Raw genomic sequence first — 115,343 nt, 5'->3', positions numbered from 1 at the left:
CGACGAAGCCGCGGACGTTGTCGGTGATCTCCTTGCCATAGCCGATGCTCTCGACCACGACCGTGGCGGTGCGCTGCAGGTCGCCGAGTGTCGGGTAGCGACGGCGAGCCGGCTCCAGCGGCTCGTCGTCGCGGAAACGTGGCCGGTGCTCCGGGCGCATCCGATCGGCGACCAGGTCCCAGCCCGCCTCGGTGTAGCAGACGGTCAGCGCCTTGGAGAGCACCTGCGGGAACGGTTCCTGCGCCTCGAACGCGGCCAGGAACAGCGCGCGGACCAGGTCGAGGTGGCTCTGCACCGGGAACCCGGGCTCGGGCTCCAGCGGGTTGAGCCCGGCCGGCGGGGCGTCGTACTGGCCCGGCTTGATCACGACCACGTCGCTGTGGCCGGCCAGCCGGCCGGCCATCCGGGCGTATTCGGCCTTCGCCGGCTCCAGCACCAGCCATGGCACCGGATCCGCGGCCCGGGCGAGGGACTCGAGCAGGGAACGGACTGTCTGGGACTTGCCGGAGCCGGTCGCGCCGCAGACGAAGGCGTGCCGGTTGAGCGTCGAGCGCGGCACCGGCAGCACCCCGGCGGGCGACCACCCGGCGTCGAGCACCTGGCCGAGCACGAACCCGTCGCCGGGGGAGCCCTTCACGAAGGAAGAACCGTTCAGCGCCGGCGCCGGCGCCATCGGCGCGGTGGTCGCGAGCACCCCCTCCGGGGTGACGTCGAAGGTGTGCGGGGTGACCAGCGTGATCCCGGGCAGCTCGCGGCGCGGCGGCCGGGCGAGCGCGGCGACCAGCTCGCCGCCGGCCCGGAACGGGAACGTCGCCGCGACCCCGGCGGTGGCCGGCCCGCCGACGGGTGGGCTAGGAGCGCGAACCGGGCCCGGCTGGCCGGTGCCCACGCCGGGGACCGGCCGGATAGGCCCGGGCCCGCCTGGACCGGCGGTCACCGCCTGTGGCGCGGTGGCGGGCCGCGGCCGCTCGGGCAGGCCGAGCGCCTCGGCCAGCGACGTCGGACGCCCGCCCGCCGGGGTCAGCAGGTAAGGCAGGTCGTCGAGGTCGCCGGCGCCGCACAGGAGGGCCGCGGTCAGCCGCGCCTCGGTCGTCGACGGGGCGCCGACGAGCACCCGCGCATCCCACATCCCGGTCGCTCGCGAGCGGGTGAGCTCGCGGTAGCGGGCCTCGGCGCGTTCCAGCTCGAGGCGGGCGTGCTCGTCGCGCTCTCGCTGACGCAGGAACGGGATCATGCGGAGCAGGTCGCCGCGCTCGGTGTCGACGACTCCCGTTGGTACCGGCTGCGCGATCACCAGCCAGGCGTAGGCACCCGGCAGGTGAGCGGCGTAGTCGTCGAACGAGCCGTGCCGCGCCGGGCCGCGGTCGCCCCGGCCGCCACCGCCACCGCCACCGGCGGCACCGGCACCACCGCCACTGCCACTGGTACCGGCGGTCGCCCACAGCGCGTCGGCGGTCCCCTCGCAGCGCAGCCAGCTCGGAAAGCCGGTCAGCGCCGCCACGACGTCGGCGGTGTCGACGGGCACCCCGGTGCTGCCCGGCGGATAGAGCACCGGCGGTGCCGTGCCGTCGGACGCCCGTGCCACCGCGGCGCGGGCCGGTGGGAAGTGGGGGCTGCCACCGACCAGGACCCGCAGGTGCGGATCGCCCGGGACCCGCACCCAGGCGACCGCGATCGCGGGCACACCCGTGCCGCCCGTGCCGCCCGTGCCGCCGGTCAGGTCGGCGTGCGACGCGATGAGCGCGGCGAACAGCTGGGCCGGCGCCGGGTCGGGCCGGTCCGCCGGGTCCGGCGGGCGAGGGACGGAGAGCAGCCGGTGGAAGCGGAACCCTTCCAGCATCACGATCCCCCGGACTACTGCTGTCCCGGCCAGTTGTACGGCTGCCGCGGCTGCTGGTACGGGTAGCCGCCAGTACCACCCGCCGGCGGATAACCGCCGGTCCCGCCGGAGGGCGGGTACGCCTGCTGGTAGGGGCCGGGGTAGGTGGGCTGCTGCTGCGGGTATCCGGGCGGCGGCTGCTGGTAGCCCGACTGCGGGGCCGGGATCTGCTGGGTGGGGGTGATGCCGCCGGCACCCGAGTGCGGGTCCGCCGGGTTCGGCACCGCGGTGAGCTCTCGGGGCAGTGGCGCGACCTTGGGCAGCAGCACCAGGCCCGGGTTGCAGTCACCGGGGCGGACGCGGCCGGGGCCGCTGCCTGTGCCGACCAGGATGAACGCCGTCGCTGCCAGGCTCTGCAGCACGGTCGGCTCGACCGTGTAGTCCTTCTCCCGCGCCACCGTGACGCCCGCGTTCTGGTTGACCGCGGCGGAGACGTTGACGGTGTTCGTCCAGGTCGACGAGTGCGACGTCGTGGTCGAGCTGTTCCAGCTGTCACCGCTGGACCGCCCGCCAGGCGACCACCCGCGGTTGCCGCCCTCCCCGCGGCTGTGCGAGGTGCCGTCCTGCTCCCCGTAGCTGTTCGCGAAGCCCTCGGTGAAGCTTGTGCCGACCTGGTTGGTCAGCTGGGAGAGCACGAACCGGAATCCCTTGCCGATGTGCTCGGCCGCGGCCGCCGCCTCGCGCGAGTTGCCCAGCCGCATGAAGATCGTCGCGCTGTGGCCGGTGCCGATCAGCCTCTCGGCATCGTCGCTGAGGTTCTTGAACAGCAGGACCAGCCGGACGCGGGATACCTCCGCCTGGCCGGTCAGCGCCGTCAGGGTGTCGCGGCCGAGGTGGTCGGCTCCCGCGATCACCACGACGGTGCCGGCGCCGGCGCGGCCGTTGTTGCGCAGCTGGTGCAGCAGCATCTGGACGAGCACCCGGTCGGTCAGCAGCTTGCGCCGTCCCGAGCCGCCTCGCCCCGCGCTCGTCGTCGCCAGCACGCGCAGCCCGCCCGCGTTCGGCCACCACTCGCGCGACGTGGCCGCCGGGGCGCCGGGCTGGGCAGCCGGATCGTGGCCGGCGAGCGTCTCGAACTCGGTGCGCAGGAAGCTGATCTGGTCCGCCGTCCGCTCGCGCCCGCCGAGGTCGTGCATCCGCTGCTGCAGGGCTGAGACCTCGTACTCGGTGAACACACCTTCGTAGATCGCCGAACTCTGGTTGTCGAGGATGCGCAGCGCGGCGGCGAACCGCGCGAAGGTCAGTGGCGCGCTGATCGACGACGCCACGGCGCGCAGGATGTTGAGGTCGATGGCGCGCAGGCCGGCGTCGCCGCCTCCCCGGCGGTCCGCGTCGAAGGCGTCGGCGAACATCTCGGCGGCCTCCCGTGGGTCCAGCCCATCGAGCAGGTCGACCCGTTCCAGGGAATTCGGCAGTTCCCGGACCTCGACGGACGGGGGCGTGGCCGCATTGTTTGCGAGCATGACCAGGCCGGCGCCGACACTGAGCTCGCTGAGATCGAGCAGCAGGACACCGGAGCCGCCCGCGAGCAGCGACGCGCCGCCGGTGGCCAGGATGCTGGTCCAGCCGGCACCGGTCCCACCGAAGATATCGACGCGAGCTGGGGCCGCGGGATCCAGCGGATAGAACTCCATCGCGGATCCGACGCGGTACTGCTCGGTCTGGTCGTGGTCGTGCAGGCGCCGCTGCCATTCGGCGTATACGGCCTGAAACTCCTGTTCACGGCGGGCGACCTCGGCCTGATAGCGCTCGGTGAGGCCCTTCACCTGATTGTTGATCGTCTGGATCGGCACGAAGTACCAGCAGAGCAGTCCAGCGCCGATCAGGGCTGGGAACAGGCCGGCAGGCGTCTCGGCCAGCATCCCCAGCCCGATGAGCAGGATGAGCCCGCCCACGATCAGCTTCCAGACCTTCTGCTTCAGCAGCATCTTCCGGTACTCCAGCCCGCGCAGGTCTGGCGGCTGTACCGGAATACGGGACGGCGGCCGGTTCGCCTCGGGGTGCGGGGTGACCGGGTACGGCGGGGCGAACTCCCAGCCCCAGCGCTCGTCTGGGCTGAAAATCCTGGTAACGAGCTCCTTGCTGAGTGCCTCTGCTTGTGGCATGGTCACGCGGTCACCTGCCAGTCCCCCGAATGAGCAGTAGGTAGATATATCCCCAGGCATTTATTTGCCCCCGCCCGGGGTACTTGTAGGTGGAACGTTACATCGGCCGCCTTTGGGTGCGTAAGAGGTCTCCGCGGCCCGCGCGGGGAACCAGCCGGCCAGGACGCGGGCGCCCCGTTCGGCGCACTCCGGTGGAGCAGGCCATCGTCGAAGAACGCCTGCTCGAATGCCAGGGCGCGTGCGGGCGCGGTCTGGGTGGGGGTGGCGGGAGTCGGATGGCGGGCTCCCACCACCACCGCGCGGTTGTGATCCTGGCGTGTGGTCTTCAACCCATACGCGCGTGGCGGGCGAGTCGTACCGCCATAGCGTGTTCGAGTGGCTATCGTCGGTAACAGTATTTCGTCGGGTTGACGTCGGCGGTGTCGCTACCCAGCGCCAACGTCGCTGGTGCCGTCACTGGTCACGTCCACCGGTCCACCTGTGACCTGTGACCTGTGGAGCCGTGACCGGTATCGCCGGGGCCGCCATCGGTGTTCCGGATCACTGACGCCTTGGCCGTGGTGGCGTTGGTCCGGCGCGTCGCGTCGCGCCTGGCCGCGCTGGGCCCCTCGGCGGGTGAATCGCCGAGGTGGGAGGCTGGCGAGGGGCAGACGGGGCACCGCTGGGGGCACGGAACGTCGGAAGCAGGACCGGGTGGCTTGCCGGGCCGCCCGTCGCTGACGGGATGGGAGGCGCAGGAATGGCCACGCACCGGGGCGATCGTCAGATCAGCCGGCGCTGGCCGCGTTCCCGCCGCGGAATGGTGGTCAGCGTGGCGGCCGTCGGTGCCACCCTCGTCGTGGGCACCGCGGGCGCGTTCCAGATCGTCGGGTCCGACCGCGGTCCGGCCGTCGAGCAGTCGACGGGGCACGACTCGTCCGTCGCCGGCGCCTTCGCGCTCAGCGCGCCGGGTGAGGGCACGGCCCGCGCCAGCGCGGCGCCGGGAGCCGGTGCCGACGAGGGGCTCGACAACGGCGGCGTGGGCGGCACCATGGTCTCTGGAGGGTCGAACGGCGCCGGAGAGGGGGACGCGACCACGGGCACCGGCATCGTCAGCGCCGCCACTCTCCCGGGTGTCGGCGAATGGGCCGTCTCGCGGCTACCCGCCGAGACCAGGCAGGTCATCCTCGTCAGCGCCCCTGACCGGGCGTCGACCACCAACGCGGTGACGCTGTGGCAGCGTGCCGACGAGACGTCGCTCTGGACGCGCCAGGGGCTCGCGCTCACCGGCCGCAACGGCGCGAACGGCTGGACCACCGGCCACCGCGAGGGCGACCGCCGCTCGCCGATCGGCGTGTTCAGCCTGACGGCCGCCGGCGGCAAGCTGCCCGACCCTGGGACCGCGCTGCCCTACGAGTACCAGCCGCGGTACTTCGCCGCGGGCAGTGGTGACCTCGACGATCCGATGTCGGCGGCGTTCAACTATGTCGTCGCGATCGACTACAACCGGGTCCCCGGCCGGCCTCCGTCCGACCCCGCCCGCCCGCTCGGCGAGCGGGCAGGCGGCGACATCTGGCTACACGTCGACCACAAGGCGCCGACCAAGGGCTGCGTCAGCCTTCCGCAGGACGAACTGGAGTCGATCCTTCGTTGGCTCCAGCCCGCCGGTCACCCCATGATCATCATGGGTGACGCTCCCTCCCTGGCCGCGCGGAACCTCAGCTAGCCGCGGAACCTCAGCTAGCCGCCACCACCAGGTCATGCGCGCCCGGGGCGCGGCAGATCACCAGTTGGCCGAGACCTTCACGCCACAGGACGGTTCGGCCAGGTAGACCATGCCCGGCTGGCCGGGGTCGAGCTGGACCGGGCCGTCGCCCTGGTGCGCCGTGACGAAGTCCAGCGTCCGGCCGTCGACCGCGCGCAGCGTCAGCTCGCACTCCCCGCCCTCCTCCAGATCGACGGGGTCGACCAGGATCGGCCCCTCGGCCTGGAACGCGTCCGTGTCGCCGGAATAGCTCTGCTGGGCGAAGGGCAGCGCGACGCTGCCGGAACCCGCGGTGGCGGTCAGGACACACGCCTCGTTGTTGGCAGTCCAGCGGTACTCGCCGGGGGCCGGGATCTGCAGGGTCTTGCGTCCGTAGATATCGGCGAAATGCCCCGTCTCGCCGCTGACGGTGTCGACCAGGTCGACGGTGCAGCCAGAGTCCTCCCCCTCGATCTGGTCGTCGACCGTGAGCCGCCACGGCGCGGTCGCGCTGAACTGGACGCCGTCACCGGAGCTCCCACCGTTGTCGTCGCCGTCTCCGCCGCCGCTGGTCAGCAGGAGGCCGATGACGGTGCCCGCCGCCGCGAGCAGGACCACGGCCGTGGTGCCGAGCGCGATGGCGAGCCGGCGCCGGTGCCGAGGCGGGGCAGCCGGCGGCTGTCCGTCCCCGCCACCGACGACGGTCGCGGACCACGGCCGGGTGGGCGGGACCGCCGACGAGATGGGCACGGGAGTCGACGGCGGGGTGTCGCCGGGACCGCCGGCGAGAACCCTCGTCGCCGGGAAGCTCGCGTCCCCGGGCACCGAGCCGACGAGGGCCGTGTACAGGTCCGCCGCCGTCGGCCGGTCCGAGGCCTCGCGGGCCATCGCGTTCACCACCAGCCCGCGCAGCGCCGGCGCGATCAGCTCACGGTCGACGTTGGGCTCCCCCTGCGAGACTCGATGCAGGATCACCTCGACCGGGCCGGTGCCGAACGGCGCCCGTCCGCTCGCGGCATAGCAGATCAGCGAGCCCCAGGCGAAGACGTCCGCGGCGCCCGTCGCCTCCTCACCGGACACCTGCTCCGGCGAGTGCCAGCCGGGAGTGCCCACGAAGTGCCCGTTCGTCGTCAGCGCGGCCGCGTCGGCCGCGGCCGCGATGCCGAAGTCGATGACCTTGGGGCCATGCGGCGTCCACAGCACGTTCGACGGCTTGAGATCACGGTGAACCATGCCGGTGGAATGGATCGAGACCAGCGCCTCGGCCAGGCCGGATGCCAACAGGAGCTGGTCGTCCGTGCTGAGCCGCCCGTCGACACGCACCTGATCGGCCAGGCTCGGCGCGTCCACGAACTCCGTCGCGAGCCACGGGCGAGTCGCGGCGAGATCGAAGTCGACGAGGCGCGCCGTGCGCGCGCCGCCGACCCGGAAACAGGCCTGGACCTCGCGCTGGAACCGGCGGCGGAACTCAGGGTCGTCGGCCAGGTCCTCCCGGACCAGCTTGACCGCGACCCGCCCGAAAGGGCCTTCGGCGAGAAAGACGACGCCCATCCCACCCGCGCCGAGCCGGCCCACCACCCGATGACGGCCGAGTTCCTCCGGATCGCCCGGCCGCAGCTCCTGAACCCGAACACCGGTTTCGCTCATCGTCGGCGGTGCCCCCCACCTGTCCGTTCCGCGAGGTACTGCGGGGCAAAGACGCCGCGCACGGCTGAATATGCCACTCGCCGGACAGAGCCGGAGTTCCGGTCGGGCATTTGACGGGATAGAAGGCGCCAACGGGTCTCGGGGCCCGGAGCGGACCGGGTGGAATCACGCCTTGGTGATTCGCCGGCGGGCCGCGGTCGCATACCTGCCTGCGCCGATGGCGCGGCCGCCGGTGGCGCCGCAACCGGTGGCGCGGCCGCTGATGGCGACCGCGATTTAGGCCAGGGCGGAGTCGAAGAAGAGGGCGACGGTGAGGGCGCCGGGGTCGAGAACCCCGCGGGCGAGGTCGCCGACATAGGCGGCGCGGCCACGGCGGGCGCGCATGGACTCGGTGGCGAGCGCGCCGGCGCGCGCGGCCTCGGCGGCCAGCGCGACGCCTCCCGCCACGTCCAGGCCGTCGGCGACGGCCGCCGCGAGCGCGTCGGCCGCGGGGGCCATCGCGTCGACCATGGTCTTGTCGCCGGGACGGGCCTTGCCGAGGCGCTGGACGGTGGCCGTTCCGACGTCGACGCCCTTCGCGAGCGCGGCCAGCGTCATCACCGGCGCGTCGCTGGCCTGGCCGATGCCGCGAAACCACAGGCCGAACAGCGGGCCACTGGTGCCGCCGGTGTTGAGGAAGCCGTGCGCGACGCCGAGGAACAGCTCGCCGGGGGTCGCCGGCGGGGCCTCGTCGAGGCGGCGCTCCACCCGGCGCAGCGCCCGGCGGATGTTCGCGCCGAAGTCGCCGTCGCCGGCCCGGCGGTCCAGCTCGCCCAGCTCGGTGGCCTCCGCCTCGGACCGCCGCTGGAAGGAGGCGATCCAGGCGTACGCCGCGTCGAGGTCGAGCCCTAGCCCTCGCCCGCTCTCCTCCCGCGAGGCCTGGTCGCCGTGCCCGGCGGATGCCGCGCTGGCTCGCTCCGGCGCTTCCGGCGCCTCAGTTGCCTCAGACGTCTCAGGCGCCGGCCGAGAGCCTTCCTGGCCAGGGGCTTCGTCGCCCGCGTCCGCGCCGATCGCCGTACCGACCATGTCGACCTGCCTCATCTGCGTCGAGGGCCCGCCGGCCCGGGGTCCAGGTGCGCCGCGCGGGCTACCAGCTCAGCGCGATCGTGCGGACGGGGGCGTCCCAGAGGGTGAGCAGCTCGTCGTCGGCCCTGGTCAGGGTCACCGAGCAGCCGGCCATGTCGAGCGACGTCACATACGGGCCGACCAGCGCCCGCTCGACCGTGATGCCGGCGGCGGCGAGGATCTTCGTCACCCGGCGGTGGATGACGGCGAGCTCCAGCCCGGTCGTCGCTCCCAGGCCGTTGGTGATCGCGATGACCCGGTCGCCCCGGCCGATCGCCAGGTCGGCGACCAGCGGGCGGATCAGCTGGTCGGCGAGGTCGTCGGCGGACGCGAACGTGCGGCGGCCGACGCCGCGCTCGCCGTGGATGCCGACGCCGAACTCCACCTCGTCGGAGGGCAGCTCGAACGACGGGCGCGCGGCGCCGGGATGCGCCCCGGCGGCGAGCGCCACGGCCATGGACCGCGACGTCGCCGCGACCCGCCGGCCGAGCGCGCTGACCCGCTCCAGGTCGGCTCCGGCCGCCGCCGCGGCCCCGACGATCTTCTCGACGACGACGGTGGCGGCCGTGCCCCGCCGCCCGGGGCCGTCGCCCGTCATCGAGGTGGTCGCCAGGTCGTCGTCGACGAGAATCTGGCTGACGATGATCCCGTCGTCGGTGGCGAACTCGGCCGCGATCTCGAAGTTCAGCACGTCACCGGTGTAGTTCTTGACGACGTGCACCACCCCCGCGCCGCCGGACGCGGCCTGGGTGGCGGCCAGGATCTGGCCGGCGGTCGGGCTCGCGAACACCGCGCCCGGGACCGCGGCGTCGAGCATCCCCTCGCCGACCATGCCGACGTGCAGCGGCTCGTGGCCGGAGCCGCCGCCGGAGACGACCGCGACCCGTCCGGGGGGCGCCGGCTCGGCGCGCGCGACGAAGCTGGGGTCCCGGTTCCAGCGGATCAGTCGAGGGTAAGCGGCCTCCAGCCCTTCCAGGGCCTCCTMGACGACGTCGTCCGGATCGTTGACGAACTGCCGGCGCGGTGTGCTGACGATGATCTGATCCGGTATCGCGTCCTGAGCGGTCATCGTCGACGACACTCCGTCTCACCCGACTCGGGGTCTCACCCGACTCGGGTCTCACTCAACTGGGGGCACCGCGGTCTGCCATCGACGGCGGCCGGGAGGGCTCTGTCGGGTCTACACCCGCGCCCACCACGGGATCAAGAACCGCCCCGGCCAGTCGCGGATGCCGCCGAAAGCCCCCGTGCCGGCCGTCCGGGCGGTGGCGCGTGGCGAACCGGTTACGTCGAGGGGTCTACTGTCCCAGCGCCCAGGTCGGGCGGCGACGGACGGAGTATGAAGAACCCGGGCGATCACACCTCGCTGGCCGGCCCTCCGGACCGGAAGACGGACGACCCCGCTTACCGCGCGGGTCGTGGCCGGGCCGGCACGGGTGGTGGCGATAGTGAGGGTAGGGCCGGTCGAGCCGGTGGTAGGTCGGTAGGCGACAGGGGCGGTGGCCGCGGTTGGCGGCGGCGCCCGGTGCGGGGACGAGCGGAGACGACATGCAACTGGGGATGATCGGCCTGGGCCGGATGGGCGCCAACCTGGTGCGCCGGCTTCAGCGGGACGGCCACGAGTGCGTCGTGTACGACGTCAGCGCGGACGCCGTCGCCGCGCTCGCGGCCGAGGGGGCGACGGGAACGAACTCGCTGGAGGAGTTCGCCGCGGCGCTGACCACCCCGCGCGCGGCCTGGGTGATGGTGCCGGCCGGGCTGACCGGCGAAACGGTCTTCCAGCTCGCCGACCTGTTCGAGCCGGGCGACATCATCATCGACGGCGGCAACTCGTACTACCGCGACGACATCGAGCGGGCCAAGACGCTGGTGCCGAAGGGCATCCACTACGTCGACGTCGGCACCTCGGGTGGCGTCTTCGGCCTGGAGCGCGGCTTCTGCCTGATGATCGGCGGTGAGCCGGACGTCGTGAAGCGGCTGGAGCCGCTGTTCGCCACCATCGCCCCGGGCGTCGACACGGCGCCGCGCACCCCCGGCCGCTCGGGCGAGCCCACCCAGGCCGAGCAGGGCTACCTGCACTGCGGCCCGATCGGGGCCGGCCACTTCGTGAAGATGATCCACAACGGCATCGAGTACGGCATGATGGCCGCCTTCGCCGAGGGCCTCGGCGTGCTGAACAAGGCGGGCATCGGCCGGACCTCGGCCGCCGGCCACGACGCGGAGACCACCCCGCTCACGCACCCCGAGTACTACCAGTACGACTTCGACATCCCGGAGGTCACCGAGGTGTGGCGGCGCGGCAGCGTCGTCGCCTCCTGGCTGCTCGACCTGACCGCCGTCGCCCTCGTCGAGGACCCGGAGCTGGCCTCCTTCGGCGGCCGGGTGTCGGATTCCGGCGAGGGACGCTGGACGGTGCTCGCCGCCGTCGAGGAGGGCGTCCCGGCGCACGTGCTCACCGCGTCCCTCTACGAGCGCTTCAGCTCCCGCGGCGAGTCCCTCTACTCCGACAAGATCCTTTCCGCCATGCGCAAGCAGTTCGGCGGCCACCACGAGAAGCCCGCGAGCTGACCCGACCGCCGCCGTGCCCTGCCAGGCGTACGAGAACTCGTCCGCCCGTCCGCCTGGCGGGGTATGCAAGCCGGACGAGGAGACGGCCGCGCCTCGCGTCCGTAGCCTCTTGTCCATGACCTTCACGGCGCTCGCGCCGCCCGCCGCGTAAGGCGGGCCGCAGGGGAAGACCGCCGCGCCGGTCCTCGCCGATCTGAGATCGGCCTGAGGGAGTCCGGCGCTCTGGTCGTGCTGCCCGCATCCGGGATCTGCGACCATCACATCCCCTTGCGGAGAGCGCCGTGTCGAATGTTGGCGCCAGCCTGCCTGTACGGCGGGGGCTGGCTTACCTGGCTATTGCCGGGATCACCTGGGGCACCACCGGAACGGCGGTGGACCTCGTCTACCAATCGAGCAATCTCGGACCCATCGCGGTCTCCTTCTGGCGTTTCGTCGGCGGCTTTGCCCTGCTGCTCCTGGCCGGGATCCCGCGGCGGATCCGTCCGGCGCGAGTGGACGGCGCCCGCGCCGCCCGTCCGGCCGGCGTGCGCCMGGACCTCGCCTCGCCGGGGGTCACCGCACCCCAAAGGGCCCGTGCCCGGGCCGGCGGGGCGGCGAGGCGTCGGCTCCTCGTACGGATCGGGTCAGGCGTGGGCCTGGCCGTGTTCCAGACCGCCTACTTCGCGTCGGTCGCGGTGACCGGGGTCGCGGTGGGCACGATCGTGACCCTGGGGGCGGGGCCGGTCCTGGTCGCGCTGGGGGCCCGGCTCGCTCTGGGCGAGCGGCTCGGAGCCGGCGCCGTGGCGGTCGTGGGCGCGGTGGCGGGGCTGGGAGTCCTCGTCCTGGGAAACCAGGGTGGTGCGGCCCGTCCCCTGGGCGTCGCGCTGGCGCTCCTGTCGGCCGCCGGTTACTCCCTGACGACGCTGCTCGCCCGGTGGGCCGGGCAGGCCGGGGGACCCGGAGGAGCCGGGACAGGGGACGAGCCCGCGACGCTGACGGCGTGGGCCTTCGGCATCGGCGGGGCCGCGCTGCTGCCCTGGGCCGCCGCCAGCGGGCTCCTGCCCCATGCCGCCGGCCTCGGCCGAGTCCTGCTCCTGCTCGGGTACGTGGCGGCGGTGCCGACGGCGCTGGCGTACCCGCTCTACTTCGCTGGCGCCGCCGTCGTGCGGGCCGCGACCACGGCGACGGTGCTCCTGCTCGAACCGGTCAGCGCCGCGGTCCTCGCGCTCACCCTGCTCGGCGAGCGACTGACGGCCGCGACCCTGGCGGGAGCCCTCCTTCTCCTGACCGCCGTCATCGGCCTGGCGGCGGCAGAGTCCCGTCAGGCAGAGTCCCGTCAGGCAGAGCCCCGTCAGGCAGAGCCCTGCCAGGCAGAGCCCCGCCAGGCAGGGGCCCGCCTGGCAGGACCAGCGGGGTGATCGCGATGTCGAGGGCGTCTCCAGACAGCGGCGCCACCCCGAGCTCCGAAAAGATCACGGATGGGAGCCGAGCTGGTCGAGGAGGCGGTCGAGGAAGGGGAGCTGGCCGCGGACGAGCTTGGCGCGGGCGGTCGGGAGGTCGAACCATGCCACCCGGTCGACCTCGGGGAAGGTCCGGACCCGTCCTGAGCCGCGGGGCCATTCCAGCTCGAAGGTGTTGCTCACGGCGGCGGCCGGGTCGAAGTCGCCGCGCAGCGCGTAGGCCGTGACGACCTTCCCGCCGGACTGGCGCACGTCACCGAGCTCGATCCACGGGCCGTCGGGCGGCGCCGATCCCAACTCCTCGGCGAACTCCCGGGCCGCGGCGACGCGTAGGTCCTCGTCCGGCTCGGACTCGCCCTTCGGGATCGACCAGGCGCCCTCGTCCTTGCGTGCCCAGAACGGCCCGCCCATGTGCGCGATGAGCACCTCGAGCCCATCCGCCACATCTCGGTACAGCAGCAGCCCCGCGCTGTGCCGTGTCCGCGCAGGAATCGGACCCCACCCTCCCGTTGCTGACCACCTCAACCGAGCGTACGACGCCCTGCCACGCCGCCCTCACGGCTCGCTGCTGGGCATGATCGCGATTTCTGCCCTCCGGGGGTCGTGGCCGCGGCACTTCCGCGACCGCCGGAGGGCGCCAACGCCGATCAGGCCAACGCCGATCAGGCCAACGGGTCGCGGCGCGGCTAGAGGCCGTAGGTCTCCAGGAGGCGGAGCCAGACCTCGCTGACGGTGGGGAACGACGGGACGGCGTGCCAGAGGGTGTCGAGGGGGATCTCGCCAACGAGGGCGATCGTGGCCGAGTGGAGCAGCTCCTGGACGTCCTGGCCGGTGAAGGTGGCGCCGACGATGACGCGGCGGTCCTCGTCGACGACCAGCTGGGAGGTGCCGACGAGGCCGACGCCGCGTACGGACGAGCCGGCGACGCCGGTGGTCGGGACCAAGACGGCCCGGACCCGAAGGCCGGCGTCGCGCGCCGCGGCCTCCGTCAGACCGACGGCCGCCACCTGCGGGTCGGTGAACGTCACCCGGGGGATGGCGCGGCTGCCGGCGACCTCGACCGGCTCGGCGCCGGACGGGTCGGTACGGCCGGCGACGATGTCGGCGACGATGCGCGCCTGGTACTTGCCCATGTGGGTCAGCAGCGCCCGCCCGTTCACGTCGCCGACGGCGAACAGCCAGCCGTCGTCGCCGGCGCCCTCGTCGCCCTCGTCACCGGACCCGGTCGCCGTCCGCACGCCGACCGCGCGCAGGTGGTTGTCGACCTCGACCGGGCGGCCGGGCGTCAGGCCGACCGTCTCCAGGCCCAGGTCGTCGGTGGCGGGATGCCGGCCGACCGCGACGAGGATCTCGTCGGCCTCGACCTGGTCACCGTTGTCGAGCGTCACGACGACCGGGCCGCGGCGCTCGTCGTACGCCGCCTGCTGGCGGCGCACCGCGGTGACCTTCTGCCCGGTCCGGACCGTGATCCCCTCGGACTCGAACGCCTCGGCGACCTCCTTGCCGACGAACGGCTCCTCGTGGGCGAGCAGCCCTTGCTGGCCCTCGACGATCGTCACCTCGACGACGCCGAGCCGGCGGAACCCCTGCGCGAGCTCGGTGCCGACGGCGCCGCCGCCCAGCACGACCATCCTGCGCGGAACGGTCGTGGCGCCGGTCGCCGACCGGTTGTCCCACGGCTCGACCTCGGCCAGGCCCGGAATCGGCGGCCTGACCGCCGTCGTCCCGGTCGCCAGCACCACCGCCCGGCGCGCCGCCAGCCGGCGGGGCTTCCCGTCCGACTCGTCCGGGACCACGGTCTTCGTCGTGTCCACGTCGACGAGCCGCCGGCCGGCGAGCCGGCCGCGACCCCGGACGATCGTCACCCCGCGGTCGCGCAGCCAGGGAACCTGGCCCTTGTCCGAGAATCCGCCGACGATCTCGTCCCGGCGGGAGAACGCGGCGGCCGCGTCGATCTCTCCGGTCACCGCACCGGCCGCGCCCGGCACGCGCCGCGTAGCGGCGAGCACGTCGCCGGGGCGCAGCAGCGTCTTGCTCGGCATGCAGCCCCAGAAGGAGCACTCGCCGCCCACCCGCTCGTGCTCGACGACCGCGACCGACAGACCCGCCTCGGCGAGCCGGCCGGCCGCCACCTCCCCGGCCGGCCCAGCCCCGATGACGACGACGTCGAACGTCTCCACGCCACCCGCGTCCGCGTTGCTCATCCGGCGCCACCTCGTCTCCGGCCCGACCGCGCTCGGCCGACGTGCCCAGGCTAGACGGCTTCGGGCTAGGCGGCGGTGCCGCCGGAGTGGTCGGGGCCGGTGTCGTCGGTGGCCGGGTCGGTCGGATGGGCGCGGGAGCCGGCGATGCCGCCGATGACGACGCGGCGGGCCGCCCGCAGGCCGGCCGCCGCGCTGGCGGCGGCCGCGTTGATCGAGACACCGCCGGCGGGAGTGGGCGGCTCGGCGTCGTGATCCGCGTGCGTCGGCTCCGCGGCGGCTGGCTTGGGGCGGGGAGCGGCTGGCTTGGGGTGGGGCGTGGCGCGGACGGAGGGGAGACGGCGGGCGTCGGGAGCGGCGAGGCGGGCGGCGTCCGCGGCCGGGTCGTCGCCGGCACGCTGAGAGGCGCGCTCGGCGGCGACGCGGGCCTCGTACAGCTCGACCTCGGCGCCTACCCGCGCCTCGTCCCAGCCGAGGACCGGGGCGATCAGCTCGGCCACCGGGCGGGCGGCCGCCAGGCCTCGGTCCGGTGCCTCGAAGGAGATCCGCGTCCGTCTGGCCAGCACGTCCTCCAGGTGCAGCGCGCCCTCGTGCGTGGCCGCGTACACCGCCTCGACCGCCAGGTAGGCCTCGGCACCGGGCAGCGGCGCGGCCAGTCGCCGGTCGGCGATGACCATGTCGACGAGTTCCTCGGCGAGGGTGCCGTACCTGCGCAGCAGGTGCTCGATCCGGGCGACGTGCAGGCCGGCGCGCTCGGCGAGCCGCTCCCGCCCGTTCCACACGGCGAGGTAGCCGTCGGCGCCGAGCAGCGGGACCTTGTCGGTACACGACGGCGGGACGGTCCTCGGCAGCCCGGCCACCGCCGCGTCGACCGCGTCGGCGGCCATCACCCGGTAGGTCGTGTACTTCCCGCCGGCGACGGTCGTGAGCCCGGGCGCGGCGGCGACGACGGCGTGCTCGCGGGACAGCTGCGCCGTGTCGTCGGACTGGCCCGCGAGYAGCGGGCGCAGGCCGGCGTACACGCCGACGATGTCGTCGTGGGTGAGCGGGGTGCGCAGCACCCGGTTGACCTGGTCGAGCAGGTAGTCGATGTCGGCGCGGGTCGCGGCCGGGTGGGCCAGGTCGAGGTCCCAGTCGGTGTCGGTGGTGCCGATGATCCAGTGGTTGCCCCACGGGATGACGAACAGCACGCTGCGCTCGGTGCGCAGGATCAGCCCGGTGGCGCCCAGCAGGCGGTCACGCGGGACGACCAGGTGGACACCCTTGGACGCGCGCACGGACACCGGCCCCCGCCGGCCCAGCAGCGCCTGCACGTCGTCGGTCCACACGCCGGTCGCGCTGATCGTCCGCCGTGCCCGGACGCGGATCTCCTGGGATCCCGAGCCGTCGCCGGTGCCGGTGCCGTCGCCGGTCTCCAGGTCGCGCACGACCGCGCCGGTCACCCCGTCGCCCTCCCGCAGCAGGTCGACGACCTTGGCGGAGGTCACGACCGCCGCGCCGAAGCGGGCGGCGGTGCGGGCGACGAACATCGTGTGCCGGGCATCGTCGACCTGCCCGTCCCAGTACTGGATCGCGCCCACCAGTGCGTCCGGACGCAACGACGGGAACTCGCGCAGCGCCGCCTTGCGGGTCAGATGCCGGTGCATCGGCAGGCCGCCGGCGCGGGGCCACTCCCCGCTCGGCGAGGCCACCGGTTCCGGGAGGTCCGCCGGGAGGTCGGCGATCCGGGAGGGCAGCAGCCGGGGAGGTCTGCGGGTCGGCCGTGGGGCGCTGGAGCCGGGGCCGCCGATCCGGGACAGGCCCTGCCCGAGGGTGTCGTACAGCAGCACCCCGCTGCCGATGTAGGCGCGCTCCCAGCCGTGGTGGGTCAGCGGCAGCAGGAACTGCACCGGACGGACCAGGTGCGGGGCGAGCGTGTCCAACAGCAGCGTCCGCTCCCGCAGCGCCTCGCGCACCAGCGCGCCGTTGAGCTGCTCGAGATAGCGCAGACCGCCGTGGATCAGCTTGCTGGAGCGGCTGGAGGTGCCGGCCGCCAGGTCACGGGCCTCGACGAGGGCGACGGACAGGCCGCGGGACGCCGCGTCGAGCGCCGTGCCGGCGCCGGTGACGCCGCCGCCGATGACCAGGACGTCGAACGTCTCCTCGGCGAGGCGTCGCAGCGCCGCCGCCCGCGCGTCCGGACCGAGCTGGCCTGGGCCGCCGGCTCGTTCGACGGTCTGGGCGTTCGGGGCCGGGGCTGGGCCGGCCGAATGGGCCGATCCGGTCATCGGGTGTACCTCCTGGCTCCTGCGACCGGGGAGTGGGCCGGCGCGTGGCCGCCCGACACCATCGTGCCGGGCGTCGTCGCCGGCCGCCGACGGGGCCGGCGACTCAGTCGGGATAGTGGTCCGATGTCGGGCGGCGACCGGGCAGACTGTCATACGGTTTCAGTTGCCTAACTCAACCAAATTTCTTCAGGCCTGCCCGCCCCTGCCCGCGGCCGCGGGCAGGGGCGGGCAGGGCCCGTCGCCTGGCGCAGCCTCGTACCCGCGGCCCGTTCCGGGCGCTGGTTCGGGGGAAGGGCGACTGACGAAGACGAAGTTGGCGTGTTCAGAGCCCGATCCAGGTGGATCCAGGTAGTAGGGGGCAAGGATGGCGGTACCAGGGGAGCAGGATGACGCGACGGCCTGCTGAGCCCGGGCGTGAGGACCTGGCCGCGGCCATCTACAGCGAGCTCGCGCAGCTGGTCCGGCGGGTCCGGGGGGAGGCGAGCGAACTGCATCCGGGGCTGTCGCTCGCGGCGTACTCACTGCTGCTGTACCTCGCTGAGGTGGGTGAGGCGCGGGCGGCCGACCTCGTCGCCTTCTTCCGGCTGAACAAGTCGACGGTGAGCAGGCAGCTGACCGAGCTGGTCGCCGCGGGCCTGGTGGACCGTGAGTCCGACCGCGCCGACAGCCGGGTCCAGCTCGTGCGGGTGAGCACCTTCGGCCAGGCGACCCTCGACGAGGTGGACAAGACGCTGCGCGCCCGGATGCAGACGCGCCTGGACAGCTGGCCCGACGAGGACCTGGCTGTCTTCGGCCGCCTGCTCGCCCGCTACAACGAGCTGCCCGACCCGCAGACGTCCCGTCCGGATGGGACCGCCGCCCGTAAGGGCGCGGCCCGGTCGGCGGCGGGACCGTCAGCTGTCACCTGATCCTCCGTCATGTTACTAACGAGTCAACATTGCCAACGAGTCGACGTTACCGACGAGTCGCGGAGCGAGCACCATGGACCTGACGTTCACCCCGCAGGAGGAGAAGTTCCGCACGGAGCTGCGTGGTTGGCTCGTCGCCAACATCCCGGCCGCCTGGCGGGACCCGAGCTTCTGGCGAAGCGTTTCCGACGACGAGGGCTTTGAGCTGCGCCGCGACTGGGAGCGCCGCAAGCACKACGCGGGCTTCGCGGGCATCGCCTGGCCGACGGAGTACGGCGGCCGCGGCGGCACCCCGGGAATGAAGGCGATCTACGACGAGGAGATGGCGCTCGCCAGCGCCCCGCAGTCGGCCAACGCGCTCGGCCTGACGTTCCTCGCGCCGACGGTGATGGCGATCGGCACCGACCAGCAGAAGCGCGACATCATCGGCCCGATGCTGCGCAACGAGGTGATCTGGTGCCAGGGCTTCTCGGAGCCTGGCGCCGGCTCCGACCTCGCGGCGCTGCGCACCTCCGGGGTGCTCGACGGCGACGAGTACGTCGTCAACGGCCAGAAGATCTGGACGACCAACGCCATGCACGGCGACAAGCTGTTCGCCCTGGTGCGCACCGAGCCGGGCAGCCAGGCCCACCGGGGCATCTCGATGCTGCTCATCGACATGCACCAGCCGGGAGTCGAGGCCCGCCCGCTGCGCCAGATGAGCGGCGCGAGCGAGTTCGCCGAGGTGTTCTTCACCGACGCCCGGGTCAAGGCCTCCGAATGCCTCGGCGGTGTCGGCAACGGCTGGAAGACCGCGATGATGCTGCTCTCGTTCGAGCGCGGCGCGTCCGGCATCTCCCAGTACGCCACCTACCGGCGCGGCTACGACCAGATCGTCGCCGCCGCGCGTCGGCTCGGCCGGGACACCGACCCGACGCTGCGCCGCGAGCTCGCGAGCCGCCTCGTCGAGCTGGAGTGCCTGCGCTACCACGCGATGCACGTGCTCACCCAGGTCGAGCAGGGCCGTGACCTCGGCTCCGAGTCGTCGATCACCAAGCTGCAGTGGTCCGAGACCTACCAGAAGCTCTTCGAGACGTTCGACCACCTGCTCGGCCTGGATGGCGTCGTCACCAGCCCGGTCGACGGTCTGGACCTCGCCTCGTTGCAGTTCGAGGCGTTCTGGACCAGGTCRGTGACGATCTGGGGCGGCTCGTCGCAGGTGCAGCGCAACATCGTCGCCGAGCGAGTGCTCGGCCTGCCGCGGTAGCGAAAAGGGGAATCGCCGTGCACTTCGCGTTGACCGACGAGCAGCGGGCACTCGCCGAGACCGTCCGCGACTTCCTCGCCGACCGGTTCGACCTGACCGCCGTGCGCGCCGTGTTCGAGGACGCCACGGGCGACGGCCACCCGGCCGAGCTTTGGAAGGCGTTCGCCGAGCAGGGCTGGCTCGCCGTGCTGGTGCCCGAGGACAACGACGGGATAGGCCTCGGCCTGCTCGACGCGCAGGTGCTCGCCCGCGCGTTCGGCGCGGGCGCCGTTCCCGGGCCGTGGCTGCCGACCGTGCTCGCGGGCGAGGCCGTCCGGCTCGCCGGCTCGCCGGCGCAGCGCGCGGCCGTGCTCGCCCCGCTGGCCTCCGGCGAGCTCGTCGCCACCGTGGCGCTGCGTGCCCCCGGCGGCTCGTTCGACCAGTCCGGGGTGGGTGTGACGRCCGAGACCGGTCCGGGAGGCGCGCGGCTGACCGGGACGGCGTCTCCGGTCGAGTACGCCGGGGTCGCCCGGACGGTGGTCGTCGCGGCGAAGGAACCGGATGGTGGGATCGGCCTCTACCTCGTCGACCCGACGTCCGAGTCCGTCACCGTCACGGCGCTCGGCACGTTTGACGGCACCACCCGCCTCGGCGCGATCACCCTCGACGGCGCCGCCGGCGAGCGGCTGCCGGAGTCGAACGCGGCCGTCCTCGCCGAGCTGAACCGGCGCGGTGCCGTGCTCGCGGCCGCCGACCTGGTCGGCATCGCCCGGGCCGCGCTGACCAGGACCATCGAGTACGACAAGACCCGGGTCCAGTTCGGCAAGGCGGTCGGCAGCTTCCAGTTCATCAAGCACACGCTCGCCGACCTGCACGTCGGCGTCCTCATGGCCGAGCACGCCGCGCTCTACGCTGCGCACGCCGTCGACGCCGCGCTGCCCGACTCCGAACTCGCCGTCGCGGTCGCCAAGGCGAAGGCGGGCGACGCGGCCGAGCGGGCGACCGGCGCCATGATCCAGTATCACGGCGGGATCGGCTACACCTGGGAGCACGAGGCGCACTTCTTCTACAAACGCGCCAAGCGCCTCGTCGGCACCTTCGGCGACACCGGCCAGCACCTCGACCGGATCGCGGCCCTCAGCATCGACGCTCCCTCACCAGTCGGCTAGCGCCGCCACCGCCACCGCCACCGCCGCCGTCACCGCCGCCGTCACCGCCAACGCGTTGGCGGGATCGCCGTTTGCGCCCTCTGGTGGTCGTGGAAGGGCCGCGGATACGACCCCCGGAGGGCGGAAATCGCGATCATGCCAGGCCGCGGAACGCGGGCTGGCCAGGTCGGGCCAGGTCGGGGCCATGCCTGGACTGGCCCCGGCCGGGCCAGACGTCAGGCGCAGTGGACCCGGCGGTCCCAGACGAGGCGCGGCGGGGTGCTGGTGGCGCTGCCGCCGTAGGTGTGCCGCCAGGTGCCGAGGACGTTCGTGAGGGCGGGCCGTATGGCCAGCACCAGCGGCGTGCCGGGTGGGACGCCGAGGTTCCCCTCCGCCGTCGGCATGCCGGCGACCCAGCGCTGGTAGAGCTCGGTGATGTCCGCGCTGATCTCCACGGGTCCGCCGGGCGCCACCGCCCCCGTGGCGTCGCCGCCGGTGGGCTGGTCGGCCGCGGCCAGGTCGCCGGCCGATTGGTCACCGGCTGGTTGCTCGCCGGCCGGTAGGTCGCCCGTTGGCCGCGTCTCGTCGTAGCGGGACCAGTTGAGGCTGCCACGGGGACGGTTCGCGACCAGGTCGAGTGTCGGGACGGTGCTCGGGACCTTCCCGGTCGCGAGGCTGGTCAGCGCCGACGGGTAGGCGGCCAGCGGGTAGGGCCCCTCGTCGTCCGGCGCTCCCTCGGTCCCGAGCAGCGTCAGCCGCAGCTCCACCCGGCTCACGCAGGCTGCCGGCGCCGGCAGCACCGGGAACACGACCTCCGCGGTGGACAGGTGGTCGTCACCGCGGCGGGGGAGGTGCTGGTACTGCCGGCCCACCGGCAGCTCGCGCGGTGAGGCCTCCAGTCGGCTCCGGTGGCCGCTGCCGGGCGCGTAGGTGGTCAGCAGGTAGGTCCGCGTCGCGGTGATCGGGATACCCGCGACCTCGTTCACCGGCGGGCGGGGCTCACCGGTCGGGTCCGCCACCGCAGTGGTGGGGGTGACGGCCGACGTGAGCGGCCGCAGCGCCGCCGGGCCGCCCCCGATGCCCAGCACCACCGAGCCGAGGGCGATGAGGATGACCGCGCCGCCAGCCATGGTCAGGAAGATCCGGCCGCCTCGGCCGGGCGCGCGAAGCGTCACCCCCAGCCGCTCGCGCATCAGCCGCTCGACCTGGCCGCCCAGCGGTTCCAACGTCGCCCGAGCCGAGCCGGACGCCGTGGCCACGGCGCGGCGTGCCGCCGCCGCGCCATCGTGCGTCCGGCCAGACCGGCGCGGGCCGCCCGAGCCGCCCGGGCCGGCTGTCGTCCGCGACGCCTCACCCGGTCTCGGCCTGGGCAGGACGATGGTCGGCGCCTCGGCGTAGGCGTAGGCGTCGGCGGCAGTCCGGCCGGYCGCTGGCGCTGGCGGCGGTGCGCTCGCGCGGTCGGACGCGGCGGAGGCGTCCGTCGCCGTCGCCGTCGCCGTAGCCGGGCCCTCCGCCGGTCTGGGGACCGCCGGTGGCCCGGGTGGCCCGGGTGGCGGGGGCGGCCGCTCGCCGCGCGCGGATGTGATCACCGAGAGGTTGTCCATGCGTGCGCTCCGGCCACCGGCTGTCCGTCGGGTCGGCCGGGATGTCCGTTCGTCACCGGCCCCTCATCGCGGTGACCTTGTCATCACGGACCGAGGTCGACTGCCCGGACGCGCCGGCGCGGGCGTGGCCCGGTAGTGCGCTTTCCGTGCCGAATAGCTACCTGTTGGCCGTCCGTGTGGCCCGGTGTCGGGTGGGGGACGGTCCCGCGATGCGCCTGAATCGTCGCTGGTACGGTTCCGCGGAGCCCGGGAACACTTGGAGCCACTATGACGACCCCAGCGCCTGGCCAGATGCCGGACCCGTACGCGAAGCCCGGGCCCGACCAGCCTCCGCCTGGCGCGGGTTACCCGCAGCCCGGCTCGGGCTACCCGCCCGCCCCCGGCTACGGGGACCCGAACACGCCCTACCCGCCCGCTCCGGGCTACGGGGACCCGAACGCGCCGTACCCGCCCACCGGCGGCTACCCACCCGGTGTCGACCCCAACGCCGGGTACGGTCAGCCGGGTGGCTACCCGCCGGGCCCCGGGTACGCGCCGGCTCCGGGCTATCCGCCGGCCCCCGGCTACGGGCCCGGATACCCGTACGGCGCCGACCCGTCCGCGCCGTTCGGCCGGCACCAGGTCACCGGCGAGCCACTCTCGGACAAGGACAAGCTGACGGCTGGTCTGCTGCAGCTCCTCCTCGGCGGGGTGGGAGCCGGTCGCTGGTACATGGGCGACTACGGGATCGCGGTCGCGCAGCTGCTCACCTGCGGTGGCCTCGGCATCTGGTCGCTCATCGACGGCGTGATGATGCTGACCGGCAACGTCCGCGACAAGTTCGGCCGCCCACTGCGCGACTAGTAGTACTTCCCCGGAAGCGACCTGGGGCCGCCGTCGGCGCCGGTCGCTTGCCCGCGGCCCGGAAGATCACCAGGACTGTATCCGGATCCGAACCTCGGGCCCTCGCCCGTTCGGATCCGGATACAGAACCGCTGATCAAGCCCGCGGCGCGGCGGTGTCCCGCCGCTGATCGAGTCCGCGGCGTGACGGTGTCCCGCCGCCGGTCAGGTCCATGGCGCGGCGGTGTCCCGCCGCTGATCGAGTCCGCGGCGCGGCGGGGGGCCACCGGCCAGCCTTGGCCGAAGTGACGGCATTGGGCCAGGAGGCCCTGCCGGCTGAACCCCGCCGAGCGTTTCGCCGCGTCCGCCGCGTCCGCCGCGTTCCCGGCGTCCGCCTCGTCCGCTGGGCCGTGCGGGTGTGACGGGTGGCCGTTCGTCCGTCGGTGGTCGGCGGCTGAGCGGTCTCCAACCTCATCGCACGGATTGCTTGCACTTGCCGCCTCATGCGGTGATCCTTGTGACCCACGACACAGCTACTTGGGTGTCGTACTAGTCACCAGCGGTGCCGTGAATGCGTTCCGTGCTGACCTGGGTCGGCCGCTCTCGCGCTGATCGGTCTCGCGCGGGCGACCACGGCAACGCGGTGCCGGCTGCCCACTCGCGACAGTCCCGGCGGTCTCGGCGCGTGTCCCCATCAGCTTGCTGATCTTTGYTGACGGGGCTCGCGACGGGTGCGACCCGCCGTTTCGCGCCCGGCTCCGATCCGTTGCCGGCGTGGGTTCGGCGCGGGTTGGGTGGGCCGGACGTTCGACCTGCCCTGGTCGGGTCGCCGCGAGCCCGGCGGCTCGTGCGCCCGGCTGGCCGGTGCTGTGCGTGTTTGCCCGAGTCTCTTGTGTCTTCGGCCCGATACCGCAATCCTGGTGACCTGCGACACGTTTCATTGTGCAACTGTCTCCCGTTGATCTTGAGATCGGCGGGTCCTGGGTGCCGCGGAGGTCCTGCGTGGTTGCTGGAAGCCAGCCTGAGTTGTTGGACGTCGGTTCACTCGAGGTGGTCTATGCGGGCGTGGTCCGGGCACTGCGTGGCGTGACGATGTCGGTCGGCGCCGGGCAGGTCGTCGCGGTGCTGGGAAGCAACGGCGCGGGCAAGTCGACGCTGCTGCGCACCGTGTCCGGCACCCTGGGCATGCACGGCGGGAAGGTCACCGCCGGCACGATCCGGTTCGACGGCCAGGACCTCGCCGGCCGGGGCGCGGCGGACGTCGTCCGGCTCGGGCTGGTGCACGTGCCCGAGGGGCGTCGGATCTTCGGCCGGCTGACCGTCGAGGAGAACCTCCGAGCGGGCGGGATGTCGGTGCGCGGCCGGGCCGCCCGTGCCCAGGCCCGCGAACAGGTCTACGAGCTCTTCCCGCTGCTGGCCGAACGGCGGGACTCCCGGGCGGTGCTGCTGTCCGGCGGCGAGCAGCAGATGCTCGCGATCGGGCGCGGCCTGATGTCGGCGCCCCGGATGCTGCTGCTCGACGAGCCGTCGCTGGGGCTCGCTCCCCAGGTCATCGGCAAGATCGGCGCGGCGATCAGGGAGATCAACGCCCAGGGCGTCTCGGTCGTCCTCGTCGAGCAGAACGCCGCCATGGCGCTCTCGCTCTCCGAGGCGGCCTACGTCCTGGAGCTCGGGCGCACCTCGCTGTCGGGGCCGTCCGCCGAGCTCGCCGCCTCCGACGAGGTCGCCCGGCGCTACCTGGCGGTAGCGGGTGAGGCCCCACCGGGTGCCGAGCCCCCCGCCCCCGGGGATCCGGCGAGCCCCGCGCCCCCGAATCCCGAACCCGGGGAGCCGGCGATCTCGGCGGTCCCGGCGCGGACGCTGTCCCGGTGGCAGCCGTCGCCGGCTCGGCGGATCCTGCCCCGCCCGCGCGGCCGGGCCGGTGCCGCGGCCGACCAGCGCGGCGTGCACGCGGGGGAGGCACAGTGAGCGCCACGACGCCGGCCGGGGTCATCGACCCGGTGGCGGTGGCCGAGCCGCTGGCGGTCGAGGGCGTGACGGTCCGGTTCGGGGCGCTCGCCGCGCTCGCCGACGTCTCGCTGCGGGCCGAGCCGGGGACGATCCACGCGGTGATCGGGCCGAACGGCGCTGGGAAGTCGACGCTGTTCAACGTCATCTCCGGGGTGTACCAGGCGACGTCCGGCCAGGTGCTGCTCGGAGGTACGGAGCTGACCGGCCGGCGGCCGCACCGGGTCACGGCGCTCGGGGTCGGCCGCGCGTTCCAGAACCTGGCCGGCTCGCCGTACGAGTCGGTGCTCGACAACATCATGGTCGGCCGGCATCACCTGATGCGCACGGGCTTTCTCGGCGCGGGCCTGAGGATTCCCTCCGCGCGCCACGAGGAGCGGCTCCACCGGGCCAGAGCGCGCGAGATCGCCGAGTTCCTCGACCTGGGCGCGCGCCTGCACGTCCCGGTCGGGATCCTGCCGTACGGCGACCGCAAGCGGGTCGAGGTGGCGCGGGCACTGGCCACGGAGCCGCGGGTGCTTCTGCTGGACGAGCCGGTCGCAGGCATGAACGCGGTGGAGACCGCCCAGATGACGGCGACGATCCGGGCGATCCGGGCCTCCCTCGGGATCACGGTCCTGCTGGTGGAGCACGACATGACCATGGTCATGTCCCTGGCCGACCGTGTCACGGTGCTCGACTTCGGCCGGGTGGTCGCCGACGGCACCCCGGCCGAGGTCAGCCGCGACCCGGCCGTGATCCGCGCCTACCTCGGCACCGGCGACGAGGACGACACCGCGGCCAGTGCCCAGATCGTCACCCCCGAGATCGTCACCCCCGAGAGCAACAGCCCCGAGAGCGATGCCGCCGCCGAGGGCACCGGCGTGGACGAGGGATCCGTCGCGGTCAGCACGAGGAAGGAGCAGCCGTGACGACGTTCGTCTCGCTGTTGGTGAACGGGATCTCGCAGGGCGCGGTGTACGCGCTCATCGCGCTCGGGTTTGTGATCATCTTCAAGGCGAGTGAGGTGCTCAACTTCGCGCACGGCTCGATGCTCTTCGTGGGCGCCTATGTGACCGCCCGGCTCGTGCCGTCGATCGGGTTCGCCGCCGCGGTGGCGATCGGCGTCGCCGGGACGGCGCTGCTGGCCGTCGCCCTCGAGCGGCTGCTGTTCTCCCGGGTGGGCCGGGGCACGGGGCTGGCCAGCGAGGGGCAGGTCGCCGCCCTGACGATCATGACGTTGGGTCTGGACATCGTGATCGCGACCGACCTGACCCGGCGGATCGGCTCGCACGTGCTCTCCCTGGACCAGCCCTGGGGGACCGGGGCCTTCTCGGTCGGCGGCGTCGGGCTCTCCTATAACCGGCTAATCGCCATGGGGACGGCGGTCGTCCTGATCCTGGCGTTCTTCGCCGCCTTCCGGTTCACCAGCTGGGGAGTGGCGCTGCGTGCCAGCGCCGAGGACGCGGAGGCGGCCGCGCTGATGGGGATCCGGCACTGGCAGGTCAGCGCCCTGGCCTGGCTGGTCGCCGGCGGGCTCGCTGCCGTGGCCGCCGTCTTCCTGACCGGCAGCCCGACGCCCGGCCTGGATCCGTCGATCCGCACCGTCGCGTTCCTTGCCTTCCCCGCCGCCATCATTGGCGGCCTGGACTCGACCACCGGCGCGTTGGCGGGCGGAGTGCTCGTCGGCGTCGTCCAGTCCCTGATCGCTGGCTATGCCGAGCATCTGCAGTTCCTCGGCGGCGACTTCGGCGGGGCCGTGCCCTACGTCCTGATGCTGGCGGTCCTGCTGGCGCGTCCCGCCGGCCTGTTCGGCACGAGGGAGCTGGCCCGTGTCTGACGTTCGTGTCTCCCATGGGCCGCGCGCGGCGCTGGCCACTCGGCTGCCCCTGGTGTCGCTGCTGGTGGCCCTGCTGATCCTGGCGGCGCTGCCGTTGTATCTGGAGGAGTTCTGGCTGCGGGTCGGCTTCTCGATCTTCGCGGCCGTGATCGGCGCGATCGGCCTGACGATCCTCGTCGGCACGACGGGGCAGCTGTCGCTCGGGCACGCGTTCTTCCTCGCCGTCGGCGCGATCAGCTACTGCTGGCTGGCGAGCGAACCGAGCTCGCTGGGCAGCCGTCACCTGGGTGGGCTCGGCCTGCCACCGCTGGTCGCGATGGTGCTCGCCGTGCTGATCTCCGGGCTGGCCGGCCTGCTGTTCAGCCCGGTCGCCGCCCGGCTGCGGGGGATCTACCTCGGCATCGCCTCGCTGGGGCTGGTGTTCGTCGGCCAGCATGTGCTGAACTCCGCGTCCACGCTGACCGGCGGCTACAACGGCCGGCGCACCCCGGACTTCTCGTTGTTCGGGTTCGTCTTCGACGACGACGACTCCGGCCTCGAGGTGCTGGGCGTGCCGTTCGGCCGCTCGGAGCGGCTGTGGTACCTGGGCCTCGTCCTGCTCGTGCTCGCGGCCTGGTTCGCCTACGGCCTGCTGCGGTCTCGGCCAGGGCGGGCGCTGCGGGCGGTCCGGGACGGCGAGATCGCGGCCGCGGTCACCGGCATCGATGTCACCGGCTACCGGGCCAGGGCGTTCCTCGTGTCCTCGATGTACGCGGGGCTGGCCGGGGTGCTGTACGCGCTGTCGATCGGCAGCGTCGCGCCCGAGTCGTTCACCGTCGAGGTCTCGATCCAGTACCTCGCGATCATCCTGCTCGGCGGTCTTGGCTCGGTCGGTGGTGCCATGGCCGGCGCGGTCTTCGTCGTCGGGCTGCCCCTGCTGCTCGAGCAGTACAGCGAAAGCCTGCCGTTCCTGGCAGAGCCCGGCAGCGGCGGCGTCACCTCCGCGGAAGCGGCCAAGTACGCCTACGGCATCGCAGTGATCCTCTTCGTCCTCTTCCAGCCGCGCGGGCTCGCAGGCATGGCCTACGCGCTGGTACGCCGTCGCCGCGCCGCGGCGCTGCGCCGAAGAGACGACGGGCTGCCACCTGAGGGCGGTGGGACCGCTCCGCCGGGCGGCGAGCGCGCATCGGCGGGCGCTACCGCCGAGGTGGCCGCGACCGGCGAGGCCGCGTCCGTCCCGGCGGGCGCGCCGGCCAACGCGACCTCCGGCGGCTGACGAACCGCCGGGACGAAACCTGCCAGACGACGTGTGTCGGACTCGCCATTCGGGTGAGCCGGGGGAAGAAGGGAACCTCTATGTCCTCAGTCATGGCTGGGCGGGGCCGCGGGCCGCGATGGCGGTCAGCAGGCCGCGTCTCGCTGGCCTTAGGCCTCTCGGTGGTCACCGTGCTGGCCGCCGCCTGCAGTACCAAGGGTGACGACGACAAACCCGCGGGGCCCGCGGCCAGCGGAAGCGCGAAGGTCGTCAAGACCGGCCGAGGGATCAGCGGAACCGAGCTCACTCTCGGCAACCTCAACGACGTGACCGGGTTCTTCGCCGCCAGCGGCAAGGACCTCGCGATCGCCTATGACAACTTCTGGAAGGACTACAACCAGAAGAACGGCGGGATCTGCGGGACGTACACCGTCAAGCTGGAGAACGCTGACAGCGGCTACAACGTCCAGAAGGCCACCACCGCGTACGCCGCCATGAAGCCCAAGGTCGCGGCGATGCAGATGGTGCTCGGCTCGRCCATCGCGACCGCGCTGTCCGAGGACCTCACCGCCGACGACATGGTCGCGATCCCGCTGGCCTGGTCGCAGTCCATCTCGGACAACCCGAACTACGCGATCGTCGGCTCGACCTATGACGTCGAGTCCATCAACGGCCTGGACTACCTGCTCGAGAAGGGCCTCATCGCCAAGGGCGTCAAGATCGGCCACATCTACCACGACAGCGAGTACGGCACCAACGCCGACGCCGGCGTGAAGTACTGGGCGCAGCAGAACGGCTCCCAGGTCTTCGAGCAGAAGGTCAGCCCCCTGCAGAACGACCTGAGCTCCCAGGTGACCGCCCTCAAGGGTCAGGGCGTCGGGGTCATCGCGATCACCGGCACGCCGACGCAGACCGCCGCGCTCGCGGCCGCGACCAAGACCCAGGGCCTGAACGTCCCGCTCATCGGTAACGGGCCGACCTACACGCCGGACCTGCTGACCGGCGACGCGAAGGACGTCATCCTGGACCGGTTCTACTTCGCCGGCGGGAACGGCACCCTCCCGACGGCCGAGGCCGCCACCGTGCTGGCCGCCTACCGGCAGGCGGTGGGCAAGGCCGACGCGATCCCGACCCCCGCGCTCTCGACGGGCTACGCGACCGCGACCGTGATGGCCAAGATCCTGGAAGCGGCCTGCGCCGCCGGTGACCTGACCCCCGCCGGCATCGTCGCCGCGAAGAAGGGCCTGACCACGCTGGACACCGGTGGCCTGACCGGCAAGCTGGACTACTCGAAGCCGGGCATCTCCCCGACCAGGCAGTCCTTCATCGTCAAGCCGGACGCGACCGCCGACGTCCGTCTCAAGATCGTGGCTCCGCTCTACGAGGGCCCGAACGCGAAGACGTACGTCCGCGCCAAGTAGTCACCTGATCGGGTGATCATTCCGATCGGGTGACCGGGTTCCCGCGGTCGCCGTGTGCCCAGACGGGCGGCGGCGACCGCGGGGACAGGCGACCGCGCGACGCGCGGTGGCCCCGGGAACGGGCAGGTGACCGCCCGCACGGCGGTGGCGCGCCGTCGCCACGTCGCCATCGCGTCGACGGGTCGCCGCGTCACGTGGTGCGCAGCTCGTCCGCGGACACGCTCGGGCGTAGGAAGAGCAGGGCGAGGCCGGTCATCGCGACGATCGCGAGGATCGCGCCGCCGGCGAACAGCCCCAGGTCGGCGAACGGGATGGGGACGCTCGGGGTGAGGTCGGGGGCCATCGTGGTGAGGCCGCCCGTGGACGTCTCGACCGGGCCTTGGGTACCCACCTCGATCGGCAGCGACCGGGTCATCGTCACACCGACGGCCAACGCGACGAGCACCGCGGGCACGGCAGGTGTCAGGGCCTGCCAGAACACCGAACGGGCGAGGACGCCGCGGGGCACCCCGGAGGCGACCAGCGCCGCGTAGGTCCGGCGGCGGGTGACGATCCCCTCGGCGAGGGCGACCAGCAGCCCGAGCGTCGCGATCGTCAGGCCCACCAGCACCGCCGCGTAGACCAGGTCCATCGCCCGGGTTGAGAAGTCATCGCCACCCGGGGAGTACGCGTACCCCTGCTGGACGCTCCACCACTGGTCGTAGGCCCGCTGGGCGTCGGCCCCGGTGGCGAAGTAGGCCCGCATCCCTGCGGCGCCACCACCGAACAGGACGCAGGTGAGCATCGCGGCGAAGACCCTGCTGCCGGCCCACGGGTCCGCCACGAGCCGGCGGCCGGCGAGCAGCGCGGCCGGCCGGCGCGCCGTCCGGTGCAGAACCCGCCCGGCCGCCTGCGAGATCCAGCCCGTGCCCAGCAGGATGCCAGCGAGCGCGGCCAGCGTGCCCACGAACAGGAGCATGACGAAGACCCACTCCGGCACGTCGAGCCGGTGGCGTTCGGTGTACCGCAGGAGCGGTCGCAGCACGGCGAAACAGGCCACGCCCGGCACGATCAGGAAGGCCGGCCACGGCCGGGGCGCCGGGCGCCGCTGCCGGTGCACGACGCCGAACGGCGTGACCCGGACCCGCCGCAGCGCGAGCGCCGCCGCCAGGGCGGCGACGACCGGTAGCCCCAGGGCGATCACGAGCAACGCCGGCCAGGGCGGCAGGACATCCGTCGGCAGCGGCAGCCGGCCGTCCTGGTTCGGCCGGGCCAGCACCCGCCGTCCCACCAGGTAGATCCCGAATCCGATACCCACGCCGAGGGTGCTCGCGAGCCCCGTCTCCACGGCGACCAGCGAGACGGTCTGATCAGGGGTCGCGCCCGCCAGCCGGACCGCGGCCAACCTTCTGTCGCGCGCCGGCGCCCCGAGGCGTCCGCACTGCCCGGCGAGCGCCAGCACCGGGATGGTCAGCAGCATCAGGGCGATCACCACGCCGGGCCGCAGGCCGGGCTCGTTCAGCAGGGCGCTCCGGTAGGTCATGTTGTTGGCCAGGCTCCCCGGGCGGGGGCCGGCGAGTTCGGGAATGGCCACCACCGTGGCGGCGGCCAGCACAGCGAGGGTGGCCAGCGTCGCGGACAACGCGGTGAGCGCGATGCGCAGGGCATCGGCCCGGCTGCCGGCGAACGCCAGCCGGACGAGCGTCCCGGGCCTCATCACGCGCCCTCGGCGTTCGACATGGCCAGCCCGGCGCCGGCGAGACCGAGCCCCGTCGGGTCGATCTCGCCGTCCCGCAGCGAGATCTCACGGTGCGCGTAGCCGGCGACCTTCGGGTCGTGCGTGACCAGGACGACCGTCGTCCGTTGCCGCGCCGCGAGCCGCACCAGCTGCCCGAGGACCTGCTCGCCCGCCAGGGTGTCCAGCGCGCCGGTCGGTTCGTCGGCGAACAGCAGCCGAGGCTCGGTGACCAGCGCGCGTGCCAGCGCGGCGCGCTGCCGCTGGCCGCCGGACATCTCCCCGGGCAGCGCGTCCGCCGACTCGGCGACACCGAGCCGTTCGAGCCAGGACAGGGCGGCGGTGCGGGCGTGGCGGCGACTGGTGCCGGCCAGCAGCAGCGGGAGAGCCACGTTCTCCACCGCGGGCAGTTCCGGCACGAGCTGCCCGAACTGGAAGAGCACGCCCAGTTCGGTGCGCCGCAGCCGGGACCGCTCGGCCTCGGACAGAGAGTCGATGCGCCGGCCGCGGTAGACGACCTCGCCGGCGTCCGGGCGCAGGATGCCGGCGAGGCAGTGCAGGAGGGTGGACTTGCCGCATCCGCTGGGACCGGTCACCGCGACGATCTCCCCCTCGGTGATGGTGAGGTTCACCCCGCGCAGGGCCGGGATGGTCCCGTATGACCGGACGAGGCCGCGGGCCTCCAGCAGGACGGTGCTCATGTAGGGTCTTCCTGGGCGTGAGCCGCGACCCGTTCCAGCGTGGTGCGCAGCCAGCGCAGGTCGGCGTCGAGGTGGGTGATGGCGTAGTCGAGGGCGATCACGTCGGACAGTCCCGTCGCCGGGTCGGCCTTCAGCGCGGTCAGCTCGCGCAGCCTGGCGGCGTGTGCCGCCCGCTGCGCGACGAGGTAGTCCCGGGCGGTGGCCGCGTCCGCCGCGAACAGGGCGACGACGACCTTGGCCAGCAGCGTGCCGGCGACGTGCGGCGCCGGCGGCTCCACCGCGGTGAGCCATGCCCGCAGGCCCGTGCGGCCCTCGGCGGTGATGGCGTAGCTGGTGCGCTCGGGGCCGCCAGCCTGGTCCTGCCCCGTGGGCGTCGCCAGGCCGTCGCGTACCAGCCGGGCGAGCGTCGTGTACACCTGCCCGAACGCCAGCGGCCGCGCCCGCGGCAGGTGCTCGTCGTAGGACCGTTTCAGCTCGTATCCATGCCGGGGCCCGCCGGCCAGCAGGCCGAGCAGGACGTGCGACGTGACGGATCCGGTCGAGGACACCGCGCAACTATGTAGTGAGTGAATAGTCGACGTCAAGACCACCAGGTGCCAGCGGGAGCCGCCCGGCCCTACCCGGTGCCGAGAAGCCCGGGAAGGGTGTCGACGACCAGGGACCAGTCGGGGGCTGACGGGTCGACCAGCGTGTAGTGGTCGCCGGCGGCCTCGAGGAGGCTCGCGGGGGCGCCGGCACTGGTGGCGGCCTCGACATAGCGGGCGCTCTGGTCGAACGGCACCTCGTCGTCGGCGCGGGCGTGGACACATACGACCGGTACCCGCAGCGGGACGGCGGCGGACGGGTCGGCCAGGCGGTACCGCGCCGGCAGGTCGTCCGGGCCGCCACCCATGAGGTCGAGGGCGGCCGTCCCGCCGACGCCGTCGCGCGCGCAGTCCGCGAGCCACAGTGCGCCCGCCAGGGACACCACCGCCGTCAGCTCCACGCGCGGCCCGGCACCCGCGGCGGTGGCGGGCAGCTTCGCCCGCCCGGCCGCCCACGTCGCGAGCTGGCCACCCGCGCTGTGCCCGATCGCGACTACACGGGACGAGTCGACGGGAAGATCGGCGAGCAGGTCCATTCCGGCCGCCACGTCCGCGAAGGTCGCCGGCCAGCCGCCTCCCAGGCCGACCCGCCGGTACTCCAGGTTCCACACGGCGTACCCGCGTCGGACCAGGTCCGCGGCCAGTGGCCACCCCAACGACGCGCCGTAACGCGCCCGCCAGAACCCGCCGTGGACTACGACGACCGTGCCCGCCGTGGCCGAGCCACCTGCCGTGGCCGAGCTACCCGCGGTGGCATCGGGCAGCCACAGCTCACCGAACTGAGCCGGATCGGGGCCGTACTTGCGGATCACGGGCCTCATGCCGTCATCCTCCCCGGCGGACCGGCGACGGTCCGGCGCGGGCGTGGTGACGAGATCGCGCAAATGTGACGGCAAATGTAACCGTGAGGTTGCTTTTCGATGTACATCGTGGCTCGGCTGGCTGTCGGTATCCGCATTGAGCCAGACAAGGTGGGGGCAGGTCGACCCGTGGCGGACGCCTTGTGCGGCTGGCGGTGCCAGGACGCCTGGCTAGACGTAGCCTGATCACGGGGGTGTGCCCGCCCTCCAGGGGAGGAATGATCATGTTTCTCTCGCACCTGGCGGGCATCATGCCAACGGGGCGGTGCCCTCCGGGCATCATGCCGACAGGCCGTGCCCGGGCGCACGGGGAGGTGGCCGCCGATGAGCCGGTACGCGGTGGACGTCCACGACCRCACGCTGGTGGTGTCGTGGGATACCGGGCTGGGTGACGTCGCGGCGAAGGTCGCCCGGCTCCCAGTGTCCGTCGACGAGTCGGACGCGCTGCAACTGGCGCGCACGCTGACGTTCCTGTCCGCGGCGGCTTGGCGTACCTACACGCACCCGGAGGAGTCGGCGCTGCAGGCGCTGCCGACGGGTGACGACAGCCTGACCGGCCGCGGCCGGGACGTCTTCGGTAACGCGGTGGTGGCGATCGAGCAGCCGCACCTGCCGCACGACGGGCTGATCCAGCAGGCCGTGGTCGTCGTCGAGGAGGCGGCGCACCGGGTCGGCCGGGCGCTGCACACGATCGCCGACACCCAGCTGACCACCCAGGTCGCCGCCGACGTGCGCGCCGAGCTTGACGCCGTCGAACGGGCCGAGCTGGGCGAGCTGTCCGGCCGGGCCCGCCAGGCGGTGACGCTCAGCCGCGCGGACGCGTCGCCGCTGCAGGTGGCCGCCGCCGACACGCTGCTGCGCGCCGACCCGCTTGGCTGCCGCGCGCTGTTCACCGACGTCGAGCCGACGGCGGCCGCGATCGCGGCGGCGCACTGGCTGCACGCGGCGGCGATCGTCGCCGCGCGGTACGCCGACCTCGACGTCACCCAGGTGGTCTCCGAGGCCGACGCGATCGAGCCGCTCCCACACCGCACGCCGACCCTGGTGCTTCACCAGGTCGAAGGCGGCGACTCGCCCCGCGAGGCGGTGCTGGACCTGATCGCGCACGCGATGGTCGTCGCCGAGGGCCGAAACCCCGACCTGGACGACATCTTCGAATGGGTCGCCGAGATCGTCGAGGACGGCCCGCCGTCCCCGGACGACGAGGGCGAGGGGCGGCTGCCGCGCCGGCAGGTTCGCCCGCCGATCCTGCCGGCCGAGGGCCTGGCCATCCAGATCCGCGGCGTGGGCGACCGCTCCGACGACGATGACCTCGACGACCCGCGCGGCCTCGACGACGATGACGACGACGAGGAGGACGAGGACGACGAGTTCGGCGAGACGCTCGTGCTGCCGGACCGGCTCACCCCGCTCGACCCGCGCCGGCCGGCCGTCGACCTGTTGGAGGACCTGCTCGCCGGGATCCATGGCTGCTGGCTGCTCTACCGCGAGTTCGCCGACCCGCCGAGCGTCCCCCGCCCGCCGGATCCGGCCGCCGTCGACCCGGGGCCGGTCACTCCGGAGACCGTCACCGCCGCCCGCCGCAAGCGTCGTGAGCAGCTGCGCCGAGCCTTCGACGACGAGGTCCGCGCCGCGGCCGCCACCCTCCGCGACCAGCTCGTCTAGGACACCCCAGGACCCCAAGAACGGAGCCTGCGTGGATTGGTGACGTTCAACGGCGGGCGACCGCGTGAGCGCGGAGGCCCACCCCACGAGCGAAGCGAGGTGGCCGTCCGGATCCAGCGTTTGTCGTTTGGTGACGTTCAGCGGTAGGTGACCGTGCGGCGCGGAGGCGCGCCTGCGCGGAGGCCCGGCCCCGAGCGCAGCGAAGGGGTTGGGCCGCAGCGGAGGTCGCCGCAGCGCACGTGAGCGGAGGAGGACGCGGCGCGGAGGTCCCGTGGGAGCGAAGCGAGTACGGGGCCGGAGCGCCGTGCCCGCACGGAGCGAACCAAGAAAGAGGTGGGCGGATGTCGCGGGCGCTGGTGCTTGGCGGGGGCGGGGTGGCCGGGATCGCATGGGAGATCGGGCTGCTCGCGGAGCTCACCCACGGCGGGTCGGACCTGGCGGCGGCGGACACCGTGATCGGCACGTCCGCCGGCTCGGTCGTCGGCGCCCTGCTGCGGACCGAGCAGAGCCTCGACGAGCAGCTCGCCGCCCACCTGGAGGGCGCCGGCGCCGGCGCCGAGCTCACCGTGAAGCTCGACGTCGATCTGCTGGCGAACATGTTCGGCGAGGCCATCAGCGGTGCCCGCGACCTGCCCGGCGCGCTGTCCCGGATCGGCGCGATGGCGCTGGCCACCCCGACCGTCACCGAGGCCGAGCGGCGCCGCGTCATCGAGGCCCGGCTGCCCCGGCACGAGTGGCCGGCGCGCCGGCTGGTCGTCACCGCGATCGACGCCGAGCGCGGCACGCTGGTCGCCTTCGACGGGGACTCCGGCGTGCCGATGGTCGACGCGGTGGCGGCCAGCTGCGCCGTCCCCGGGATCTGGCCGCCCGTGAGCATCGACGGCCGCCGCTACCTCGACGGCGGCTCCGGCTCGGCGACCAACGCCCCGCTCGCCGTGGGGCACGACACCGTTCTCGTCGTGGCCCCGATGACCACCCCCGCCCGCGGCCCGTTCCTGGGCATCGAGGACGAGGTGCACGACCTGGAGAAGGCGGGCAGCCGCGTCCTGGTCGTCACCGCCGACGACGGGGCCCGCGCCGCCTTCGGTCCGGACCCGCTCGACCCGGCCGTCCGTCCCGCCTCCGCTCGCGCGGGCCGCCGCCAGGGCTGGTCCCTCGCCCAGGCTGTCCGCGCCTTCTGGGCTGCCTGAGCCGACCGGACCCGACCGGACCCGACCGGAGCTGACGGGAAGCGAGCGGAGTGACTAGGTGTGGCGGCCGGTGACGGCGACGTTCAGGCCCACCCCGATCATGGCCAGGCCGCCGGCGCCACCGATGGCCGCCAGGCGCTGGGGGTTCCTGGCGAACCATGACCGCACGGCGCTCGCGACCATCGCCCACCCGCTGTCGGACACCAGCCCGATCCCGATCGCGAGCAGCGACATCAGCAGCATCTGGACGGGCACGTTGCCCGACTCGCGGCTGATGAACTGGGGCAGCACCGCGCCGAACATGATCAGTGCCTTGGGGTTGGTGACGCCGACGAGGAAACCCTGCCGGACCGTCCGCCACCTCGTCACGACCTCGGCACGCTCACCGGCCACCGCCGCCAGCTCACGGCGGTGCCGGATCGCCTGGATGCCCAGCCAGACGAGATAGCTCCCGCCGACCAGCTTCACGGCCAGGAAGGCGATCGCCGAGCGCTCCACCAGCGTGCCGAGGCCGAACGCGACCAGCACCGCCACGACGTAGTTGCCCAGCCCGCTGCCGACCGCGCTCAGGATCGCGGGTCCGCGCCCCAACGACAGCGCCCGCCCGACCACGAACAGCACGCTCGGACCCGGCACCACGATCAGGACGAACGCGGCGACGGCGAACCCGGCAAGCTGCCCACCAGAGATCATTTAGGGATCCTATCCGCGAACGCCGCGAACGCCGAAGGCCGCGAACGCCGCGACCACGAGCCGAGCGCAAGCCCGCACGCGGCGCGCCCGTACCGTCGGCGCGCTCTCCTGACCTGGGCCGTCAGGGGCGGGAGCGGACCTGCCAGAGGTCGGGGAAGCTCGGGTGGAAGAGGGTGGAGCGCAGGTAGGCGGCGCCGGGGGAGCCGCCGGTGCCGGTCCTGGCGCCGATGATGCGTTCGACCATCTTGACGTGCCGGTAGCGCCACTCCTGGATGCCCTCGTCGATGTCGACGAGGGCCTCGCACACCCCGGCGGGTACGCCGCGTTCGTCGGCGTACGCCTCGGCGAGGGCCGCCTGGACGAGCTCGTCGCCACCCGGCCAGGGCAGGCGGGGGTCGCGGTCGAGGATCTCGTCGGGCAGCGCCCAGCCGGCGGTGGCGAGGTAGCGCAGCAGCGAGTCGAAGATCGAGCGGCGGTGCAGGATGGCGTCGAGGGTGGCGTCGACCGGGGTGCCGGAGTCGGCGAAGTCGCGGCGGCCGAGGGTGGCCTCGATCCAGCGGAACTGGAAGGACTGGAAGCCGCTCGAGGATCCGAGCTCCGGGCGGAAGCGGGCGAACTGGCGCGGGGTCATCGTCTCCAGGACGTCCAGCTGGCCGACGACCGTCTTGAGGATCTTCGCGACCCGCCTGGCGGTCTGCATGGCCCCGACGCCGTCGCCATTCTCCAGGCGGCGGCGCAACAGGTCGAGCTCGTGCAGGATCTGCTTGAACCACAGCTCGTAGACCTGGTGGATGATCACGAACAGCAGCTCGTCGTGCTCGTCGGTGCGCGGATGCTGGCTGGACAGCAGCTCGTCGAGGTGCAGATAGCCGCCGTAGGTCATGTCATCCTGGCCGGTCTCGGCGGTCAACGGTTGCGTCCGAGGATGGTCGCGGCCGCCAGGCCGGCGGCGCCGGTCAGGGCGCCCGCGGCGAGGGTCGTGAGCTGGTTCTGCCGGMGTATCCGGCCGGGGATCTCGGCGTACGGCATGGTCGTGAAGCTCACCAGCTCGTAGCGGGAGACGTAGCGGCCCGGGAGGCGGCGCTCCAGCCAGTGCTCGGCCGCGACCCTGGCCTGGAAGACGTGCGAGTTCACCCGGTCGCGCATCTCGACGAAGTTGTCCAGGGCCATCTCGGCGATGGCGTCGCAGTTGGCCTTGCGGCGCCGTTCGTAGCTCGTCAGCGCCGCGGGCCAGCCGCCGCCGGTCTCCGCCAGGCACCGGTCGATCTCGACACAGTCCTCGAAGGCGCAGTTCGCGCCCTGACCGAAGAACGGGACGATCGCGTGCGCCGCGTCTCCCACGAGCGCGAGCATCGCGCCGCCGCCGCCGCCGCCGCTGCTGCTGCCGCCGGCCGTGGCCTTGGCGCTGGGGCCGACGCTGGCCTGGCCGCTTGTGCCGTCCCCGCCCCGCCTGTCGCTCCCGCTGTCCCCGCCGCTGCGGCCGTGGTGCACCCACGGCCAGGCGCGGATCGTCGCCAGCGACCCGAGCGGGTTGCGCTGGTAGTCGTCGACCAGGTTCGGGGCGAGCCGGACGACGTCGGGATAGTGCGCGCGGAAATGCTCGACGATCTCGCTCGGCGTCGTCAGCGCCGCGAACTGTTCGGCGGTCCAGAACAGGGTGCAGGTGAAGGACCGGTCCAGGTTCGGCAGGGCGATCATCATCGACTCGCCGCGCGGCCAGATGTGCAGCGCGTCCGGGTCCAGGGCGAAGTCGCCGTCGCGCGCCGGAATCGTCAGTTCCTTGTATTTATGGGCTAGGTAGTCCTGGCTGTAGGTGAAACCGGCGCTGAAGGTCACCGCGCGGCGGGCGGCGCTGAAGGCACCATCGCAGGCCAGCACGACGTCCGCCCGCGCCAGCCGCGGCCCCTCGCCCGTCTCGAACCGCAGCTCGCCGGTGGCGAGGTCCACCCCGGTCAGCCGGTGGTCGAAGAACAGCCGGACACCGGGGGTCTTCGCGGCGACATCGAGCAGGGCACGGGTGAGCTCCGCGCGGCTGATCGAGTTGATCGCGCGTGTCCCGTCCGCGCTGTACGGCCGGAAGCTCTCCGCGCCGGACGGGTCGTGCACCATCCGGCCGTGCATCGGCAGCGCCCGCGACAGTGCCTGCTCCCCGAGCCCGACCTGGCCGAGCGCGGCGAGCCCGCGGGCCGAGATCGCGAGGTTGATCGAACGGCCGCGCTCGGCCGCGCTCGCGCGCGGGTCGTCGCGCCGCTCGTAGACGTCGACCTCTACCCCGCGCCGGCCGAGCAGCGTCGCCAGCAGGCAGCCGGCGAGGCCGGCGCCCACGATCACCACCCGCTTGTCGTCCATGGTCACCCCCGTCCGTCGTCGAGCACGGCCGCGAGCGCGGCGGCGGCCCGCCAGCAGTCGTGGAAGGTGGTGTACATCGGCGCCGGGGCCAGGCGGATGACGTCGGGGCGGCGGGCGTCGGCGAAGACGCCGTGCCGCCGGCGCAGCCGCTCGGTGAGCGGGCCGACGTCGCGGCCGTGGACGCGCACCGAGAGCTGCGCGCCGCGGCGGGCCGGCTCGCGTGGCGTGACGAGCTCGGCCGGCCGCCCGGCGCACACCTCGTCGAGCAGCGTCTCCAGGTATGCCGTCAGGCGCAGGCTCTTGGCGCGCAGTGCCGCCATGCCGGTCTGGTCGAACATCTCCAGCGAGAGCAGCACGGCCGCCATCGACAGGATCGGCGGGTTCGACAGCTGCCAGGCGTCGGCGGAGTCGACCGGGCTGACGGCCGGCGCCATCTGGAAGCGGGTCGAGGGGTCCGTCGACCACCAGCCGGCCAGCTTCGGCAGGCTCCGGTCGGCCAGGTGCCGCTCATGGACGAAGGCGCCGGCCAGCGAGCCGGGGCCGGCGTTGAGGTACTTGTACGAGCACCAGGCCGCCCAGTCGGCGCCCGCGTCGTGCAGCCGGAGCTCGACGTTGCCGGCGGCGTGGGCCAGATCCCAGCCGACGATCGCGCCGGCCGCATGCCCGGCGGCGGTGATCGCGGTGATATCGAGCAGCTCGCCGCTGTAGTAGTTCACCGCGCCCAGCAGAACGAGCGCGACCTTGCGACCGTGCTCGGCGAGGTGGGCGACGACGTCCTCGGAACGCAGCGCCGCCTCGCCCGGGCGGGGCGTGAGCCGGATGACCGCCTCGTCCGGGTCGTAGCCGTGCAGGGCGGCCTGGCTGCGCACCGCGTAGCTGTCGGAGGGGAACGCCGCGTCCTCGATGAGGATCGCGTGCCGCTCGGGGATCGGCCGGTAGAAGCTGACCATCAGCAGGTGCAGGTTGACCGTCAGCGAGTTCATCACGACTACCTCGCAGGGGAGGGCCCCCACCAGCCGGGCGGCCGGCTCCCGCAGCAGTTCGTGGTACGAGAGCCAGGGCCGTCGGCCCTCCAGGTGGCCCTCGACCCCCAGGCTCGCCCAGTCGTCGAGCTCCTCGCCGAGACGGGCGCGCAGCGCCTTCGGTTGCAGGCCGAGCGAGTTGCCCGCGAAGTAGGCCGCCTCGCCGTCGCCATGCGGCGGGACGTGGAACTCGCCTCGCCGGGTGGGCAGCGGGTCGCCGGCGTCGAGCTCCAGGGCGCGGCGCTCCTGCCCGAGTTGACGGACCAGGCTCATGACGGCGCCGCCCCAGCCCCGGCCGCCCCGATTGGGCGGACAGGGCCGGCAGGGCCGGCTGGGTCCGAGGCGGTGGCGTCGGCGAGGCCGAGGAACGTGGCCGCGTTGCCGGCGAGAAGCCTGGCGCGGGTCGCGTCGTCGAGGAACTCCGCCGCGCGGACGACGGCGCCGGCCGGGCGTTCGCCGAGGGGATAGGGGTAGTCGCTGCCGACGACGACCCGGTCCGCGCCGACCGTGTCGACGAGCAGCCGCAGTGCGCCTTCGTTGAAGACCACCGAGTCGACGTAGAACCGGCCGAGGTAGTGCTCGGGCGGGTGGGCCGACGTACCGACCACGTCGCCCCGCCGGTGCCAGGCGTTGCCGAACCGGCCGAGCCAGAACGCGAACGACCCGCCGCCGTGGGCGAAGCAGATCCGCAGCCGCTCGTCCACCCGGTCGAACACGCCGCCGAGGATCATCGCGAGGATCGACAGGTGCGTCTCCGCCGGCATGCCGACCAGCCACTGGGCCATCCACCGGTCCTGGCGGGGCGAGTTCGGCAGGTCCCATGGATGCACGAAGACCGGGGCTCCGAGCGCCGCCGCGTGCTGCAGGAACGTCACGACGCCCTCGCTGTCGAGGTCGAGATCGCCGACGTGGTTGCCGATCTCGACGCCGACGTGCCCGGCGGCCAGGCAGCGCTCGAGCTCGGCGCAGGCGGCGTCGGGGTCCTGCAGCGGCACCTGGCACATCGGGAGCAGCCGATCGGGCGCCGGCGCGCAGATCTTGAGCGCGAGGTCGTTGAGGATGCGCGCGATCTTCGATGCCTGGGCGACGTCATGGGCGTAGGAGAAGAAGACGGGCGTCGGCGAGACGACCTGCCTGCGCACGCCATCGGCGTCCATGTCGGCCAGCCGGAGCTCGGCGCCCCAGCAGTCCGCGGCGACCCGGCGGAACTCCTGGCCGCGCAGCATGATCATAAGTTCGGACTCGGTCTCGAACCGCGGTGTCGGCGTGCCCGGGCCGAGGTCCGGCCAGCCCCTCGGGACGTAGTGGGTGTGGACGTCGATGATCTCGCCCGTCGGGCCCATCTCAGTGCTCGCCCGGACGATCGGTGTTCCCCGGCGGTGCCCCCGTTCCCGGGTGCACGGTCTTTCCCGGGTGCACGGTGCCGCACTTCGGGCAGGTGCGGGCCTGCTCGTCGGCGTAGAAGGCGTTGAACACCGGCGGCAGATCCTTGACGATGTYGCGGACCTGCAGCTCCGTCTCGTGTACCAGGGCCGCGCATTCGGGGCAGTACCACTGGAACTTCTCCAGCAGCCCCTCCTCGCGGATCCGCTCGACGACCAGGCCGATCGAGCCGGCCTCGGGCCGCTGCGGCGAGTGCGGGACGTTCCGCGGCAGCAGCCAGGTCTCGCCCGCGTGGATGTCGATGCGCCGCGGGGTGCCGTCGTCGTCGATGACGTCGACGTGCATGTTGCCCCTGAGCTGGTAGAACCACTCCTCGTACGGGTCGACGTGGTAGTCGGTGCGGGCGTTCGGGCCGCCGACGACCTGCACGATGTAGTCGTCGCCCACCACCAGGGTCTTGTTGCCCACCGGCGGCTTGAGCAGGTGCTGGTTCTCCTCGATCCACTTCGGGAAGTCGATCGGCCGCGGAAGCGTCATGAGCCGGCCTCTCTCTGTCTCTCTGTCTCGCTATCTCGGAACATGCGCGACGGCCTGCATCTCGACCAGCAGCAGTGGGTGGGGCAGCTGGTGGACGGCGACGGTCGTCCTGGTCGGCCCGGTCTCGTCGAAGAACTCGGCCCACACCTCGTTGTAGCCACCGAAATCGTTCATGTTGACGAGATAGGCGGTGACGCTGACCAGGTCGGACAGGCTCGCGTCGACCTCGGCCAGCAGCGCGCCGAGGTTCTCGATCACGGCCCTGGTCTGCGCCCGGATGTCGAGCGACGTCGTCCCCATCGCGTCGACATCGGCGCCGACGAACGTGTTGTCCGGCCGCCGCGACGACGTCCCGGACACGTAGACGAAGTCGCCGGCGCGCTTCACATGCGGGAACCGCCCGCGCGGCTTCGCCTTGCCTGCGGATCCAGCGCCGGGTCTGGTGATCATGCATACCTCGCGGCGGCGCTCGCGATGCCGAGACGCTCGACCCGTGCCTGGACCCGGCCGGGGCGCAGTGGCGCGGCCGCGGTCGCCGCGCCGGCCAGGACGACCTGCCCGGCCGTCAGCGGGAACCCCCGCTCGCGCGCGAGCGGGACCAGCGCCCGCAGCGCGTCCAACGGATGGCCGAGGATCTCACCGGTCGACCCCCGCTCGACGACCGCGCCGTCGATCACCAGCTCGACCGTCAGGTCGCCGAGCGCCCCCCGCGTCGCGTCGTCCAGCGCCCGCCACGGCCCGACGACGAAGAACGCGGCCGAGGTGTTGTCCGCGACCACATCCGGCAGGCTGAACCGGAAGTCCGCGTAGCGCGAGTCGATGATCTCGAGCCCCGGCGCCACGGCGTCGACGCAGGCGACGATGTCGACACCGGGATCGGCCAGGTCGACGTCGCGGGCCAGCCGGAACGCCACCTCCGGCTCCACTCTGGGGTGGATCAGCCCTGCGAGATCCACCGTCCCGGCGTCGGGGACCGCCATCGCGTCGGTGAGCTGGCCACAGATGACCTCGGAGATCCCCATCTGCGCCATCTTGGCCCGGCTGGTCATGCCGAGCTTCGTGCCGGCCAGCCGCTCGCCGCGCGCCAACCGCCGGCCGACGACGGCGTGCTGGATCTCGTACGCGTCCGCCAGCGCCAGTCCCGGTGGCAGCTGCGGCACCGCCTCGACCCGCAGCCGCGCCCCGTCGAGGTAGTCCGCGTGGTCCGTCGTCTCCCCGGTCATCCCCGCCGGACGCGGCATCTCTGATTCCCTCCGTCGCTCGCTCACAGGGCGACGCACACGTTGGTCAGCTCCGTGTAGAAGTCCAGCGAGTGCTCGCCGCCCTCCCGGCCGATGCCGGACAGGCCGATGCCCCCGAACGGGGAGCGCAGGTCGCGCAGGAACCAGGTGTTCACCCAGGACAGGCCCACCCGCATCCGCTGGGCGACCGTGTGGCCGCGGGAGAGGTTCGTCGTCCAGACCGCCGCGGCGAGACCGTAGTCGGTGTCGTTGGCGAGACCGACGGCCTCGTCCTCGGTGTCGAACGGGACGAGGGCCGCGCACGGGCCGAAGATCTCCTCGCGCATCGGCCGGTCGGCGTGGGTGAGCCCCGTCCACAGCGTGGGCTCGATCCACGACCCGCCGTCGAGCCCGCCGCCGAGCGCCGGCACGCCGCCACCGGCGAGGACCTGGGCGCCCTGTTCCTCGGCGAGCCGGTAGTAGGTCAGCACCTTCTCGCGGTGCTCGGCCGAGATCAGCGGGCCGGTGGTGGTCGCCGGGTCGTCCGGGTGGCCCAGCTTCAGCGCCTTCGCTCGTTCGACCAGTCCACTCGCCACCTCGTCGAAGACGGGCCGTTCGACGTAGACCCGTTCGGTGCACAGGCAGACCTGACCGGTGTTCGCGAAGACCGAGCGGGTCAGGCCGGCGAGCGTCGCCTCGAGATCAGCGTCGGCGAACACCACCGCGGCGTTCTTGCCGCCCAGCTCGAACGAGACCKGGCGGACCCGGGGCGCCACCGACCGCATGATCGCGGCGCCGGTCGCCGACGAGCCGGTGAACGTCACCCCGTCGACCCCAGGGTGCTCGGTGAGGAACTGGCCGRCGGAACCCTGGCCGAAGCCGTGCACCACGTTGTAGACGCCGTCGGGGACGCCGGCCTCGGCGAGCACCTCGGCCAGCATCGTCGCCGTCGACGGGGTGTGCTCGCTGGGCTTGACGACGACGGTGTTGCCGCAGGCCAGCGCCGGCGCGACCTTCCAGGTCAGCAGCAGCAGCGGCAGGTTCCACGGCACGATCACGGCGACGACACCGAGCGGCCTGCGCACCGCGTAGTTCAGCGCCCGCTTCCCGCCGGGGAGCTCCGTGAGGAAGGACGGCTGGCCGGCGGCGGCGACAGTGTCGGCGAACGCGCGGAAGTTGGCGACCGCGCGGGCGACGTCCAGCTCCCTGGCCTGTGCCAGCGGCTTGCCGGTATCGCCGCTCTCGGCGCGGGCGAACTGTTCGGACCGGGCCTCGATCCGGTCCGCGACCCGGCGCATCAGGGTCGCCCGCTCGGCCACCGACGTCCGGCCCCAGGCGCCGTCGAGCGCGGCGCGGGCGGCTCGGACGGCCCGGCCCACGAGCGCGGCGTCGGCCTCCTGGACCCGGGCGCGGACCGACCCGTCGACCGGGTCGACGTTGTCCCAGGCGTCGCCGGCGGACTCGACGTAGCCGCCGTCGACGAAGCCGCGGAGCATGGGCGGCGCAGGCGCCTGGCCGGGGCTGGCGACCGATCGGCCGGGGGACTGCATGGGTCCAGTGTCTGGCCCCCAGATATGTTCCGCAAATACCAAGGGGGCGGGGAGCTATGCCTGAATGGGTATAGCTTCGCGGGATGGAACGGCCTCAGCTCCTGGACGGACGTCTCAAGATCCGACATCTCGTCCTCGTCGACGCGGTCGCCTCCACCGGCAGTGTCGTCCGAGCCGCGGAGCGGCTGCACGTGACGCAGCCGGTGGTCACGCGGGCGCTGCAGGAGGTCGAGTCGATCCTTGGCGTGCTCCTCTACGACCGCGGCCCGCGGGGGCTTACCCCGACCGCCTTCGGGGAGGCGTTCGTCGACCACGCCCGGGCCGTGCTCGCCCAGCTGCGCTCGGCGTCGGACCACCTCGCGGAACTCGCCGGCGCCGACACCGGCACGGTCGCCGTCGGCACCTACCTCGCCGGTTCGAACCTGCTGCTGCCGCTGGCGATCGAGCGGCTCAAGGGCACGCGGCCGAGGATCACCGTGATCGTGCGGGAGGCCAACCCGGAGGCGCTCACCGCCGAGCTGCTCGCCGGCACGCTCGATCTCGTCGTCGGCCGGCTCACCGTGCTCGACGACGCGAAGCGGCTGCGCCAGGAGGCGCTCTACCGCGAGCCGATCCGCCTGGTCGCCCGCGCGGGGCACCCGGCGGCGGCCGCCACCGCTGCTGCCGCCGCCGGGGCCGGGACCGTCCGGCTCGGGGACCTCATGCACTACCCGTGGGTGGTACCGGTCGCGGAGACGGCGCTGCGCCGCGAACTGGAGGCGGCCTTCCTGCACGAGGCGCTGCCGCTGCCGCCCGACCGGGTCGAGTGCATGTCGATCCTGACCACCCGCCACCTGCTGCTGCACACCGACTCGATCGCCGCCCTGCCCGAGCTCGTCATCCGCGGCGAGCCTGGCCTGTGTCACCTGCCCGTCGCGCTGCCCTCGCTCGGCTCGTCGGTCGGCGTCACCGAGCCCGTCGGCCGCCCGCCCACACCGGCCGCCCGCGCGCTAGCCGACTGCCTGCGCGCCGCCGCCGTCGACCTGCGTGCCGCCGTCGGCCCGCGCGCCCGGGCCACGGCGTAGCGGCGGGTCGCCGACCGGCTCTGCGGGGTGTCGGCCATCCAGCTGAGTGTCGACCTCCCACCGGGTGCCGGCGGATCGCTGGTTTCCCGAGCAAGCGCTTGGTAGCGTCTGTGCTCGTGGCGGAGGCTTACATCGTCGAAGCGGTCAGGACGCCGGTCGGGCGGCGTGGGGGAGCGCTTTCGGGCGTGCACCCCGCCGACCTGGGTGCGGCCGCGATCGGCGCACTGATGGAGCGGTCCGGTGTCGACCCGGCGGCGGTCGATGACGTGATCTTCGGATGCGTCGATACCGTCGGACCGCAGGCGGGCGACATCGCGCGAACCTGCTGGCTGGTCGCCGGCCTGCCCGAGCACGTGCCGGGGACGACCGTGGACCGGCAGTGCGGCTCATCCCAGCAGGCGGTGCACTTCGCCGCCCAGGCTGTCATGTCTGGCACCGCCGACCTGGTCGTCGCGGGCGGCGTGCAGAACATGAGCGCCATCCCGATCTCCTACGCGATGACCGCGGGGCAGGCGCTCGGCTTTTCCGACCCGTTCAGCGGCTCGGCGGGCTGGCGCGCCCGGTACGGGGACCAGGAGGTCTCCCAGTTCCGCTCGGCGGAGATGATCGCCGAGAAGTGGTCGCTGACCAGGGACGCGATGGAGGAGTTCGCGGTCCGCTCGCACGAGCGGGCGATCGCGGCCCGCGCCGAGGGGCGTTTCGACCGTGAGATCGTGCCCGCGTTCGGGCTCTCCGCCGACGAGGGGCCGCGCGCGCCGAACTGGCCGAAGATCCGGTCCCTGCCCACGCTGACCCCGGGCGGGCGGGTCACGGCGGCCACGTCGAGCCAGATCTCCGATGCCTCCGCCGCGCTCCTGATCGCCAGCGAGGCAGCGGTGCGCACGCATGGGCTGACCCCGCGCGCTCGCATCGACCACCTGTCGGTGCGCGGCGCCGACCCGGTCTGGATGCTCACCGCGCCGATCCCGGCCACCGCGCACGCCCTGGCGAAGGCCGGCCGCACGCTCGGCGACATCGACCTGGTCGAGATCAACGAGGCGTTCGCCTCGGTCGTACTCGCCTGGGCGGCCGAATCGGGTGCAGACGTGGACAAGGTCAACGTCAACGGCGGCGCGATCGCGCTTGGCCACCCGCTCGGCGCGACCGGCGCCCGGCTGATGACCACCCTTCTTCACGAGCTGGAGCGCACCGGCGGCCGCTTCGGCCTRCAGACCATGTGCGAGGGCGGCGGTCAGGCCAACGTCACGATCCTCGAACGCCTCTGACGCAGCGAACCGTGGCAGCTCACCGTGCCCATAGACGTGCCCATCTGCCACGCTTCCGTTCCGCGGTTTCGATCTGTGGCAGATGAGCGTGCCTATGGGCACGGTGAGCTGCCACGCTTCCGTGCTCGCCGGTGCGCTTGGCGGGAGGGCTGCATGCGGGCGGTTGTCGTTGGGGCAGGTCACCCCACCGGCGGGTCGGCGTTCGCCCGTCAGTGGCCCGCTCAGCCGCACGTGAACGATTACATACTGTGATGGATCTCGCGGGTGAGGTGGGCCGGATGGGTGAGGCGGCGCGGGCTGACGGCGAGGTCGTGGCGGCGGCGACGGCGGCCGAGCGTGGGCCGCGTTACGACGGCAAGTCGGTGATCGTCACCGGCGGCACCCGGGGAATCGGCCGGTCCATCGCGCTTGCGTTCCTCGCCGCCGGCGCCGACGTCGTCGTGTGCGGGCGCAAGGAGCCCGAAATGGCGCCGGTGGTCGACGGGTGCGCGGCGAGCTTCGTCGCCGCCGACGTGCGCGACGCCACCCAGGCCAAGGCCGTGGTCGACGCCGCCGTCGAGCGGCACGGACGGCTCGACGTGCTCGTCAACAACGCCGGCGGCGCGCCCGTCGCCGACGCGGCGACCGTGTCGCCACGGTTCTTCGAGCGGGTCGTCGCGCTCAACCTGCACGCCGCGTTCTACGTCAGCCAGCCAGCGAACGCCGTGATGCAGGCCCAGGAGGCCGGCGGCGCGATCGTCAACATCGGCAGCGTGTCCGGGCGACGGCCGGCGCCGGGCTCGTCCGCCTACGCGGCGGCCAAGGCCGGCCTGGTGGCGCTGTCCGCGTCCCTCGCGCTGGAGTGGGCGCCGAAGGTGCGGGTCAACCACGTCACGGTCGGGCTCGCGAACACGGCCGTCGACGCCGGCGGCTTCTACGGCGACGCGACCGCCGCGATCGACGCGGTCGTGCCCATGGGCCGCGCCGCCGTGCCGGCGGACGTCGCCGCGGCCTGCCTCTACCTGGCCTCGCCGCTCGCCGGCTACGTCACAGGCGCCGACCTCGAGGTCCACGGCGGCGGTGAGCTACCGGGCTTCCACGTCGCCACCCGCACGAAAGGCTGACGTCGTCCGCCCGCCCCCCCCGCGAGCCGAGCGGTGCGTTCGTTCACGCGTTCCTGGTCCTTGGTCCCTGATCCCTGGAACGTGGGATTGTGGCACTGTCAGGATCGGCGGCTGTCCGGGTCGGGCGGCGGGGGCACCGAGAGGGCCTGGAGAACCTCGCGGGCGACGACGGCGGCGTGCAGGCGCCACATCCGGGCGGGCTCGTCCTCGTGCAGGCCGAGCAGGTCGCGGACGCGGTTCATCCGGTAGCCGACCGAGTTGCGGTGGACGTGAATGCGCTCGGCGACGGCGGCCCGGCTGCCGTTGGTCTCCAGCCAGGCCGCCAGGGTCTCCAGCAGGTCGGGGCGTTCCAGCAGCGGGCCGAGCTCGGCGCGGGTGAACGCCTCCAGCCGGCCACGCGGCACGGCCAGCAGCAGCCCGGCCAGGCCCAGCTGGGAGTGCAGCAGGGTGGTGGCGCCGTCGCGGTGGCGCAGCAACGCGAGCACCGACTCGGCCTCGGCGAACGAGGCCGCGGTCTCTGTCACGTCGTGACCGTTGTCGGTGACGACGGGACCCGCGACGGCGAGCACCGGGCGGTCCGGCCCAACCATGCCCTGCAACCGGTCCCGGATCCGGGCCAGCTCGCGTTCGACGTCGCCGGTAAGGACAGTCCAGCCCAGCTCGGCGTCCTGGGCGGCCCCGTTCTCGATCCAGGTCAGGCCGGTGGTCCACGTCCGGCCGTGCCGGCCGTCGTAGTAGAACAGCGCGGCGGCGTGCGGGACGGTGAGGTCGAGGCCGAACCGGGCGGCGGAGCGCAGCAGCTCGTCGTGGCCGCGCGGCGAGCCGAAACGCAGCTCGCTCATCAGCCGGCTGGCGCTCTCGGCGCGGGCCGCCGCCTCGGCGTCCTGCCGGACGGCGACGATCGCGAGCGCGGTGAGCGCGGCGCTCACCCGCGCGTCCAGCCAGCCCAGGTCGGTCTCGCCTGGTTCGACGGCGACCAGTAGCAGGCCGACGTAGCGGGAACCGGCGCGCACCGTCGCGCCGCGGCCCCGCCAGCCGTCCTCGCAGGTCACCTCGGTGAACCCGGGGCGGGCCAGCAGCGCCGGGACGCCGCCGACGACCCCGCTGACCGCGGGTGTCTCGTCCGGGGTGAGGCCGGCGGCCTCGGCGCCGGCCGCGCCACTGGCTGCGAGCACCGCGCCGTGGACGTCGAGCAGGCGCACCGACCGACCGGTGGCGGACGCGATCGTGCGGATCATCGGGCGCCAGCCGTTGCCGGACAGGGCGAGCTCGGTCAGCTCCCTGGCCAGCTCCGCCGGGTCGCGCCGTGGCGCCGGCATGGACCGGGGCGGGCGGGACGACTGGTGTGGCACGGAGATCACGGTAGGCGGGCTGGCGATCACCTGCCGCTCGGGCCGAGCAACGGCGAGGAGCTCGGGGTTCGCCACGACGTCAGGTCCTCTCGAGGGTGGCCTGGGGACGATCGATGCCGACCTCGCTGTCGACGGTCGGCGACCTCGATGTCGCCCTCGCTACCTCGCCTGATCGGTGCCCCGGCGTCCTTGCGCGGCCGGCCTCCCGGTTCGGGCACCTCTGTGAGGATCGCACGCACGTTGTGTCGCCGCCGCGGTCATGTGGATGGGACGGCATTGTCACATCGGTCGACCCTGCGGGCGGGGTCACCCAGCGTCCTGCCTGGCCGTCCAGCGCCCTGCCTGCTCGCCGGCTGCTCGCCGGCTGCTCACCGCTCGTCCGCGCGGACTCCCACGCGCGGACTCCCACGCGCGGACTAGGGCGGAACGGAGCCGCTGTCCCAGTAGTCCAGCCGGGCCGAGACCTGCCCGTCCCGCAGGGTCAGCAGCCACAGGCCGCGCAGCCGGAGCGGGCCGGCGGGCAGCGTCGCCGTCATCACGTACGGCATGGCCACCCGGCCGCCGGCGGCGACCGGCGCCTGGTCCGGGTCGGGGGAGTAGCGCAGGCCGGGGAAGGCGGCCAGAAAGCCCGGCAGCCGTTCCCGGTAGGTCGTCCGCCCCTCGCAGCCGCGGCCGCGCGGGGAGGCGTGCTCGTTGCGGAAGTCGACGGTCACGCAGGCGGCGATCGCGTCTGGGTCGCCGGTGTTCATCGCCGCGACGTAGGCTGCGGCCGGCGCCGGCAGCCCACTCCAGCCGGCCCCGGCCGCCGCGCCGCCCGCGGCCGCGCCGGCCGGTGCCGCGCCGGCCGGTGCCGCGCCGCCCGCCGGATCGGCCTGGGCGGGGCGGGAGGCCCGGGCCGTCACGACGACTCCGGGCCCCACAGCTGGCGGACGGTCGAGAAGACGCCCTGGTTGTGGCTGAACTCGACGACGTTGCCGTCCGGGTCGTGGACCGCGCAGATGTAGCCGATCGGGTCGGGCATGTCCCTCGGCTCCCACCAGAGGCTGCCGTTCGCGCGGGCCTTCGCGGCGATCGCGTCGATGTCCTCCCGGTTCGGGACCTCGATGCCGATGTGCGCGAAGGGCTTCATGATGCCCTGCTGGGTGCCGGCGGCCGAGTTGAACGCGGAGAGCACCAGGACGAATGGCGTCTCCCACTGGCCCGGGTTGGACAGCCAGGCGTTGCGGCCGTCGGCGTCCGCGCGGGTGGCGACGACGACGAGCGGGGTCATGGTCGTGTAGAACTCGATCGACTTGTCGAGGTCGCCGCTCGGTAGTGCTATGTGCGTCCAGCGGGGCTGGCTGATCCCGGAGCCGCCCGCGCTCGCCGGGGATGCCGCGGACTGCGTCGTTTCGGTGGTCACCGGCGTCACTCCTCTGCAGGTGCCGGTGCCAGGCGGCACCGGCCGGTCGGCTCTGTCGGGCCACGCCCTGGTGGGGCAGGCTCGCATTGTTCGGCCCAGGCGGCGAGTTCCGCGCGGCGGGCCCGCGCGCGGCGTGGACGTGCCGCGCGGAACTCGGGTTCGAGAACCCGCGTGAGGATCTGGTCAGTGCTGCTGTACCCCGCATGCGGCGTGGCACGGCGGCCGGTCGCGAGCCCGCGCCGCGGCGGCCGGCCCGACGCCGATGGCGGGCCACCTGTCTCGCCGGAATGGTAGGAACGGCGACTCGGTCTGACCGATGTGCTGTCGGCACAAATCCCCCCGCCGCCGCTCTCTCGCCTCGCGTTCCGCGGGTGTGGCTCTGGGCGGCGGGCCTCTCGTCACCCTCGGCCACGGCCTGGCGGGCCCCGTTCCGGGCGGTGGCCCGACCCGCCTGGCTCGGCCAGATGGCCGCGCCTGTTGCTATACGTGTTTTGATGATTACTGAGCGATGCGGCGCGGAGGAGCCGTGGGTCATGAGGGAGGCTGGCATGAGATCCAGGTTGGGACTCGCGGCGGCGGCGTTGTCGCTGGCCGCCGGCGTGCTGGCGGCCCTCATCCTGGTGGTCGACCGCGCTGACCAGCCTCGTGAGCTGCTGGACGGCGCGCCGGGGGCGACCCCGCAGCCGGGGGCCACCGCCGGGGTCACCGTGCCGCCCGACGTCACGGTGATCGCCCAGCTCTCCCACGACGTGCCGCGGTTCACCGTGCCCGACGAGGGGGCTCGCGACGGTATGGTGCCCGGGCGGTGGCGCGGCGGGCCGTCGGCGTTGCCGGTGATCGACACTCGGCCCGGCTGGCTGCGGGTGCGTCTCGCGCAGCGACCGAACTTCTCCACCGCCTGGATCCGCACCGCCGACGTGCGGCTGGTCAGCAGTGCCTACCGGATCGCGATCGACGTCGAGGCGAAGCGGCTGCGCCTCTACGAGCACGGGAAGATGACGCTCGATGCCCCGGCCGGCGTCGGCACCCCGGATGACCCGACCCCCACGGGCGAGTTCTTCCTGGCCCTGTTCGCCCCGCCGCCTGGGCCCGGCTACGGCGACTACATCCTGGTGACGTCGGCTCACTCCACGAAGATCACGGACTGGGACTCCTCCGGGGACGCGATCGTCGGCATCCACGGCCCGCTCGGCGCCGACGCCGCGATCGGCGAGAGCGGTGCCCAGGTCTCGCATGGCTGTGTCCGTCTGCATCTGCCCGATCTCGCGCGGCTGCGTGCCGTTCCCGCCGGCTCGCCGATCACGATCACCGGCAGTCCCGTCTTCTAGCGGCCCGCTCCGGGTACGTCCGGTTGCTCTCGACACGCCGATCAGCGCTATGTAGCTAGCTGATTACCTTGTGTAACTATTGCGTGCGGAGAGTATTGCCCACCGCGTCCCGCCGAACGCCCCGACGAGGCATCTCGCCGGCGCGCCGGGCTTGAAGTTCGAGGAGCTGTAGTGCGTATTGCCGACAGGTCCGGGCCCCGGGCCCGGTTGTCTCTTGTCTCCACACGGTTGGCGGCGCCCGCCGCGTTCGCCCTGGTCGGGTTCGCAGCCACGACCGGAGTCGTCGTCATCCTCGGTCCGGACGCCGCGAGCGCCGACGCCCCGACATACCCGCTCGCCCTGGCCACGTCGTCCCAGCCGGCGTCGTTCACCGGGCCAGGCCAGACGCTGACCTTGTCCTACGTGGTCACGAACAACGGGGACAAGACGCTGTACGGCGTCGCCGTGCAGGACGCGCTCGCCGGTCTCTCGCCGGTCGCATGCCCCGACGGGCCGCTCACCGCCGGCACGTCGAAGACCTGCACCGCCACCTACGTGACGACCCAGGGCGACTTCGACAAGACCTTCATCACCGACGTCTCGACCGCCACCGGCATCATCGAGTCGGAGGGCACGATCGTCACCTCGCCGCCGGCGAACCTCACCATCCCCGACGACCAGCCCACCGCCCCGCTGGCCGCCACCGAGCCCGACGCGGCCACGATCGGTTCCACCCCGGCGGGTCCTGACGGGTCGCTTCCCGTCGACTCGGTGGCCGAAGGCAAGGCGGCCGAGGCGGGGCCCGTGGCGGCGGCCGACCCGGCACCGGCCGCCGCCCCGGCCGCTGGCTCCGTGGCCGCTCCCGGCGGGGGAGCCGCTCCTGTCGGTGGCGCTGCCCCCGTCGGTGGTGCCGCGCCCGTTGCGGGCGCAGGTCCTGGCGGCGGTGGAGCCGCCCCGGTCGGTGCCGGCGCGGCGCCCGCCGGAGTGAGCCCGGTCGGTGCCGCCCCCGTGCAGGTCACCGGCTGAGCCTCCGCCGAGACCAAGGCTGAGACCAGAGCTGTGGCTCGGCTGAGTCCAGCGGCGGTGCCTCAGCTGAGTCCCAGCTGAGGCACCGCTGGGGGCCGCCGTCCGGCCGCCGCCCGCGACCCGGTGCCGCGGTCTGGCCCGCGGGCGGGCATTTCTGAACCCGGCAGTCCTGAACACGGATATGGCCCGGCGCGTCCCGTGACGCGCCGGGCCTTGTCGTCGTCGACCGTCCTCGTCGACGGTCGTCGTCGACGGCGCGTTCGGGCGCACCTGTCCGTGGCCCGGCGCGTTTCGGGCGTGCTACGCGAGCTCGGCCTCGAAGCGGACTGACGTGCGCCCCGCCCGGTGGCCGGCGGGCGCGTTTGTGCGCCGGGCACATCGGTCGGCCGCCGGCGGCGGCCTACGTTCTCCGCAGTCGCCAACACTCGGCCCCCGTGGGCGCCAGACGTTCTCCGTCGCGCCCGTGGGCGCCGCTACAAAGCGTTGGCGGTGGTTGTCTCACCGGGCCCCGCGACGAGGCGTGACCACGGGCGCCGCGCGCCCGAGGCCCGGCCCGGTGCATCACTGTGACAACGGAGGCGGGCGTGCGGGCGGTCGTGCAGAACGGGTTCGGTGGCGTCGAGGTGCTCGCCGTCGAGTCGCTTCCCGATCCGGCACCGGGGCCCGGCGAGGTCGTCGTCCAGGTCGCCGCCTGCGGCCTGAACCACCTCGACATCATGCAGCGGCGCGGCCCGGCCAAGATCCCCGGCTTCGCGCTGCCGCACGTCGCCGGCATGGACGTCGCCGGCGTCGTCACCGCCGTCGGCCGGGACGTCACGGCCGTCGCCGCCGGCGACCGGGTCGTCGTCAATCCGGCGGTGTCGTGCTGGGAGTGCCCGGCCTGTCTCGCCGGCGACGACGGCTACTGCCACGCGGCCAGCATCATCGGCGCCACCGCTCCCGGTGGCTACGCCGAGTACGTCAAGGTCCCGGCGCGTAACACCTACCCCGTCCCCGCCCAGGTGCCGCTGGCGGAGGCGGCGCTGATCCCGACGATCTGGTCCACCGCCTGGCACGCGGTCGGCGCCACCGGAAACCTCACCGCCGGGGAGACGGTGCTCGTCCATGCCGCCGCCAGCGGTGTGAGCCTCGCGGCGATCCAGCTGGCGAAGCAGCTCGGCGCGACCGTCATCGCCACCGCTTCCAGCGAGGACAAGCTCGTGTTCGCGGGCTCCATCGGCGCCGACCACCTCGTGCTGGCCGACGCGGACACGCCGACCGAGAAGGTCGTCACGGCGGTGCGGGAGGCGACCGGCGGCCGGGGCGTCGAGATGGTGCTCGACCATGTCGGTCCCGCCACCTGGCCAGCGTCGATCTTCAGCCTCGCGCCGCGCGGCCGGCTGGTCTTCGTCGGTGACACCACGGGACCCGAGGTGACGATTCCGCTGGAGTACGCCTTCCATTTCGGCCTGCGCCTCCTCGGCTCCGACCCGTACCCGGCGCGCGAGTTCGCCGAGGTGCTGGAGCGCTACTGGCGCGGCGGCCTCGTCACCCCGGTCGACGCGGAGTTCCCGCTCACCGAGGCCGCGGCCGCGCAGACCCGGCTCGAGGAACGGCGGGCGATCGGCAAGGTGTTGCTACGGCCGTGACCGAATCCTCCTCCGCTCCGATGCCCGTGCCCCCTCCGACGCCCGCGGCTGCCCCCGCGCCCGCCCCCCAGAGCGCGGGCTCGGCCGCCCCCAACCCCCCGTCAGGGTGGCGGCCGAGCCCGCTTCCGCCACCGACGCAGCCTCCAGCGATGCGGCCGCCGGCGATGCCGCCGGCGCCGCCTACGCCGGCGCCCGTCTGGGAGATCATCCACGGCTTCCGCCGGTACTGGGCGCTCGTCGCCGCGCTGGACCTCGGCCTGTTCGAGGCACTCGCGTCCGGGCCGCTCGACGCGGCGGCGCTGGCCGAGGCGGTCGGCGTCGACATCCACCGCGCCGGCCTGCTCGCCGACGCCCTGGCCGCGATGGAGCTGCTCACGGCCACCCCCGAGGTCCCGGCGGTGGGGCCCGAGTCCCAGCCACCGCCCGCGCCGGCCGCACGGCCCACGTCGCCCGCGTCGCCCGCGTCGGCCGACCACGCCGCCGGCTCGGGGCGGCTCGTCTACAACCTGGGCCTCGTCGCCGCGAACTACCTGCTCGCGGGCGGCCAGCGGTCGATGGCGAGGCTGGTCCGGGCGGCGCCCGGCCCGCACGAGCGGTGGCCGGAGCTCGCCGAGACGCTGCGTCGTGGCGCGCCGAGCGCCCGGGTCGAGGACGACCCAGGCGCCTTCTACCCGAACCTCGCGCGCGGCACGGCGCCGGTCCAACGGGTCGTGGCCGCCGCCGTCGCGCGCGAGCTCGCGGCCCCGAGCGGGCACCAGGCGCTGGTCGTCGACCTGGGCGCCGGTGCGGCCCCGTGGGCGCTGGCGTTCCTCGACGCCTGGCCGGACGCCCGTGGGCTCGCCGTCGAGCTGCCCGAGGTCGTCCACGTCACCCGGGAGGCGGTGGCCGCGGACCCGGCCGGCGACCGGCTGGACGTCGTCGCCGGCAGCTTCCACCGGGTGGAACTGCCGCAGGGCGGGGCGGATGTCGTCGTCCTCGGCCACGTGCTGCGCATCGAGCCGCGCACCGCCGCCCGCCGCCTCGTCGCCCGGGCCGCCGCCGCGCTGCGGCCCGGCGGAACACTCGTCGTAGCCGACTACCCGCGCCCCGAGGTGCCATCGCCCGCCGCCACCACCGAGACGCTCATGGCGCTGACGATCCTCGCGACCACCGGCGGCCAGGGCGCGTTCCGGGCCGACGACCTGCACGGCTGGGCGCGCGGCGCCGGACTGGTCCCCGGGCCGACCTACACGCCGCTGCCCGGCCAGATCGTGCTCACCGCGACCCGCCCCGGCCCCGGCGCCGGCCCCGCGGCTGCCGCCCGGCCTGTCCCACGGCCCGGGCTACGGCCCCTCGGGTCGGTCTACCCTCCGTCCAAGAGCCGGGAGTAACGCATGCCGCCCGATGAGCCCCAGCCCCAACCCCGGCCTCAGGTCGCTGCCGGCGCCGGTGACGGAGCCCTTCCCCGCGAGGTCGACACGATCATCTCGGGGGCGCTCGTCGTCACGATGGATGCCGAGCGCCGGGTGATCAGGGACGGCGCGGTGGCGATCGACGGGGACAGGATCGCCGCCGTCGGGCGCACCGCCGACGTACTCGCCGCGCTGCGCGCCCGCGAGCTGGTCGACGGTCGGCGCTTCGTGCTCACCCCCGGCCTGGTCAACGCCCACATCCACATCACCGGCGAGCCGCTGACCCGCGGATACGTCCCGGACGACACACCCTTCTTCGAGAACGTCTTCGTCTGGCTCACCCCGCTGTACTCGCACCACACCGAGCGGGAGGAGCGGATCTCCGGCCAGCTCGCGGCGCTGGAGATGCTGCGCACCGGCACCACGACGTTCCTCGAGGCCGGCACGATCCGTTTCCTCGACGCCGTCGTCGACGGGCTGGTCGAGACCGGCATCCGCGGCCGGGTCGGCCGCTGGACCTGGGACCTGCCGCCGGAGCCCGAGGTCTACCGGCAGACGACGGACGAGGCGATCAAGGGCCTCGTCGACGAGCTGGACCGGTTCGCGAGCGTCGCGGACGGGCGGCTGTCGGCCTGGCCGATCCTGGTCGGCCACACCACCTGCACCGATGACCTGTGGAGGGCCGCGGCCGAGCTCGCCCGCGACCGCGGCACCGGCCTGTCGTTCCACATGTCCCCGGCGCGCCTGGACCCGGAGCACTTCCTCGCCACCTACGGCCGCCGCCCGATGGAGCACCTGGCCGACCTCGGCGTGCTGGGCGACAACGTGATCCTGACGCACGCCGTCCACGTCGACGACAACGAGATCGACCTGATGGCGCAGGCCGGCACGTCCGTCGCGCACTGCCCGACGACGGCGCTGAAGGTGTCGTATGGCGTCACCCAGATCGGCAAGTTCCCGGAGATGGTCGCCAGGGGCGTGAACGTCGCCATCGGCACCGACGGCAACAACGCGTCGAACTACTCCGACCTGATGCGGGCGACCTACCTGGTCGCCGGCCTGTTCAAGGACGCCCGCCGCGACGCGACCATGTTCCCCGCAGAGCAGGCCTTCGAGATGGCGACGCTCGCGGGCGCGCGCGGGCTTGGCCTCACCGACCAGATCGGTGTGCTGGAGGCTGGCCGCAAGGCCGACCTGGTCGCGCACGACACCGATCGGCCCGAGTGGCGCCCGCTGCTGAACGTGGCCAACCAGCTGGTCTGGTCCGCCGACGGCCGGGGCGTCCACAGCGTCTGGGTGGATGGCCGCCGGGTCGTCGAGAACTACCACCACACGACCCTCGACGAGGACCGCCTGTACGCCGAGGCGCAGGCCGCCGGCGAGGCCATCACCGCCCGCTCCGGCCTGCCGAACAAGGCCCGCTGGCCCCTGGTCTAACCGTCCCCTTTAACCGTTCCGACACGGAACCCGTAGACGATTTCACGACGCGCGCGTGCACGAGACGCGCGGAGACGAGACGCGAGAAGAGGCTATGACGGTACTCACCCCGCAGCTGCTGGAGTCTTTCGCCGCCTCCGTCCTGCCCACGTCCCAGGCCAGCACGCTGCCGGCTACCTGTTACACGGACGAGGAGTTCTTCGCCTTCGAGAAGGAGGCTGTCTTCGGCCAGGAGTGGCTCTGCCTGGGCCGCGAGTCCGATGTCCCGAACCCCGGTGACTTCGTCAACGTCGAGATCATCGGCGAGCGGCTCACCMTCGTCCGCGGCCAGGATGGCGCGGTCCGGGTGCTCTCCCCGGTCTGCCAGCACCGCGGCATGCTCGTCTCGGAGGGCCGGGGCAACTGCCGGGCGTTCAAGTGCGCCTACCACCACTGGACCTACGGCCTGGACGGCGGCCTCGTCGGTGCCCGCGAGATGGACCGCACGGAGGACTTCGACCGGTCCCGCTGGGGTCTGCCGTCGCTGCCGGTCGAGGTCTGGCAGGGCTTCGTCTTCACCAGCCTCCGGGCGGCCCCGGAGCCGCTCGCGCCGCGGCTGGCCAAGCTCGACGAGCTGTTCGCCCACTACGAGCTCGGCCGGTGCGTGTCCCGCAAGTCGTTCGAGAGCCCTTCCATGCCGTGGAACTGGAAGATCATGTTCGAGAACTTCAACGACGGTTACCACGCCAGCCGGCTGCACGCGGGCGTGCACGACTTCTGCCCGTCCAACCGCTCGTCGTTCCTGCCGTACGGGCCGGACGACGCCGCCATCGCCCGCACCAACGGGTTCCTGTTTCCCGACGGCGGTTTCAACGCGCTGCAGAAGGCGCTGCTGCCGATCTTTCCGGGGCTGACGCAGGAGGAACGCTCACGGGCGGCGTTCGCGCTGGTGCCGCCGACGCTGTGCCTCGGCGTCGCGCCCGACCAGGCGTTCTACTTCCTGATCCGGCCGAAGGACGCCGGCCACATCGAGGTCGAGGTGCACTACCTCTTCCACCCCGAGGCGCTGCGCGACCGGCTCTTCGAGGAGAGATTCCAGCTCTCCGAGGCCGGCGTGAACGGCATCGTCGCCCAGGATGTCCTGGCGACCACCGGCGTCCAGCGCGGCCTGACCAGCCGGTTCGCCCCGCGCGGCCGGTACTCCTACCTGGAGGAGGCGCAGCAGCAGTTCAACCAGTGGCTGGTGCGCCGCTACACCGAGAACTGGCCCGACGGCGGCCGCCGCACCTCGTCCGCCAGTACCAGTACCAGCGCCAGTACCAGCGCCAGCGCCAGCGCCAACCTTGGCACCGGAGTTGGCGCCGGCACCCCGGCCCTCGCGCCGATCTCCGACCCGACCGACCGTGAGGTTGCCGCATGACCACCACCGTCAGCAGCAGTACCAGCAGCAGTACCAGCAGCGCGGCCACGGGCAACGCCTACCTCGCGTCCACGCCGGAGACAGTCCGCTGGGGCTTCCTGCCGAACGCGGCGGCCGAGCCCGTCCTGCGCGTCGCCCCCGGCACCGCGGTCACCGTCGACACGGTCAGCCACGAGGGCGTCATGGAGGACCAGGGCCGCGACCCGGTGGCCTACTTCGGCTCCCACGGCGTGCGGCCCGAGGAGATCCCGGCCGACCAGGTCGCGATCGCCGCGTCCGGCATCGAGCACGGTTTCGACGCCGGCCCGCACATCGTCACCGGCCCGATCCAGGTCGACGGCGCCGTCGCCGGTGACGTGCTGCGTGTCCGCGTCGTCGGCCTCGAGCTGCGTGCCACGTTCGGCGTGATCAGCAACCGCCACGGCCTCGGCTGCCTGGCCGGCGAGTTCCCCGAGGGCACCGTCCGCCAGCCCGACGCCGACAAGGACCATCCCGAGCGCTACGGCTCGGTGCTCACCTTCACCCGAACCCGCACCGTCGGCGGCGTCGACTACGGCGTCCTGCCGTTCGGCAACCCCGGCCTGCCGAACGCGGAGGCAGTCTTCCCGCTCGCCCCGTTCCTCGGGATCATGGGCGTCGCCCCGGACACCACCGCCGCGGTCGGCTCCGTCCCGCCGGGGGCGCATGGTGGAAACCACGACATCGCCCTGCTCGGCGCCGGCAGCACCTTCTACCTGCCCGTGCAGGTCGACGGCGGCCTGTTCTACGTCGGCGACCCGCACTACGCCCAGGGCGACGGGGAGGTCGCGCTCACCGCGCTGGAGGCTCCGCTGCGGGCCACCGTCGTCCTCGATGTGCTCAAGGGCCACGATGCCGACCGGGTCATCGGCGCGCTGCGCGAGCCGTTCGGCGAGACCGACCAGTACTGGCTGCCGGTCGGCATGGACCGCGACCTCGACGAGGCGATGCGCAAGGCCACCCGCGCCGCGATCGGCTTCCTGTCGACCAAGGTCGGGATGAGCCGCGCGAACGCGATGGCCTACCTGTCCGCCGCCGCCGACTTCGCCGTCAGTCAGGTCGTCGACGACGTCAAGGGCGTCCACTGCAAGATCCGCAAAAGCGACTTCCCCGCCCTGTAGACCCCGCCGCCCAACGTCGGATCGTGGCAGATGGCGGAGCCCATAGGCTCCCTGAGGTGACACGCTCCGAACGTCCGGGTGTGTCACCTCAGAAGGCCCATAGAGGGCGCCATCTGCCACAGATTCACGATCAGATTTTTTGGGAGGGCGGGGGTGGGTKGGTTGGCGCACTCGGGCGGGCCGCCGACCCCGATCTGGGAGGTCATCACCGGCTACACCCGGTACTGGCTGGTGGTCGCGGCGCTTGACCTCGGCGTGTTCGAGGAACTGGCCGGCGGGCAGCGTCGCCTCGACGAGCTGGCCGAGGCGACCGGTGTCGCCGGCAGCCGGCTCGCCGTCGTGCTCGACTACCTCGTCAGCGTCGGGCTGCTGACGACGGCCGGCGACCGGCGCTTCGAGCTGACCCCGGCGGCGCGCGGCTACCTGCTGCGCGACGCGCCGCTGTCGATGGTCGAGATGGTCCGGTACTCGCCCGGACCGCGCACGGCCTGGCCGGAGCTGTCGGCGACGCTGCGGCGCGGCCGGCCGACCCGCTCCGTCGAGGACGACGCCGGCCTGTTCTACGGCCGGCTCGCGGCCGCGAGCGCTCCCACCCAGCAGGCCGTCGCCCGGGCCACCGCCGCCCTGCTGCCCGACCCCGGCCCCGGCGCGCTGGTCCTCGACCTCGGCGCGGGCGCGGCGCCGTGGGCGATCGGCATGCTGCTCGCCTGGCCGCGCGCCCGGGCGCTGGCGGTCGACCTGCCGACGATCACCCCGTTCGCCGAGGCGGCCGCCACCGAGCACGGTGTCGCCGACCGCCTGGACGTCCTCGCCGGCAGCTACCTCGACGCGGTACTCCCCATCGGGGAGGCGGCGGTCGTGACGATCGGCCACGTGATCGGCCTGCAGTCAGCCGACCTCGCCAAGGCGCTGCTGCTGCGCGCCCGCGGCGCCCTGCGCCCCGGCGGGTTCGTCGTCATCTCCGACTACTTCCGCCCCGCCGAGCCGCCCACCGCGCCCGACCTGGAGAGCAGCCTGCCGCAGTCGATGGCGCTCACGATCCTCGCCAACACCTACGAGGCGGAGGTCATCGAGCTGCCCACGCTGCTGTCCTGGCTCGCCGAGGTCGGTCTGGTCCCGTGGACGACCCGGCAGCTGCTGCCCGGCCAGCTCGTCGTCGTCGCCACCGAACCTGGTCAGGCGCCGCCGCCATGACGGGCCCCGACCTGGCCCGGCTGGAGGCGGATCTCGTCGCCGCCGCCCTCGACGGGGCCGAATGGCCAGGCCTGCTCGCCCAGCTCGCCGCCGCCGCGGGCCGCTCGGTTCGCCTCCTCGACATGACGGGCAACCTCCTCGCCGCCTCGGAACCGACCGCCTCCGGCCCCGCCGCCGACCAGACGGCCCGCGGTAGCACCGCCGTCGCCATGGCCGCGCTCCTGGTCGGCCCGGCTCTCGGGCCTGTCCTCAGCGACGCACTGGGGAGAGCGGACGCCCCGGTCGCCTGCCGCGACGGTTGGCGCGGTCATGGGGACCCGATCCGGATGGGCAACCGCTACCTCGGCGCCCTGCTCATCGAGGCGGCCACGGGGCAGAGTGCGGACGCGCGCGCCGGCCAGCTGGTCGCGGCCGCCTCGACGGCGCTGGCGATCGCCGCGGTCCGGCGGGAGGCGCACGCGGCGGCGCTCGCGCGGCGGGTGGACGTCGTGATCGACGACATCCGGCACGGCGCGGTCCGGCCGGCGGCCGAGTTCGTCCGGGTCGCCGAGAGCTTCGGCCTGGACGTCTGCATCCCACATGCCGGCGTCGCGCTGCAGTACGTGGGGAAGGATCTCGACGCGTGGGCGGCGGCCTGGGGGCCGATCGGCTTTCCGGTGCTGCGCGAGGCGGCGCGGGCCTGGACGCTGCTGTCCGGTGACGTGCCCGCCGAGCTCGCCCGTCTGTGCAGCCACCTCGCCTACCAGCTCGGCTCGCCGCGCGCGGTGCTGGCGGCCGCCGGGCCGGAGGCCCCCGGTGACCCGGCCGAGCCGGCCGAGACCGCGGCCTCGTTCCGCTCGGCGGACGCCGTCCTCGCCCTGCTGCGCACCAGCCACGAACGCGACCCGGACCAGGACAGGACCACGCTGCTGTTCGACGAGCTGGGCCTGGAGCGCCTGCTGCTGGGCGTCCCCGTCGCCAAGCTGCGCGCGTTCGCCGAACGCGCCCTCGCCGGCCTCGACCCGAGCGGCGTCGACCTGCTGTCGGCCTACCTGGAGACCGACGGCACCCTCGACGCGGTGGCCGCCCGCCTCGATACCCAGCCGGCGAAGCTGCGCCGCCGCCTGCCCACGCTCCTCGACGAGCTCACCGGCGCCCACCCGACGACGGGCCGCCTCACCACTCTGCACGCCGCCGCCCTCGCCCATCACCTGACCACGGCCGCCACCGTCCTTCGAGATCGTGACGGACGGGCGCGCACGACCGTTCGCGGTGCCGGACAAGCTGCCCAGGCTTCCACTGCGCCAGGCGCTCGCGCGTGTGCGCCTGCCGATCCACCTGGGTTGGTCCGACCCGGAGCGGATCTATGATCTCGCCGATCGGCAGCAACGTCACCGGGTGTACGAGATCGTGCTGCGCGAGGGCCAGCCCGAGGACATCCTCGCCTACGTCGACGGAGCACTGCTGGTCGACGCCTGGCCGGAGCTGGTCCTGCCAGCGCCGATCCGCCGCGCGTGGGAACGAGTCGTCGCCGGGTGATCACTCCGTTGTGACGGGCGGTGGCGATGTCACGCCTTGGCGGGTGTTCGCGACCAGACAAGGTGCCGCGCGGCGTCACGCGGGCGGGCCACTGAGCGACGGGTAGTCCTTGAGGTCGATGCCGGCGGCGAACTTGTCCGTCGCCTTGAGCATGGCCCGCAGCAGGAACTTCGACGCGAACGTCCAGTTGCGCATTCGGATTCTCGCCTTGCTCCCGGGCGCGAGGAACGGGCCCGCGTTGCCCTTTTTGGCGATCTTCGCGTAGTCGCGGAACTCCTCCTCGTACCGCTGGAAGGCGACCCGGTGATCCCCGCCCGCCGCCAGCAGTTCGCCGGCCAGGACGTGGGCGCCCACGATGGCCAGGCCGGTACCGAAGCCGCCCAGGGTGTTCCCGTACCCGGCATCGCCGAGCAGGACAACCCTGCCCCTCGCGTAGTGCTCGGTCTCCACCCGGCTGATCGAGTCGAGGTAGAAGTCGCCCGACTGCGGCACCCTGGACATCAGCTCGGGAATACGCCACTTGCCGCCACGGTAGGCGGAGACGAGTATCTCCTTCTGCCGCTCGGTGTCGAAGCGGTCGTACTCAAGTTGTTCCGAAGCGAAGACGAAGAACGCGGGGGCCTTGGGGCCGCCGAGCGCGGCCATCCGACCGGGCTCGTTGTACATGACGGCCTCGCCGTCGACGCCGAGGTCCGCTAGGGCGTAGTAGTGGCCGAGGAAACGCACGTGGTCGGCCTCGGCCCCAAAGGCGAGCCGCCGGACATTGGAGTGGATGCCGTCGGCGCCGACGACGAGGTCGAAGGTGCGCGGCGCGGCGCGTTCGAAGGTGGCGTGCACGCTGCCGGCAGTCTCGGTCAGTGAGGTGATGGAGTCGCCGAAGACGTACTCGCAGCTGCCCGCCGTCCGCTCGTACAGCAGCTGGGCCAGGTCGCCGCGGCGGATCTCGATCTCGCCGCCGGTGAACTCGCCGGGGATGACGGCCAGCGGCTTGCCGCTCGCGTCGATGATGGTCTGGTCGCGGCCGCCGGTCTGGCGCAGCCGGACCTCCTCCAGGAGGCCCATCCGTTCGAGGACCTCGCGGTGGGTAGCGCCCTTGAAGTCGACGGCCTGGCCGCCGGCACGCAGCGCGGCCGCCTTCTCCACGATGGTGACAGTGGCGCCGTAGCGGTTCAGCCAGTAAGCGAGGGCAGGGCCAGCGATGCTCGCGCCGGAGACGAGGACCGTCGTGTTCTTCATGTCCGGCAGCATCGCGGCGGGCGCTGACAGCCCACCGATGGTCGGCTGACGGTTACCCGCCCGCACCGTCAAGGGCTGTCAGCGCCTGCTCGGGAGTCATCGCCGCGCCCCGCGCAAACGCCTCGGCGAACGCCGCGGCACCCAGGCGCTCGCTCGCTTCCCGGGCGATCCCCGTCACGTCCACATCGCCCGCGACCGCCGTTCCGCGCAGCGCCACCGCGGCCCCGAGTAGCAGCGCGGCCCGCTCATCAGAGCCACTCAGCAGGGCCGCGCCTGCCTGTCCCTCGGCGGTGTCAGCGAGGACGGAGGCCAACGGGGAGGTCCGTGCCGCGGCCAACGCCTCGTCGTGCCGACGTAGCGCCTGAGCCGGTTCGCCGGCGGACCCGGCCAGGCGGCCGAGCGCGGTCAGGGCACGAGCCACGGTCGACTCCGTGCCGAAGTCGCCTGACTGCGCGGATTCCAGCGCCTGGCTGAGCCAGGTCCCGGCCGCACGCGTATCACCGCGCAGCCGGGCGATCTCGCCCAGCCCGAGCTGGACTGCCGGCGGTGTGCCCGGCTGGCCCGCCTGGGCGCTCAGCCCGACGGCCCGCCGGTAGTCGGCGCTCGCTCCGTCGAGGTCGCCTTGGCGTACCCGGCACCCGGCCCGTCCGCACAGCAGGTCCGCGTGTTCCTCCAGCGCGCCGAGCTGCTCCAGCAGCTCCAGCGCCTGGGACCACAGCTCGTGCGCACGTTTCCACTCGCCCCGCCAGCTCGCCACCTGCGCCAGCCAGTCGAGCGCCTGCGCGGTGCCCCACCGCTCGCCCAGAGCGCGGAACAGAGCGAGGACATCCAGCAACTCACGCTCGCCGTCGGCCGGCCGCCCGCCGAGCACCTTCAACAGGCCATGGCTCAGCCGGCCCAGGGCCACATTCCACGGATCCGAGCCAAGCAGCCGGTCGGCCCCGGAGACCGGCGAGACCGGCGGCCCAGCAGCCATGCCCCACAGCGCCGCACCGAAGGGGTGCAGCAGCGCCCGGTCACGGGTCCGCATGATCCGGCCCGCCCGCACCCAGTGCTCGGGCTTCGCCTTCGGCACGGCGTGCACGACGCAGCTGACGTACTCCTCCTCCAGCCCGTCGGGAACCTTGTCCTCATCAGGGAGCTTGGTGAGCAGTTCCGCGGCGGCCTGGCCGGCCTCGCCGCGCCGCCCGCTGAGCCACCAGTACGCGGCAAGCGCGGCGACCATCCGCAAGGCGGTCTCCCGGTCGTCGCGGACCGCCCAGTGCAGCGCGGCCATCAGGTTGTCGTGCTCCGCCGACAGCCGGGCCAGCCAGTCGAGCTGTTCGGACCTGCGCAGGTGCGGATCGGCGCGCTGGGCGAGCTCAAGGTGGTAGCGGGCGTGCGCGCGCCGCAACGGCTCCTGCTCGCCGGCCTGCGCCAGCCGCTCCGCGCAGAACAGCCGGATCGTGTCCAACATCCGGTAGCGCTCGCCGTCAGTCTCCACCAGCGACCTGTCCAACAGGTCGGCCAGCACCTCGTCGGCGTCGGCCACCTCGCAGACCGCCTCGACCGCGGCCAGCGAGGCGCCGCCGGAGAACACCGCGAATCGCCTGGCGAGCACCTGCTCGGCGGGGCCGAGCAGGTCCCAGCTCCACTCCACCGCGGCACGCAGCGTCTGCTGGCGGACCGCCGCCGTGCGGTCGCCGCGGGACAGCAACTGGAAGTGGCCGTGCGCGGCGAGCCGGTTCGCGATCTCGACGACGGTGAACTGCCGCAGCCGAGCCGCCGCCAGCTCGACCGCAAGGGGCAGCCCGTCGAGCGCGGCACATATCTCGACCACGGTCTGGACGTTGTCCTGCCGCACGGTGAAGCCCGGCCGCACGGCGGCCGCCCGGTCGGCGAACAGCCGAACCGCGGGGTAGGCCAGGGCGTCCCCCGCCGCCGTATTCGGCGGTGGCGTGTCCAGCGGAGCCAGCGGCAGCAGCGTCTCGCCGGTCAGCCCGAGCGGCTCCCGGCTGGTCGCGAGGATCGCGAGCCCGGGACACTCCGCCAGCAACGTGCGAGCCAGCGCGGCAACCGAGGCGATGACATGCTCACAGTTGTCCAGGACGAGGAGCAGCTCCCGGTCGAGCGCGGCCACCAGGCGGCGGGTCGGGTCCGTAGCGGGAGACCGGAAACCCGACTCGCGCAGCCCGACCGCACCCAGCACCGCCTGGGGCACTTGGTCCCCGCTGTCGAGCGGGGAAAGGTCCGCGAAGCACACCTCCGGACGCGCCCGTCCGGCGGACTCGATGACCAGCCGGGTTTTGCCGCTCCCACCCGGCCCGATGATCGTGACCAGCCGGGCGTCGCGCAGCTCGTCGAGCCGCGCGAGCTCCCGTTCTCTGCCGACGAAGCTCGTGAGCTGCGCGGCCAGGCCTTGCCGTCGGGAGGGCGGGGCGGCTTGCCGCGCGCGCAGGATCGCCAAGTGAGTATCAGCCAGCTCAGGCGAAGGATCGGCGCCGAACTCGTCCGCGAGTAGCCGCCGAGCCTCCTCGAACTCCGCCAGCGCCTCGGCCTGTCGCCCAGACGCGTGCAGGGCACGCATGAGCTGCCCTCGCGGCCGCTCCCGCAGCGGGTGGGCAGACACCAGTGCCCGTAGCTCGGCGACCGGGCTGCCCTCCGGCAGAGCGAGCTCAGCCTCGACAAGATCCTCGGACGCGGCGAGCCGCAGCTCCTCCAGCCGGGCGGCCTGCGCCTGACCGTAGGGCAGGTCGGCGAGAGCGGGCCCGCGCCACAGCTCCAACGCCGCCCTCAGCGCGGCGACGGCGCCGGCGTTGTCCCCCGCGGTGAGCAGCCGCCGCCCCTCCCGAGACAGCCGATCGAACCGATGGACGTCCACGTCCTCGGGGTCGACCGTGAGCCGGTACCCCGCACCCTGGAAGGCGATCAGGTCCGCGGGCAGGCTCCGGCGCAGCCGCGACACGTGCGCCTGCACCGCGCCCACGGCTCCATCGGGCGGGCCATCGCCATACTGGCCGGCGATGATCTGCTCCACGCCGACCACGCGCCCCGCGTTCAGCAGCAGAATCACCAGCAGCGCGCGCGGCCTGGGCCCACCGACGTGAATCGTCTCCCCGGTGGCGGACCGTACCTCCAACGGCCCGAGGATTCCGAACTGCATGGGTCGATTCTCCCAGCGTGCGGGCAACCACGACGTCGCCCCAGTGGCCGCACAAGCCGAACGCACTGCGGCGGTGCGTTGGGCCACCTGGCCCCGCACGTGCCACCGGCGGCGAGCAATCGGCCATCGGCCGTGAACGCCATGGACCGTTCCTGAGCGCAGTGCCGCGCCGGCTATGAGCATCGCCACCCCGGGTGTCCGGCCGGTTGCGAGCGTGCTGGCGCGGCCTTGTGGCGCGAGCACATAGGGGCTCGCGCGAGTGGTTTCTAGCATCCGGCCTATGACAGCCGAGCCGACCAGGCCGAGTGCGCGGACCCGGGGCGCTGACCTGCTCGTCGTGGGCGGGGACGTCGTGACGATGGACGCGGGGCGGCGGGTCGTCGCGGGCGGGGCGGTCGCGGTGCGCGGGACCACGATCGCGATGGTGGGGCCGGCCGCCGCGGTCAGGGCGGCGTTCCCCGGGACGCCGGAGCTGGACGCCACGGGGTGCGTCGTCACCCCGGGAATGGTGGACGCGCACCAGCACACCACCGGGGACCCGCTGGCGCGCAGCGCGATCCCGGACGACATCGACTCCCGGGCGTCGATCTTCCAGTGGGCGGTGCCGCTGCACGCCGCGCACGAGGCCGAGGACGACGAGGTCTCGGCGCTGCTGACCGCGGTCGAGGCGCTGCGGGCAGGGGTGACGACGATCGTCGAGCCGGGCACCGTCGCGCATCCGCTGACGGTCGGCGCGGCGCTGCGGCGGGCGGGGATCCGAGCGACGCTCGGCACCTGGGGCTGGGACGTCCCGGACGTGCCGTTCTCGCTGCCGACGGGCGAGGCGCTCGCCCGCCAGGCCGACGTGATCCGTGCGTTCCCGCCCGCCGGTGCGGGCGGGGATGGGCTGGTCACCGGTTGGGTGACGCTCGTCGGGCACTACCTGGCCAGCGACGAGCTGCTCGTCGGGGCCGCCCAGCTCGCCGAGGAGTTGGACACCGGCTTCACGATGCACCTGGCGCCCAGCGTCGACGACCGGCACGCCTACGCCGAGCGCAGTAGGCGCGGGCCGGCCGAGCACCTGGCCGAGCTCGGCGTCCTCGGGCCGCGGCTGTTGCTCGGCCACGCCGTCTGGATGTCCGAACGCGAGATCGCGACGCTCGCCGAGACGGGCACGGCCGTCGCCTGCTGCCCGTGGGCCTACCTGCGCCTCGGCCAGGGCCTGACCAGGGCCGGGCGGCACGTGCCGTTCCTGCGGTCCGGCGGGCGGCTCGCGCTCGGCTGCGACGCGCACAACGCGGGCGACAGGGTCGACGTGCTGGGCGCCGCCCGGCTGCTCGCCGGCCTGTCCCAGGACGCGCCGGTCGAGGGCGTGCCGTCGCTGCGCGCGCATGAGGCGTTCGAGGTGGCGACCGTCGGCGGCGCGGAGGCGATCGGGCTCGGCGAGGTGACCGGCGCCCTCGTCGAGGGCAGGCAGGCCGATCTCGTGGTCTTCCGCACCGACGACCCGGCCTGGGTACCGCTCGGCGACCATGCCCGCCAGCTCGTCTGGAACGCGCCGACCCACACCGTTCGGGACGTGCTCGTCGCCGGCCGACCGGTCGTCCGCGACGGCCATGTGACCACCGTCGACGAGGGTGAGCTGTGGGCGTGGGCGCGTGAGCGCTCCGCGTCCCTGCTCTCCCGCGCCGGCATCGAGATCCCCCGCTCCTGGCCGCTCGCCGCCGGCGAGTAGCCGTTGTGCCCAGACCCTCGCCCGTAGAAGGGATGGCCGGCCCATGAACACCACGACCTCGCCGACGTTGGAACCGGTCAGGGGGCCGTTCGTCTGGCGCGGCGACGAGCTGTCCGGGACCGACGAGTGGATCTTCCACCTGGGCGACGAGCAGGTCGCCGAACTGGAGGAGGCCGGGCGCCGGTTCGTCGCCGACGACCCGGACCTGCGGTTCGTCACCGCCACGGAGTACCCGCTGCCGGTCTGCGCCGAGGCGATCCGCGCGTTCGGCGCCGATCTGGACTCCGGCCGTGGCTTCGTGCTGATCCGCGGCCTGCGGATGGAGGAGTACGACGACACCCTGGCCGCCGCGATCTTCTACCTCGTCGCGCTGCACCTAGGCGAGCCGATGCGGCAGAACCTGCTCGGCGACGTCCTCGACCACATCGTCGGCGTCTCGGACAAGAAGTACACCGAGGGCGGCCTGCCGTCGCGTACCCGGGACAAGCTGCCGTTCCACTCCGACAGCTCGGACGCCGTCGCGCTGATGTGCCTGCGCCCGCCGGCCGCCGGCGGCCTGTCCAGCCTGGTCAGCGGTGCGACGGTCTTCAACGAGGTGCTCGCCCGCCGCCCCGACCTCGCGCCGCTGCTGCTCGAGCCGTGGCACTACGACTGGCGCCGCCAGGACCCGAACGCCCCGGCCGACACCTACACCTCGCCGATCGTCAGCTGGACCCGCGGCACGTTCAGCATGTACGCCGGCGCCGACATGATCGAGTCGGCGCACCGTTACCCGGGCGTTCCGCCGCTCACCGGGGCGCGGAAGGAACTGCTGGCGCTCGTCGACGAGATCACCTACGAGCCCGGGATCGCCCTGGACATGGACTTCCAGCCCGGCGACATCCAGTGGCTGCTGAACTACGCCGCGCTGCACTCGCGGACCGAGTTCGTCAACGGCCCCGACCGGGCGCGCCAACGTCACCTGCTGCGGATCTGGCTGCGCCGCAACGTCGACCGGCCGCTGGTACCCCGGTTCGGCAAGCACGTCGTCGTCGCCGCGCCGGACGCCCGCCAGGTCGGCCCGGGCGACGACACCGGCCGCTTCCGCATCGCCGCCGCCGCCACCATCCGCGAGCGCTKGGGCGACTGAGGTCGCAGGGCACACCAGAGGGAGCCGCGGGCACACCGGAGGGAAAGGAGACGCATGCCTGTCATCGACCTTGCTGATCGGAGTCCGGCGCAGCGGCAGGGGATCCTGTCGCAGCTGGTGGTGCCGCGGCCGATCGCGGTGATCTCGACGATGTCGGCGGACGGCGCCGTCAACGTCGCGCCCTACAGCTACTACATGCCGGTCTGCGGCCTGCCGCCGACGGTCGCGATCACCATGGGCACCCGCCGGGAGGCGACGCCGGAGCCGAAGGACACGTTCACGAATCTCGTCGCCAGTGGCGAGTTCGTCATCAACGTCGCCACCGCGCCGCTCGCCGAGCACCTCGAGACGATCGCCCGCGAGTACCCGGCCGGGGTGAACGAGGCCGCCCTCGTCGGCTGGAGGCTCAAGCCGTCGCAGCGGGTCGCGCCGCCGTCGCTCGCGGACAGCCCGGCGCAGCTGGAGTGCCGGGTCCGCGAGATCATCGACCGGGGCGACCCCGATGAGCCGTTCGCCGGCATCCACATCGTGCTCGCCGAGGTGATCTGCGTCGTCGTCGACGATGAACTGCTCACCGAGCCGAACCGGATCGATCCGGCGAAAATCTCCGCCGTCGGCCGGATGGGCTTTCCCTGGTTCGTGGTCGCCCAGCCCGAGACCATGATTGAGCTTGACCGGATCCCCTACGACCCGTCCGAGCAGATCCCGCCCGCGGCGCGGGTGCCGGCGGCTCGCTCGGAGATTGCCGGCATGTAGCGGTCGGGACAGGTCCGTGTAACGAACCGGGGGGCGGCCGGGACCGCCCGGAACGGTTGGTGCCGAAGGCACATGGGAGCGCGACGCGCGCTCGTCTAGCCTTCAGGTCAGTAAGGGGGCCCGCCCCGGACCCTCAGGGCGGGTCGCGCCTGCTGGCCGGTTCGTCCACTGGCCGGCGGAGACGGCCTTACAACGTCGTAGGCCGCGACATAACGATCTTTCACCAGCTCTTTCGCGGAAGGTACGACTACGACGTGACTGTTAGGTCTCTGCGCCCACGCGCCGCCGCTCTCGCCGCCGGGGCCGCCGCCCTGTCGATGCTCCTGGTCTCCGCCTGTGGCGACAACTCGGCCGACACCACCACGACCACGGCCAGCGGTACCCCGGCCGCGGCGAAGCAGCCCGACGTGAACGGCGACGGCAAGGTCGTCATCGGCATCCTCAGCCCCGGCGACACCAACGACAACGGCTACTACGAGAGCTTCGTCGCCTCCGCCAAGACCTTCGCCGACGACAAGGGCTGGAAGGTCATCACCCAGGACAAGCTCAACCCGGCGGACGCGGTGAGCGCGGCCCGCAACATGTGCCGGCAGAACGTCGACCTGGTCGCCGTCGGCGCGAGCGAGCTGAAGGACGCGATCCCGGTCGCCGCCGAGCCGGCCTGCGCCAAGACCAACTGGTACGTGGCCGCCGGTCAGGGCGTCGAGCAGACCCAGTACATCTCGACCTCGTCGGACGACGCCAACGAGAGCCTGCTCGCCGCCGGCTACGCCGCGGGCCTGCTGATGAAGGACAAGGGCGCGACCAAGGCCGGCTACGTCACCGGCCCCGAGCTGGACTTCTCCGTCGTCGCCTACAAGGCCTTCAAGGCCGGCGTCCGGATGGTCATCCCGAACGCGGACGTCGTCGCCACCTACACCGGCGACTTCGACGACTCCGCGAAGGGCCAGGAGGCCGCGCTCGCTCAGATCAACCAGGGCGTGCAGATGCTCTACCCGTACCTCGGCGGGGCGACCGACGCGGCCGCCAAGGTCGCGACCGAGCATGGCGTGCCCTCGCTCACCCCGGGCACCGACCGGTGCGGCGACACCACGGCCGACTTCGCCGTATCGGTGATCTTCAGCCCGGGTGACTACTTCACGGCCGCCCTCCAGTCCTTCGCCGCGGGCGACCTGAAGATGGGTGAGACCCGCAAATGGCGCATGGGCAAGGACGCCGTGCCGACCGTGAAGCTCTGCAAGGGCACCGACGCGCAGAACAAGGCCGTCGCGGACTTCATCGCCAAGGTCGGCTCGGGTGAGATCGTCCCGGCTGACGAGGTTGCCAAGCTCGCCAGCTGAGGACCGCCGAGGAGCGCTCGCTGGGACTGCCGAGCCGTGCTGGCTGGGACGGCCGAGGAGCGCTCGCTGAGAAGGCCGAGCCGCGCTCGCTGAGAACGGAGCGGAACCGACGATGACACAGACCCCGCGGGCCCCCCTGGCCTTCTCGATCGGCGGACCCGACCGGGGAGGCTCCTCGGGAGCCTCGCCGGCCGCGGCCACCGTCCCGGCCATCGAGCTGCGGGGCATCACCAAGCGGTACGGCCAGGTCATCGCCTGCGACGGCGTCGACCTGGCCGTCCGGCGCGGGGAGATCCACGGGCTGCTCGGCGAGAACGGCGCCGGCAAGTCCACCCTGATGAAGGTGCTGTCCGGGCTGGTCCGCCCGGACAGCGGGGTGATCCTGCGCGACGGCGTGCCGGTGGACGTGGCCGACCCGCACGTCGCCGCCGGGATCGGTGTCGGCATGGTCCACCAGCACTTCAGCCTGGTCGGCGCGCTCACCGTCTGGGAGAACGTCGTCCTCGGCGACGGCCGCGACGGCGGCCCCGCCGCCGCCGGGGCGAACGAGCCGCGCGGCGCCGGTTGGCTCGCCGGCCTGCGCGGGCGGCGCGGCCGGCTGCGCCGTGACGAGGCCTGCGCGGACGTCGTCCGCGTCGGCGAGCGCTACGGCATCACCGTCGACCCGCTGGCCCGGGTCGACTCGCTGTCCGCCGGGCAGCGCCAGCGTGTCGAGATCATCAAGTGCCTTCGCCGGGACCCGGACGTGATCGTGCTCGACGAACCGACGTCGGTGCTCTCGCTGGCCGAGTCCCGCGACCTGTTCGCCGTCCTGCGCCGTGCCGTCACCGGCGACGGCGCGACGCGGGACGGTACCGACGACGACGCCCCGGCGAAGGGGGTCGTGCTGATCAGCCACAAACTGGCGGAGATCCTCGGCGCCACCGACCGGGTCACCGTGCTGCGCCGCGGCAGGGTCGTCGCCCGCCGGGCGACCGCCGGCACGGACGCGGCCACGCTGGCCCGCGAGATGGTCGGCCGGGAGGTCTCGCTCGGCGAGGAGGCCGCCGCCCTTGGCCTGACTCCGGTCACGCCGGGAACGGGCGTGCCCGGCGTGACCGGTGCCGAGGTCCCCGCTGGAGAGAACACGGCTGCCGAGGTCGTCGCCGCCGTAGCCGGTAGGGCTGACCTGGCTCGGGACGGGGCGGCGGTGCTCGAGCTGGACACCGTCACCGTGAGCGCGCCCACCGGGGCGCCGCCGCTGGACGGCTTCACCCTCGGCGTGCGTGCCGGGGAGATCGTCGGGCTGTACGGCGTCGAGGGCAACGGGCAGTTCGCGCTCGGCGACGTGCTCGCCGGCCTGGTCGTGCCCGACCGTGGCGAGGTGCGGGTCGCCGGCAGGACCGTCGACCTGCGCAGGCCCGGCGCGCTGCACGCCGCCGGCGTCGGCGTGATCTCCGAGGACAGGCACCGCTCCGGCGTCGTGCTGGACATGAGCGTCGCCGAGAACCTGGTGATGACCGACCTCGGGCCCGTCAGTGGCAGGTTGCTGATCAGCCGGCGCCGACAGCTGCGGCACGCCGCCCAGCTCGCCGAACGGTTCGAGATCTCCTGCCCGTCGCTGGACGCGCCGCTGCGCACCCTGTCCGGCGGCAACCAGCAGCGGGTGGTGCTCGCCCGCGAGCTCGCGGGCCGGCCGGCGGTGCTGGTCGCCGCCCAGCCGACCCGCGGCCTGGACGTCGGCGCGATCGAGGGGATGTACGCCGAGCTGCGGGCCGCGGCGGCCCGCGGGGTGGCGGTGCTGCTCGTGTCGACCGAACTTGAGGAGGTCATGGCCTTGTCGCACCGGATCGCGGTGATCTCGGCCGGCCGGGTGATCGGCGAGCTTGCCCCCGAGGAGGCCGACGCCGAACGACTCGGCCTGCTCGTCGGCGGCGCGGCCGGTCCCGCCCCTTCGCCCGGCCTCGCCTCAGCCGGCGCGACGACGAGAGGTGGTGAGCGGTGAGCACCCAGACGCCGTCCCACACCAAGGACTCGGCCGGATCGGCCGGGTCGACCGGGTCGACCAGGCCGGCCGGCCTCGCCCGCTCCGGCGGCCCGCTGGGCTCCGTCGACCGCGCGGCCAGGGCGCTGCTCGCGCCAACCCGGTCCGGCAGCCCGCCACTCGCCGTCGCGGTGGTCACCGTCCTCACCGTCGCCGCCGCGCTCGGCATCACCGCCGGTCTGGTCGCGATCGTCGGTGGGACGCCCGGTGAGGTGTTCTCCTCGATGCTCGACGGCAGTGTCGGCAGCCCGGGCGCGTTCAGCCAGACACTGCTGGAGGCCACGCCGCTGCTGCTCGTCGCCGTCGGTTCCTGCATCAGCAGCCGCGCGGGCGTGTTCAACATCGGCCAGGAGGGTCAGCTACTGATCGGCGCCTCGCTCGGCGCCTACGTCGGCCTGCGCACCCAGGGGCCGCCGGCGCTGGTGCTGACCCTGACGCTCGTCTGCTCGGCGCTCGGCGGCGCGCTGTGGGCCGCGATCCCCGCGGTGATGCGCTACCGGCGCGGCGTCGACGTCGTCGTCAGCACCCTGCTCATGATCTTCCTCGCGGAGCAGCTGGTCAGTTTCGTCGTCAGCAAGCCCTGGCTGCTGCAGGAGACCCGCGTCGCCGGGCAGGTGGTCGCGCCGCAGTCCAACGCGCTCGCCCCGTCGTTCCGGCTGCCCGCCATCGGGGACTACCCGGGCCTGACGATCAGTCTCGGCGCCTTCCTCGCGCTAGGTCTCGCGATCGTCGTGGCGGTGCTGCTCGCCCGCGGCCGCTGGGGCTTCAGGCTGCGGATGCTCGGCCACAACCCCCTCGCCGCCCGCCACGCCGGCGTGCGCGAGGCCACCTTCGGCGGGCTGGCTCTCGTGCTCTCCGGCGCGTTCTCCGGGCTGGCCGGCGGGGTGGTGCTCACCGGCGAGGTCTACMGGCTGCAGCCGGGGATGTCGGACAACTACGGCTGGGACGGCCTGCTGGTCGCGCTGGTCGCCAGGGACAACCCGATCGCCGCGGTCGTCACCGCGCTGGTGTTCGGCGCGCTGCGCTCCGGCGGCGGCGTGCTCGCCTCCACCGGCGTGCCGGCATACCTGATCGACATCACCCAGGCGCTGCTGGTGTTCGCCTTCGTACTGCCGCCGGCGCTGCTGGCCCTGTGGCGGTCGGCCACCGACCGCCGCCGCCATGCCGCCGCCACCTCCGCCCAGGCCGCGCCGTCCGGGGTCGCCGCGTGAACGGCGAGCGCGGCTCGCCCGGCGCATGCGGCGTGCGCGACGCCTGTGGCGCGATCCACGGCGAACGAAGCGACGGGGGCGACGGGGGCGACGGGGGAGAGGAGCAGCGGCGATGATCCTGGATGACGGCGCGACGATCCTGTCGAGCGCGATCCGGCTGGCCGCGCCGCTGGGGTTCGCGGCCTGCGGCGAGTACCTGGCCGAGCGGGCCGGGACGATGAACATCTCCATCGAAGGGATGATGATCACCGGCGCGTTCACCGCGGTGGCGACCGCGTCGGCGACCGGCTCGGCGACGCTCGGGCTGCTGGCCGGGGCCATCGCCGGCCTCGTCCTCGGCGCGATCCACGGCACCGCGTCGCACCGGCTCGCGGTGAACACCTTCGTCGTCGGGCTGACCCTCAACGTGCTGGCGCTCGGCGCGACCAGCTTCTTCAACGAGAGCATGGACCTCACCGGCCACCAGGTCGCCCAGGTCAGCATCCCGGTCCTGCGCGACATCCCGCTCATCGGCGAGCCGCTGTTCGTCCAGCGCTGGCCGGTGTACCTGCTGCTCGGGCTCGTCCCGCTGACCTGGTACCTCGTCGAGCGGACCAGATGGGGCCTGGAGCTGCGCGCCGTCGGCGAGAACCCGCAGGGCGCCGACGTCACCGGCATCCGGGTCAACATCCGGCGCCGGCAGGCGCTGCTCTGGTGCGGCCTGTTCTCCGGGCTCGGCGGGGCGCACCTGGCCGTTGGCGCGGTCGGCTCGTTCAACGACAACATGACGGCGGGCCGCGGCTACCTGGTGATCGCCGCGGTCATCTTCGGCGCCTGGCGGCTGCGCGGCACGATCCTCGGCGTCGTCCTGTTCGGACTCGCCGACGCGATGCGCCTCGCCCTGCCCGCCGTCGGCCTGAAGCTGAACAGCCAGCTGCTGATCGCCGCGCCCTACCTGCTGGCGCTCGCCGCGATGGTCCTGGTCGTCCGCCGCACCCGCCAGCCCGCCGCCCTCGGCAAACCCTTCACCCGCGGCATCGTCTGACACGGCGGCAGCTCAATCTTTGCTGGTCTTCCGCTTGAAGGACGGGCCCTGCCGCGCGGCCCGCCCCCACCATGTGGGGGCGGCCACCGCGCGCCTACTGGTATTTCAGGTCCCTACAGTTCTTGCCGTGGCAAGGGTGTTGGTGACGGGAATGTCGGGCGTGGGGAAGAGCACGGTTTTGCGCGAGCTTCATCGCCGCGGACACCTGACGGTGGACACCGACTACGGCGGCTGGGAGCTACCCGACGGCAAGTGGGATGAACGACGTCTGGCCAGGCTGCTGGCCGAGCATTTGGATCTTGTCGTCTCGGGCTGCGTGGAGAACCAGGGACGGTTCTACGACCGCTTCGAGCACGTCGTTCTCCTCAGCGCTCCGGTTCACGTACTCATCGACAGGGTGCGGCTGCGAACGAACAACCCCTATGGCAAGACCGTCGAACAGCAGGACGAGATCATCTACTACGCCCGTACGGTCGAACCGCGGCTGCGGAAGGGATCGACCCTGGAGCTGGACGGGCAACGGCCCGCGGCCGAACTCGCCGACGCCATCGAACTCCTCATGACGCGAGCGCCCTCGGCCCGGCCGGGGCCACGCGGTGGCCGCGGTGGCCGTGACGGGTTCGCTGGGTAGCCCCGGCCGGGCCGAGGCGGTGGCGTGGGGGCTGTCGAACCCGACAGGGGGACTGTCTGACCCGACAGGTATTGTCGCGGTATGCCCACGAACGAGCACGAGACGCCACTGGACCTGGTCCGTCTCGATCCGTCCCTGCCTGCCTGGGTGCAGACCGAGGTGTTCGGCGACGTCGCGCCCGCCTTCGACCACGCGGAGCTCGTCGACCCGAACGTCCGTCCGAGCACCTACCAGAGCGACGCGATGGTGGTCTTCCGCGACAAGAGCAACAAGGCTGTGCACGCTCTCGTCTACGAGATCCAACGCGGTCGGGACGTTGTCAAGCTGGCCACTTGGAAGATCTACGTCGGCCAGCTGGAGGCCAGGTTCAAGGTCCAGGCCCCGTTGCTGGTCCTCGTACCTGACCGCGCTACCGCCGCCTGGTACGGGGACAAGATTGCTGGTCAGACGAGCAGCGGCGCCCTGCCGGTTCCGCGGTTCTTCACGCCGGCCGACCTGCCGCGAGTCGTGAGAGAGGAGGCTGCGGTGGCCCACCCCGCGAGGACGCTGTTCGCGGACCTGTGCAACCTCGATGTGGACGCCAAGAACGTCGACGAGATGTTCCCCGCCATGCTGGCGGCGCTCGCCCAGCTGGACCCCGCCAAGTGGCTTTTCTACGATGATGAGATCAAGGGCCGCCTCTCTGAGGCTGCCCAGAAGCGATGGGAGACCTTCCTCATGACCACCGCCATCGGTCGGAGGTACCGGACCCGCGTCTACAACGAGATCGACGCGACGGCCGAGGCTCGAGGTCGGGTCGAGGGTCGGGTCGAGGGTGTGGCGCGGGCGACGCTGGCGCTGCTTGAGAAGCGTGGCGTTGCGGTGCCCGCGGAGATCCAGGACCGTATCTTGGCCTGCACCGACACGGAGCAAGCCGACCTGTGGTTCGACCGCGCGTTCACCGCGGCGACCGCGGAGGACGTCGTCCGGGGCGAATGATCCGGCGCGTCTCCGCGGATGGCGGGGGCGGGACGGTCAGGTGCCGGATTCGCTGGCGCGGCGGGCGTCGCGCATGGAGCGGGCATCCTGGCCGGCGAGGGAGTCGGCGCCGACCTCGGCGTTGTGGGCGTGGGCCAGGTGGTGCAGGCCGAAGACGGAGTCCATGCCGGTCTGCAGTCCCATCAGGTCCTCGGCCTGGTTGACGGCCTTCTTGGTGAGGGCGAGGCCGAGACGCGGCATGGTGGCGATCCGCTCGGCGATCGACGTCACGTCGGCGGCCAGCTCGGCGCGTGGGACCACCCGGTTGACCATGCCCAGCGCAAGGGCCCGCTGGGCGTCGAACCGTTCGCCGAGGAACAGGAACTCCTTGGCGGCCCGCGGGCCCATCACCCATGGGTGGGCGAAGTACTCGACGCCGGGAATGCCCATCCGCACCACGGGGTCGGCGAAGAACGCGTCGTCCGAGGCGACGATCAGGTCGCAGACCCAGGCGAGCATCAGCCCGCCGGCGATACAGGCGCCGTGGACCTGGGCGATCACCGGCTTCGGCAGCTCCCGCCACCGCCGGCACATCCCCAGGTAGACCTCCTGCTCCCGGGCGAACCGGCTCTGGGCACCGCTCTCACCGACGTGGTCCCACCACAGGCCCGCGCGTCGGTCGAACGACCGGTCGATGTCGCGCCCCGGCGTCCCGATGTCGTGACCGGCGCTGAAATGCCTGCCCGCGCCCGCCAGGATGATCACCTTGACGGCCGGGTCGGCCGCCGCCCGGTAGAAGGCGTCGTCGAGCGCGTAGGTCATCTTCGAGTTCTGCGCGTTGCGGAACTCCGGCCGGTTCATCGTGACCCGCGCGATCGCGCCGTCCACCTCGTAGAGCACCACCGGTACCTCGGTGGCAGTGACGACGGCCGCGTCGGGCTCCGGCTCGCTCCTCGCCCCGGCATCGGCCCCGGCAGCTGGCGTGGGCGCGGCGGGGTCGAGGGCGGGGGCCGTGGCCTGCTCGGTGCGCGCCGGCTGGCTCTGCGCGCCGATGCCCGCGACCCGGGTGGCGTCCGCGGCCTGCGCCAGCGCCGTCGTGTCGGCGACCGTGGCCACAGGGGGGAGATCCGGCGCCGCCGGCCGGAAGGTCCGCTCGGTCATCGCGATCTCCTTCGCTCGCGCGGCTCGCCGTGCCCGGGGCCGCGCCACCTTGGTGATGAGTGTGGTTCACCGCGTCGCCCGCCATCGGGGAAACGGGACAGGTTCCATGCCGCCGCCACGCTCGTTATGGCGCCTCAGCAGCCGCGGCCGCGTCCCGCAGGCCGAGGCCGCGGGCCAGGTAGGCGCGATGCCAGGCCGGGTCGCCAAAGGCGGGGATGAGCGCCCAGGCGCGCTTGGCGAACAGGTGCAGGTCGTACTCGGTGGTGTAGGCGATCGCGCCGTGGCACTGGATCGACGCCCGGGCCGCCAGCCGGGCGGCGTCCGCGGCCAGCACCTTCGCGACGCTGGTCCCGTCCCGCCCGTCCCGCCCGTCCCGCGCCTCCGGTGGCGGACCGGCGGCGAGACCGCGGGTGGGGGAGTGGGCGTCKGCCTGTTCCCAGCCGGCGGCGAGCACGGCCGGGCGGGCGAACTCGACCGCGAGGTGCGCCGACGCGAGTGCGTGCTTGATCGCCTGGAAGCTGCCGATCGGGACGCCGAACTGCTGGCGCTGCTTCACGTACGCGACCGTGATCGACAGCATCCGGGCGGCCAGACCCACCAGCACCGCGGACGTTCCGAGCGCCGTCCGCCACCATGCCGCGTCGGCGGCGGACCGGGCGGCCTCGGGGTCGCGCACCAGCACAGTGCCGGCGTCGTCGGCCGGCGCGGCCATGAGCCGGGCCAGCGCCCGGGCGCCGTCGACGGTCGTCACCGGCTCCAACGCCAGCTCACMGGCGGCGAACAGCCGTAAGCCGCCCCCGGGCGAGCTGGAGCGGCCTACGGGAAGGATGACCAGATCGGCCTGCTGGCCATGCGGAACCAGCGTCTCGCCGGCCGCCGTGGTGGTGCCGACCGTGGTGGCGCCGACTGCGACGAGGGCCCGGCCGGCGAGGACGTCGGGCAGCGCGGGATGGTCGGCGGCGGCCAGCAGCGGGGCCGCGTAGATGATCGTCTCGACGGCGGGCACCGGCAGGCCGACGTAGCCGACGCGCTCCAGCAGCGGGACGACGTGCCCGAGGTCGAGCCCCAGCCCACCGGCGTCCTCGCCGACGAGCGCGCCGACCACTCCCTGGTCGGCGAGCGTCGTCCACACCTTGCGCATCTGCTCCGGCCCGGCCGGGCGGAAGCCTCGGCCGGCGTCGGGCCAGGCGGCGCGGATCAGGTCGGGCGTCGCCTCGGCGTCGAGGACCGCGCCCGCCGCCGCGAGCAGCGCCACCGCCTCCTGGTCGAGCTCGAAGTCCATCCGGCCCCCTTTCTCCGGTCTGGTCTGGTCCGTCTGGTCGTGCTTTCGGTCCTGTCGTGCTTCTTTGGTCGGTCTTGCTTTCGGCCGGGGCGGGTCAGGCGCGGGGCAGGCCGAGCAGGCGTTCCGCGACGACGTTGCGCTGGATCTCGTTCGTCCCGGCGTAGATCGGGCCAGACAGCGAGAACAGGAAGCCTCGGCTCCACGGCCCGTCCACCTCGGCGCCCTCGCCGAGCAGGTCCAGCGCGGTCTCGTGGATGCGGACGTCCATCTCCGACCAGAACAGCTTGTTCAGGCTGGACGCGGGCCCCGGCTGGCGGCCGCGCAGCATGCCGCTGACCTGGTGGAGCGTGAACAGCTGGTATGCCCGCGCGTCGATGTGGGCCTGCACGACCCGGTCGCGCAGGGCGGGCGAGGCGCCGCCGGGGACGGAGCGGGCGAGCTCGACCAGCCGGTTCGCCGTGGCCAGGAACCGGCCAGGCGGGCGCAGGGTCAGGCCCCGCTCGGAGCCGGTGGTCGCCATGGCGACCTGCCAGCCCTTGCCAACGCCGCCGAGCACGTTCTCGTCCGGGACGAACACGTCGTCGAGGAACACCTCGGCGAAGCCCTCGTCGCCGTCGAGCCGGTCGAAGCCGCGGACCGTCACCCCCGGCGCGTCCAGCGGCACCAGGAAATAGGTCAGGCCGCGATGCCGGCCGGCCGTCGGGTCGGTGCGGAACAGGCCGAACAGGTGGGTGCAGAACGCGCCGCGGGTCGTCCATGTCTTCTGACCGGACAGCCGCCAGCCGCCGCGCTCGTCGTCTCGCACGCCAGCGGAGCGCAGCCCGGCGAGGTCGCTGCCGGCGCCCGGCTCCGACCAGCCCTGCGCCCAGGTGTCCAGCCCGGCCGCCATCCGGGGCAGGACGCGATCCTGCTGCTCCGGGGTGCCGAACTCGAACACGGTCGGGGCGAGCAGGAAGATCCCGTTCTGGGTGACCCGCTGCGGCGCGCTGGCGCGGGCGTACTCCTCCTCGAAGACCAGCCATTGCCACAGGCTTGCCTCGCGGCCGCCGTAGCGCTCCGGCCAGGAGACGACCGCCCAGCGGGCAGCGAAGAGCTTCGCCTCCCACTCCAGATGGGCGGCGAAGCCCGCGCGGGTGTCGCCGGACGGCAACGGTGCCGCCGGCACGTTCGCGCTCAGCCAGGCCCGTGCCTCGACGCGGAATGCCTCATCCTCGTCCGACCAGGTCAGGTCCATCAGGCGCGGCCGCCGTCGCCGTCGCCGGCCGGCTCGTCGCCGGCCGCGGTGTCGGCCTTCGCGTCGACCGGCTCCTGCGGCCTGGCGGGCCCGGGGGAGGAGCCGAAGCCGGCGCGCACCTCGTCGGCGACGCCGGCGAGGTTGAGCTCGAAGGTGAAGCCCTGCTCGTAGCGGTAGCTGCGCTTGACGTCCCAGGGGTCGATGCCGTTGAACGCCTCCTTCGCCATCCGGATCACCCGTGGGTCCTTCGCGGCGATCTCGGCGGCGAGCGCGTGCGCGGCGTCGCGCAGCCGCGCGCGGGGGACGACGGTGTGGACGGAGCCGAAGGCGTGCAGTTCGGCCGCGGTCGCCGTGGCGGAGGTGTACATCATCGCCCGGGCCTTGAGCTGCGGGACGAGCCGGGAGAGATGGGTCGCGGCGCCGAGCGCGCCCCGGTCGACCTCGGGGAGCCCGAAGGTGGCGTCCTCGCTCGCGACGATCACGTCCGCGTTGCCCACCAGCCCGATCCCGCCGCCGAGGCAGAAACCGTGCACGGCGACGACCACCGGCACCGGGCAGTCGTAGACCGCGGCGAACGCGGCGAAGCAGCCGCGGTTCGCGCCGATGAGCGCGCCATGGCCCGGATCGCGCTGGATCTCCTTGATATCCACGCCCGCGTTGAACCCGCGGCCCTCAGCTCGCAGCACCACCACCCGTACCGCCGGGTTGGCGCCGGCCGCGCGCAACTCATCCGCGAGGGCGTACCACCCGGCCACCGGCAGCGCGTTCACCGGCGGGTAGTCGACGACGATCTCGGCGATTCCCGCGCCGTCCACCACCGTCGTGATCATTTTGCCTCCAGCACCCAGGTCGCCATGCCCGTCGATCGTCGGCGCGCCCGGGCCCTCGCCGTCCGTGACGCGCCCCGAACCCCCGGAGGCTTCCGCACCGTGTGGACTCTAACAAGCGCTTGGTTGGCAAACCACCGGTTGCGGCCGGCCGGGCCTATGGCCGGTGTAGGTTCCCCCGTTGATCAACGGGGGAACCTACACTCTCCAGACCGGAGTCGGCGTGCTCCACTACGGCTGGCGGGATCCCTATGCCGGAGCGGCGACGTCCATGGTCGTGYGTATCCCCAGATCAGCCGCCGCAGCTTCACCGTCGTCGGACCCGTCGACGAGGTGGTGGAAGCGGTGACCGGGCTCCTGGTGACCTGCCACTACTTCTATCGCCCTCCMGGGCGCGGGGCGGCGGCCGTTGCCTGGCGTGAGGAACGACCCGACCTCGTCGCGGCTGCGGCGGAGCCGTCTGTCGCCTTGGCGATCTCGCGTGCTGTCGAGCGCGGGGCCAGCGTCGATGCGCTGATCGACGAGCTGCGGCCCCTGCTCGGAGCGATAGCACTGGGATCTTGAAGGTCGTCCCGTGAGCTCGGGCACCAGCCCCGATCAGCTAGCCAGGGCGTGTGCGATCTCCCAGGCGATCGCTTCGAACTGGCTGTCGTGCTGGGCATGGCCCCAGAGCGCGTCATCGACGCTGCGGACGAAGCTCCAGGCGTGGACTTTCGTCCGGTCGAGTCCGTTGGCTTCCGCGAGGGTGTCGATCCGCCAGCGGACTGCGTGGGTGGGCTGGCGGCTGGCGGTGATGTCGTCCCAGCGGTTCCGCAGCAGTGGTAGCAGGTCGTATTCGGGAGCGCCGGCGAGTGGTTTGGGGTCGATGGCGTTCCAGGGCTGGCGGGCGCCGGCGAGGACGTTGGCGAAGTGAAAGTCGCCGTGCAGCAGGACCTGAGGCGCGGTGTCGCGCGCGAGGTGGCCGCAGGTCTCGGTCGCTGCGTCGATGAGGCGGGCGGGTCCCGGTTCGCCGAGTCGGCGCCATTCGTAGGACAGCGTCTGTTGCCACCGCTCGGCGGTCGCCGCGGTCGTCGGCAGGCCGGCCGGAGCAGGGATGTGCAACTCGTGTAGGACCGACGCAGCGACACGGAGGGCGTGGGCAATCGGCTGGTGCTCCAGGGTGGTGGAGGCGTCGAGGCGTTCGAGGAGCATCGCGCCTCGCCGCTGATCGACAGCTAGGAGCAGGACCGCGCCGTGGCCTGACCAGGCCTGCAGCGCGGCTGGCTCGTGGCGGGTTTCCTCGTCGGGCCAGGAGACCTTCAGCATGCAGTCCTCGCTGGTGTGCCGCCGGACGGGCAGCACGAGTGCGACCTGGCCGTGCCTTGGATCGCCGGCCTCTTCCAGGCCCCAGACGGTGAGCACGTCGGCGATGAGGGCGGGAAGTTGTTCGAGCCAGCGGCGGCCGGCGTCGCCCTCACGGGCTGCCGTCAGCGCTGTGAAGGCTGGCGGTATGCGGATCACGCCCTGAACTCAACACTCAACCGGACGTCGGCGTTGCGGGCGGGCGGCTGCCGGGCGGTCTGGTCATGGCGTCGGCCACTGCTGGCAGTCCCGCGCGGCGGGCGCTCCGGTGCGGCGGCTTGGGGGCTATGGCCAGAGGAGTCGCATGATGTCCATCAGGGTCGGGCTGGTGTTCCTGGCCAGTTGCTTCCGGTCCTGCGAGCGGGGTTTTCTGAGCAGAGGACGCAGGTCGTCGACGGCCGGCCCCGGGTCGGGGAGTTCGAGTATCCGCAGCGCGGTGGTCGTGCTCGCCGCAGCCACCGCGGCGCGGACGGGAGCACGGCCATGGACGGGGTTGATGCCGGCGGGTTCGCGGAGGTAAGCGGTGCGCACGTCCGTCGGTAGCGGGCTCTGGGGTCCGCCGAGGGCGCGGTAGTCGATCTTCCTTACTAGGCCGTTTCTCGTGGATCAAGATAGTTCGGCCGGCCACCGAAGTTCGACAAGAAGCGCTACAAGAACCGCAACGTCGTCGGAGCGGTTCTTCAACCGGCTCAAGCAGTGGCGCGCGCTGGCGACCCGCTACACCAAGCGCGCCCACTACTTCTACAACGAGATCATCATTGCGTCGATCTTCATCTGGCTCAGATGATCCACGAGAAACGGCCTAGCCGTCGCAGGGACGACTGAGCTGGCCGACGCCTACGCCGCCGCGAACCTGGACGAGCTGCCGGTGGACCGGGCGATCGCCCGGATCGTCAGACAACCGTGACGATGTTTCTCGACGGCACACGCAAGGCATAGATCGCGGCGCAGGTCCGCCTTTCAGACCTTCGCGGCGGTCTGCACGGTCCTGCCCCAGGGGAAGCTCTGGCGTTGCGTTGCCCGGCACGGGGCGGTCAGCCTGGCGAGTTCCACACCAGTGGCGCCTGCTGGATCCAGGTGTCTTGCTCCACGGCGTCAAGGAGGAATCCGGCGAGGTCGGCGCGGTTGATCCGACGACCGGGCTTGGCGGTGCCGGCCTCGGCCGCTCGCACATGGCCCGCACCTGGTTTGTCGCTGAGCACGACGGCCCTGGCCAGGGTCCAGTCGGTGCCGGAGGCGCGAACGACACTGTCGACGCCGGTGTGATCGTCAAAGGAGAACTTGACGTTGGACAGCTTAATGGCGGCCTTGGCCACGGGGTTGAGCCGTGCCCAGTCATCCCCGGCGCCCTGGGTGGAGACCAGGACGATCCGTCGAATTCCCTCCTCGCCCATCACGGCCAGGGTGTCGCGGGCAGCGTCGGTCATGAAGGCGGGCGGGCTGATGGGCTTGGCCCAGGGATTGTCGGAGGCGCGGGCGTTGTTGAGTGCGCTGATCACCGCGTCGGTTCCCTGGGCGGCCTTGCGGATGTCGTCGATGTTCGCGGGCGTGCCTTGGATCAGCTCGACCCCAGCTGGGGCCTGGACGGCGGCAGGATTGCGCACAAGCGCCCGGACGCGGTGGCCGCGGGCCTGATGGCGGTCCTCGTCAGCGGGGGGCGGTCCAGGCCGACTCCAGGGCGCGGTCGAGGACCTGGCGCCAACCCTCCGGGGCGGCGGGGGCCCGGCTGGCCGCACCCGCCAGCCACAGCAGGCAGAACAGATCGTCCTCTGTGAAGCTCGACGAGAGTGATCCCTCGTCATGCGCCGCGCGCACGAGGTCCCGTCCGAGCGCGGCCGCGCGGTCACATTCGCCCTGCAACGCCAGCGCGTCCGGGTACCGGCGCAGGAACGCGTCGTTCAGGGCGGGATCGGCGACCTGGATGTCGATCATCGCGTGGACGAACGTCTCCAGGCGCTCCCGCGCCGTCTCCTTCGCCTGAACGCTGGTTCCCAGGGTCTGCAGCTTCCGGGCGGCGATGTCGGGCATGACCGCGTCGATGAGGCCCTCGCGGGAGCCGAAGCGGTGGTAGAGGGTGCCGATGCTGACGCCCGCGGCCCGGGCGATCTCGCCGAGCGACGCGTCGAGCCCCGTGGTCAGGAAGATCTCGAGCGCGGCGGCGCGCAGTTTCGCGGCGTTGTCCCGCGCGTCACGCCGTACGGCCTTCGGTTCCGCCTTCGCTTCCGTCATGTCCATCCCGACTCATTTTGAGGGCTACTCAAGTTAGCTGGTAGCCTCCGATCCTGAGAGACCCTCAACTTACTGGAAGGTGGTCCTCCGATGACGCCGTCCGCGGATGCCCCGACATCCACCCGACTGACGATCGACATGTGGGCGGACGTGCTCTGCCCCTGGTGCTACATCGGCGAGCACCGCCTGAGCCTGGCCATCGAGCGGTCCCGGCACGCGGCGGACATCGACCTGCGGACCCGTACCTTCCAGCTCGACCCGACGGCCACGACGGCCGTCTCGCCGACCGTCGACCACCTGGCCAGCAAGTTCGGCGTGCCCGCCGCGCAGGCCCGCGCGATCGAGGAGGGCATGGCCGCGGAGGCCGTGCGCGACGGCCTGCCCTACGCGGTCGACCGCCCCTATAGCGGCACATTCGACATGCTGCGCCTCGTGCACCTCGGCGCGGAGCACGGCGTCGCCTGGGAGTACCTGCGCGGCCTGCAGGCCGAGGTGTTCACCGGCAACCAGGAGGCGTTCGCGCCCGACACCCTCGTTCGGGTCGGCGAGAACCTCGGCATCCCGGCCGACGAGATCCGCGACGTGCTCGCGACCGACCGCTACGCCCAGGCCGTGCGCGCCGACCACGACGCCGCCGTGCGGCTGGGCGCGCGCGGCGTGCCGGTCACCGTCCTCGGCGAGCGGCTCGGCATCCCCGGGGCGGTCAGCGTCAGCCAGTACGCCAGCGCCATCGACCGGGCCTGGGAGCAGATCCATGGCTGACGAGAGACCCACGCCCGAGGCGCCGCTGGAGTTCCTGGTCCAGGACGAGCCGATCGGCTACTGCGACGCCGAGACCGGGATCTGCGCCCCGGCCGCGGAAGTCGTGTCCACCACTGGCCCCGAGAGCGGCTCGCCGGAGCGTTGACACTCCGGCCCCGGCGGCGGCCGCCGGCAGCCCTCGTACGTCACCCACCGTTTCAGCCACCCATCAACCAGAAGAGAGCGATATGCCTGTCATCGCCATCGTCGGAGCCGGCCCCGGCATGGGGCTCGAGATCGCCCGCGCCTTCGGCGAGAAGGGCTTCACCGTCGCCCTGGTAGCCCGCACCGCCGCCAACCTCGACGCGCTCGTCTCCACGCTCACCGGCGAGGGCATCGAGGCCGCCGGGTTCACCACCGCGATGGCCGCCGCCGCCTGATCGCGGCGGCTCCTCGAGCCCCGATCCATCGGAAGGAGGTGCGGAACGGGGACCCGGCCGCCGCCGACCGCCACGGCCGAACACTGAGCGGTTGGGAACGCGCGTGGCACCTGGCTCCGGAGCATGCGCTCAACCAGTTCCTCTGGCATGTGCCGCCGCTTGCCGTGATCGCCAGCTACTTCTACGCCGCCCTGCATTTCGTCGTCACGCCGGCGGTCCTGATCTGGCTGTACCGCCGCCATCCCGACAGCTACCGCGCGGCCCGCACGACGCTCGCCGTCGCGACCCTCGTCGCTCTCCTGGGCTTCTGGCTCTTCCCCACGACACCGCCGCGACTGCTGCCCGGCGGCGCCTTCCACGACACGCTCGCCGACACCCACCGCTGGGGCTGGTGGGCCGGAGAGGGCAGCGCACCCCGCGGTTTCGGCAGCCTCACCAACCAGCTCGCGGCCATGCCGTCCCTGCACGTGGGGTGGGCGCTGTGGTCGGGCTGGCTCATCGCCCGTCACGCCCGCAGGCCCGTGATCCGAGCCCTGGGCGTCGTCTACCCGCCGCTGACCGCGCTCGTGGTCATGGGCACCGCCAACCACTACCTCCTCGATGCCATCGCCGGCGGCGTCGTCGTGGCCCTCGCCGCCGCGGCCGTCCGCTCGTTCTCCCACACCCAGCACGCGAAGGAGACTCCCGTGACCCTCGACACCACACCCGCCGACACCGCACCCGCCGACAGGGGCCACCCCCCCAACCCGCACCATGCGCGCCGGTGGCTGATCCTGGGCGTCCTCGGGATCGCCCAGCTCATGGTCGTCCTGGACGCCACCATCGTGAACATCGCGCTGCCGTCCGCGCAGAGTGCGCTGCACTTCTCCGACTCTTCGCGACAGTGGGTGATCACTGCCTACGCGCTCGCGTTCGGCAGCCTGCTGCTGCTCGGAGGCCGGATCGGCGACCTGTTCGGCCGCAAGCGGATCTTCCTGATCGGGCTCGTCGGGTTCGCCGCGGCATCCGCGCTCGGCGGTGCCGCATCCAGCTTCGAGGTGCTCGTCGTCGCCCGCGCCCTACAGGGGCTGTTTGGCGCCCTCGTCGCTCCGGCCGGGCTGTCGCTGCTGGCCACCACGTTCACCGACCCCGACGAACGCGGCAAGGCGTTCGGGATCTACAGCGCGATCGCCGGCGCCGGCGGCGCCATCGGTCTCCTGCTCGGCGGGGTCCTCACCGAATACCTGTCCTGGCGCTGGTCCCTCTACGTCAACGTCGGCTTCGCCGCCGCCGCCGCCGTCGGCGCGCTCATCCTCCTGCATCACGAGCGGTCCGCCGACCGGCCCCACCTCGACATTCCCGGCGCCGTGACCGTCTCCGGCGCACTGTTCGCCCTCGTCTACGGCCTGTCCCACGCCGACACGGACGGCTGGCGCGACACCACCACCCTCGCGTTCCTCGCCGCCGGCGCCGCCGGACTCGCCGTGTTCACCATGCTGCAGGCCCGGGTCGCCCACCCGCTGCTGCCGCTGCGGGTGCTGCGCGACCGCGACCGCGGCGGCTCCCTGCTCGCCATGCTCACCGTCAGCGTCGGCATGTTCGCGGTGTTCCTGTTCCTCACCTACTACCTGCGCAACACCCTGGGCTACTCCGCGATCAGGACCGGGTTCGCGTTCCTCCCGTTGGTCGGCGCGACGGCGGTCGGCGCCACGCTCGCCACCAGCACGCTGGAGCCCCGCCTCGGTTCCCGACGACTCGTCGCCGCGGGCTTCATCATCGCCGCCGGCGGCATGGCCTGGCTCGCGCAGCTCACCCTGCACGCCACCTACGCCACCCAGATCCTGCCGCCCCTGATCGTGGTCGGCGCCGGGAGCGGCCTGATCTTCGCCTCCACCATAGCCGGCGCGACCCTCGGCGTCGGGGCCGAGGACTCCGGCGTCGCCTCCGCCGCCGTCAACACCGCCCAACAGGTCGGCGGCTCCATCGGCACAGCGCTGCTGTCCACCATCGCCGCCAGCGCCGCCAGCGACTACCTCACCAGCCACCCCGCCAGCGGCACCGCCGCCGCCCACGCGACCCTCAGCGGCTACACGACCGCCTTCTGGTGGACCGCGACGATCTTCGCCGCCGCCGCGGTGGTCATCGGCGCGCTCCTACGCCCCGGCACCCGGCCCGCCGAGGAAGGGGCCCCCGTGCTCGTCCTTTGAGCCTTCGCCATCTTCGAACGTGCTGGTCGGAGGTGCTGGCGTGACGCTCCATGGGTTTGCTGGTGCTGGTCACGGGCGGAAGTCTGCGGATCGTCCGTCACCGGTTGGCGCCCGACGGCCGACCTGCGTGGCCCGTAGGCCCTGCGGATCACCGTGGACGGCGTCCGCCTGGCCTGACCCAATCCCAGGCGGCACATGAGAGTGAGGCCTGGCTCTTCCTCACCATGATCGAGCCATCTCGTTCGAGGGCAGGGTCGCCATCGTGACCGGCGCCGGCGGCGGTCTGGGTCGCACCCACGCCCTCGACCTCGCCGCGCGCGGCGCCAAGGTCGTCGTCAACGACCTCGGCGGCACGATCGCGGGCGACGAGCCTCTCGCCACCGCAGACGACGTGCGGAGGCACATCGCCCGCATCCGCGACCAGGACGGCTACCACGTCCGCGCGACATTCCGACCGGAAGCGCCCGCACCCGGTGAAGATCCAGGGGCCGGCCCTTCCGTCGCCACCGCCAAGTCTGAGGCCGGCTGCAGCCGGTGGATCGGTGGACGAGACCGCCGATCCACCGGCTGCTGAGCCGCCCAGGAATGACGGCGGCCGCCGGCAGCCCTCGTACGTCACCCACGGTTTCAGCCCACCCATCAACCAGAAGAGAGCGACATGCCTGTCATCGCCATCGTCGGAGCCGGCCCCGGCATGGGGCTCGAGATCGCCCGCGCCTTCGGCAAGAAGGGCTTCACCGTCGCCCTGATAGCCCGCACCGCCACCAACCTCGACGCGCTCGTCTCCACGCTCACCGGCGAGGGCATCGAGGCCGCCGGGTTCCCGGCGGACCTCAGCGAGCCCGAGACCGTCACCAAGGCGTTCGCGGCCCTCAAGGAGCGGTACGGCGCGGTCGACGTGTTCGAGTTCTCGCCCGCCGACCGGGCGCTCGCCCCGGTCGGGGTCCTCGACGTCACCCCGGAGACCCTCCAGCCGCAGCTGGACCTCTACCTCACCGGCGCGATCCACGCCGTGCGGCAGGTAGTCCACGACATGATCGCCGCCAAGGCCGGCACGATCATCATCACCACCGGCGGCGGCTCCGTCGCCCCGGCTCCCTTCATGGCGAACATCAACATGGCCGCGGCAGGTCTGCGCAACTGGACCCTGAACCTGCACACCGAACTCCAGCAGCACGGCATCTACGTCGCGCACGTCGCCATCAGCGCGTGGATCGGCGGCGGCCGCCCCGACGCCGAGGCCAACGTCATCGCCGCCCGCTACGTCGACCTCTACCAGACCCGCGCCGAGCCCGAACTCCACTACATCGCCCTCGACTGACCGACGAGGTACATCAGCCACCCGCCGCGACCGGTTCCTTCACTCGTAGGTGACGTCGCGGATCCAGTGGAGCTTGGTCTCGATGGCCCAGTGGCCGCGGGCGAGGTCGGCGAGCAGGGCGGGGCTTGCCAGGTGGGTGGGCAGGCTGGTGACGGCGTGGACGGCCTTGGCCGTTGTCGAACAGCAGCCAGACCTCCTTGAAGGCGTCCTCGCAGAACGGCCATCGGAAGCTGGTAAGTCAGCACTGCGCCTAGTGACGCCCAGCCCGGGAAACCCCTGGCAGCAAGTCGCCGATCGGAAGATCGACGAGGGAACCTACAGATCCGGCGACGAGCTGGGCGCCGGATGGCTTTCGGCTGATTACTACGTGCTGATGTCCGGAATTGGACTGGTCGTCGGCCGACACGCTCTGTCGCCGGACTGACGGCGCGAAACGTGGTGATCGGATCAAAACGTCCGCACAATTGGTCCGTCACCAACGGGAGGGGACCCGGGTCATGGCCAAGCACCACAGCGCCGACAGCGGCCACGTCGGCGGTCACCGCTCGCCGGCCGGCACGCCCGGCCGGCACGGCCAGGCTCGTTCCGCCGCCGGCCGTGCCGCCAGCCATTCCACCGACAGCCTCACCGGCAGGGCCGGTCGAGGCGCAACCCGGGCCGTCCGCGGACTCATGGTCGGCGCACTGGTGGCCGGACCGCTCGCGGTCCTTACGGCATTGCCTGCCCGGGCCGACAGTGCCGACACCTCCTTGTTCGACCGTCCACTGGACGTGCGGATCGACATCGACGACTCGGTTGGTCGGCCGCCGGCGTTCGACCTGGACAGGCTCGGCCAGGCGGCCAAGGACGCCGTGAGCGACCTGATGCCCGCGTCGGGAACGGGGTCCGGTTCGGGCACCACATCGGGCTCGGGCACCGCGGGCTCGGGTGTAGCGACGGGCGGAGGTACCGGCACCTCCGGAGGCTCCGCCGGAAAGGCTGGCCCGGCACCGGGCGCTCCGGCGGATGCCAATCCCGCTCCGGCGGACGGCGGCCCGGCGGCTGCCCTCGACGGGGACGGCCAGGCGACTCCGGTCGCGTCGGCGTCCACCGCGGACAGCGCGCCCGCCTCCGCTGCCTCGACTGACGCCTCGTCCGCGGCCGTCTCGGCGGTCGCCGCCGACCCGGCCGGGGGCGACGCCGACCTCGTGGTCGCCCACGGCAGTCTGCTCTCCTCGTCCGACAGCTCCGCGATCGTCGCCCTCGACGTCCTCGCGGTTCTGCTGGCGGGCGTCGGCCTGGCCGGCATTCCGGCGACGGCCCTGCTCACCCGCCGTCGTGGGTGACGGTGAGTAGTCGTCGGTCGTAGCGGAGAGTAGTCGGCGGCGGCGGTGGCCGGCCCGCGCGTTCCCAGGCCGGTCATCTGTTCCCAGGCCCGGCCATCCGCGGTCAGCGCCCAAGGACTGCCTCGTCGCCCAAGGGCTGCTTCGTGAGGGCTGCTTCGCGTGGGTCGGGGTGGGACACCGCGGTCAGGAGGGCGGCGGCTGTGCCCGCTGCGCCGGGTGGGCGTTCTCGCGGGCGACGAAGCGGAGGATCGCCTCGCGGTCGGGGCCCGGCGCGCGACGTCGGTGGGACATGTCGCTCGAACCCGGTTCGGCCCGCGTCGTCGCGGCCGGTACCGAGCCGGGGAGTGGAAGCACGCCGTCGATGATGAGCTGGCCGGGCTGGCTGTCGCCCTCCCAGGTTCCGTCGGGGTGGCGGATGAAGAGCTCTCCGGCCAGCACGGCGAAACGGGGGAGGCCGGCCGTCGCGGACTCCGGCGGGTCCGGCAACGGCGAGCCGCCAGCGAAGGGCTCGAAAAGCGGCTCGTGATCGTGAAAGCTCGCCCAGCTCGCCCAACTGGACTCCAGCCGGGTGGCCGCGGCGCGGATCCGGGTAATGCTGACACCCGCCCGCCGCAGCGCCGCGATCGTGCGGGCCTGCGCCATCTCCGTGGCCCCGGGCCGAAGCAGCCCCGACCTGCGCCAGTAGGCGATCTGGCGTTCGGTCGTGAGGCCCGGCCGTCCCATCCTCGCCGACTGTCGCCCCCGGCCCGTGGTGTCGGTGTCGGCCGCGGCCGCGGACGCCCAGGAGCTGGCGTCGGCGAGCGGCTCGCCGAAGGGTGGGAGCGCATGCCCGCCCGTCATGGGATGAATCTACGCCCGTCCGGTGTGCGGCCCGGCCGGCCCGGCGTCGCGCCTGGCGTCGGCGATCGGGCGGCGGAGCCGGCCGGTCTCGGCTCGCCGAGCCGAGAGCCGTTCGCCATGTCCGATGAGCCGGGGAGAAGCCAGGCGATGCTCTCCGGCGCGAGTGGAAGGGGGCGCGGAGCCCGCGCGGAGCCCGCGCCGGAGGGATAGCTCCCGATGTTTTCCAACGCTGGCCCCCCGTCGATGGAAAGCGGCGCGTGGCATAGCGACGAAGGCGATCTCGAACGGGACATCTAGAGCCGCGGCGAGGGTGACCTCGAAGGCAACCTCGAGGAAAAATCGGTCGCGTTCCGTCGACATCATCCATGGCAATCGGCCGTCGCTCCCGCGCGTTCGACAGGAAACCTGTCTTTGCCGGGCTGGCCATGACAGAATCCTGGTCGTGCTTCGGGGGATATTTTTTGATCTTGACGACACGCTTGTCGACCAGCAGTCGGCGGCGAGCGCGGCTGTCGTCGAATGGGCGGCCGGACACGGCGTCACCGACGACCTGGTCAGTGAGCGTTGGGCGAGCATCTCCGAGACCCATTACGCCCGCTACCAGCGCCGGGAGATCTCCTTCACCGAACAGCGGCGGGCCCGGGTACGGGAATTTCTCTCACTCCAGGTGGCGGACGACGAGGCCGACACCATCTTCGCTGGATACCTCGTCCGTTACGAGGCCGGCTGGGCGGCCTTCGACGACGCCGTTCCCGCTCTCCGCCGCGCCCGCGCGGCCGGACTGACCGTGGCCGTCTTCACGAACGGGTACGAGGAACAGCAGCGGCTCAAGCTCACCCGCCTCGGCCTGATCGACGAGATCGATCTCCTCATCGCCTCGTCCGTGCTGCCCGCGGGAAAACCCGACCCGCGCGCCTTCAGGAGCGCCCTCGACATCATCGGTGTAAAGGCCGACGAAGCCCTGATGGTCGGCGACTCCCTGGAAAAGGACATATTCGGCGCCGTCGGGGCCGGCATCAACGCGGTCCTCGTCGACCGCTATGGCACCCACCCGACAGCCGACGTCCCAAGAGTCAGCAACCTCGACGAGCTCATGTTCTGACCGTGTGGGCGAACGAACGCGGTCGGGTTCTCTGGCCGCGACCACCTGTCGCCGGTCGGGACTGCCGGTCGGGACTGCTGGTAGGGACTGCTCGCCGCTGGACGCGGTCGTCGGTCGCTGGTCGTGGCCGTGGCCGTGGTCGTCCGTGGGTGAGCGCGATCGCGGGTCGTCACACGCGGTCGGCGCGGTGCGGCGCCCATAGGGTGAGGTCATGGAGAAGCCCGAGATCAATTTCGTGGATCCCACCCCGCCCACCGGCCTGGTCATCCAGGACGTCGTCGAGGGAGACGGCGCGCCTGCGGTCGCCGGACGGACCGTGTCGGTTCACTACGTCGGCGTCGCCCACAGCTCCGGCAAGGAGTTCGACGCCTCGTACAACCGCGGCGAGCCGTTCCAGTTCCGTCTTGGCGCCGGACAGGTCATCGCCGGCTGGGACCAGGGCGTGCAGGGCATGAAGGTCGGCGGCCGGCGCCAGCTCGTCATTCCCCCGCACCTCGGTTACGGCACCCGTGGCGCCGGCGGCGTCATCAAGCCCAACGAGACCCTGATCTTCGTCGTCGACCTGCTCGGCGTCAGCTGACAGCCGCCCGCCCGGACCGACCAGCCACGGCACCGGCGAGGTGCCGCTGGCCGGTCGGCGCCGGCGGGTGTCACAGGGACCCGGACGCCAATCGCGCCCGTGCCGCCGGGTCCGACAGCTGCGCGAGCACGCCCGCGCGGTCCGCCTCGGACCTGTTCTGGCTCCACTTGGCCTTCGCCTCGACGGACTCGACGCGCAGGGAGACGCCGACGATGGCGCGCAGCATTCCCTCGATATACCGCTCGGGCGCGTCGGTGACCGCCCAGGGGTGGTCCCGGCCGGCCTCGTGCCGCTCCGTCAGCCCGGTGACGACCGCGCGCAGCCATTCCGGGTCGTCGTGCACGGTGACCGGGCCACGCAGGTGGACGGCGGAGTAGTTCCACGTCGGCACGACCCGGCCGTGCTCGGCTTTCGCCGGATACCACGACGGCGACACGTACGCCTCCGGGCCCTGGACGACGAGCAGCCCGGCCGCGCCGTCCCGCATCCGCCGCGAGTGGTCGTTCACCCGGGCGAAGTGCGCGACGACCAGGTCGGCCTCCCACAGGACCGGCAGGAGCGTCGCGTCCGCGACCCCGTCCGGCCCGACGGTCACCAGCGTTCCCGATCCGCGTTCCGCGACGAACTCGCGGATGAGCGTCTCGTCATCGACACGGTTGGCCGCGGGCACATACACCCTTCCAGCCTATGGCGTGACCGCGAGTGCTCTGCCAACCGAGAGTTCTCCCGCCGACCATGAGTGCTCTGCCGACCGTGACTGCTCCGCCGACAGCGCGAGCGCTCCCGGCCGTGACCGCTCCGCCCGGCCAGGACTGCCTGGGCGGGCGCGGCCGGCTCGCGGCGTAACGTGCGACGTGGCTGCCAGGGAGTCATGCGGAACAGGGATGTGAGCCTTCCGGATGTCGTCGGATTCGCGCAGCGACGGTGGGGGTAGCAGCGTCCGGTGACGACGATTTCGGCTGCCTCACCGCTGGGCCCGACCGCGTTCGTGCTCGGCGGCGGCGGGGTGCTCGGCGCGGCCGAGGTCGGCATGCTCAGCGCTCTGCTGGAGGCCGGTTGCCGGCCGGATCTGGTCGTCGGGACGTCAGTCGGGGCCATCAACGGCGCGGCCGTCGCCGCCGATCCCACCGCCGAGGCCATCGAGATGCTGACCGAGCTGTGGTCCGACCTGGGTAGATCCGACGTGTTCGCGGGAGGCCCAGCGAAACAGCTGGCGACGGTCGTTCAGCACGGCTACCTGCACTCGAATGCCCCGCTGCGCAAGTTGCTGCACGCGCATCTGGCGGCCACGTTCGAGGAGCTGCCGGTGCGGTTTCAGTGCGTGGCCGCCAGCATCGAGCGTGCGTCGGCGCACTGGTTCGACCAGGGACCGTTGGTCGACGCGGTGCTCGCGTCCTGCGCCGTGCCCGCGCTGCTCCCCCCGGTGAAGATCGGCGATGAGCACTACGTGGACGGCGGTCTCATCGACAGCACCCCGGTCGGCAGGGCGGTGGCCCTCGGCGCGCGGACGGTGTACGTGCTGCACGTCGGCCGGATCGAGCGGCCGCTGCGCCCCGGCCGCTGGCCGTGGGAGGCGGGGCTGGTCGCCTTCGAGATCGCCCGGCGCCGCGGCTTCGCCGACGCGATGGCGAGCCTGCCCAGCGGGGTGACGGTGCACGTCCTGCCGGTCGGCGACACCGTCGGGACGCCGCTGCTCGGCCTGCGCTACCGCTCCGCGGCCGGGGTGCGCCGCCGGATCGAGCAGGCCCGCCACGCCACCGCCGAGTACCTCACCAAGGAGGACGCCAACACCGCCAACACCGCCAACACCGCCGATTCCGCCGGATCCGTCGGATCGGGCAGGTCCGGCGGTTCTGGCGGCGCCAGGTGAGGGTGCCACCCCGCGCCGTTCGCCGCCTGCTCATCGACCCGCTGTTCGTCCCGGTCGCGGTCGCGGGGGCGGTCCTCGGCGTCGTGTCGACGGTGCTGGGGCTGGCCGTCGCGCCACTCGACCGGCGGCTGCGCCTGAGCCGGGTGTCCGCTCTCGCCGCGGCCTACCTGCTCGCCGAGGCCGTGGCCGTCGTCGCCGGATTCGGGCTGTGGCTGGTCCGGCCGCTGCTGCGGTCGCGGTGGGAGCGGGCCCATCTGGTGCTGCTGCGCGGCATGCTGGGGTCGCTCGTGGCGGCGGCGGGCCGGCTGATGGGGTTCCGGCTGATCGTGCGTGAGCCGCCCGCGGGGACGTTCGAGTGCGCCGGTCGCCCCGTGCTGGTGGCCAGCCGGCATGCCGGCGCCGGTGACTCGTTCGCGCTCGTCCACCTGGTGCTCAACCGCTACCGGCGCACCCCTCGGGTCGTGCTGCTGGCGAGTCTCCAGCTCGACCCGGCGATCGACATCCTGCTGGGCCGGCTCGGGGCCTGTTTCCTGCGGACCGAGGGCGCCGACCCGACGGCGGTGACTCGGGTCAACGCGCTCGCGGCCCGGCTGACCGACCGGGATGCCCTGGTCATCTTCCCGGAGGGCGCGAACTTCACCGCCAGGCGCCGCCGCCGCGTCATCGTCGGCCTGCGCCGCCGGGGGCAGAACAGCAGGGCGAGGGTGGCCGAGGACCTCACCCACGTGCTTCCGCCGCGGCCCGCCGGGGTGCTCGCCGCCCTCGACGCGGGCACCATCGTCGGGACGGTCGTGGTCGCCCACACGGGCCTGGACCGCCTGACCACCCCGGGCCAGATCTGGCGCGCCCTGCCGCTGGAGATGCCGATGGAGGTGCGCTGGTGGTGGTTCCCGGCCGACGAGCTGCCCGCGGTGGGCCGGGAGCGCGCGGACTGGCTGACCATGCACTGGGCGGTGGTCGACGCCTGGATCGACGCACACCACCCGGCCGACCCTCGATCGGCTCAGGCCTGACCTCGCGGAAAAGGCTTGGACAGCGTGGCCCGCCCGGCTGCCGGCGCCGGTCGAGGCGGCCGCCTACTTCGTCGTCAGCGAGGCCCTGACCAACATCGCCCGGCATGCCCACGCGCGGTCGGCGCGGATCCATGCCTGGACGTTCGGTGGCCGGCTCGTCCTCACGGTGGTCGACGACGGCGCTGGCGGCGCCGATCCGGCGGCCGGCTCGGGGCTCGCCGGGCTCGCGCTGCGCGTCGAGGCGCTCGACGGAACCCTGACCGTCGCGAGCCCGGCCGGCGGGCCGATCGAGGTCAGAATGGAATGCCCGATCGGTACCGACCCGTGACCGAGGACCCGGGCCGAGGCGAGCTGGGAGGGCCGGTGGACGAGAACCCGCGTGCCAGGGGCCTGTCGGGCCGCCCTCCGCTGGTCCGGCGGCCGCTGCGCCTGGTGCTCGCGGAGGACGCGGTGTTGCAGCGCGAGGGCCTGGTCGGCATCCTCGAACGGGCCGGCCACGAGGTGGTGGCGGCGGTGGGCGACGCCCACGCGCTGCTGACATTCGCCGCGAACACCCAGCCGGACGCCGTCATCACCGACATCCGGATGCCGCCGGGCCACTCGGACGAGGGCCTGCGCGCCGCCGTCGAGCTCCGCTCCACCCGCCCGCAGATCGCGATCATGGTGCTGTCGGCCTACGTCGCCGACGCCTACGTCGCCGACCTGCTCGACTCCGCGCCGGGGGGCGGCATCGGCTACCTGCTCAAGGACCGCGTCGGCCATGTCCGCGAGTTCCTCGACAGCCTCGACCGGGTCGCGTCCGGCGGGACCGTCGTCGACCCGGAGGTGGTCCGCCACCTGCTGCGCCGGCGGCGGCGCGACGGGCCGTTGGCCGCGCTCACCGACCGCGAACGCGAGGTGCTCGCGCTCATGGCCGAGGGCCGCACCAACGCGTCGATCGCCGACGTGCTGGTGGTCAGCGAGGCCGCGGTCCGCAAGCACGTCGGCAACATCTTCGCCAAGCTCCCGCTCGGCCCCGACTCCGACCGCCGCGTCTCCGCCGTCCTCGCCTACCTCCGCGGCTCCGCTACCTAGGCGGTGGCCGTCGCGGCGCCGTTCCCGCGAGGAATGCTGTTCCTCAGTGCGCGGAGCGCACTTTGGACGGCGCGTGGTCGGCGCGGATGTGGAACGCCAGTCCGATGCCCCAGGCCAGGATCGACCACAGCGGCCAGAAGAAATGGTCCGGGGTGAGAGAAGCCCACAGCACGACCTGGGCCAGATTGGCCAGGACATAGGAGAGAACATGGGCCCTCAGGCCCAACTTCCTGGCGGTTTCGCTTTTCGCTGATCTCATGGCCGCAGGTTAGGTAGACGCACTTGACGACGAGTGGACCGCCTGTTGACCTGTGGCCGGTGCGCGTCCGGCTTCATCCAGTGGACGTCAACTGCCCGGTTTTACGCTGACCCCGGATCGAGGATGACCGCAACGCGTACTGAAGGGTTTACATTGATGACGACAACTCGCCGTATGGTGCTCGCTGGATCCGCCGCTGTCGCGGCCGGCGCCGTCGTCGGAGCGCCCGCCGCGCAGGCAGCCACCCAGCCCGACACCAGGCGGAAACCCACCGTGGTACTGGTGCACGGCGCGTTCGCCGACGCCTCCGGCTGGAACGACGTCGCCGCCCGGCTCATCCGGGCCGGCTACCCGGTCATCGCCCCCGCGAACCCGCTGCGGGGCGTGGCCGCGGACTCGTCCTACCTGGCCAGCATCCTCGCCACCCTCAGCGGACCGCTCGTCCTCGCCGCGCACTCCTACGGCGGGATCGTCGTCACGAACGCCGCGTCCGGCAACCCGAACGTGAAGGCCCTCGTCTACGCGGCCGCCTTCGCGCCCGATCAGGGAGAGACGCTGCTGGGCCTGCAGGCGAAGTATCCGGGAAGCAAGCTCACCGAGACGGCGTTGGACGTCCGCCCGTACGGTGCGGGCGTCGACGGATACATCAAGAAGGAGGTCTTCCGGCAGGTGTTCGCCGGTGACCTGCCGAAGGCGACCACCGACCTGATGTGGGCCGGCCAGCGGCCGAGCGACCTGCGCACCTTGCAGGAGCCGTCCGGCGCCCCGGCCTGGAAGAGCATTCCCTCCTGGTATCTCGTCGCCCGCAAGGACAACGTGCTGCCCGCCGAGGCGCAGCGGTTCATGGCGAAGCGAGCCGGCGCGCGCGCCGTCGAGGTCGACGCCTCGCACGTCGCGATGATCGCGCAACCCGGGGCGACGGCCGACCTCATCAAGCGTGCCGCGGGCTGACGTCGCGGGCTGACGCAGCCACGGAACGGAGGATGGGGACGATGCATCAGCGTGCATACGAAGGTCAGTGCGCCGCCGAAGAAAATCGGCATGCCTCCGCCAGGTCACCCATCGGCCATCCGAGGCTGACGCTGTTCGCGCTGGCGTTGGGCACCTTCGCGATCGGCACCGGCGAGTTCGGCAGCAACGGCATCATCCAGTTGTTCGCGGCCGACCTGGACGTGTCGATTCCGGTCGCGACATACGCGGTGACTGCGTACGCCTTCGGTGTGGTGATCGGCTCGCCGGCGATCACCCTGCTCGCCGCCCGGGTCAACCGGCGCACTCTGCTGCTCGGCCTGATCGTGCTCTTCCTCGTCGGCAACGGGCTCTCCGCGGTCGCGCCGGACATCGTGCCGCTCGTCGTCTTCCGGTTCGTCACCGGCAGCGTCCAGGGTGCGTATTTCGGTGCCGGTGCCGTCGTCGCCGCGTATGTGTACGGCCCGGGCAGGGGTGGCAAGGCGTTCGCCACCGTGATGGGAGGACTCACCGCCGCCACCATCGTCGGGTCGCCACTCGGCACCTTCATCGGTCAGAACGCCGGCTGGCGCGCCATGTACTGGACCGTGGTCGCCGTCGGCCTGCTCGCCGGCGTCGCCCTGCTGGCCTGGCTGCCACACACCGACGACCTGCGCGGCACCTCCATCACGAACGAGTTGGGCAGCCTCCGCCAGCTCAACGTCTGGTTGATGTTCATCGTCGCCGCGCTCGGCATTTCAAGCATCTTCGCCGTCTACACGTTCATCGGCCCGTTCGTCACCGACGCGGCGCGGCGGGACGCCTCGCTCATCCCGATCGCGCTCGCCGTCTTCGGCCTCGGCATGGCGGTCGGCAACTATCTGGGCGGCCGGGCCGCCGACCGGTACGAGCACCGCGGACTGGTCTGGGGCTACGGCGGTGTGCTGGCGCTCCTGGTGCTGATCGGCGTGGCCGGCGGCAATCTGGCGATTCTGCTGCCCTGCCTGTTCGGCGTCGGCGCGACCATGATGGCGGCGATCCCCACCATCCAGGTCCGGCTGACCGGTCTCGCGCCGCGCGCCCCGACCCTGATGGGCGCGCTCAACCTGGCAGCCCTCAACCTGGCCAACTCGCTCGGCGCGATCGGCGGCGCGGTCGCCCTCGACGCCGGGTGGGGGACTCTGTCGACGGTCTGGGCCGGCTTCGTGCTCACCGCCGCCGGCCTCCTCCTGTACGTCGCGACCGTCGCCCGGGTGAAGCCGTTCCCGGTTCCCCGGCTCGGCACCGCGCTCGAGCAGCCCGGCGGCCAACTCCGCGAGGGCCGGTTGGGGACCGGTGGCACTCCCTGAGACCGCCGACCGCACGCATGATCATGTCCGCGGAGTGGGCCACGGTGTCGACGACAGCCCCGTCGAGCTGGAGTGCGCGGTGAACGTCTGAGTGCCCAGCACCGCGAGCATTTCCAGCCGCGCGCCGGACCCGGAGCCGGGCTGGGGGCGAAAGAGGACCAGCCGCTGGCCGGATGGTGGGCTGAGTACGATGTCGCATTCCAGGTCGAGCCGGCCCACCTCGGGATGGACGAGCACCTTGCGGGTGACCTGACGGACGGCGACCTCCTGGCGCTCCCAGACCTCGCGGAACTCGGCGCTGGCCCGGGACAGCTCTTCGACGAGTGACCGGATGTCGTCATCCTGGGGGCGCTGTCCCAGGGTGACCCGCAGGTCGGCGACGTACTCGCGGGACAGCCGCTCGTGCTGGTCGGGCAGATAGCGGGCCCGCAGGTCGCCATCGGCGAACCAGCGCCAGAGGAAGTTGCGTCGCCGGCCGTCCGCCTGGGCGATCGGGCCGAGCAACGCGACGTTGAGCGCGTTCTGCGCGACGACGGTCGACAGGTCGTCCGAGATGAGCGCGGGCACCGACGGAGCGAGGGCATCCAGTACGCACATCAGGCCGGCGTCGGCGTAGCCGAGCGACCGGTGCCGGGGCGGCGGTGCCTGGCCGGCCAGCCGGTAGACGTGGTCGCGCTCGTCCAGGGTCAGGCGCAGCGCCCGGGCGATCGCGCCGAGCATCGCCGGGGACGGCCGCGGCCCCCTGCCCTGCTCGATCCGCTCGTAGTAGTCCGTCGACATGTCGGCGAGGAGGGCGACCTCGTCGCGGCGAAGGCCGACCGCCCGGCGCCGACCGCCGGCGATGAGCCCGACATCCGCCGGCCGCAACTGCTCCCGACGGTGCCGGAGGAAGACTCCCAGCTCCGCGTGTTCCACGACCGCTCGCTCCTCCCGCCGCGGGCCGGGCCCGGTGTCCGCCTTCAGGACGCGAGGCGATTCCGGGCCTCGCGGTGGGCGGCCACCTCGGCCACGCACCGGGCCGCCCTCCTCATCATGCCGGCGCGGCCGCGCCCGATCCCCGTACTGGCGATCCGGGGAAAGGCTGAGCGCCCATGAGCCACGGCGCCGAAGTGACAGTGGTCGAGGGGCGAAGTGACAGTGGTCGAGGACGGCCAGCGTCGGTGAGACCCACGGGAAACGCAGCCTGGGAGGAATCATGATGGACAGGAAAATCGCGCTGGTGACGGGCGCCAGCCGTGGTCTTGGCCGGAGCATGGCCGTGCACCTGGCCGCCGCCGGAGTCGGCGTCATCGGCACCTACCGTGGCAACAAGGAGGAGGCCGACGCGATGGTCGCGCAGGTCGCCGACCACGGCGCACCGGCCGCGGCGTTGCGGCTCGACGTCGGCGACAGCACGAGCTTCGCGGCGTTCGCGGCGGACGTACGCGCGACCCTGGCGGGGCTCGGTGCCGACCATCTCGACTATCTGGTCAACAACGCCGGCATCGGGCTGCACGCGCCGTTCGACGGGACGACTCCGGACCAGTTCGACGAGATCTTTCGCGTCCACGTGAAGGCCCCGTTCTTCCTCACCCAGACGCTGCTGCCGCTCCTGGCCGACGGGGGGCGCGTCCTCAACGTCTCGAGCGGCCTGGCCCGGTTCACCTATCCGGGCAACTCCGCCTACGCCGCCGCGAAGGGTGCGGTCGAGGTCCTGACGCGGTATCAGGCCGCCGAGCTGGGCGAGCGGCAGATCCGGGTGAACGTGCTGGTGCCCGGGGCCATCGCCACCGACTTCGGCGGCGGCCTGGTCCGCGACAACGAGCGGGTCAACGCGACCGTCGCCGCCGCGATCCCGCTCGGCCGGGCCGGGAAGCCCGACGACATCGGCGCCGCCGTGCCGCTGATCCTCGCCGACGGTTTCGGCTGGGCGAACGGCGCGCGTATCGAGCTCTCCGGCGGCCAGAGCCTCTGAGGCGGGGTCCGCGCGGAAGGAGAAGGCGCCGTGCGTCCGTACTCCGTCGATCTCGTCGGCCACGCCGACGGCCTGGGTTCTACCCGCCCAGGCGCAGCACGAAATAGCAGAGTTCTTCCGTCGCGCGGACCCGCTGGAAGCCGTTCTTCTCCAGCACCCGCTGAGAGCCGATGTTGTCCAGATCGGTGTCGGCGTTGACCGCCCTCACCCCGCCGTGCGCGCGGCAGATCTCGATCAGCCCGGCCACGGCCTCGGTGCCGTAGCCCTTGCCCCATTCCGGTTCGACCATGCCGTACCCGATGGTCACCTCGCCAGAGGCGTCCGGGAGGCCGTAGAAGCCGGCCGTGCCGATCGTCAGCCCGTGCGCGAGCGGCACGATGCGGTAGACCCCGAACGGGCCCCGCTCCTCGGCACTGCCGGCGAGTCCGGCGCACGGCTCTGAGTCGTCCTCACGTGGGAAACCCTCGGCCCACCGCTCGCCGTCACCCGGCTTCCCGGCGGCGACCACGGCGGCCTCGTCCTTGGTGAGCGGCAGCAGATCGATGGTCCTGGCCGGCGAATTGCCCATGGTGCGCAGGATCAAAGCAGATCCCGTCCACCGCTGCCACCGCGTTTCGTGGGCCAGCGCGGTGGCTGCCAGACCGTCCGCGCCGAACCTCGGGCGCCGCGACGGGTTTGGCCTGATTGCCTCCTGTCACAAGGGAATGTTCCCGTGGGCGCCTTGGCGGCCAGGTGCCGCCGCCAGGACACGAACGACCTCGCGTCGCGTGTCGACCGGGTCGATGATTTTGTCGATCACACCGAGCGAGACACCGCGCTGCAGCCCGCCGGCCTCGCGGACGTGCTCGTCGACGAGCTGGGCGCGCAGGGCGTCTCGTTCATCGGCCGCGGCCGCCGCAAGGGTCCGTCGGTGCAGGATTCCCACGGCGGCCTCGGCGCCCATGACCGCGACCTCCGCCTGGGGCCAGGCCAGGACGCTGGTCGCGCCCAGAGAGCGGGAGTTCATCGCGATGTACGCGCCCCCATAGGATTTCCGCAGAACCACCGTCACCCGTGGYACGACCGCCTCCGAGAACGCATAGAGAAGCTTGGCGCCTCGCCGCACGACGCCGCCCCACTCCTGGCTCACGCCCGGCAGGTATCCAGGGACATCCACGAGGACGACGAGCGGGATGCCGAACGAGTCGCACATCCGGACGAAGCGGGCGGCCTTCTCGGCGGCCAGGGAGTCGAGGCAACCGCCCTTGCGCAGCGGATTGTTGGCGATGACACCCACGGTCCGCCCGGTCATCCGTCCGAGTGCCACGACGACATTGGGTGCCCACCGCGGTTGGAGTTCCTCGTAGTCGTCCTCGGCCGCGCCGGTCGCATCCGTCGCGCCGCGGCGTTGGGCTGGATCGTCGAGGATGGCGCGCACGACCGGACGGATGTCATAGGCCCGACGGGGACGGTCTGGCAGCAGGGAGCCAGCGTCGCGCGCATCACCGTCCGCGGCGGTGGTGTCGAAGGCGCCCGGTCTTGCCAGCAGCGTGGTGATCCGCCGCGCCCGCGCATACGCGTCCGCCTCCGACTGGGCGTTCACGTGCACGACGCCGGACCGCCGGCCGTGTGCGTCCGATCCACCCAGCCCCGCCATGTCGATCTGCTCGCCCGTCACCTGGCGAACGACGTCGGGCCCGGTTACGAAAACCTTGCCCTCGGGCGCCATGACGATCACGTCCGTGAGCGCCGGTCCGTAGGCGGCCCCGCCGGCGGCCGGGCCCAGCACCACGGACACCTGCGGTACTCGGCCCGATGCCGCGATCATCGCGGTGAACATCTGCCCGATGCCATCCAGGGCGTCTACGCCGTCGCCGAGGCTCGCTCCGCCGGAGTGCCAGAGCCCGACGACGGGAGCACGGTCGGCGACCGCGCCGTTGATGGCGTCCACTATCTGGCGTGCGCCCAGGGAACCGATCGCGCCCCCCAGCGATCTGGCATCCGTGCAGTAGGCGACGACAGCGACGCCATTGATGCGGCCGCGGGCGACGGCGACCCGGCTGCCGGGCAGATTGGAGGTGACGTTCAGTGTTCCCGGATCGAGCAGACGGGCCAGCCTTTCACGTGGGTCGTTCAGCGCTCGGCGCTGTTCGGCCACGGTGACGGTGGCGCGCGCGGTGAGTTCCGTCATCGGTGCAGAGTCCCAACCATGATTTTCTCAGATCCTCCGTCGCAGCAGCCAACGGCGTTCATCAGCCGGATCCGGCGATGAGCCGTTTCCCGGCGCCGTCGTCGAGTCGTCGCGTGCGGCCGTGCGGCCGACGCGTCACGTCAGGTCGGTGCCGTCGGCGCGCCTGCGGAAGCGGTTGATGGCCGGCAGGTGCCGGGCGCGCAGCTCGGCGTCGCGTACTCCCAGCCCCTCGTCGGGGGCGAGGCAGAGCACGGCGACCTTGCCCTGGTGCTGGTTGCGGTGCACCTCGTATACCGCCTGGCCGGTCTCCTCCAGCGGGAAGGCGCGGTGGACCGTAGGGTGGATGCGGCCTTTCTGCACGAGCCGGTTGGCCTCCCAGGCCTCGCGGTAGTTGGCGAAGTGCGAGCCGATGATCCGCTTGACGCTCATCCACAGGTACCGGTTGTCGTATTCGTGCAGGTAGCCGCTGGTGGAGGCGCAGGTGACGATGGTCCCGCCGCGGCGCGCGACGTAGACCGAGGCGCCGAAGGTCTCCCGGCCCGGGTGCTCGAAGACGATGTCCGGGTCCTCGCCCCCGGTCAGCTCCCGGATGCGGGCCCCGAAGCGCCGCCATTCGGCCGGATCCTGCCCCCCGCCATCCGGCCGCCAGAAGGCATAGCCCTCGGCCCGCCGGTCGATCACCGCCTCGGCGCCCAGCTCCCGGCAGATGCGCGCCTTGTCCGGGCTGGAGACCACGCACACCGGAATTGCGCCGCCGGCCAGCGCGTACTGCGTGGCGAACGCGCCGATCCCGCCGGAGGCCCCCCAGACAAGGACGACGTCGCCCTGCTTCATCTGGGCGCCGTTGCGGGAGACCAGCTGCCGGTACGCGGTGGAGTTGACCAGTCCGAGGCTCGCYGCCTCCTCCCAGGTCAGATGCCGCGGCTTGGGCATCAGCTGGTTGGACTTGACCAGGGCCAGTTCGGCCAGGCCCCCGAAGTTGGTCTCGTAGCCCCAGATGCGCTGCTCGGGGTCGAGCAGCGTGTCGGAGTGCCCGTCGGGGCTTTCCAACTCGACGGACAGGCAGTGCGCGACCACCTCGTCGCCCGGCTTCCAGGCGTGCACTCCGGGACCGGTGCGCAGCACGACGCCAGCCAGGTCGGAGCCGATCGCGTGATAGGGCAGGTCGTGCCGCCGGGCCTGCTCGGAGCGTCGGCCGTAACGCCTCAGGAAGGCGAAGGTGGATACGGGCTCGAAGACCGCGGACCACACCGAGTTGTAGTTCACGGAGCTGGCCATGACCGCGACCAAGGCCTCGCCAGGGCCTGGCTCGGGTGTGGGCACGTCGTCGACGTGCAGCGACTTGCGGGGATCCCGCTCCGCGGCCGGTACCCCCTCGAACATGCCGGCCTCGTCTCGTCGGACGATGACCGCGCGGTAGGTTTTCGGGATCTTCAGCCGGGCGAAGGAATCGGAGGCCGCGGTGTCGAGAAGGGCGTCGAGGATGTCTTCCACGGCAGTCCTCCACGGTGATTCTGGACGAGTGGTCTGATACGGAATTATTCGGCCGGTATGGGCCTGGTGAACCGTTTGGGGCACACGTCAGGGGCCTTCATTGGGCCGGCTAGGGGTCACTAGGGGCGCCTGGCGGCCGGCGGGAATATCGCGGTCGATTCCGGCGCTGGCCAGACTCCGCGGGCAACAGTGCCCGCACATACACGGAAGTAGACCGATACGATGAACATCGGCCTCCTGGGCACCGGCAACGTCGCAAAGGTCGTGGGCGCGAAACTGCGTTCACTCGGGCACGAGGTCACGCTGGGATCGCGCGACCCCGAGAACTCTCCGGCCAAGGAGTGGGCCGCGCGGCACGACGTCGAGATTTCCACGCTCGCGCAGACCGCCGCGGTCGCCGAACTCGTGGTGAACACCGCGCCGGGGCTCGCCTCCCTCGACGTGCTCACCGCGGCCGGCGCCGACAACCTGCGCGGCAAGATCGTGGTGGACGTCTCGAACGGCATCGAATCCAGGGACGGTGTGGTCGCGGTCGCCACCCCCGGCGGCGGCAGCGTGGCCGAGCAGCTTCAGAAGGCCTTCCCGCGGGCCCGGATCGTGAAGACGCTGAACACCATGGCGGCACAGGTCATGGTCGACCCCGGCCGCATTCCGGGTCACCACACGGTGTTCCTCAACGGTGACGACGCGACGGCCAAGGCCGAGGTCGCCGAGCTGCTGAAGGCCTTTGGCTGGGCTGAGGATCAGATCATCGATCTCGGTGACGTGGTCGGCGCGCGCGCCACCGAGGCCGCGCTGCTGCTGTTCATCCGGCTGTTCAACACCTTCCAGACCGCAGAGTTCAATCTGTCGGTCGCAAAGGCCTGACCCGGATCCGCGCAGCATTACCGACCTAGCACTGTGCAAACAACCCGGAGGGTGAAAGCCGACGCGGGTTCCCGTGCCCCGGCGCCTGGCGCCGGGGCACGGGAACCCGCGTCACGCGGTGCCCAGCACCTTCGGGTTCAGCCGGGTCTGCAGGTCGATCCGGCCACCGACCTGCAGTTTGCGGTATACGCGGGTGAGATGCTGCTCGACCGTGCTGACCGTGATGTACAGGCGGCTGGCGATCTCCCGGTTGGTGTGTCCGCGCACGGCCAGTGCCGCCACCCGCAGCTCGGCGTCACTGAGCACCGTATACGTGGTGTCCGGCGTCGCCGACGGCGTCCCGTCGTCCGGGCACGGCGCGGCGAACTCGGGGCCGAGCGTCCGGCGGGCGCGGGCCTCGGCACCGCACTGCGCCGCCGTCCGCCAGATCTGCCGGGCGGTGAAATGCGCCAGGTGCGAGTCGCCCAGCTCCACGTGCACCCGGTGCAGGTCGAGCAGCGCCGCCAGCAGCTCCGCGGGCGACCCGCTGCTTTCGAGCATGTCCGCGCCCTCGCGTAGCAGCACCACCGCCTGACGGGGTTTCACCGTGGCCGCGCGCAGCCTGAGCAGGCCGCCGCGCACCAGGGGGTGCGCGGCGCCGGGCTGCTCCGCCAGCTCGTCCAGCGTCCGGGCCGCCCGCTCGGTGCGGCCGAGCTGCAGCAGCGCCTCAGCGACCCCCAGCCGCCAGGGCGCTATGCCGACGATGTCCATGTCCCAGCTCGCCATCAGCTGCCCGCAGGCGAGGAAATCCTGCAGGGCCGGCAGATGGCGGCCCATCGCCAGATGATGCTGCGCGCGGGCGTCCAGGTAGTGCAGGCCGTAACGGGTCGTCGTCGCGCCAGTGGGACGCGGATATGCCAGCCACTCGGCCGCGGCGCCGTGCCTACCCATCGCCGTGAGCACGTAGATCAGGGTCGAGAGCGGCAGATCGATCTGCGGCCCCCAGGCCCGTGGTCCCATGAGCTGCAGCGCGCCGCGGGCCAGTCGCTCGGCCGCCGGCAGGTCGCCGCGCCGGCGCGCGATCTCGGCGAGTACGGCGGACTTCATGGCCTGCCAGGTCCGGTAGCCCTGTGGCGTGGCATCCCGGTAGATTCGCGCGGCCCAGTACTCGGCGCGTTCGAGCTCATGTACGTAGATCAGCACGTACAGCGCGTTGCAATGCGGCCCGCGCCAGTAGTCCGGCGACCTGTCGTCGCGCAGCACGTCCTCGGCGAACCGCGCGGCGGTCGCGTGGTCGCCGGCCCGCAGGTAGTGCCACATCGCCGCGTCGGGCAGCGGTCTGGCCGCGGGATCCCGGTCGGGCGGCCCGGCCGCCGCGGGTCTTTCTCGCGGGACCGCCGCGGACCCGGGGTGCGTGCTGCGCAGCGAGTGGTCGGTGCTGAGCAGCGCCTCACCGACCTCCGGCGCATGCGCGCGCGAGCGGATCGCGTCCAGAATCCTGGCCGCCTCCTCTTCTCGCCCGTGCCACATCAGCGCGCGGCCCAGCATGACGGCCTCCAGGTCCGGAAGGCACCCGTGTTCGAAGGCGTCCAGCAGCCCGGCGAAGTGGGACATGGCCCGGGCCGGGTTCATCCGCCACTCGACCCGGACCCGGGCGGCGGTGATCAGTGCGCGCTCCTCGCCGTCGGAGCACTCCCGCAGCGCCAGGTCCAGGCACTGCAGGGCCAGGTCGGCCCGGCCGTCGGCCAGCGCGTCCTCGGCCGCCTGGCGCAGGACCGCGATATGCCAACTTCTGCCGATCCGGTCGGCGGCGATCAGGTGCTCGGCGACCCGCAGCGCGGCCTCGCCCTCGGCGTGCAACAACTCGGCGGCGCCGTATTGCAGTTCGGCCGCGTCGTCGAAGTTCGGGTCGCTGAGCACGACCGACCGTGCCGCTGGGTGGCACAGCAGCCGGTCGGGGCCGAGCAGGCCCGCCGCCGACAGTTTGGCGAGGGCCCGGTCGACCAGATTGCGGGGCCGGGAGATCAGCCGGGAGATCAGCTCGGGGACGGCGTGCTCGCCGAGCAGCGCGATGGCTCGGGCCACCTCCAGTCCGGCCCGTCCGATGCGGTGCAGGCAGGCGAGAACCGCCGTCGCGGAGCCGTCGCCCGGCGCCAGGGACCGCGGGCCGTCGGTCGGATGGATGTGCAGGTGCTCCGTCAGCAGCGCCCGAACCACCAGGGGGTTGCCGCCGCTGGCCGCGTGGGCGGCCGGGGCGAGCCGGTGCGCGGCGTCGGCGTCGAGCCGCTCGGCGAGTACTTCGGCGACGCCCTCCACCGACAGCAGCGGCAGCTGGATCTGCCGGTAGTTCGGCTCGCGGGACAGCTCCGCATGGAAGAGCGGGAGGCTCTGCTGCAGGCATTCGCCGGTGATCAGCACCAGCATGACCGGCGCGGTGCGGCAGTGCCGGACGAGGTAGAGCAGTCCTCGCAGGGACTCCGGATCGCTCTGGTGGACGTCGTCGACGATCAGTAGTAGTGGAGCCTCGGCGGCCGAGCGCAGCAGATCGTGGCAGACAAGCAGCATCAGCTGGGGCGGCAGGGTGTCCGCGGCCGGGGCCGCGGTCACCGCGTGCCGCAACTCGGCCGCGGACGTGCACGCCTCGAGGAGCTGGCCGAAGATTCCCGGACTGGCTCCCCGCCCTGCCGGGGCCGCGTAGGTCTGCACGACCCGTACGCCGCGGTCCGCGGCCCAGTCGGCGAGCCGGCGGGTGAGCTCGGTCTTGCCCGAGCCGACTGAGCCGCTGATGGAGACGACCTGCCCCGCGCCGCCCCGTGCCTCATCGAGGCTGCGCCTTAGCAGGAGTAGCTCTTCCGCGCGTTCGACGAGTAGCATATAATGCCTCCCCGTTCGTACCCTCGCTATACGGTTCTCCGGCTCGGCGGCCGGCTGGATTCCTCTGGTAACCTCTGCTTCTTCGCGGCTGTTTCCCGTGCCCACGTGGCGCGTATTACGTATTCCGCCAGAGGGCGGTGCCCGCGATGCGGTCGGAGAGATCGCATGTGCCTGATGGCCGCGATCGTCGAGGCTCCCGACCCGCGCGCGGCCGGAATCGAATCCGGCAGACGGCCGTCCCCGGCCTCCGCCCATTTCCAACACCCCAGGAGCGGCGGGAACGGCACGGCGCATCCAAGCGTGAGCGTGATCGAATGTGGCGGCCGGACGCCTTCGTCCGGCCGTGACGGCATGTCATTAGTCATGGACAGCATGTCATACGAGTCCTGGCACGCGCACCGGACGGCGGCCGTGACGCCAGATACACGGTGTCGGCAAGACGACTGTGATGTTGCTTTCTACGACCCGACGCGCGGTCACGCATTCGTGTGTGGCAGGAACGCGAGCGCGCCTTCGAGACACCCCTATCGGTCAACCCCTACTCTCTGGCGCCGCATAGGGGTATCGGTCCGAACGACGCCCGCCGCGGTGGCCGTGCCCCGCCGAGAGCCGACGTCGGCCATAAGGCCACCCCTAGCTGGCAAAGACGGGAAACCCTGATAGGGGAGCGAGACTAAGGGTTGGCCGCCGCCCGGGCCGCAAGTAGCGTTTTGCTCGTTCGAATTCATCGGTAAATCGCGCCACGGCCCGTCCGTCGCGCTGTCGCCGTCTTTGCGTCCCGCCGGCCCGGCGCAGCTGGTCTCGGGCGGTCGGTAAAACTTCGGGACACAGGTCCTCGCCGTTTCGAAAACCCGATGAGTCGGGCTCGCGGTGGGACGGGCGCCGCCGGAGCGGAGAACGAAGACCGCCCGGAAGACCGGGCGCGAAGCGGCCTTGAGAAAAGCCTGGATGGAAAGGCGAGGGTGCGCCCCCATGACCGACGAACCGCGTTCCTACAGCGCTGCGCGACGGCTGGCCCCGGCGGAGCCCGTCGCGGTCGTCGGTCTGGCCTGCCGGCTGCCCGGCGCCCCCGACCCGGCCGCGTTCTGGGAACTGCTGCGCGCCGGCGCCGAGGCGGTCACGGACGTGCCGCCGGGCCGGCCCGGGTTCGGCGCGCGGTCCGCGGGCGCGCGGCCGCCGCGCGCCGGCTTCGTCGACGGGGTCGATCGTTTCGATCCGGAGTTCTTTGGCATCTCCCCGCGCGAGGCCGTCGACATGGACCCTCAGCAGCGGCTCGCCCTCGAGCTCGCCTGGGAGGCCCTGGAAGACGCCGGCATCGTCCCCGCCACCCGCCGGGGCACCCGGACCGGCGTCTACCTCGGCGCTATCTGGGATGACTACGCCAAGCTCGCCGACCGGCTCGGACCCGGGGCCGTCAACGGCCGTACCATCACCGGCCTGAGCCGCGGCGTCATCGCGAACCGCGTCTCGTACGCACTCGGGTTCCAGGGCCCCAGCCTCGTCGTCGACACCGCGCAGTCGTCCTCGCTGGTCGCCGTCCACCTGGCCTGCGAGAGCCTGCGCCGCGGCGAGACCGACCTGGCCCTGGCGGGCGGAGTCAGCCTCAACCTGCTGCCCGAGGGCTTCACCGTGGCCGAGCGCTTCGGCGCTCTCTCGCCGACCGGCCGCGCCCACACGTTCGACGCCCGCGCCGACGGCTACGTAAGGGGGGAGGGCGGCGGCGTCGTCGTGCTCAAGACCCTCAGCCAGGCCCTCGCGGACGGCGACACGGTGTACTGCCTCGTCCGCGGCGGAGCGGTCAACAACGACGGCGGCGGCGACACGCTCACCGCGCCCAGCGAGAGCGCGCAGCGTGACGTCCTGCGCAGGGCCTATGCCGACGCGGGGGTGGATCCGGCCCGCGTGCGCTTCGTCGAACTGCACGGCACCGGAACACCCGCCGGCGACCCCGTCGAGGCCGCCGCGCTTGGCGCGGTCGTCGGCCGGGGCCGGCCCGCCGCGTCTCCTCTCCTGGTCGGCTCGGTCAAGACCAACATCGGACACCTCGAAGGCGCCGCGGGCATCGCCGGCTTCCTCAAGGCCGCGCTAAGCCTGCGCGAGCGCACCCTGCCACCCAGCCTCAACTACGAGCGTCCGAACCCGGCGATCCCGCTCGACGCCCTGGGCCTCGAGGTCGCCGTCACCCGCGTCGACCTCACCGCGGACGACGCCGACGGTCCGGTGTTCGCGGGCGTCAGCTCCTTCGGAATGGCCGGCACCAACTGCCACCTCGTGCTGTCCGACGCCACCGGGCTGTCCGCGCCGGCCGCTGGCAACGGCGCCGGCAGCACCGGCAGCGAACCCGGGCCGGTAACCGTCCTGCTGTCCGGACATGTGGACGCCGCGCTGCGCACCCAGGCCCAGCGGCTGCGCGAACACCTGGCGGCCCATGCCGACCTCACCCTGCCCGACCTCGCGCGCACCACCGCCCTGACGCGCAGCCATCTCACACACCGGGCCGCACTGCTGGCCGACAGCCGCGACGGCCTCGCCGCGGCCCTCGGCGACCTCGCCGGCGGCCGTCCCTCGCCCCGCGTCGTCCGCGCCGCCGCCGAGCCGGCCGAACGCGGCCTCGCGTTCCTCTTCACCGGTCAGGGTAGTCAGCGGCCCGGCATGGGCGCGGCTCTGCACGTCGCCCAGCCCGCGTTCGCCGATGCCTTCGACGCCGCCTGCCGCGAGCTGGACAAGCACCTCGACCGTTCGGTCCGCGACCTGGTCCTCGGCCCCGCGGACGCGCCCGCCGCCGCCCTGCTCGATCAGACGGTCTACACCCAGGCGGCGCTGTTCGCGTACGAGACCGCCCTGTTCAGGCTCCTGCGGCACTGGGGGATCGTCCCTGCGGCTCTGCTCGGCCACTCCATCGGCGAGCTGAGCGCCGCATATTCCGCCGGCGTGTTCTCCCTGGCCGACGCCGCCACCCTCGTCGCCGCGCGCGGTCGCCTGATGCAGGCCCTGCCGGAAGGCGGAGCGATGGTCTCCATCCAGGCTTCGGAGGCCGAGCTCGTCCCGCGGCTCGCCGACTTCGCCGGCCGCGTGGAGATCGCCGCGCTCAACGGTCCATCCGCCACGGTGATAGCCGGGGACGCCGATGCCGTCAGCACCATCGCCGACGCCTGGCGGTCCCGTGGGCGCAGGACCCGGCGGCTGCGGGTCAGCCATGCCTTCCACTCGCCGCACATGGACAGCATGCTGGGAGAGTTCCGCCGGGTCGCCGAGAACCTGACCTACCGTCAGGCCACGCTTCCGGTCGTCTCCAACCTCACCGGCCGCGCGGTCGCGCCCGGGGAACTGCTCGACGCCGACCACTGGGTGCGCCACGCCCGTCGGGGTGTCCGGTTCCTCGACGGCATGCGCGCGCTCGAAGCGCTGGGCGTGACGGTCCACCTCGAAGTCGGACCGGACGCCGTGCTCGCGACCATGGGCCGGGACTGCGTCACCGCCGACGCGGCCCTCCTGCCCGCGGCCCGGGCCGGCCGCCCGGAGCAGGACACGCTCGCCGCGGCTGTGGCCGGTCTGCATGTACGCGGCGTGCCCGTCGCCTGGGACCGGATCCTGGAAGGCGCGGGTGGGCGCCGCGTCTCGCTGCCCACGTATGCCTTCCAGCGGGAGAGCTACTGGTTGGCCGCCGGGACGGGTACGCGGTCGGTACCGGCCCAGGCGGTCGCGGGGCCGCTCGCGGAGGTGGTGGAGGCGGCCGAACCGGCACCGACCGCGGGCGCGCTCGGGCCGGTCGCCGACGGCACGACCCGGGATCGCCTCGCCGCGCTGCCCGAGGCCGACCGCGAGCGCTCGCTGGCCGAACTCGTCCTCGCGCAGGTGGCCGCCGTTCTCGGCCACGGCTCACCTGAGCGCGTCGACCGGGAGCGCACGTTCAAGGACCTCGGCTTCGACTCGCTGGCCGCCGTCGAACTGCGCGACCTGCTGGGCCGGTCCCTCGACGTCACCCTGGCCCCCACCCTGGTCTTCGACCATCCCACTCCCGAAGCCCTGATCCGCCACCTGCGCGGTGACGTGCTGCCCGCCCCGGCCGCGCGCCGCCCTTTCCAGGACGACGCGGAGGATCCCGTCGTCATCGTGGGCATGGCGTGCCGTTTTCCGGGTGGGGTGGGTTCTCCTGAGGATCTGTGGGATCTGGTTGTGGAGGGTCGTGACGGGACGTCGGAGTTTCCGGGTGACCGTGGGTGGGATCTGGGGCGTCTTTTTGGTGGGGGTGGGGATGTTCCTGGGTCGTCGTTTGCGCGGCGGGGTGGTTTTCTGGGGGGTGCTGGGGGTTTTGACGCGGAGTTCTTTGGGATTTCGCCGCGTGAGGCGTTGGCGATGGATCCGCAGCAGCGGGTCTTGTTGGAGGTGTGCTGGGAGGCGTTCGAGCGCGCCGGTATCGACCCGACCACCCTGCGGGGCAGTGACACGGGCGTTTACGTCGGCGCTTTCGCGTTCCACGACCACACCGTCCCCGGCGGCGGTCCCGACCCCCTCGAGGGCCAGCACATGACCGGCGGAGCCAGCAGTGTTCTGTCGGGGCGGGTGGCGTATGTGTTTGGTCTGGAGGGGGCGGCGGTGACGGTGGATACGGCGTGTTCGTCGTCGTTGGTGGCGTTGCATGTGGCGGTGGGGGCGTTGCGGCGGGGTGAGTGTGGGGTGGCGTTGGCGGGTGGGGTGACGGTGATGTCGTCGCCGGGGACGTTTGTGGAGTTTTCTCGGCAGGGTGGGTTGTCGGGGGATGGTCGGTGTCGGTCGTTTGCGGCGGGTGCGGATGGTACGGGGTGGGCGGAGGGTGCGGGGGTTCTGGTGTTGCAGCGGCTTTCGGATGCGGTGCGGGAGGGGCGTCGGGTTTTGGCGGTGGTGCGGGGTAGTGCGGTGAATCAGGA

The 115,343-nt window shown here is 72.8% G+C and carries 96 protein-coding genes and 4 pseudogenes (1 of these 100 running past the window's edge); 57 read left to right on the top strand and 43 right to left on the bottom strand.

Features of this window, described 5'->3' with window-relative positions:
• Window positions 1–1,840, bottom strand: the 5' portion of a protein-coding gene (locus BCD49_RS11080) for an ATP-binding protein (protein WP_007515848.1). 1,376 nt of this gene lie to the left of the window's left edge; the window shows 1,840 of its 3,216 coding nt (coding positions 1–1,840); it begins with the start codon at window positions 1,838–1,840; the stop codon falls past the left edge of the window.
• Window positions 1,841–1,854: 14 nt separating this feature from the next.
• Entirely contained in the window at window positions 1,855–3,984 is a 2,130-nt protein-coding gene (locus tag BCD49_RS11075) for a hypothetical protein (protein WP_425343372.1), read from the bottom strand.
• Window positions 3,985–4,795: 811 nt separating this feature from the next.
• Between BCD49_RS11075 and BCD49_RS11070 the strand changes: the two genes are divergently transcribed.
• A complete protein-coding gene (locus tag BCD49_RS11070; RefSeq protein WP_232794419.1) occupies window positions 4,796–5,689 on the top strand; it encodes a L,D-transpeptidase family protein in 894 nt (297 codons plus the stop codon).
• Between the two features lie 57 nt (window positions 5,690–5,746).
• Here the strand turns inward: BCD49_RS11070 and BCD49_RS11065 are convergent, their stop codons facing one another.
• The 3 genes from BCD49_RS11065 to BCD49_RS11055 all read right to left on the bottom strand — a co-directional run bounded on the left by BCD49_RS11065 (window position 5,747) and on the right by BCD49_RS11055 (window position 9,527).
• Entirely contained in the window at window positions 5,747–7,354 is a 1,608-nt protein-coding gene (locus tag BCD49_RS11065; protein ID WP_007515845.1) for a serine/threonine-protein kinase, read from the bottom strand.
• A 276-nt stretch (window positions 7,355–7,630) separates the two neighbouring features.
• Window positions 7,631–8,419, bottom strand: a complete 789-nt coding sequence (dhaL, locus tag BCD49_RS11060; RefSeq protein ID WP_007515844.1) for a dihydroxyacetone kinase subunit DhaL — start codon at window positions 8,417–8,419, stop codon at window positions 7,631–7,633.
• A gap of 61 nt (window positions 8,420–8,480) precedes the next feature.
• Window positions 8,481–9,527 carry a dihydroxyacetone kinase subunit DhaK gene (locus tag BCD49_RS11055; RefSeq protein ID WP_071041462.1) on the bottom strand — a complete coding sequence of 349 codons (1,047 nt, stop codon included), beginning with the start codon at window positions 9,525–9,527 and terminating at the stop codon, window positions 8,481–8,483.
• A gap of 479 nt (window positions 9,528–10,006) precedes the next feature.
• On the opposite strand from BCD49_RS11055, the gene gnd reads away from it, so the two are divergent.
• The gene (gene gnd, locus BCD49_RS11050) at window positions 10,007–11,026 is read left to right on the top strand and encodes a phosphogluconate dehydrogenase (NAD(+)-dependent, decarboxylating) (RefSeq protein ID WP_007515842.1); all 1,020 of its coding nucleotides are present in this window, start codon (window positions 10,007–10,009) and stop codon (window positions 11,024–11,026) included.
• A 281-nt stretch (window positions 11,027–11,307) separates the two neighbouring features.
• Window positions 11,308–12,423, top strand: coding sequence for a DMT family transporter (locus BCD49_RS11045; protein ID WP_083401379.1), 1,116 nt, complete (start codon window positions 11,308–11,310; stop codon window positions 12,421–12,423).
• A 54-nt stretch (window positions 12,424–12,477) separates the two neighbouring features.
• Here BCD49_RS11045 and BCD49_RS11040 read toward each other — a convergent pair whose 3' ends face one another.
• The 3 genes from BCD49_RS11040 to BCD49_RS11030 form a co-directional block, all read right to left on the bottom strand.
• Entirely contained in the window at window positions 12,478–12,957 is a 480-nt protein-coding gene (locus BCD49_RS11040) for an NUDIX domain-containing protein (RefSeq protein ID WP_027141411.1), read from the bottom strand.
• A gap of 194 nt (window positions 12,958–13,151) precedes the next feature.
• Window positions 13,152–14,669, bottom strand: coding sequence for a dihydrolipoyl dehydrogenase family protein (locus BCD49_RS11035; protein WP_007515839.1), 1,518 nt, complete (start codon window positions 14,667–14,669; stop codon window positions 13,152–13,154).
• A gap of 65 nt (window positions 14,670–14,734) precedes the next feature.
• Complete coding sequence (locus BCD49_RS11030; RefSeq protein ID WP_007515838.1) at window positions 14,735–16,933, bottom strand: glycerol-3-phosphate dehydrogenase/oxidase; 2,199 nt, start codon at window positions 16,931–16,933, stop codon at window positions 14,735–14,737.
• 386 nt (window positions 16,934–17,319) lie between these two features.
• Here BCD49_RS11030 and BCD49_RS11025 point away from each other — a divergent pair, with 386 nt between their 5' ends.
• The 3 genes from BCD49_RS11025 (at window position 17,320) to BCD49_RS11015 (ending at window position 20,235) form a co-directional block, all read left to right on the top strand.
• A complete protein-coding gene (locus BCD49_RS11025) occupies window positions 17,320–17,841 on the top strand; it encodes a MarR family winged helix-turn-helix transcriptional regulator (RefSeq protein ID WP_007515837.1) in 522 nt (173 codons plus the stop codon).
• A 73-nt stretch (window positions 17,842–17,914) separates the two neighbouring features.
• On the top strand, window positions 17,915–19,087 hold the full coding sequence (locus BCD49_RS11020; RefSeq protein ID WP_071041457.1) for an acyl-CoA dehydrogenase family protein: 1,173 nt from the start codon (window positions 17,915–17,917) through the stop codon (window positions 19,085–19,087).
• 17 nt (window positions 19,088–19,104) lie between these two features.
• A complete protein-coding gene (locus BCD49_RS11015) occupies window positions 19,105–20,235 on the top strand; it encodes an acyl-CoA dehydrogenase family protein (RefSeq protein WP_071041456.1) in 1,131 nt (376 codons plus the stop codon).
• Between the two features lie 215 nt (window positions 20,236–20,450).
• Here the strand turns inward: BCD49_RS11015 and BCD49_RS11010 are convergent, their stop codons facing one another.
• On the bottom strand, window positions 20,451–21,818 hold the full coding sequence (locus tag BCD49_RS11010) for a hypothetical protein (RefSeq protein WP_071041455.1): 1,368 nt from the start codon (window positions 21,816–21,818) through the stop codon (window positions 20,451–20,453).
• A gap of 267 nt (window positions 21,819–22,085) precedes the next feature.
• On the opposite strand from BCD49_RS11010, the gene BCD49_RS11005 reads away from it, so the two are divergent.
• From BCD49_RS11005 to BCD49_RS10980, 6 genes are all read left to right on the top strand, one after another.
• Complete coding sequence (locus BCD49_RS11005) at window positions 22,086–22,661, top strand: TM2 domain-containing protein (protein WP_007515832.1); 576 nt, start codon at window positions 22,086–22,088, stop codon at window positions 22,659–22,661.
• A 980-nt stretch (window positions 22,662–23,641) separates the two neighbouring features.
• Window positions 23,642–24,607 carry an ABC transporter ATP-binding protein gene (locus BCD49_RS11000; RefSeq protein ID WP_007515831.1) on the top strand — a complete coding sequence of 322 codons (966 nt, stop codon included), beginning with the start codon at window positions 23,642–23,644 and terminating at the stop codon, window positions 24,605–24,607.
• Window positions 24,604–25,557: an ABC transporter ATP-binding protein gene (locus BCD49_RS10995; protein ID WP_007515830.1), complete on the top strand. Its 954-nt coding sequence runs from the start codon at window positions 24,604–24,606 to the stop codon at window positions 25,555–25,557. The genes BCD49_RS11000 and BCD49_RS10995 overlap by 4 nt, the downstream gene beginning before the upstream one ends.
• The gene (locus BCD49_RS10990; protein WP_007515829.1) at window positions 25,554–26,465 is read left to right on the top strand and encodes a branched-chain amino acid ABC transporter permease; all 912 of its coding nucleotides are present in this window, start codon (window positions 25,554–25,556) and stop codon (window positions 26,463–26,465) included. The genes BCD49_RS10995 and BCD49_RS10990 overlap by 4 nt, the downstream gene beginning before the upstream one ends.
• Window positions 26,458–27,720, top strand: a complete 1,263-nt coding sequence (locus BCD49_RS10985) for a branched-chain amino acid ABC transporter permease (protein ID WP_007515828.1) — start codon at window positions 26,458–26,460, stop codon at window positions 27,718–27,720. The genes BCD49_RS10990 and BCD49_RS10985 overlap by 8 nt, the downstream gene beginning before the upstream one ends.
• Before the next feature lie 161 nt (window positions 27,721–27,881).
• Window positions 27,882–29,120 carry an ABC transporter substrate-binding protein gene (locus BCD49_RS10980; RefSeq protein ID WP_158072940.1) on the top strand — a complete coding sequence of 413 codons (1,239 nt, stop codon included), beginning with the start codon at window positions 27,882–27,884 and terminating at the stop codon, window positions 29,118–29,120.
• A 190-nt stretch (window positions 29,121–29,310) separates the two neighbouring features.
• On the opposite strand, the gene BCD49_RS10975 is transcribed toward BCD49_RS10980, so the two are convergent.
• The 4 genes from BCD49_RS10975 to BCD49_RS10960 form a co-directional block, all read right to left on the bottom strand.
• Window positions 29,311–30,816: an FtsX-like permease family protein gene (locus BCD49_RS10975; RefSeq protein WP_007515825.1), complete on the bottom strand. Its 1,506-nt coding sequence runs from the start codon at window positions 30,814–30,816 to the stop codon at window positions 29,311–29,313.
• Window positions 30,816–31,535, bottom strand: a complete 720-nt coding sequence (locus tag BCD49_RS10970) for an ABC transporter ATP-binding protein (protein WP_007515824.1) — start codon at window positions 31,533–31,535, stop codon at window positions 30,816–30,818. Before BCD49_RS10970 ends, BCD49_RS10975 begins: the two co-directional genes overlap by 1 nt.
• Entirely contained in the window at window positions 31,532–32,083 is a 552-nt protein-coding gene (locus BCD49_RS10965) for a helix-turn-helix transcriptional regulator (RefSeq protein ID WP_007515823.1), read from the bottom strand. The genes BCD49_RS10970 and BCD49_RS10965 overlap by 4 nt, the downstream gene beginning before the upstream one ends.
• A gap of 68 nt (window positions 32,084–32,151) precedes the next feature.
• Window positions 32,152–32,940 carry an alpha/beta hydrolase family protein gene (locus BCD49_RS10960; protein ID WP_007515822.1) on the bottom strand — a complete coding sequence of 263 codons (789 nt, stop codon included), beginning with the start codon at window positions 32,938–32,940 and terminating at the stop codon, window positions 32,152–32,154.
• A gap of 363 nt (window positions 32,941–33,303) precedes the next feature.
• Between BCD49_RS10960 and BCD49_RS10955 the strand changes: the two genes are divergently transcribed.
• Complete coding sequence (locus tag BCD49_RS10955; RefSeq protein ID WP_071041453.1) at window positions 33,304–34,644, top strand: hypothetical protein; 1,341 nt, start codon at window positions 33,304–33,306, stop codon at window positions 34,642–34,644.
• A 341-nt stretch (window positions 34,645–34,985) separates the two neighbouring features.
• The gene (locus tag BCD49_RS10950) at window positions 34,986–35,834 is read left to right on the top strand and encodes a patatin-like phospholipase family protein (RefSeq protein WP_007515820.1); all 849 of its coding nucleotides are present in this window, start codon (window positions 34,986–34,988) and stop codon (window positions 35,832–35,834) included.
• A 54-nt stretch (window positions 35,835–35,888) separates the two neighbouring features.
• On the opposite strand, the gene BCD49_RS10945 is transcribed toward BCD49_RS10950, so the two are convergent.
• The 9 genes from BCD49_RS10945 to BCD49_RS10905 all read right to left on the bottom strand — a co-directional run bounded on the left by BCD49_RS10945 (window position 35,889) and on the right by BCD49_RS10905 (window position 44,534).
• Complete coding sequence (locus BCD49_RS10945) at window positions 35,889–36,527, bottom strand: LysE family translocator (RefSeq protein ID WP_007515819.1); 639 nt, start codon at window positions 36,525–36,527, stop codon at window positions 35,889–35,891.
• 121 nt (window positions 36,528–36,648) lie between these two features.
• Window positions 36,649–37,410, bottom strand: coding sequence for a tryptophan 2,3-dioxygenase (locus BCD49_RS10940; RefSeq protein ID WP_007515818.1), 762 nt, complete (start codon window positions 37,408–37,410; stop codon window positions 36,649–36,651).
• Between the two features lie 23 nt (window positions 37,411–37,433).
• A complete protein-coding gene (locus BCD49_RS10935) occupies window positions 37,434–38,876 on the bottom strand; it encodes an FAD-dependent oxidoreductase (protein WP_071041452.1) in 1,443 nt (480 codons plus the stop codon).
• A gap of 2 nt (window positions 38,877–38,878) precedes the next feature.
• Window positions 38,879–40,171 (bottom strand): kynureninase, encoded by a 1,293-nt coding sequence (gene kynU / locus BCD49_RS10930; RefSeq protein WP_007515816.1) that lies wholly within the window; start codon window positions 40,169–40,171, stop codon window positions 38,879–38,881.
• Window positions 40,168–41,241, bottom strand: a complete 1,074-nt coding sequence (locus BCD49_RS10925; protein ID WP_007515815.1) for an amidohydrolase family protein — start codon at window positions 41,239–41,241, stop codon at window positions 40,168–40,170. Before BCD49_RS10925 ends, kynU begins: the two co-directional genes overlap by 4 nt.
• A 1-nt stretch (window position 41,242) precedes the next feature.
• The gene (locus BCD49_RS10920; protein WP_071041451.1) at window positions 41,243–41,818 is read right to left on the bottom strand and encodes a 3-hydroxyanthranilate 3,4-dioxygenase; all 576 of its coding nucleotides are present in this window, start codon (window positions 41,816–41,818) and stop codon (window positions 41,243–41,245) included.
• A gap of 30 nt (window positions 41,819–41,848) precedes the next feature.
• Complete coding sequence (locus BCD49_RS10915) at window positions 41,849–42,268, bottom strand: RidA family protein (protein ID WP_007515813.1); 420 nt, start codon at window positions 42,266–42,268, stop codon at window positions 41,849–41,851.
• Window positions 42,265–43,059 (bottom strand): 2-keto-4-pentenoate hydratase, encoded by a 795-nt coding sequence (locus tag BCD49_RS10910; protein WP_007515812.1) that lies wholly within the window; start codon window positions 43,057–43,059, stop codon window positions 42,265–42,267. The genes BCD49_RS10915 and BCD49_RS10910 overlap by 4 nt, the downstream gene beginning before the upstream one ends.
• A 23-nt stretch (window positions 43,060–43,082) precedes the next feature.
• Window positions 43,083–44,534, bottom strand: a complete 1,452-nt coding sequence (locus BCD49_RS10905) for a 2-hydroxymuconic semialdehyde dehydrogenase (protein ID WP_071041460.1) — start codon at window positions 44,532–44,534, stop codon at window positions 43,083–43,085.
• 137 nt (window positions 44,535–44,671) lie between these two features.
• Here BCD49_RS10905 and BCD49_RS10900 point away from each other — a divergent pair, with 137 nt between their 5' ends.
• The 3 genes from BCD49_RS10900 to BCD49_RS10890 all read left to right on the top strand — a co-directional run bounded on the left by BCD49_RS10900 (window position 44,672) and on the right by BCD49_RS10890 (window position 48,020).
• Window positions 44,672–45,652, top strand: coding sequence for a LysR substrate-binding domain-containing protein (locus BCD49_RS10900; RefSeq protein WP_007515810.1), 981 nt, complete (start codon window positions 44,672–44,674; stop codon window positions 45,650–45,652).
• Between the two features lie 116 nt (window positions 45,653–45,768).
• Window positions 45,769–46,917: an acetyl-CoA C-acetyltransferase gene (locus BCD49_RS10895; protein ID WP_027141406.1), complete on the top strand. Its 1,149-nt coding sequence runs from the start codon at window positions 45,769–45,771 to the stop codon at window positions 46,915–46,917.
• A gap of 278 nt (window positions 46,918–47,195) precedes the next feature.
• Entirely contained in the window at window positions 47,196–48,020 is an 825-nt protein-coding gene (locus BCD49_RS10890) for an SDR family oxidoreductase (protein ID WP_035932117.1), read from the top strand.
• 98 nt (window positions 48,021–48,118) lie between these two features.
• On the opposite strand, the gene BCD49_RS10885 is transcribed toward BCD49_RS10890, so the two are convergent.
• The 3 genes from BCD49_RS10885 to BCD49_RS10875 form a co-directional block, all read right to left on the bottom strand.
• Entirely contained in the window at window positions 48,119–49,447 is a 1,329-nt protein-coding gene (locus tag BCD49_RS10885; RefSeq protein WP_007515807.1) for a PucR family transcriptional regulator, read from the bottom strand.
• Between the two features lie 341 nt (window positions 49,448–49,788).
• A complete protein-coding gene (locus tag BCD49_RS10880) occupies window positions 49,789–50,274 on the bottom strand; it encodes a nuclear transport factor 2 family protein (RefSeq protein WP_131803437.1) in 486 nt (161 codons plus the stop codon).
• Complete coding sequence (locus BCD49_RS10875; protein WP_007515568.1) at window positions 50,271–50,774, bottom strand: VOC family protein; 504 nt, start codon at window positions 50,772–50,774, stop codon at window positions 50,271–50,273. The genes BCD49_RS10880 and BCD49_RS10875 overlap by 4 nt, the downstream gene beginning before the upstream one ends.
• Before the next feature lie 548 nt (window positions 50,775–51,322).
• Here BCD49_RS10875 and BCD49_RS10870 point away from each other — a divergent pair.
• The 10 genes from BCD49_RS10870 (at window position 51,323) to BCD49_RS44055 (ending at window position 62,813) form a co-directional block, all read left to right on the top strand.
• Window positions 51,323–52,102: a L,D-transpeptidase gene (locus tag BCD49_RS10870; protein ID WP_035931262.1), complete on the top strand. Its 780-nt coding sequence runs from the start codon at window positions 51,323–51,325 to the stop codon at window positions 52,100–52,102.
• Between the two features lie 171 nt (window positions 52,103–52,273).
• Window positions 52,274–53,107 carry a DUF7507 domain-containing protein gene (locus BCD49_RS43495; RefSeq protein ID WP_007515570.1) on the top strand — a complete coding sequence of 278 codons (834 nt, stop codon included), beginning with the start codon at window positions 52,274–52,276 and terminating at the stop codon, window positions 53,105–53,107.
• Between the two features lie 584 nt (window positions 53,108–53,691).
• A complete protein-coding gene (locus tag BCD49_RS10860; RefSeq protein ID WP_007515571.1) occupies window positions 53,692–54,735 on the top strand; it encodes an alcohol dehydrogenase catalytic domain-containing protein in 1,044 nt (347 codons plus the stop codon).
• Window positions 54,736–54,884: 149 nt separating this feature from the next.
• Entirely contained in the window at window positions 54,885–56,105 is a 1,221-nt protein-coding gene (locus BCD49_RS10855) for a methyltransferase (RefSeq protein WP_007515572.1), read from the top strand.
• Window positions 56,106–56,108: 3 nt separating this feature from the next.
• Window positions 56,109–57,563, top strand: a complete 1,455-nt coding sequence (locus BCD49_RS10850) for an amidohydrolase family protein (protein ID WP_007515573.1) — start codon at window positions 56,109–56,111, stop codon at window positions 57,561–57,563.
• A gap of 94 nt (window positions 57,564–57,657) precedes the next feature.
• Window positions 57,658–58,962 carry an aromatic ring-hydroxylating oxygenase subunit alpha gene (locus BCD49_RS10845; RefSeq protein ID WP_071041450.1) on the top strand — a complete coding sequence of 435 codons (1,305 nt, stop codon included), beginning with the start codon at window positions 57,658–57,660 and terminating at the stop codon, window positions 58,960–58,962.
• Window positions 58,959–60,101, top strand: coding sequence for an acetamidase/formamidase family protein (locus BCD49_RS10840; protein ID WP_007515575.1), 1,143 nt, complete (start codon window positions 58,959–58,961; stop codon window positions 60,099–60,101). Before BCD49_RS10845 ends, BCD49_RS10840 begins: the two co-directional genes overlap by 4 nt.
• Before the next feature lie 153 nt (window positions 60,102–60,254).
• Window positions 60,255–61,295, top strand: coding sequence for a class I SAM-dependent methyltransferase (locus BCD49_RS10835; RefSeq protein ID WP_083401376.1), 1,041 nt, complete (start codon window positions 60,255–60,257; stop codon window positions 61,293–61,295).
• On the top strand, window positions 61,292–62,644 hold the full coding sequence (locus tag BCD49_RS10830) for a hypothetical protein (protein ID WP_007515577.1): 1,353 nt from the start codon (window positions 61,292–61,294) through the stop codon (window positions 62,642–62,644). The genes BCD49_RS10835 and BCD49_RS10830 overlap by 4 nt, the downstream gene beginning before the upstream one ends.
• Window positions 62,645–62,672: 28 nt before the next feature.
• Window positions 62,673–62,813 (top strand): hypothetical protein, encoded by a 141-nt coding sequence (locus BCD49_RS44055; protein ID WP_198536224.1) that lies wholly within the window; start codon window positions 62,673–62,675, stop codon window positions 62,811–62,813.
• Between the two features lie 75 nt (window positions 62,814–62,888).
• Here BCD49_RS44055 and BCD49_RS10820 read toward each other — a convergent pair whose 3' ends face one another.
• Window positions 62,889–64,049, bottom strand: a complete 1,161-nt coding sequence (locus tag BCD49_RS10820; protein ID WP_027141400.1) for an FAD-dependent monooxygenase — start codon at window positions 64,047–64,049, stop codon at window positions 62,889–62,891.
• A 52-nt stretch (window positions 64,050–64,101) separates the two neighbouring features.
• Window positions 64,102–67,191, bottom strand: coding sequence for a BTAD domain-containing putative transcriptional regulator (locus BCD49_RS10815; protein ID WP_007515580.1), 3,090 nt, complete (start codon window positions 67,189–67,191; stop codon window positions 64,102–64,104).
• A gap of 280 nt (window positions 67,192–67,471) precedes the next feature.
• Between BCD49_RS10815 and BCD49_RS10810 the strand changes: the two genes are divergently transcribed.
• The 9 genes from BCD49_RS10810 to BCD49_RS10770 all read left to right on the top strand — a co-directional run bounded on the left by BCD49_RS10810 (window position 67,472) and on the right by BCD49_RS10770 (window position 77,997).
• Window positions 67,472–68,905, top strand: coding sequence for an amidohydrolase family protein (locus BCD49_RS10810; RefSeq protein WP_007515581.1), 1,434 nt, complete (start codon window positions 67,472–67,474; stop codon window positions 68,903–68,905).
• A gap of 43 nt (window positions 68,906–68,948) precedes the next feature.
• Window positions 68,949–70,034 carry a TauD/TfdA family dioxygenase gene (locus tag BCD49_RS10805; protein ID WP_071041449.1) on the top strand — a complete coding sequence of 362 codons (1,086 nt, stop codon included), beginning with the start codon at window positions 68,949–68,951 and terminating at the stop codon, window positions 70,032–70,034.
• 54 nt (window positions 70,035–70,088) lie between these two features.
• Window positions 70,089–70,790, top strand: coding sequence for a flavin reductase family protein (locus BCD49_RS10800; protein ID WP_007515584.1), 702 nt, complete (start codon window positions 70,089–70,091; stop codon window positions 70,788–70,790).
• Window positions 70,791–71,044: 254 nt separating this feature from the next.
• Window positions 71,045–72,130, top strand: a complete 1,086-nt coding sequence (locus BCD49_RS10795) for a BMP family ABC transporter substrate-binding protein (protein ID WP_007515585.1) — start codon at window positions 71,045–71,047, stop codon at window positions 72,128–72,130.
• A 112-nt stretch (window positions 72,131–72,242) separates the two neighbouring features.
• Entirely contained in the window at window positions 72,243–74,114 is a 1,872-nt protein-coding gene (locus tag BCD49_RS10790; RefSeq protein WP_007515586.1) for an ABC transporter ATP-binding protein, read from the top strand.
• Entirely contained in the window at window positions 74,111–75,364 is a 1,254-nt protein-coding gene (locus BCD49_RS10785) for an ABC transporter permease (protein WP_007515587.1), read from the top strand. Before BCD49_RS10790 ends, BCD49_RS10785 begins: the two co-directional genes overlap by 4 nt.
• 112 nt (window positions 75,365–75,476) lie before the next feature.
• On the top strand, window positions 75,477–76,388 hold the full coding sequence (locus BCD49_RS10780) for an ABC transporter permease (RefSeq protein ID WP_007515588.1): 912 nt from the start codon (window positions 75,477–75,479) through the stop codon (window positions 76,386–76,388).
• Between the two features lie 127 nt (window positions 76,389–76,515).
• A complete protein-coding gene (locus BCD49_RS10775; RefSeq protein ID WP_051467522.1) occupies window positions 76,516–77,019 on the top strand; it encodes an AAA family ATPase in 504 nt (167 codons plus the stop codon).
• Between the two features lie 147 nt (window positions 77,020–77,166).
• Window positions 77,167–77,997, top strand: a complete 831-nt coding sequence (locus BCD49_RS10770) for a hypothetical protein (RefSeq protein ID WP_232794415.1) — start codon at window positions 77,167–77,169, stop codon at window positions 77,995–77,997.
• 36 nt (window positions 77,998–78,033) lie between these two features.
• On the opposite strand, the gene BCD49_RS10765 is transcribed toward BCD49_RS10770, so the two are convergent.
• The 6 genes from BCD49_RS10765 to BCD49_RS10735 form a co-directional block, all read right to left on the bottom strand.
• Window positions 78,034–78,879, bottom strand: coding sequence for an enoyl-CoA hydratase (locus BCD49_RS10765; protein WP_027141399.1), 846 nt, complete (start codon window positions 78,877–78,879; stop codon window positions 78,034–78,036).
• 382 nt (window positions 78,880–79,261) lie between these two features.
• Window positions 79,262–80,419 (bottom strand): acyl-CoA dehydrogenase, encoded by a 1,158-nt coding sequence (locus BCD49_RS10760; protein ID WP_071041448.1) that lies wholly within the window; start codon window positions 80,417–80,419, stop codon window positions 79,262–79,264.
• Between the two features lie 94 nt (window positions 80,420–80,513).
• Window positions 80,514–81,653, bottom strand: coding sequence for an acyl-CoA dehydrogenase family protein (locus BCD49_RS10755; RefSeq protein ID WP_007515593.1), 1,140 nt, complete (start codon window positions 81,651–81,653; stop codon window positions 80,514–80,516).
• Window positions 81,653–82,483, bottom strand: a complete 831-nt coding sequence (locus BCD49_RS10750) for an enoyl-CoA hydratase family protein (protein ID WP_007515595.1) — start codon at window positions 82,481–82,483, stop codon at window positions 81,653–81,655. Before BCD49_RS10750 ends, BCD49_RS10755 begins: the two co-directional genes overlap by 1 nt.
• 594 nt (window positions 82,484–83,077) lie before the next feature.
• The gene (locus tag BCD49_RS10740; protein WP_007515598.1) at window positions 83,078–83,980 is read right to left on the bottom strand and encodes an aminoglycoside phosphotransferase family protein; all 903 of its coding nucleotides are present in this window, start codon (window positions 83,978–83,980) and stop codon (window positions 83,078–83,080) included.
• A gap of 126 nt (window positions 83,981–84,106) precedes the next feature.
• The gene (locus BCD49_RS10735; protein ID WP_007515599.1) at window positions 84,107–84,352 is read right to left on the bottom strand and encodes a hypothetical protein; all 246 of its coding nucleotides are present in this window, start codon (window positions 84,350–84,352) and stop codon (window positions 84,107–84,109) included.
• 87 nt (window positions 84,353–84,439) lie between these two features.
• On the opposite strand from BCD49_RS10735, the pseudogene BCD49_RS42120 reads away from it, so the two are divergent.
• Window positions 84,440–84,608 (top strand): annotated as a pseudogene (locus tag BCD49_RS42120) (transposase); the annotation flags it as partial.
• Window positions 84,609–84,855: 247 nt separating this feature from the next.
• On the opposite strand, the gene BCD49_RS10730 reads toward BCD49_RS42120, so the two are convergent.
• Entirely contained in the window at window positions 84,856–85,557 is a 702-nt protein-coding gene (locus BCD49_RS10730) for an NAD(P)-dependent oxidoreductase (protein ID WP_083401375.1), read from the bottom strand.
• Window positions 85,469–86,056 (bottom strand): TetR/AcrR family transcriptional regulator, encoded by a 588-nt coding sequence (locus BCD49_RS44975; protein WP_007515602.1) that lies wholly within the window; start codon window positions 86,054–86,056, stop codon window positions 85,469–85,471. Before BCD49_RS44975 ends, BCD49_RS10730 begins: the two co-directional genes overlap by 89 nt.
• Window positions 86,057–86,140: 84 nt before the next feature.
• On the opposite strand from BCD49_RS44975, the gene BCD49_RS10720 reads away from it, so the two are divergent.
• The 9 genes and pseudogenes from BCD49_RS10720 to BCD49_RS10695 all read left to right on the top strand — a co-directional run bounded on the left by BCD49_RS10720 (window position 86,141) and on the right by BCD49_RS10695 (window position 92,063).
• The gene (locus BCD49_RS10720) at window positions 86,141–86,812 is read left to right on the top strand and encodes a DsbA family oxidoreductase (protein ID WP_007515603.1); all 672 of its coding nucleotides are present in this window, start codon (window positions 86,141–86,143) and stop codon (window positions 86,810–86,812) included.
• Window positions 86,805–86,957, top strand: coding sequence for a hypothetical protein (locus tag BCD49_RS43490; RefSeq protein ID WP_007515604.1), 153 nt, complete (start codon window positions 86,805–86,807; stop codon window positions 86,955–86,957). The genes BCD49_RS10720 and BCD49_RS43490 overlap by 8 nt, the downstream gene beginning before the upstream one ends.
• An 82-nt stretch (window positions 86,958–87,039) precedes the next feature.
• Window positions 87,040–87,207: pseudogene (locus BCD49_RS10715) on the top strand (SDR family NAD(P)-dependent oxidoreductase); the annotation flags it as partial.
• A gap of 62 nt (window positions 87,208–87,269) precedes the next feature.
• A pseudogene (locus tag BCD49_RS46375) lies at window positions 87,270–87,812 on the top strand (phosphatase PAP2 family protein); the annotation flags it as partial.
• 105 nt (window positions 87,813–87,917) lie between these two features.
• Window positions 87,918–89,417: an MFS transporter gene (locus BCD49_RS10710; protein WP_027141398.1), complete on the top strand. Its 1,500-nt coding sequence runs from the start codon at window positions 87,918–87,920 to the stop codon at window positions 89,415–89,417.
• A gap of 262 nt (window positions 89,418–89,679) precedes the next feature.
• Window positions 89,680–89,991 (top strand): hypothetical protein, encoded by a 312-nt coding sequence (locus tag BCD49_RS46370; protein ID WP_007515607.1) that lies wholly within the window; start codon window positions 89,680–89,682, stop codon window positions 89,989–89,991.
• 84 nt (window positions 89,992–90,075) lie between these two features.
• Window positions 90,076–90,738 carry an SDR family NAD(P)-dependent oxidoreductase gene (locus tag BCD49_RS10700; RefSeq protein WP_007515608.1) on the top strand — a complete coding sequence of 221 codons (663 nt, stop codon included), beginning with the start codon at window positions 90,076–90,078 and terminating at the stop codon, window positions 90,736–90,738.
• A gap of 148 nt (window positions 90,739–90,886) precedes the next feature.
• The gene (locus BCD49_RS43105; protein WP_157845334.1) at window positions 90,887–91,162 is read left to right on the top strand and encodes a hypothetical protein; all 276 of its coding nucleotides are present in this window, start codon (window positions 90,887–90,889) and stop codon (window positions 91,160–91,162) included.
• A 73-nt stretch (window positions 91,163–91,235) separates the two neighbouring features.
• Window positions 91,236–92,063: a hypothetical protein gene (locus BCD49_RS10695; RefSeq protein ID WP_007515610.1), complete on the top strand. Its 828-nt coding sequence runs from the start codon at window positions 91,236–91,238 to the stop codon at window positions 92,061–92,063.
• Window positions 92,064–92,246: 183 nt separating this feature from the next.
• Here BCD49_RS10695 and BCD49_RS10690 read toward each other — a convergent pair whose 3' ends face one another.
• Entirely contained in the window at window positions 92,247–92,903 is a 657-nt protein-coding gene (locus BCD49_RS10690; RefSeq protein WP_007515612.1) for a helix-turn-helix domain-containing protein, read from the bottom strand.
• 442 nt (window positions 92,904–93,345) lie between these two features.
• Between BCD49_RS10690 and BCD49_RS10685 the strand changes: the two genes are divergently transcribed.
• Entirely contained in the window at window positions 93,346–94,005 is a 660-nt protein-coding gene (locus BCD49_RS10685) for an HAD family hydrolase (RefSeq protein WP_007515613.1), read from the top strand.
• Window positions 94,006–94,216: 211 nt separating this feature from the next.
• Window positions 94,217–94,585, top strand: a complete 369-nt coding sequence (locus BCD49_RS10680; RefSeq protein WP_007515614.1) for an FKBP-type peptidyl-prolyl cis-trans isomerase — start codon at window positions 94,217–94,219, stop codon at window positions 94,583–94,585.
• A gap of 70 nt (window positions 94,586–94,655) precedes the next feature.
• On the opposite strand, the gene BCD49_RS10675 is transcribed toward BCD49_RS10680, so the two are convergent.
• Window positions 94,656–95,261 carry an FMN-binding negative transcriptional regulator gene (locus tag BCD49_RS10675; protein WP_007515615.1) on the bottom strand — a complete coding sequence of 202 codons (606 nt, stop codon included), beginning with the start codon at window positions 95,259–95,261 and terminating at the stop codon, window positions 94,656–94,658.
• Window positions 95,262–95,528: 267 nt separating this feature from the next.
• Here BCD49_RS10675 and BCD49_RS10670 point away from each other — a divergent pair, with 267 nt between their 5' ends.
• The 4 genes and pseudogenes from BCD49_RS10670 to BCD49_RS10660 all read left to right on the top strand — a co-directional run bounded on the left by BCD49_RS10670 (window position 95,529) and on the right by BCD49_RS10660 (window position 98,542).
• On the top strand, window positions 95,529–96,455 hold the full coding sequence (locus BCD49_RS10670; RefSeq protein WP_007515616.1) for a patatin-like phospholipase family protein: 927 nt from the start codon (window positions 95,529–95,531) through the stop codon (window positions 96,453–96,455).
• Complete coding sequence (locus tag BCD49_RS10665; protein WP_007515617.1) at window positions 96,452–97,468, top strand: 1-acyl-sn-glycerol-3-phosphate acyltransferase; 1,017 nt, start codon at window positions 96,452–96,454, stop codon at window positions 97,466–97,468. The genes BCD49_RS10670 and BCD49_RS10665 overlap by 4 nt, the downstream gene beginning before the upstream one ends.
• 16 nt (window positions 97,469–97,484) lie before the next feature.
• Window positions 97,485–97,796 (top strand): annotated as a pseudogene (locus BCD49_RS46120) (sensor histidine kinase); the annotation flags it as partial.
• 35 nt (window positions 97,797–97,831) lie between these two features.
• Complete coding sequence (locus tag BCD49_RS10660) at window positions 97,832–98,542, top strand: response regulator (RefSeq protein WP_007515619.1); 711 nt, start codon at window positions 97,832–97,834, stop codon at window positions 98,540–98,542.
• A gap of 43 nt (window positions 98,543–98,585) precedes the next feature.
• Here the strand turns inward: BCD49_RS10660 and BCD49_RS10655 are convergent, their stop codons facing one another.
• Window positions 98,586–98,801, bottom strand: coding sequence for a 2TM domain-containing protein (locus tag BCD49_RS10655; RefSeq protein ID WP_007515620.1), 216 nt, complete (start codon window positions 98,799–98,801; stop codon window positions 98,586–98,588).
• Between the two features lie 156 nt (window positions 98,802–98,957).
• Between BCD49_RS10655 and BCD49_RS10650 the strand changes: the two genes are divergently transcribed.
• Complete coding sequence (locus BCD49_RS10650) at window positions 98,958–99,752, top strand: alpha/beta fold hydrolase (RefSeq protein WP_007515621.1); 795 nt, start codon at window positions 98,958–98,960, stop codon at window positions 99,750–99,752.
• A 41-nt stretch (window positions 99,753–99,793) separates the two neighbouring features.
• Window positions 99,794–101,098 (top strand): MFS transporter, encoded by a 1,305-nt coding sequence (locus tag BCD49_RS10645; protein WP_007515622.1) that lies wholly within the window; start codon window positions 99,794–99,796, stop codon window positions 101,096–101,098.
• 21 nt (window positions 101,099–101,119) lie between these two features.
• On the opposite strand, the gene BCD49_RS10640 is transcribed toward BCD49_RS10645, so the two are convergent.
• Window positions 101,120–102,013, bottom strand: a complete 894-nt coding sequence (locus tag BCD49_RS10640) for a helix-turn-helix transcriptional regulator (RefSeq protein ID WP_007515624.1) — start codon at window positions 102,011–102,013, stop codon at window positions 101,120–101,122.
• Window positions 102,014–102,296: 283 nt separating this feature from the next.
• Between BCD49_RS10640 and BCD49_RS10630 the strand changes: the two genes are divergently transcribed.
• Window positions 102,297–103,052 carry an SDR family NAD(P)-dependent oxidoreductase gene (locus BCD49_RS10630; RefSeq protein WP_027141395.1) on the top strand — a complete coding sequence of 252 codons (756 nt, stop codon included), beginning with the start codon at window positions 102,297–102,299 and terminating at the stop codon, window positions 103,050–103,052.
• Between the two features lie 79 nt (window positions 103,053–103,131).
• On the opposite strand, the gene BCD49_RS10625 is transcribed toward BCD49_RS10630, so the two are convergent.
• From BCD49_RS10625 to ccrA, 3 genes are all read right to left on the bottom strand, one after another.
• Window positions 103,132–103,620 (bottom strand): GNAT family N-acetyltransferase, encoded by a 489-nt coding sequence (locus BCD49_RS10625; protein ID WP_007515626.1) that lies wholly within the window; start codon window positions 103,618–103,620, stop codon window positions 103,132–103,134.
• Between the two features lie 126 nt (window positions 103,621–103,746).
• The gene (locus BCD49_RS10620) at window positions 103,747–105,222 is read right to left on the bottom strand and encodes an acyl-CoA carboxylase subunit beta (RefSeq protein WP_007515627.1); all 1,476 of its coding nucleotides are present in this window, start codon (window positions 105,220–105,222) and stop codon (window positions 103,747–103,749) included.
• A 135-nt stretch (window positions 105,223–105,357) separates the two neighbouring features.
• Entirely contained in the window at window positions 105,358–106,716 is a 1,359-nt protein-coding gene (ccrA, locus tag BCD49_RS10615) for a crotonyl-CoA carboxylase/reductase (RefSeq protein ID WP_007515628.1), read from the bottom strand.
• A gap of 222 nt (window positions 106,717–106,938) precedes the next feature.
• On the opposite strand from ccrA, the gene BCD49_RS10610 reads away from it, so the two are divergent.
• Window positions 106,939–107,583, top strand: a complete 645-nt coding sequence (locus tag BCD49_RS10610) for an NADPH-dependent F420 reductase (RefSeq protein ID WP_007515629.1) — start codon at window positions 106,939–106,941, stop codon at window positions 107,581–107,583.
• A 111-nt stretch (window positions 107,584–107,694) separates the two neighbouring features.
• On the opposite strand, the gene BCD49_RS10605 is transcribed toward BCD49_RS10610, so the two are convergent.
• Window positions 107,695–110,436, bottom strand: coding sequence for a helix-turn-helix transcriptional regulator (locus BCD49_RS10605; RefSeq protein ID WP_007515630.1), 2,742 nt, complete (start codon window positions 110,434–110,436; stop codon window positions 107,695–107,697).
• 972 nt (window positions 110,437–111,408) lie between these two features.
• Between BCD49_RS10605 and BCD49_RS10600 the strand changes: the two genes are divergently transcribed.
• A partial coding sequence (locus BCD49_RS10600) for a type I polyketide synthase (protein WP_116439382.1) occupies window positions 111,409–115,343 on the top strand: 3,935 nt, incomplete at its 3' end.

Source organism: Pseudofrankia sp. EUN1h (genome assembly GCF_001854645.1).
Taxonomy (GTDB): domain Bacteria; phylum Actinomycetota; class Actinomycetes; order Frankiales; family Frankiaceae; genus Pseudofrankia; species Pseudofrankia saprophytica.
Note: the sequence above shows the minus strand (reverse complement) of the source record. Positions and strands in the feature narration are given on the sequence as shown.

Coding starts and splice junctions, on each gene's coding strand:
- BCD49_RS10945 (WP_007515819.1), bottom strand. CDS start 36,527: ATGATCTCTGGTGGGCAGCTTGCCGGGTTCGCCGTCGCCGCGTTCGTC.
- BCD49_RS10890 (WP_035932117.1), top strand. CDS start 47,196: ATGGGTGAGGCGGCGCGGGCTGACGGCGAGGTCGTGGCGGCGGCGACG.
- BCD49_RS10630 (WP_027141395.1), top strand. CDS start 102,297: ATGGACAGGAAAATCGCGCTGGTGACGGGCGCCAGCCGTGGTCTTGGC.
- BCD49_RS10870 (WP_035931262.1), top strand. CDS start 51,323: ATGAGATCCAGGTTGGGACTCGCGGCGGCGGCGTTGTCGCTGGCCGCC.
- BCD49_RS10970 (WP_007515824.1), bottom strand. CDS start 31,535: ATGAGCACCGTCCTGCTGGAGGCCCGCGGCCTCGTCCGGTCATACGGG.
- BCD49_RS43490 (WP_007515604.1), top strand. CDS start 86,805: ATGGCTGACGAGAGACCCACGCCCGAGGCGCCGCTGGAGTTCCTGGTC.
- BCD49_RS10820 (WP_027141400.1), bottom strand. CDS start 64,049: ATGAAGAACACGACGGTCCTCGTCTCCGGCGCGAGCATCGCTGGCCCT.
- BCD49_RS10850 (WP_007515573.1), top strand. CDS start 56,109: ATGCCGCCCGATGAGCCCCAGCCCCAACCCCGGCCTCAGGTCGCTGCC.
- BCD49_RS10780 (WP_007515588.1), top strand. CDS start 75,477: ATGATCCTGGATGACGGCGCGACGATCCTGTCGAGCGCGATCCGGCTG.
- BCD49_RS10680 (WP_007515614.1), top strand. CDS start 94,217: ATGGAGAAGCCCGAGATCAATTTCGTGGATCCCACCCCGCCCACCGGC.
- BCD49_RS10750 (WP_007515595.1), bottom strand. CDS start 82,483: ATGATCACGACGGTGGTGGACGGCGCGGGAATCGCCGAGATCGTCGTC.
- BCD49_RS10610 (WP_007515629.1), top strand. CDS start 106,939: ATGAACATCGGCCTCCTGGGCACCGGCAACGTCGCAAAGGTCGTGGGC.
- BCD49_RS44975 (WP_007515602.1), bottom strand. CDS start 86,056: ATGGACATGACGGAAGCGAAGGCGGAACCGAAGGCCGTACGGCGTGAC.
- BCD49_RS11025 (WP_007515837.1), top strand. CDS start 17,320: ATGACGCGACGGCCTGCTGAGCCCGGGCGTGAGGACCTGGCCGCGGCC.
- BCD49_RS10695 (WP_007515610.1), top strand. CDS start 91,236: ATGGCCAAGCACCACAGCGCCGACAGCGGCCACGTCGGCGGTCACCGC.
- BCD49_RS10625 (WP_007515626.1), bottom strand. CDS start 103,620: ATGGGCAATTCGCCGGCCAGGACCATCGATCTGCTGCCGCTCACCAAG.
- BCD49_RS10800 (WP_007515584.1), top strand. CDS start 70,089: ATGCCTGTCATCGACCTTGCTGATCGGAGTCCGGCGCAGCGGCAGGGG.
- BCD49_RS10815 (WP_007515580.1), bottom strand. CDS start 67,191: ATGCAGTTCGGAATCCTCGGGCCGTTGGAGGTACGGTCCGCCACCGGG.
- BCD49_RS10690 (WP_007515612.1), bottom strand. CDS start 92,903: ATGACGGGCGGGCATGCGCTCCCACCCTTCGGCGAGCCGCTCGCCGAC.
- BCD49_RS10830 (WP_007515577.1), top strand. CDS start 61,292: ATGACGGGCCCCGACCTGGCCCGGCTGGAGGCGGATCTCGTCGCCGCC.
- BCD49_RS10915 (WP_007515813.1), bottom strand. CDS start 42,268: ATGATCACCAGACCCGGCGCTGGATCCGCAGGCAAGGCGAAGCCGCGC.
- BCD49_RS10940 (WP_007515818.1), bottom strand. CDS start 37,410: ATGACCTACGGCGGCTATCTGCACCTCGACGAGCTGCTGTCCAGCCAG.
- BCD49_RS10910 (WP_007515812.1), bottom strand. CDS start 43,059: ATGCCGCGTCCGGCGGGGATGACCGGGGAGACGACGGACCACGCGGAC.
- BCD49_RS10650 (WP_007515621.1), top strand. CDS start 98,958: ATGACGACAACTCGCCGTATGGTGCTCGCTGGATCCGCCGCTGTCGCG.
- BCD49_RS10900 (WP_007515810.1), top strand. CDS start 44,672: ATGGAACGGCCTCAGCTCCTGGACGGACGTCTCAAGATCCGACATCTC.
- BCD49_RS10840 (WP_007515575.1), top strand. CDS start 58,959: ATGACCACCACCGTCAGCAGCAGTACCAGCAGCAGTACCAGCAGCGCG.
- BCD49_RS10950 (WP_007515820.1), top strand. CDS start 34,986: ATGTCGCGGGCGCTGGTGCTTGGCGGGGGCGGGGTGGCCGGGATCGCA.
- kynU (WP_007515816.1), bottom strand. CDS start 40,171: ATGAGCCTGGTCCGTCAACTCGGGCAGGAGCGCCGCGCCCTGGAGCTC.
- BCD49_RS10810 (WP_007515581.1), top strand. CDS start 67,472: ATGACAGCCGAGCCGACCAGGCCGAGTGCGCGGACCCGGGGCGCTGAC.
- dhaL (WP_007515844.1), bottom strand. CDS start 8,419: ATGGTCGGTACGGCGATCGGCGCGGACGCGGGCGACGAAGCCCCTGGC.
- BCD49_RS10855 (WP_007515572.1), top strand. CDS start 54,885: ATGCGGCCGCCGGCGATGCCGCCGGCGCCGCCTACGCCGGCGCCCGTC.
- gnd (WP_007515842.1), top strand. CDS start 10,007: ATGCAACTGGGGATGATCGGCCTGGGCCGGATGGGCGCCAACCTGGTG.
- BCD49_RS11005 (WP_007515832.1), top strand. CDS start 22,086: ATGACGACCCCAGCGCCTGGCCAGATGCCGGACCCGTACGCGAAGCCC.
- BCD49_RS10790 (WP_007515586.1), top strand. CDS start 72,243: ATGACACAGACCCCGCGGGCCCCCCTGGCCTTCTCGATCGGCGGACCC.
- BCD49_RS11065 (WP_007515845.1), bottom strand. CDS start 7,354: ATGAGCGAAACCGGTGTTCGGGTTCAGGAGCTGCGGCCGGGCGATCCG.
- BCD49_RS10605 (WP_007515630.1), bottom strand. CDS start 110,436: ATGCTACTCGTCGAACGCGCGGAAGAGCTACTCCTGCTAAGGCGCAGC.
- BCD49_RS11075 (WP_425343372.1), bottom strand. CDS start 3,984: ATGCCACAAGCAGAGGCACTCAGCAAGGAGCTCGTTACCAGGATTTTC.
- BCD49_RS10960 (WP_007515822.1), bottom strand. CDS start 32,940: ATGAGGCCCGTGATCCGCAAGTACGGCCCCGATCCGGCTCAGTTCGGT.
- BCD49_RS10645 (WP_007515622.1), top strand. CDS start 99,794: ATGCATCAGCGTGCATACGAAGGTCAGTGCGCCGCCGAAGAAAATCGG.
- BCD49_RS10700 (WP_007515608.1), top strand. CDS start 90,076: ATGCCTGTCATCGCCATCGTCGGAGCCGGCCCCGGCATGGGGCTCGAG.
- BCD49_RS10975 (WP_007515825.1), bottom strand. CDS start 30,816: ATGAGGCCCGGGACGCTCGTCCGGCTGGCGTTCGCCGGCAGCCGGGCC.
- BCD49_RS10925 (WP_007515815.1), bottom strand. CDS start 41,241: ATGGGCCCGACGGGCGAGATCATCGACGTCCACACCCACTACGTCCCG.
- BCD49_RS10720 (WP_007515603.1), top strand. CDS start 86,141: ATGACGCCGTCCGCGGATGCCCCGACATCCACCCGACTGACGATCGAC.
- BCD49_RS10755 (WP_007515593.1), bottom strand. CDS start 81,653: ATGGACCTGACCTGGTCGGACGAGGATGAGGCATTCCGCGTCGAGGCA.
- BCD49_RS10655 (WP_007515620.1), bottom strand. CDS start 98,801: ATGAGATCAGCGAAAAGCGAAACCGCCAGGAAGTTGGGCCTGAGGGCC.
- BCD49_RS11035 (WP_007515839.1), bottom strand. CDS start 14,669: ATGAGCAACGCGGACGCGGGTGGCGTGGAGACGTTCGACGTCGTCGTC.